The 114,650-nt window shown below is 59.7% G+C and carries 101 protein-coding genes, 4 tRNA genes, 2 pseudogenes and 1 riboswitch (2 of these 108 cut by a window edge); of the genes and pseudogenes, 41 read left to right on the top strand and 66 right to left on the bottom strand.

Annotated features, from left to right (window positions below; translation table 11 throughout):
• The 4 genes from AB4N53_RS01600 to AB4N53_RS01585 all read left to right on the top strand — a co-directional run.
• Positions 1-333, top strand: partial view of an RluA family pseudouridine synthase gene (locus AB4N53_RS01600; protein WP_208938147.1) — the 3' portion only. 303 nt of this gene lie to the left of the window's left edge; 333 of the gene's 636 nt are visible here — the last part of the coding sequence; the start codon falls outside the window, past its left edge; the stop codon is at positions 331-333.
• Positions 334-512: 179 nt separating this feature from the next.
• Positions 513-1,802, top strand: a complete 1,290-nt coding sequence (locus AB4N53_RS01595) for a M18 family aminopeptidase (protein WP_064364632.1) — start codon at positions 513-515, stop codon at positions 1,800-1,802.
• A 194-nt stretch (positions 1,803-1,996) separates the two neighbouring features.
• On the top strand, positions 1,997-2,173 hold the full coding sequence (locus AB4N53_RS01590; protein WP_016773747.1) for a hypothetical protein: 177 nt from the start codon (positions 1,997-1,999) through the stop codon (positions 2,171-2,173).
• Between the two features lie 74 nt (positions 2,174-2,247).
• Entirely contained in the window at positions 2,248-4,404 is a 2,157-nt protein-coding gene (locus AB4N53_RS01585) for a mechanosensitive ion channel family protein (protein ID WP_460117654.1), read from the top strand.
• Between the two features lie 47 nt (positions 4,405-4,451).
• On the opposite strand, the gene AB4N53_RS01580 is transcribed toward AB4N53_RS01585, so the two are convergent.
• Together AB4N53_RS01580 and AB4N53_RS01575 are read right to left on the bottom strand one after the other, a co-directional pair.
• A complete protein-coding gene (locus tag AB4N53_RS01580) occupies positions 4,452-4,682 on the bottom strand; it encodes a bacteriocin immunity protein (protein WP_460117652.1) in 231 nt (76 codons plus the stop codon).
• A gap of 19 nt (positions 4,683-4,701) precedes the next feature.
• Positions 4,702-6,615, bottom strand: a complete 1,914-nt coding sequence (locus tag AB4N53_RS01575) for an S-type pyocin domain-containing protein (RefSeq protein ID WP_460117650.1) — start codon at positions 6,613-6,615, stop codon at positions 4,702-4,704.
• A 278-nt stretch (positions 6,616-6,893) separates the two neighbouring features.
• On the opposite strand from AB4N53_RS01575, the gene AB4N53_RS01570 reads away from it, so the two are divergent.
• Complete coding sequence (locus tag AB4N53_RS01570; RefSeq protein WP_460117648.1) at positions 6,894-8,228, top strand: amidohydrolase; 1,335 nt, start codon at positions 6,894-6,896, stop codon at positions 8,226-8,228.
• 203 nt (positions 8,229-8,431) lie between these two features.
• Here the strand turns inward: AB4N53_RS01570 and phnR are convergent, their stop codons facing one another.
• Positions 8,432-9,145 (bottom strand): phosphonate utilization transcriptional regulator PhnR, encoded by a 714-nt coding sequence (gene phnR, locus AB4N53_RS01565; RefSeq protein WP_460117646.1) that lies wholly within the window; start codon positions 9,143-9,145, stop codon positions 8,432-8,434.
• 350 nt (positions 9,146-9,495) lie between these two features.
• Here phnR and AB4N53_RS01560 point away from each other — a divergent pair, with 350 nt between their 5' ends.
• From AB4N53_RS01560 to AB4N53_RS01535, 6 genes are all read left to right on the top strand, one after another.
• Positions 9,496-10,563 (top strand): ABC transporter substrate-binding protein, encoded by a 1,068-nt coding sequence (locus AB4N53_RS01560; protein WP_460117644.1) that lies wholly within the window; start codon positions 9,496-9,498, stop codon positions 10,561-10,563.
• A 133-nt stretch (positions 10,564-10,696) separates the two neighbouring features.
• A complete protein-coding gene (locus AB4N53_RS01555) occupies positions 10,697-11,503 on the top strand; it encodes an alkaline phosphatase family protein (RefSeq protein WP_460117642.1) in 807 nt (268 codons plus the stop codon).
• A 5-nt stretch (positions 11,504-11,508) separates the two neighbouring features.
• Positions 11,509-12,345: an ABC transporter permease gene (locus AB4N53_RS01550; RefSeq protein WP_460125273.1), complete on the top strand. Its 837-nt coding sequence runs from the start codon at positions 11,509-11,511 to the stop codon at positions 12,343-12,345.
• Complete coding sequence (locus tag AB4N53_RS01545; protein ID WP_016773742.1) at positions 12,332-13,132, top strand: ABC transporter permease; 801 nt, start codon at positions 12,332-12,334, stop codon at positions 13,130-13,132. Before AB4N53_RS01550 ends, AB4N53_RS01545 begins: the two co-directional genes overlap by 14 nt.
• Positions 13,129-14,118 carry an ABC transporter ATP-binding protein gene (locus AB4N53_RS01540; protein ID WP_460117640.1) on the top strand — a complete coding sequence of 330 codons (990 nt, stop codon included), beginning with the start codon at positions 13,129-13,131 and terminating at the stop codon, positions 14,116-14,118. The genes AB4N53_RS01545 and AB4N53_RS01540 overlap by 4 nt, the downstream gene beginning before the upstream one ends.
• 34 nt (positions 14,119-14,152) lie before the next feature.
• On the top strand, positions 14,153-14,806 hold the full coding sequence (locus AB4N53_RS01535) for an HAD family hydrolase (RefSeq protein ID WP_460117638.1): 654 nt from the start codon (positions 14,153-14,155) through the stop codon (positions 14,804-14,806).
• Positions 14,807-14,902: 96 nt separating this feature from the next.
• Here AB4N53_RS01535 and AB4N53_RS01530 read toward each other — a convergent pair whose 3' ends face one another.
• On the bottom strand, positions 14,903-15,865 hold the full coding sequence (locus tag AB4N53_RS01530) for a zinc-binding dehydrogenase (protein ID WP_460117636.1): 963 nt from the start codon (positions 15,863-15,865) through the stop codon (positions 14,903-14,905).
• Between the two features lie 138 nt (positions 15,866-16,003).
• Here AB4N53_RS01530 and AB4N53_RS01525 point away from each other — a divergent pair, with 138 nt between their 5' ends.
• The gene (locus AB4N53_RS01525; RefSeq protein WP_460117634.1) at positions 16,004-18,088 is read left to right on the top strand and encodes a carboxy terminal-processing peptidase; all 2,085 of its coding nucleotides are present in this window, start codon (positions 16,004-16,006) and stop codon (positions 18,086-18,088) included.
• A 118-nt stretch (positions 18,089-18,206) separates the two neighbouring features.
• Complete coding sequence (locus AB4N53_RS01520; protein WP_460117632.1) at positions 18,207-19,988, top strand: bifunctional diguanylate cyclase/phosphodiesterase; 1,782 nt, start codon at positions 18,207-18,209, stop codon at positions 19,986-19,988.
• A gap of 111 nt (positions 19,989-20,099) precedes the next feature.
• Here the strand turns inward: AB4N53_RS01520 and AB4N53_RS01515 are convergent, their stop codons facing one another.
• The 7 genes from AB4N53_RS01515 to AB4N53_RS01485 form a co-directional block, all read right to left on the bottom strand.
• Positions 20,100-20,495, bottom strand: coding sequence for a hypothetical protein (locus AB4N53_RS01515; protein WP_460117630.1), 396 nt, complete (start codon positions 20,493-20,495; stop codon positions 20,100-20,102).
• Positions 20,492-25,168 carry an RHS repeat-associated core domain-containing protein gene (locus AB4N53_RS01510; protein ID WP_460117628.1) on the bottom strand — a complete coding sequence of 1,559 codons (4,677 nt, stop codon included), beginning with the start codon at positions 25,166-25,168 and terminating at the stop codon, positions 20,492-20,494. The genes AB4N53_RS01515 and AB4N53_RS01510 overlap by 4 nt, the downstream gene beginning before the upstream one ends.
• Positions 25,169-25,407: 239 nt before the next feature.
• On the bottom strand, positions 25,408-25,815 hold the full coding sequence (locus tag AB4N53_RS01505; RefSeq protein WP_460117626.1) for an SEL1-like repeat protein: 408 nt from the start codon (positions 25,813-25,815) through the stop codon (positions 25,408-25,410).
• On the bottom strand, positions 25,816-26,187 hold the full coding sequence (locus AB4N53_RS01500) for a hypothetical protein (RefSeq protein ID WP_003223109.1): 372 nt from the start codon (positions 26,185-26,187) through the stop codon (positions 25,816-25,818).
• Positions 26,184-26,525, bottom strand: coding sequence for a helix-turn-helix domain-containing protein (locus tag AB4N53_RS01495; protein ID WP_150741332.1), 342 nt, complete (start codon positions 26,523-26,525; stop codon positions 26,184-26,186). Before AB4N53_RS01495 ends, AB4N53_RS01500 begins: the two co-directional genes overlap by 4 nt.
• A 112-nt stretch (positions 26,526-26,637) precedes the next feature.
• Positions 26,638-27,093: a YkvA family protein gene (locus AB4N53_RS01490; protein WP_016773733.1), complete on the bottom strand. Its 456-nt coding sequence runs from the start codon at positions 27,091-27,093 to the stop codon at positions 26,638-26,640.
• Positions 27,094-27,385: 292 nt separating this feature from the next.
• Positions 27,386-28,102 carry an FKBP-type peptidyl-prolyl cis-trans isomerase gene (locus AB4N53_RS01485; RefSeq protein ID WP_016773732.1) on the bottom strand — a complete coding sequence of 239 codons (717 nt, stop codon included), beginning with the start codon at positions 28,100-28,102 and terminating at the stop codon, positions 27,386-27,388.
• Between the two features lie 269 nt (positions 28,103-28,371).
• On the opposite strand from AB4N53_RS01485, the gene AB4N53_RS01480 reads away from it, so the two are divergent.
• Together AB4N53_RS01480 and AB4N53_RS01475 are read left to right on the top strand one after the other, a co-directional pair.
• Positions 28,372-30,183 (top strand): di-heme-cytochrome C peroxidase, encoded by a 1,812-nt coding sequence (locus AB4N53_RS01480; RefSeq protein WP_460117623.1) that lies wholly within the window; start codon positions 28,372-28,374, stop codon positions 30,181-30,183.
• Positions 30,180-31,349 (top strand): catalase family protein, encoded by a 1,170-nt coding sequence (locus AB4N53_RS01475; RefSeq protein ID WP_460117621.1) that lies wholly within the window; start codon positions 30,180-30,182, stop codon positions 31,347-31,349. The genes AB4N53_RS01480 and AB4N53_RS01475 overlap by 4 nt, the downstream gene beginning before the upstream one ends.
• Positions 31,350-31,438: 89 nt before the next feature.
• Here AB4N53_RS01475 and AB4N53_RS01470 read toward each other — a convergent pair.
• From AB4N53_RS01470 to AB4N53_RS01455, 4 genes are all read right to left on the bottom strand, one after another.
• Positions 31,439-31,515 (bottom strand) — tRNA-Asp (locus AB4N53_RS01470).
• A gap of 19 nt (positions 31,516-31,534) precedes the next feature.
• Positions 31,535-31,610: transfer RNA gene (locus AB4N53_RS01465), tRNA-Val, on the bottom strand.
• A gap of 190 nt (positions 31,611-31,800) precedes the next feature.
• Positions 31,801-31,877 (bottom strand) — tRNA-Asp (locus AB4N53_RS01460).
• A 19-nt stretch (positions 31,878-31,896) separates the two neighbouring features.
• Positions 31,897-31,972 (bottom strand) — tRNA-Val (locus AB4N53_RS01455).
• 159 nt (positions 31,973-32,131) lie between these two features.
• Between AB4N53_RS01455 and rdgC the strand changes: the two genes are divergently transcribed.
• The 3 genes from rdgC to sugE all read left to right on the top strand — a co-directional run bounded on the left by rdgC (position 32,132) and on the right by sugE (position 34,596).
• Complete coding sequence (gene rdgC / locus AB4N53_RS01450; RefSeq protein ID WP_024012190.1) at positions 32,132-33,052, top strand: recombination-associated protein RdgC; 921 nt, start codon at positions 32,132-32,134, stop codon at positions 33,050-33,052.
• Between the two features lie 144 nt (positions 33,053-33,196).
• Complete coding sequence (locus AB4N53_RS01445; protein WP_460117619.1) at positions 33,197-34,162, top strand: bile acid:sodium symporter family protein; 966 nt, start codon at positions 33,197-33,199, stop codon at positions 34,160-34,162.
• Positions 34,163-34,281: 119 nt separating this feature from the next.
• Positions 34,282-34,596 (top strand): quaternary ammonium compound efflux SMR transporter SugE, encoded by a 315-nt coding sequence (sugE, locus tag AB4N53_RS01440; protein WP_041479526.1) that lies wholly within the window; start codon positions 34,282-34,284, stop codon positions 34,594-34,596.
• A gap of 114 nt (positions 34,597-34,710) precedes the next feature.
• Here the strand turns inward: sugE and AB4N53_RS01435 are convergent, their stop codons facing one another.
• The 4 genes from AB4N53_RS01435 to AB4N53_RS01420 all read right to left on the bottom strand — a co-directional run bounded on the left by AB4N53_RS01435 (position 34,711) and on the right by AB4N53_RS01420 (position 39,496).
• Complete coding sequence (locus AB4N53_RS01435; protein ID WP_460117617.1) at positions 34,711-36,582, bottom strand: MFS transporter; 1,872 nt, start codon at positions 36,580-36,582, stop codon at positions 34,711-34,713.
• Between the two features lie 96 nt (positions 36,583-36,678).
• Positions 36,679-37,830, bottom strand: coding sequence for a TDT family transporter (locus tag AB4N53_RS01430; RefSeq protein ID WP_460117615.1), 1,152 nt, complete (start codon positions 37,828-37,830; stop codon positions 36,679-36,681).
• A gap of 105 nt (positions 37,831-37,935) precedes the next feature.
• Positions 37,936-38,247: a cupin domain-containing protein gene (locus AB4N53_RS01425; RefSeq protein ID WP_460117613.1), complete on the bottom strand. Its 312-nt coding sequence runs from the start codon at positions 38,245-38,247 to the stop codon at positions 37,936-37,938.
• Between the two features lie 49 nt (positions 38,248-38,296).
• Positions 38,297-39,496, bottom strand: coding sequence for an MFS transporter (locus tag AB4N53_RS01420; protein ID WP_460117611.1), 1,200 nt, complete (start codon positions 39,494-39,496; stop codon positions 38,297-38,299).
• 91 nt (positions 39,497-39,587) lie between these two features.
• Between AB4N53_RS01420 and AB4N53_RS01415 the strand changes: the two genes are divergently transcribed.
• Positions 39,588-40,130 (top strand): TetR/AcrR family transcriptional regulator, encoded by a 543-nt coding sequence (locus tag AB4N53_RS01415; protein WP_460117609.1) that lies wholly within the window; start codon positions 39,588-39,590, stop codon positions 40,128-40,130.
• Positions 40,131-40,389: 259 nt separating this feature from the next.
• Positions 40,390-43,860, top strand: coding sequence for a hybrid sensor histidine kinase/response regulator (locus AB4N53_RS01410; RefSeq protein ID WP_460117607.1), 3,471 nt, complete (start codon positions 40,390-40,392; stop codon positions 43,858-43,860).
• Between the two features lie 634 nt (positions 43,861-44,494).
• On the opposite strand, the gene AB4N53_RS01405 is transcribed toward AB4N53_RS01410, so the two are convergent.
• Positions 44,495-45,859 (bottom strand): DNA recombination protein RmuC, encoded by a 1,365-nt coding sequence (locus AB4N53_RS01405; RefSeq protein ID WP_460125270.1) that lies wholly within the window; start codon positions 45,857-45,859, stop codon positions 44,495-44,497.
• Positions 45,860-46,034: 175 nt separating this feature from the next.
• Positions 46,035-46,358 (bottom strand): SEL1-like repeat protein, encoded by a 324-nt coding sequence (locus tag AB4N53_RS01400; RefSeq protein ID WP_217850707.1) that lies wholly within the window; start codon positions 46,356-46,358, stop codon positions 46,035-46,037.
• A gap of 909 nt (positions 46,359-47,267) precedes the next feature.
• Here AB4N53_RS01400 and AB4N53_RS01395 point away from each other — a divergent pair.
• The 3 genes from AB4N53_RS01395 (at position 47,268) to AB4N53_RS01385 (ending at position 49,664) form a co-directional block, all read left to right on the top strand.
• The gene (locus tag AB4N53_RS01395; RefSeq protein ID WP_016773719.1) at positions 47,268-47,492 is read left to right on the top strand and encodes a hypothetical protein; all 225 of its coding nucleotides are present in this window, start codon (positions 47,268-47,270) and stop codon (positions 47,490-47,492) included.
• 271 nt (positions 47,493-47,763) lie between these two features.
• Positions 47,764-48,246 (top strand): hypothetical protein, encoded by a 483-nt coding sequence (locus AB4N53_RS01390; RefSeq protein WP_024012180.1) that lies wholly within the window; start codon positions 47,764-47,766, stop codon positions 48,244-48,246.
• 146 nt (positions 48,247-48,392) lie between these two features.
• Positions 48,393-49,664, top strand: a complete 1,272-nt coding sequence (locus tag AB4N53_RS01385; RefSeq protein WP_460117604.1) for an OmpP1/FadL family transporter — start codon at positions 48,393-48,395, stop codon at positions 49,662-49,664.
• Between the two features lie 203 nt (positions 49,665-49,867).
• Here the strand turns inward: AB4N53_RS01385 and AB4N53_RS01380 are convergent, their stop codons facing one another.
• The 14 genes from AB4N53_RS01380 to cobO all read right to left on the bottom strand — a co-directional run bounded on the left by AB4N53_RS01380 (position 49,868) and on the right by cobO (position 61,408).
• Positions 49,868-50,428: a glutathione peroxidase gene (locus AB4N53_RS01380; RefSeq protein WP_071171497.1), complete on the bottom strand. Its 561-nt coding sequence runs from the start codon at positions 50,426-50,428 to the stop codon at positions 49,868-49,870.
• Between the two features lie 54 nt (positions 50,429-50,482).
• Complete coding sequence (locus AB4N53_RS01375) at positions 50,483-50,605, bottom strand: hypothetical protein (protein WP_268747873.1); 123 nt, start codon at positions 50,603-50,605, stop codon at positions 50,483-50,485.
• Positions 50,602-51,810, bottom strand: a complete 1,209-nt coding sequence (locus tag AB4N53_RS01370; protein WP_460117601.1) for an MFS transporter — start codon at positions 51,808-51,810, stop codon at positions 50,602-50,604. Before AB4N53_RS01370 ends, AB4N53_RS01375 begins: the two co-directional genes overlap by 4 nt.
• 52 nt (positions 51,811-51,862) lie before the next feature.
• Positions 51,863-52,267, bottom strand: coding sequence for a MarR family winged helix-turn-helix transcriptional regulator (locus tag AB4N53_RS01365; protein WP_016773714.1), 405 nt, complete (start codon positions 52,265-52,267; stop codon positions 51,863-51,865).
• Positions 52,268-52,442: 175 nt separating this feature from the next.
• Positions 52,443-53,165, bottom strand: a complete 723-nt coding sequence (locus AB4N53_RS01360; protein ID WP_460117599.1) for an adenosylcobinamide-GDP ribazoletransferase — start codon at positions 53,163-53,165, stop codon at positions 52,443-52,445.
• A gap of 1 nt (position 53,166) precedes the next feature.
• Positions 53,167-53,742 carry an alpha-ribazole phosphatase family protein gene (cobC, locus tag AB4N53_RS01355; RefSeq protein WP_460117597.1) on the bottom strand — a complete coding sequence of 192 codons (576 nt, stop codon included), beginning with the start codon at positions 53,740-53,742 and terminating at the stop codon, positions 53,167-53,169.
• Positions 53,739-54,794 (bottom strand): nicotinate-nucleotide--dimethylbenzimidazole phosphoribosyltransferase, encoded by a 1,056-nt coding sequence (gene cobT, locus AB4N53_RS01350; RefSeq protein ID WP_460117595.1) that lies wholly within the window; start codon positions 54,792-54,794, stop codon positions 53,739-53,741. Before cobT ends, cobC begins: the two co-directional genes overlap by 4 nt.
• Positions 54,791-55,312, bottom strand: coding sequence for a bifunctional adenosylcobinamide kinase/adenosylcobinamide-phosphate guanylyltransferase (gene cobU, locus AB4N53_RS01345; RefSeq protein WP_460117593.1), 522 nt, complete (start codon positions 55,310-55,312; stop codon positions 54,791-54,793). Before cobU ends, cobT begins: the two co-directional genes overlap by 4 nt.
• A gap of 120 nt (positions 55,313-55,432) precedes the next feature.
• Entirely contained in the window at positions 55,433-56,884 is a 1,452-nt protein-coding gene (locus tag AB4N53_RS01340) for a cobyric acid synthase (RefSeq protein ID WP_460117591.1), read from the bottom strand.
• Complete coding sequence (gene cobD / locus AB4N53_RS01335; protein WP_041479542.1) at positions 56,881-57,873, bottom strand: threonine-phosphate decarboxylase CobD; 993 nt, start codon at positions 57,871-57,873, stop codon at positions 56,881-56,883. Before cobD ends, AB4N53_RS01340 begins: the two co-directional genes overlap by 4 nt.
• A complete protein-coding gene (gene cbiB, locus AB4N53_RS01330; RefSeq protein ID WP_460117589.1) occupies positions 57,866-58,774 on the bottom strand; it encodes an adenosylcobinamide-phosphate synthase CbiB in 909 nt (302 codons plus the stop codon). Before cbiB ends, cobD begins: the two co-directional genes overlap by 8 nt.
• On the bottom strand, positions 58,771-59,421 hold the full coding sequence (bluB, locus tag AB4N53_RS01325) for a 5,6-dimethylbenzimidazole synthase (protein ID WP_460117587.1): 651 nt from the start codon (positions 59,419-59,421) through the stop codon (positions 58,771-58,773). Before bluB ends, cbiB begins: the two co-directional genes overlap by 4 nt.
• Positions 59,418-60,800: a cobyrinate a,c-diamide synthase gene (locus tag AB4N53_RS01320; protein WP_460117585.1), complete on the bottom strand. Its 1,383-nt coding sequence runs from the start codon at positions 60,798-60,800 to the stop codon at positions 59,418-59,420. Before AB4N53_RS01320 ends, bluB begins: the two co-directional genes overlap by 4 nt.
• The gene (gene cobO / locus AB4N53_RS01315; protein WP_016773703.1) at positions 60,797-61,408 is read right to left on the bottom strand and encodes a cob(I)yrinic acid a,c-diamide adenosyltransferase; all 612 of its coding nucleotides are present in this window, start codon (positions 61,406-61,408) and stop codon (positions 60,797-60,799) included. Before cobO ends, AB4N53_RS01320 begins: the two co-directional genes overlap by 4 nt.
• Before the next feature lie 82 nt (positions 61,409-61,490).
• A riboswitch (cobalamin riboswitch) is annotated at positions 61,491-61,720 on the bottom strand.
• Between the two features lie 162 nt (positions 61,721-61,882).
• Here cobO and AB4N53_RS01310 point away from each other — a divergent pair.
• On the top strand, positions 61,883-62,467 hold the full coding sequence (locus AB4N53_RS01310) for a hypothetical protein (protein ID WP_460117583.1): 585 nt from the start codon (positions 61,883-61,885) through the stop codon (positions 62,465-62,467).
• 66 nt (positions 62,468-62,533) lie between these two features.
• Entirely contained in the window at positions 62,534-63,847 is a 1,314-nt protein-coding gene (locus AB4N53_RS01305) for a PQQ-dependent sugar dehydrogenase (protein ID WP_460117581.1), read from the top strand.
• Positions 63,848-63,973: 126 nt separating this feature from the next.
• On the opposite strand, the gene AB4N53_RS01300 is transcribed toward AB4N53_RS01305, so the two are convergent.
• The 5 genes from AB4N53_RS01300 to AB4N53_RS01280 form a co-directional block, all read right to left on the bottom strand.
• Positions 63,974-64,510 (bottom strand): C40 family peptidase, encoded by a 537-nt coding sequence (locus tag AB4N53_RS01300; RefSeq protein ID WP_041479547.1) that lies wholly within the window; start codon positions 64,508-64,510, stop codon positions 63,974-63,976.
• Between the two features lie 215 nt (positions 64,511-64,725).
• A complete protein-coding gene (locus tag AB4N53_RS01295; RefSeq protein WP_016773699.1) occupies positions 64,726-65,343 on the bottom strand; it encodes a C40 family peptidase in 618 nt (205 codons plus the stop codon).
• 191 nt (positions 65,344-65,534) lie between these two features.
• Positions 65,535-66,239 (bottom strand): DnaA regulatory inactivator Hda, encoded by a 705-nt coding sequence (gene hda, locus AB4N53_RS01290; RefSeq protein ID WP_007919828.1) that lies wholly within the window; start codon positions 66,237-66,239, stop codon positions 65,535-65,537.
• A gap of 204 nt (positions 66,240-66,443) precedes the next feature.
• Positions 66,444-67,517 carry an AI-2E family transporter gene (locus AB4N53_RS01285; RefSeq protein ID WP_460117578.1) on the bottom strand — a complete coding sequence of 358 codons (1,074 nt, stop codon included), beginning with the start codon at positions 67,515-67,517 and terminating at the stop codon, positions 66,444-66,446.
• A 34-nt stretch (positions 67,518-67,551) separates the two neighbouring features.
• Entirely contained in the window at positions 67,552-68,610 is a 1,059-nt protein-coding gene (locus AB4N53_RS01280; RefSeq protein ID WP_460117576.1) for a DUF2066 domain-containing protein, read from the bottom strand.
• A gap of 373 nt (positions 68,611-68,983) precedes the next feature.
• Between AB4N53_RS01280 and purM the strand changes: the two genes are divergently transcribed.
• The 3 genes from purM to AB4N53_RS01265 are packed head-to-tail and all read left to right on the top strand — an operon-like array spanning position 68,984 to position 71,414.
• Entirely contained in the window at positions 68,984-70,042 is a 1,059-nt protein-coding gene (purM, locus tag AB4N53_RS01275) for a phosphoribosylformylglycinamidine cyclo-ligase (RefSeq protein WP_460117574.1), read from the top strand.
• On the top strand, positions 70,042-70,692 hold the full coding sequence (gene purN, locus AB4N53_RS01270; protein WP_460117572.1) for a phosphoribosylglycinamide formyltransferase: 651 nt from the start codon (positions 70,042-70,044) through the stop codon (positions 70,690-70,692). The genes purM and purN overlap by 1 nt, the downstream gene beginning before the upstream one ends.
• Before the next feature lie 8 nt (positions 70,693-70,700).
• The gene (locus tag AB4N53_RS01265) at positions 70,701-71,414 is read left to right on the top strand and encodes a DUF3108 domain-containing protein (RefSeq protein ID WP_016773693.1); all 714 of its coding nucleotides are present in this window, start codon (positions 70,701-70,703) and stop codon (positions 71,412-71,414) included.
• 187 nt (positions 71,415-71,601) lie between these two features.
• On the opposite strand, the pseudogene AB4N53_RS01260 reads toward AB4N53_RS01265, so the two are convergent.
• The 3 genes and pseudogenes from AB4N53_RS01260 to AB4N53_RS01250 all read right to left on the bottom strand — a co-directional run.
• Positions 71,602-72,195, bottom strand: a pseudogene (locus AB4N53_RS01260) (methyl-accepting chemotaxis protein); the annotation flags it as partial.
• A gap of 309 nt (positions 72,196-72,504) precedes the next feature.
• A pseudogene (locus AB4N53_RS01255) lies at positions 72,505-73,164 on the bottom strand (MCP four helix bundle domain-containing protein); the annotation flags it as partial.
• 201 nt (positions 73,165-73,365) lie between these two features.
• Complete coding sequence (locus tag AB4N53_RS01250) at positions 73,366-74,412, bottom strand: amidohydrolase family protein (protein WP_460117570.1); 1,047 nt, start codon at positions 74,410-74,412, stop codon at positions 73,366-73,368.
• A gap of 129 nt (positions 74,413-74,541) precedes the next feature.
• Between AB4N53_RS01250 and AB4N53_RS01245 the strand changes: the two genes are divergently transcribed.
• The gene (locus tag AB4N53_RS01245; protein ID WP_460117568.1) at positions 74,542-74,958 is read left to right on the top strand and encodes an OsmC family protein; all 417 of its coding nucleotides are present in this window, start codon (positions 74,542-74,544) and stop codon (positions 74,956-74,958) included.
• Between the two features lie 61 nt (positions 74,959-75,019).
• Positions 75,020-75,883: a pirin family protein gene (locus tag AB4N53_RS01240; protein WP_460117565.1), complete on the top strand. Its 864-nt coding sequence runs from the start codon at positions 75,020-75,022 to the stop codon at positions 75,881-75,883.
• A gap of 137 nt (positions 75,884-76,020) precedes the next feature.
• Here AB4N53_RS01240 and AB4N53_RS01235 read toward each other — a convergent pair whose 3' ends face one another.
• The 4 genes from AB4N53_RS01235 to AB4N53_RS01220 form a co-directional block, all read right to left on the bottom strand.
• Positions 76,021-76,749 (bottom strand): dienelactone hydrolase family protein, encoded by a 729-nt coding sequence (locus AB4N53_RS01235; protein WP_460117563.1) that lies wholly within the window; start codon positions 76,747-76,749, stop codon positions 76,021-76,023.
• A gap of 69 nt (positions 76,750-76,818) precedes the next feature.
• Positions 76,819-78,723: a molecular chaperone HtpG gene (gene htpG, locus AB4N53_RS01230; protein ID WP_042607640.1), complete on the bottom strand. Its 1,905-nt coding sequence runs from the start codon at positions 78,721-78,723 to the stop codon at positions 76,819-76,821.
• Between the two features lie 82 nt (positions 78,724-78,805).
• Entirely contained in the window at positions 78,806-79,258 is a 453-nt protein-coding gene (locus AB4N53_RS01225; RefSeq protein WP_065615118.1) for a PaaI family thioesterase, read from the bottom strand.
• Positions 79,255-79,731, bottom strand: a complete 477-nt coding sequence (locus AB4N53_RS01220; RefSeq protein WP_056783901.1) for a PaaI family thioesterase — start codon at positions 79,729-79,731, stop codon at positions 79,255-79,257. Before AB4N53_RS01220 ends, AB4N53_RS01225 begins: the two co-directional genes overlap by 4 nt.
• A 158-nt stretch (positions 79,732-79,889) precedes the next feature.
• Here AB4N53_RS01220 and AB4N53_RS01215 point away from each other — a divergent pair, with 158 nt between their 5' ends.
• Positions 79,890-80,126, top strand: a complete 237-nt coding sequence (locus AB4N53_RS01215) for a hypothetical protein (protein WP_007959016.1) — start codon at positions 79,890-79,892, stop codon at positions 80,124-80,126.
• Between the two features lie 62 nt (positions 80,127-80,188).
• Here the strand turns inward: AB4N53_RS01215 and AB4N53_RS01210 are convergent, their stop codons facing one another.
• Both AB4N53_RS01210 and AB4N53_RS01205 read right to left on the bottom strand, forming a co-directional pair.
• The gene (locus AB4N53_RS01210) at positions 80,189-80,590 is read right to left on the bottom strand and encodes an MAPEG family protein (RefSeq protein ID WP_460117560.1); all 402 of its coding nucleotides are present in this window, start codon (positions 80,588-80,590) and stop codon (positions 80,189-80,191) included.
• Positions 80,590-81,327 (bottom strand): DUF599 domain-containing protein, encoded by a 738-nt coding sequence (locus AB4N53_RS01205; protein WP_415763293.1) that lies wholly within the window; start codon positions 81,325-81,327, stop codon positions 80,590-80,592. The genes AB4N53_RS01210 and AB4N53_RS01205 overlap by 1 nt, the downstream gene beginning before the upstream one ends.
• Before the next feature lie 232 nt (positions 81,328-81,559).
• Between AB4N53_RS01205 and AB4N53_RS01200 the strand changes: the two genes are divergently transcribed.
• Complete coding sequence (locus AB4N53_RS01200; protein ID WP_460117558.1) at positions 81,560-82,789, top strand: hypothetical protein; 1,230 nt, start codon at positions 81,560-81,562, stop codon at positions 82,787-82,789.
• Positions 82,790-82,885: 96 nt separating this feature from the next.
• On the opposite strand, the gene brnQ is transcribed toward AB4N53_RS01200, so the two are convergent.
• The 10 genes from brnQ to sdhC form a co-directional block, all read right to left on the bottom strand.
• Positions 82,886-84,199, bottom strand: a complete 1,314-nt coding sequence (brnQ, locus tag AB4N53_RS01195; RefSeq protein WP_016773681.1) for a branched-chain amino acid transport system II carrier protein — start codon at positions 84,197-84,199, stop codon at positions 82,886-82,888.
• Between the two features lie 361 nt (positions 84,200-84,560).
• Positions 84,561-85,445, bottom strand: coding sequence for a succinate--CoA ligase subunit alpha (sucD, locus tag AB4N53_RS01190; RefSeq protein WP_133340648.1), 885 nt, complete (start codon positions 85,443-85,445; stop codon positions 84,561-84,563).
• Complete coding sequence (gene sucC, locus AB4N53_RS01185) at positions 85,445-86,611, bottom strand: ADP-forming succinate--CoA ligase subunit beta (protein WP_186551046.1); 1,167 nt, start codon at positions 86,609-86,611, stop codon at positions 85,445-85,447. Before sucC ends, sucD begins: the two co-directional genes overlap by 1 nt.
• Before the next feature lie 182 nt (positions 86,612-86,793).
• Entirely contained in the window at positions 86,794-88,230 is a 1,437-nt protein-coding gene (gene lpdA, locus AB4N53_RS01180) for a dihydrolipoyl dehydrogenase (protein ID WP_042607587.1), read from the bottom strand.
• 108 nt (positions 88,231-88,338) lie between these two features.
• Positions 88,339-89,571 carry a 2-oxoglutarate dehydrogenase complex dihydrolipoyllysine-residue succinyltransferase gene (gene odhB, locus AB4N53_RS01175; RefSeq protein ID WP_460117554.1) on the bottom strand — a complete coding sequence of 411 codons (1,233 nt, stop codon included), beginning with the start codon at positions 89,569-89,571 and terminating at the stop codon, positions 88,339-88,341.
• A 44-nt stretch (positions 89,572-89,615) separates the two neighbouring features.
• The gene (locus AB4N53_RS01170) at positions 89,616-92,447 is read right to left on the bottom strand and encodes a 2-oxoglutarate dehydrogenase E1 component (RefSeq protein WP_042607586.1); all 2,832 of its coding nucleotides are present in this window, start codon (positions 92,445-92,447) and stop codon (positions 89,616-89,618) included.
• Positions 92,448-92,698: 251 nt separating this feature from the next.
• Positions 92,699-93,403: a succinate dehydrogenase iron-sulfur subunit gene (locus AB4N53_RS01165; protein WP_016773675.1), complete on the bottom strand. Its 705-nt coding sequence runs from the start codon at positions 93,401-93,403 to the stop codon at positions 92,699-92,701.
• An 11-nt stretch (positions 93,404-93,414) separates the two neighbouring features.
• Complete coding sequence (gene sdhA, locus AB4N53_RS01160; RefSeq protein ID WP_024012149.1) at positions 93,415-95,187, bottom strand: succinate dehydrogenase flavoprotein subunit; 1,773 nt, start codon at positions 95,185-95,187, stop codon at positions 93,415-93,417.
• A gap of 3 nt (positions 95,188-95,190) precedes the next feature.
• On the bottom strand, positions 95,191-95,559 hold the full coding sequence (gene sdhD / locus AB4N53_RS01155; RefSeq protein WP_008049683.1) for a succinate dehydrogenase, hydrophobic membrane anchor protein: 369 nt from the start codon (positions 95,557-95,559) through the stop codon (positions 95,191-95,193).
• Positions 95,553-95,927: a succinate dehydrogenase, cytochrome b556 subunit gene (gene sdhC, locus AB4N53_RS01150; protein ID WP_016773673.1), complete on the bottom strand. Its 375-nt coding sequence runs from the start codon at positions 95,925-95,927 to the stop codon at positions 95,553-95,555. Before sdhC ends, sdhD begins: the two co-directional genes overlap by 7 nt.
• Positions 95,928-96,290: 363 nt before the next feature.
• Here sdhC and gltA point away from each other — a divergent pair, with 363 nt between their 5' ends.
• On the top strand, positions 96,291-97,580 hold the full coding sequence (gene gltA, locus AB4N53_RS01145) for a citrate synthase (protein ID WP_003222994.1): 1,290 nt from the start codon (positions 96,291-96,293) through the stop codon (positions 97,578-97,580).
• Positions 97,581-98,490: 910 nt separating this feature from the next.
• On the opposite strand, the gene AB4N53_RS01140 is transcribed toward gltA, so the two are convergent.
• The 3 genes from AB4N53_RS01140 to AB4N53_RS01130 form a co-directional block, all read right to left on the bottom strand.
• A complete protein-coding gene (locus tag AB4N53_RS01140; protein WP_007919906.1) occupies positions 98,491-100,149 on the bottom strand; it encodes a cation acetate symporter in 1,659 nt (552 codons plus the stop codon).
• Entirely contained in the window at positions 100,146-100,457 is a 312-nt protein-coding gene (locus AB4N53_RS01135) for a DUF485 domain-containing protein (RefSeq protein WP_016771016.1), read from the bottom strand. The genes AB4N53_RS01140 and AB4N53_RS01135 overlap by 4 nt, the downstream gene beginning before the upstream one ends.
• A gap of 241 nt (positions 100,458-100,698) precedes the next feature.
• Positions 100,699-101,550, bottom strand: a complete 852-nt coding sequence (locus AB4N53_RS01130) for a glycine betaine ABC transporter substrate-binding protein (RefSeq protein WP_460117552.1) — start codon at positions 101,548-101,550, stop codon at positions 100,699-100,701.
• A 297-nt stretch (positions 101,551-101,847) separates the two neighbouring features.
• On the opposite strand from AB4N53_RS01130, the gene AB4N53_RS01125 reads away from it, so the two are divergent.
• Complete coding sequence (locus AB4N53_RS01125) at positions 101,848-103,443, top strand: glycoside hydrolase family 17 protein (RefSeq protein ID WP_460117550.1); 1,596 nt, start codon at positions 101,848-101,850, stop codon at positions 103,441-103,443.
• Positions 103,444-103,543: 100 nt separating this feature from the next.
• Here the strand turns inward: AB4N53_RS01125 and AB4N53_RS01120 are convergent, their stop codons facing one another.
• Entirely contained in the window at positions 103,544-103,912 is a 369-nt protein-coding gene (locus AB4N53_RS01120) for a hypothetical protein (protein ID WP_460117548.1), read from the bottom strand.
• Between the two features lie 224 nt (positions 103,913-104,136).
• On the opposite strand from AB4N53_RS01120, the gene AB4N53_RS01115 reads away from it, so the two are divergent.
• Both AB4N53_RS01115 and AB4N53_RS01110 read left to right on the top strand, forming a co-directional pair.
• Positions 104,137-105,435: a serine protein kinase PrkA gene (locus AB4N53_RS01115; RefSeq protein WP_024012145.1), complete on the top strand. Its 1,299-nt coding sequence runs from the start codon at positions 104,137-104,139 to the stop codon at positions 105,433-105,435.
• Positions 105,428-106,216 carry an MlaA family lipoprotein gene (locus AB4N53_RS01110; protein WP_024012144.1) on the top strand — a complete coding sequence of 263 codons (789 nt, stop codon included), beginning with the start codon at positions 105,428-105,430 and terminating at the stop codon, positions 106,214-106,216. Before AB4N53_RS01115 ends, AB4N53_RS01110 begins: the two co-directional genes overlap by 8 nt.
• 127 nt (positions 106,217-106,343) lie before the next feature.
• Here the strand turns inward: AB4N53_RS01110 and AB4N53_RS01105 are convergent, their stop codons facing one another.
• Positions 106,344-107,258, bottom strand: coding sequence for a DUF808 domain-containing protein (locus AB4N53_RS01105; RefSeq protein ID WP_460117545.1), 915 nt, complete (start codon positions 107,256-107,258; stop codon positions 106,344-106,346).
• 135 nt (positions 107,259-107,393) lie between these two features.
• Here AB4N53_RS01105 and AB4N53_RS01100 point away from each other — a divergent pair, with 135 nt between their 5' ends.
• The gene (locus AB4N53_RS01100) at positions 107,394-108,002 is read left to right on the top strand and encodes a TetR/AcrR family transcriptional regulator (RefSeq protein ID WP_051600396.1); all 609 of its coding nucleotides are present in this window, start codon (positions 107,394-107,396) and stop codon (positions 108,000-108,002) included.
• A gap of 128 nt (positions 108,003-108,130) precedes the next feature.
• Here the strand turns inward: AB4N53_RS01100 and AB4N53_RS01095 are convergent, their stop codons facing one another.
• Both AB4N53_RS01095 and AB4N53_RS01090 read right to left on the bottom strand, forming a co-directional pair.
• Entirely contained in the window at positions 108,131-108,589 is a 459-nt protein-coding gene (locus AB4N53_RS01095) for an REP-associated tyrosine transposase (protein ID WP_460117543.1), read from the bottom strand.
• 212 nt (positions 108,590-108,801) lie between these two features.
• Positions 108,802-109,242 carry a GlcG/HbpS family heme-binding protein gene (locus AB4N53_RS01090; RefSeq protein WP_460117541.1) on the bottom strand — a complete coding sequence of 147 codons (441 nt, stop codon included), beginning with the start codon at positions 109,240-109,242 and terminating at the stop codon, positions 108,802-108,804.
• Positions 109,243-109,510: 268 nt separating this feature from the next.
• Between AB4N53_RS01090 and gcl the strand changes: the two genes are divergently transcribed.
• From gcl to AB4N53_RS01070, 4 genes are all read left to right on the top strand, one after another.
• Positions 109,511-111,286: a glyoxylate carboligase gene (gcl, locus tag AB4N53_RS01085; protein ID WP_042607573.1), complete on the top strand. Its 1,776-nt coding sequence runs from the start codon at positions 109,511-109,513 to the stop codon at positions 111,284-111,286.
• Positions 111,287-111,422: 136 nt separating this feature from the next.
• On the top strand, positions 111,423-112,205 hold the full coding sequence (hyi, locus tag AB4N53_RS01080) for a hydroxypyruvate isomerase (protein ID WP_460117539.1): 783 nt from the start codon (positions 111,423-111,425) through the stop codon (positions 112,203-112,205).
• Between the two features lie 127 nt (positions 112,206-112,332).
• Entirely contained in the window at positions 112,333-113,226 is an 894-nt protein-coding gene (locus AB4N53_RS01075; RefSeq protein ID WP_041479609.1) for a 2-hydroxy-3-oxopropionate reductase, read from the top strand.
• A gap of 154 nt (positions 113,227-113,380) precedes the next feature.
• A protein-coding gene (locus AB4N53_RS01070) for a glycerate kinase type-2 family protein (protein ID WP_460117537.1) crosses the window boundary here: on the top strand, positions 113,381-114,650 show its 5' portion. The gene runs 5 nt beyond the window's last position; the window shows 1,270 of its 1,275 coding nt (coding positions 1-1,270); its start codon is at positions 113,381-113,383; the stop codon falls past the right edge of the window.

The following is a 114,650-nucleotide window of genomic DNA, read 5'->3' as shown; positions in this document are numbered from 1 at the left end:
GGCAGCATCGATCTGCCCCTGCGCTATGACCCGCCGACCAAACCGCGACACGTGGTCGATCACGAATTCGGCAAGCACGCGCTGACCTTCTGGAAAGTGCTGGAACGGTGCGGCGACTGGTGCCGGGTCGAACTGACACCGATCACCGGGCGCTCGCATCAACTGCGCGTGCACATGTTGTCGATCGGTCACCCGCTGCTCGGTGACGGCCTCTATGCCCACGAGCAAGCGCTGGCCGCCTGGCCACGTCTGTGCCTGCACGCGAGCATGCTCAGCTTCACTCATCCGCAAAGCGGTGAACGCCTGCGTTTCGAGTGCCCGGCACCGTTCTGACAGCCAGCACCGGCCCCATGTGGGAGCGAGCCTGCTCGCGAAAGCGGTATCACATTCAGCATTGATGTTGACTGATCAATCGCTTGCGCGAGCAGGCTCGCTCCCACAGGGGATCCGGTCCGGATTCAATTCCCCGGCCAATACGTTAAACTCCCGGCCATTGCTGTCTGGAGTTTCTTATGCGCGCAGAGTTGAACCAGGGCCTGATCGACTTTCTCAAGGCCTCCCCTACCCCGTTCCACGCCACCGCCAGCCTCGTTCAGCGTCTGGAGGCCGCCGGTTATGTGCGCCTCGACGAGCGCGAGCCATGGTCCACCGAGGCCAACGGCCGCTATTACGTCACCCGCAACGACTCCTCGATCGTCGCGATCAAAATGGGCCGCAACTCGCCCCTGCACGACGGTATCCGCCTGGTCGGCGCCCATACCGACAGCCCGTGCCTGCGGGTCAAACCACAACCGGAACTGCAGCGTCAGGGCTTCTGGCAACTGGGCGTCGAAGTCTACGGCGGCGCGCTGCTGGCGCCGTGGTTCGACCGCGATCTGTCGCTGGCCGGCCGCGTGACCTTCCGCCGTGACGGCAAGGTCGAGAGCCAATTGATCGACTTCAAGGCGCCGATCGCGATCATTCCCAACCTGGCCATTCACCTCAACCGTGAAGCCAACCAGGGCTGGGCGATCAACGCGCAGACTGAACTGCCGCCGATCCTCGCCCAGTTCGCCGGTGACGAGCGCGTCGATTTCCGCGCTGTGCTCACCGATCAACTGGCTCGCGAACACGGCCTGAATGCCGACGTGGTGCTGGATTACGAGTTGAGTTTCTACGATACGCAAAGTGCTGCAGTGATCGGTCTGAACGGTGATTTCATTGCCGGTGCGCGTCTGGATAACCTGCTGTCGTGCTACGCCGGCCTTCAAGCGTTGCTCACCGCCGAAACCGACGAAACCTGCGTGCTGGTCTGTAACGATCACGAAGAAGTCGGCTCCTGCTCGGCATGCGGTGCCGACGGCCCGATGCTCGAACAGACCCTGCGCCGCCTGCTGCCGGAAGGTGACGAGTTCGTCCGCACCATTCAGAAATCCCTGCTGGTGTCGGCCGATAACGCCCACGGCGTGCACCCCAACTACGCGGAAAAGCACGACGCCAACCACGGCCCGAAACTCAATGCCGGCCCGGTGATCAAGGTCAACAGCAACCAGCGCTACGCCACCAACAGCGAAACCGCCGGTTTCTTCCGCCATCTGTGCATGGCCGAAGAAGTCCCGGTGCAAAGCTTCGTGGTGCGCAGCGACATGGGCTGCGGCTCGACCATCGGCCCGATCACCGCCAGTCACTTGGGCGTGCGCACCGTCGACATCGGCCTGCCAACCTTCGCCATGCACTCGATTCGCGAGCTGTGTGGCAGCCATGACCTGGCACATCTGGTCAAAGTGCTCAGCGCGTTTTATGCCAGTCGCGAATTGCCATAAAGGCTGAAAAACTTCGCGAGCAGGCTCGCTCCCACAATGGAATGCCATTCACCTGTGGGAGCGAGCCTGCTCGCGAAAGCGCTGCTTCAGACACCAGAAACCTCACTGACTTGAAGCATTCCTGAGTCACATCACCCGCCCGCCTCGAAAACCCGCCTAGACTGCAAGAATCCTCTACAGACAAGGCAGTCTCCATGATCTCGATGTCCTCCTTCCACGCCATGCTCATCCCCATCCTCAGCGGGATGATCCTGTTGGCCATCGGCTTCAACTTCCGTGACAAGAACGCCGGGGTGTTCGCCATGTGGATCGGCATGCTGATGATCCTCGCCACGGTGGTCTACAAGATCCTCGCCAAACTCAACGAATGACCGCGCCCGGCTCGCATTGCGCCAAAGGGCCTCGTACACTCCAGCGCATCCGCCTATCGCGAGGTTGTCTTCTGGTGTTTGCTCGTCTTTTTGCTTTGCCCGGTCTGCTGCTTGTCTGCCTGATGACGCTGCTGCCGCTGGCGCCCGCCCAGGCAGTCGGTCTGCCCGGCCTGCTCAACACTTCCAAACCGCAAGCTGAAGCCCAGGAACCGCTTGGCCAGTCGCTGGATGAAGTCATCAAGTCGCTGGAAAACGACAAACAACGTGCGCAGTTGCTCAGCGACCTGAAAAAGCTGCGCGACGCCACAAAGAAAGCCCAAGCCACTCCGGAAGAAGGCGTGCTGGGCCTGATCGGCGGCACCCTCGCCAACTTCGAAAAGCAGTTTTCCGGCGCCGACAGCCCGATTACCCGCTGGTCCAACGAGTTCGATCTGGCCAAGGATGAACTGAGCAGCAAGCTGCTGCCGGCCAATGAATGGCTGCCGATCATCTTCGGTTTCGCGGTGATCCTGATGGTCTGGAGCCTGCTCGCCGCCGCGCTGATCTGGCTTGGCCACCGCGTGCGCATGCGCTTTGGCCTTACCGAAGAACTGCCGCAACACCCCAAGGCCCTCGACATGCTGCGCTTTGCCCTGCGCAAGCTCGGGCCGTGGCTGATCGCGTTGGTGATGACGGTGTATATGAGCTACGTGTTGCCATCTTCGCTGGGCAAAAGCCTGGCGATGGTGCTGGCCTATGCCTTGGTGGTCGGCACCTGCTTCTCGGCGATCTGCGTGATCGCCTTCTCCCTGCTCGACGGCCCGCACCGCCATCGCGCGCTGTACATCCTGCGTCATCAGGCATTTCGGCCGTTGTGGCTGATCGGCAGCTTCGCCGCGTTTGGTGAAGCGCTGAGTGATCCGCGTCTGGTCGAGAGCCTGGGCGTGCATCTGGCGCACACCGCCGCGACCACCGCCAATGTCCTCGCGGCACTGTCGACCGGCCTGTTCATTCTGCGATTCCGCCGACCGATCGCGCACCTGATCCGCAACCAACCGCTGTCACGCCGCCTGACCCGCCGCGCCCTCAGCGACACCATCGAGATCCTCGGCACCTTCTGGTACGTGCCGGCACTGGTGCTGGTCGGCATCTCGCTGTTCGCCACATTTGTCTCTGCCGGCGATACCAGCACCGCGCTGCGGCAGTCGCTGATCTGCACGGTTCTGCTGGTGTTGTGCATGGTCATCAACGGCCTCGTGCGCCGCCATTCGCTGAAGCCACAACGCGGGCCGAAACGCCATGCGCTGTACTCGGAACGATTGAAAAACTTCTTCTACACCCTGACGCATTTGCTGGTGTGGCTGATCTTCATCGAGCTCGGCCTGCGGGTGTGGGGCCATTCGCTGATCGCGTTCGCCGAAGGTGATGGCCATGACATCAGCGTCAAACTGTTCAGCCTGATCGGCACGCTGATTTTTTCCTGGCTGATCTGGATTCTCGCCGATACCGCCGTGCACCACGCTTTGACCCGCTCGCGCAAAGGCCTGGCCAACGCCCGCGCGCAAACAATGATGCCGCTGATCCGCAACGTGCTGTTCGTGGCGATTTTCATCATCGCGCTGATCGTCGCGCTGGCGAACATGGGCATGAACGTCACGCCATTGCTGGCCGGTGCCGGGGTGATCGGTCTGGCCATCGGCTTCGGCGCGCAATCGCTGGTCGCTGACCTGATCACCGGCCTGTTCATCATCATCGAAGACTCCTTGGCCATCGATGATTACGTCGACGTCGGCGGCCACCTCGGCACCGTCGAAGGCCTGACCATCCGCACCGTGCGCCTGCGCGACATCGACGGCATCGTCCACACCATTCCGTTCAGCGAAATCAAAAGCATCAAGAACTACTCGCGGGAATTCGGCTACGCCATCTTCCGCGTCGCCGTGCCGTACAACATGGAAATCGACGATGCGATCAAACTGATGCGCGACGTCGGCCAGAAGATGCGCAGCGATCCGCTGCAACGCCGCAACATCTGGTCGCCGCTGGAGATTCAGGGTGTGGAGAGTTTCGAGTCCGGCAGCGCGATTTTGCGCGCACGGTTCAAGACTGCGCCGATCAAGCAGTGGGAGGTTTCCCGGGCGTTCAACCTTTCGCTGAAGCGGCAACTGGATGAGGCGGGGCTGGATCTGGCGACACCGCGGATGAGTGTGCAGGTGATTACGCCTGGGGTTGAAATGAAAAAGGACGGCTGAACTGAGATGGCCCCCTATTGGAAGATAAAGCCAATAGGGGGTTGCTTTTATTTATTTTTGAAACCGGGTTTGCCATTAGCGGAACGCCAGTTTTTTACCTCCAAGACAACATTTTCAGGCCCATCCTTACCTTCCTCCGGGTAGTAAATCAAATCGTAACCAGATGGATGTTCCACTAGCCGGGAGAATTCAAGAATGGCAGCAATTTGCTGCTTCTCTGTAGTAAACCCGGAATCATGTATTTTCCTGACAAACTCGAGAAAATCTTCCTCTCTCATATTCTGTATCGATCTCATATCAAAGCCCTTTATGAATTTCAACATGCGCCTTCGGGGTAACGATATTTATGTTGTCGGCATTATATAAATCCCCTCCCTCTGCCAAGCCGACCTTATGATGCAGTTCGTATTTCACTCTTGATCCTGCTGAATCGCTCACTCTAACTATCGGAGCTTTGCCCTTTTTCATTTCGTTCAAACTTGTCGCGTTAAATGAGTCAGCCAAATTTTCGTCATTGAAGACAGCTTTCCAGAATGTTTCTCTGAATGCTCTGAAACTGTTGAACTGACGACCCCTTAACTGATCAGCAATTTGCGATGGGATTGGCGCTCCATCGCCCTGCGTAGCCGCCCCCAGCCATCCACCCGCAACCGGCGCACCATAACCACTGGCCACCCCTGGATCATTGCGTCGATCCCGGAACATGACGTACTGCGGTGGCAGACCCGATTCCGGTGGGAAGACCAGAATGAAGTCGTCGAAACGAATGTTGCCCCGCCCTGGGTAAGCGTCGATCCGTCCTTCAATCGGCACAAGGTTGCCGCCGATATATCGCGGTGGGGCCGGGTTCTCGATGGGGAACAGCGTTGAACTGTCTGCCGGCGTTACTGAGGGAGTCCAGACCGCGGTTGTCGGCGGGATGTCAGTGAGCGTCGCGCTGTAAGTGTTGTTCCCTGCGTTGAAACCAGCTGCAACCACGCGAACGCCGGAAGGCAGTTTTGTCCCCGCTACCGGAACGACAAGCAGCTCGGCGAGAGATCCCGTCAGTGGCCGGGCGCTCAAACGCACCGGCAGATTCAGTCGTGCTCTTTCGCTTGCCAGCCTGTCCAGATCAGGCAGTTGACCGGGCAGCAGATCTGCCAGTGGAAGGCTGAGCAGAAAGCGTTCAGGCAATTCCCCATTACCCAACACCGGGGAGTAGACAAACGCACTTACCCCCACCATCAGACCAGACGCCGTGCCAGCAGCCAGCCCCGATAAACCGGCCACCGCCGAGCGAATCGAAGCGGCAAAACCCGCCATCAGGTTGTCGGCAATCGCGACCGCACCAGCGGACGTCGCAAATACCAGTTGGGCGTGGCTGGTATTGCCCTGAAAGCGCAACAGGCTACTGTGACCACCGGAGGTGTCCTGCCGGCGCTTATCCTCATCAACCCTGCGTGCTTCGGCTTCGGCTTCAGCCTCAAGCGCCGCCTGTTCCTCGGCACGCTTGCGCTCTAGTGCCTCAGCCGCCAAACGGGCCTGTTCTTCTTCGAGACGCCTGAGTTCATCGGCAGCAGCCTGCCGCGCCAGCTCCTCCGCCTGCCGCCGCGCCTGCTCCTGAGCGACGCGGGCCTGTTCCTGTGCAACCTGCCTGGCGTGTTCCGCCGCCAACCGGGCCTGCTCCTGAGCAATCCGGTCGGCTTCCTGCGCTTGCACCACGGCAATCATGCCCTTGACCGTGGCCGACTGGCTGTTCAAAACGCCAATGCCTTCAACCAGTAACTTGGCGTTGAACAAGGCGCTATAGGCCTGCCGTACGCTGACGCCGCCGCCTCGCCGATTGACTTGCGGTAAACGACCTCCGTTGAAAAAGGTTTCAACCTGGGCGTGGCCGAAACGTTCGATGGCCACGTCCTTGGCCGCCAAAAGTGCACCAAACTTTCTGGCGATCAGCGACTCCCTGAATCGCATCTCCCGCGCCAGCGCATCCAAAGGAGGCAGGACACTTTGATCGCCTGCTGCGCGTACTTCTGCCAGCTCAAGCTCGATGACCTGGGCAATATTTCTGGAAGTATCTTTATAGATACTTTCCATATCGAGTATTTCACCCAAAGGCGCAAAGTTGATGCTTGGCCCCGAACCGTCTCCTGCACCTAAATAATGTAAATATTCATCTTGTTTATCCGGACGCACAACAATCGGCGGAAGCGTTATTCCATTACGCTGCATTTATAAATCCTCCATGGACAATAGTTTTGTCGCGCTGGCCGGTCACCCTCAAACAGCCAATAACGTGACCGGTACCTGGAGAAATTTATGGAAATAAATGTTGTGCGGTGCGGTACATAGTTATCGCCCGCGTTTTATCTGTCACGCCGGACGGAACTGATAAAACGGTAGGAGTTTTCCCTGTCGGAGCGCATAGCGCTTCCTTGCCCGATCGCACTTGCGTGCAAAGCCTTTGTCACACGCAAGGAAGCCCAACAACAATAATCAAGGAGAAGCCCATGCAACTGACGCGCATTGCCCAAACCCTCTTGCTCACGCTGGTCGCCAGCCACGCCGGCGCTGCGACGATGGACAGCGCCCGCATACAGATCGCCGAGCAGGCGCAAAAGCTTGAAGCGGAACTACTGGAAATCCGCCGCGACCTTCACGCCCATCCGGAACTTGGCAACACCGAAAAACGCACCTCTGAGCTGGTCGCCAAACAGCTGCGAGCCATGGGCCTGGAAGTGAAAACCGGCGTCGCGCGCACCGGCGTAGTGGCCGTGCTCAAAGGCGCCCTGCCCGGCCCGACCGTGGCCCTGCGCGCCGACATGGATGCGCTGCCGGTCAAGGAAGTCTCCGATCTGCCGTTTGCCTCGAAAGCCAAAGGCACGTATCTCGACAAGGCAGTCGACGTCATGCACGCCTGCGGCCACGACGCCCATACCGCGATCCTGCTCAGCGCGGCGAAAATTCTGACGGGCATGCGCGACACTCTGCCCGGCACCGTGGTGTTCTACTTCCAGCCCGCCGAGGAAGGCCCGAGCGATTTTATTCCCGACGGCAAAAACACCTGGGGCGCGAAGATGATGGTCGAGGAAGGCGTGATGAAATCGCCGAAACCGGACGCGATATTTGGCCTGCACGTCTGGGCCGGCGTCCCCGCCGGCCAGATCGCCTACCGCCCCGGCCCGACCCTGGCCAGCTCCGACGACCTGCGCATCAAGATCCACGGCAAACAAACCCACGCCGGCCGCCCCTGGGACGGCATCGACCCGATCACCGTCGGCGCGCAAACCATCGTCGGCCTGCAAACCGTGGTCAGCCGCCGCACCGACATTTCCTCTTACCCGTCGGTGGTCAGCATCGGCACCATCAACGGCGGCACCCGCTACAACATCATCCCCGAATCGCTCGACATGACCGGCACCATCCGTTCCTACGACTACGGCATCCGCCAGAAACTGCACAGCGACGTGCGACAGACCATCGAGAAAATCGCCGAAAGCGGCGGCGCGAAAGCCGATGTCACCATCATCGAAAAATACGATCCGACCATTAACAACCCGGCACTGACCGAGAAAATGCTGCCGACGTTGAAGTGGGCCGCCAAGGATGATGTGGTGCAGGGACCACTGGTGGGTGGGGCGGAAGATTTCTCGTTCTTCGCCAAAGAGGCGCCGGGCTTGTTTGTGTTTCTCGGGGTGACGCCGAGGGATCAGGACATGAGCAAGGCTGCGCCCAATCATAATCCGGGGTTCTTTGTGGATGAATCGGCGTTGGTGGTTGGGGTCAGAACATTGGCGTCGTTGGCGACGGATTATCTGTACGGGAATGCGGCGGTGGGCAAGTAGAGAGGGGTGACTGTGGGGGCGCCTTCGCGAGCAGGCTCGCTCCCACAGAACAGCAAAATCAAAAGATCGTCCGATCGCGGCCCGAGCCTTCGGCAACCCCTACACACGATGAGCGTTAGCTCGAGTTCCGCTTTTGATCTGGAGCCCGTCGGCAGGCTGAGCGGAGGGATTGATCCGGGCGTGGGAGCGCAGCGACCAGAAGATCAAACCACATCAACCCCGACGTGAATCGCATCATGCCGCCAAAACTCCAGATCACAATCAATCAACCGCCCATGCTGATCATAATTGACGCGTGCAATCCGTAACCCCGGACTCCCCACCGACACCCGTAACGCCGCCGCTGCATCCACCGACAACGCCGTCGGCACCATCTCGAACCGCACCCGCCCATAGTGCAAATCGTAATGCCGCGCATACAACTCGGTAATCGACTGATTCAAATCGAACTCAAGAATCCCCGGAAAAAACAGCGGATTCAAATAGTGCTCCACGTACAACACCAGTCGCCCATCAATGCGCCGCGAGCGGCAAATCTGAATCACGCTCGACAACGCCGGCAACTGCAACCACGCACACACCGCCGCCGAAGCCGGCTGCAGACGCGCCGAAATCACCTCGGTCGACGGCTCACGCCCCTGCGCACTGACCATCGCGTGAAAATGACTGCGCTGCATCAGGTTGTACGCCAGACGCGGCGGCGACACGAACCAGCCGCGCCGCTCCTCACGATAAATCTGCCCTTGCGCCTCCAATTGCAACAGCGCTTCACGCACAGTGATCCGCGTCGTCCCGAACAACTCGCTGAGCTTGCGTTCAGCGGGCAACTTGCTCCCGGCCGCCAGCAAACCATGATTGATCTGCTCCTGCAGCACCTGACCAATCGCTGTCACCGCTTTCGTTGCCTCATCGCGCATCAACGTTACCTATCTGGACTAGACCAGCACTGTTTCAGGGCAAATCCGGGCGCTGCTCAGAGCGCTTTCGTGTGTTGCAAGCCTAGGCAGTGCAGATGACCGACAGATGACAAAAACTACCCAACGGTCGTTTTCACGGCTTGCAATACATCGGCCAAGTCCCTTGCGTATCGGGCCTGCGTCATGGTCTACGCTTGTTTGGCAACGGCCAATCCCGGGCGGAGAAAAGATCAGCCACAAGGCCATCGACATCAAAATGTCATCCAGCCCGCCTAAATTGGCTCAGGTATTGCTGACCTAGACCAACCCAACCGCAATCGCAGCGTTGAACACGACCAAGGAGCTTCGGAATGAAACAGCTTTTCCTGGCAACACTGTTAGGCTCGACCATTGCAATGTGCAGCGCCGCCATGGCGGCCGACACCGATCTGAAAACCCTAGAAGCCGCTGCGAAAGCGGAAGGCGCCGTCAACAGCGTCGGCATGCCCGATGACTGGGCCAACTGGAAAGGCACCTGGGAAGACCTGGCCAAGAAATACGGCCTGAAACACATCGACACCGATATGAGTTCGGCTCAGGAAATCGCCAAGTTCGCCGCTGAAAAAGACAACGCCACCGCCGATATCGGCGACGTCGGTGCTGCCTTCGGCCCGATCGCGGTCAAGCAAGGCGTGGTGCAACCGTACAAGCCAAGCACTTGGGATCAGATTCCGGACTGGGCCAAGGACAAGGACGGCAACTGGGCACTGGCCTACACCGGCACCATCGCCTTCATCGTCAACAAGAAGCTGCTAAATGGCTCCGAAGTGCCGACCAAATGGGCTGACCTGAAAACCGGTAAATACAAAGTCTCCATCGGCGACGTGAGCACTGCTGCCCAGGCCGCCAACGGTGTCCTCGCTGCCGCACTGGCCAATGGCGGTGACGAGAAAAACATCAAGCCTGCCCTGCTGCTGTTCGCCGACCTCGCCAAACAGGGTCGTCTGTCGATGGCCAACCCGACCATCGCAACCATGGAAAAAGGCGAGATCGAAGTCGGCGTAGTCTGGGACTTCAATGGTCTGAGCTACAAAGCCAAGATGGCCAACCCCGATGATTACGTAGTGCTGATTCCATCCGACGGCTCGGTGATTTCCGGCTACACCACGATCATCAACAAGTACGCAAAAAACCCCAACGCCGCCAAGCTGACCCGCGAATACATCTTCAGCGACGCCGGCCAGACCAACCTCGCCCGCGGCAACGCCCGGCCGATCCGCGCCGAACACCTCCAACTGCCGGAAGACGTGAAAGCCAAACTGCTGCCGAACGAGCAATACAAAAACGTTACGCCAGTCAAGGACGCCGACGCGTGGGAAAAGACCTCCAAAGCCCTGCCGCAGCAGTGGAACGAAGAAGTCATCGTAGAGATGAAGTAATCCTTCATCTGTAGGAGCTGCCGAAGGCTGCGATCTTTTGATCTTGCCCTTTAAAAGCAACATCGAAAGATCGCAGCCTCCGGCAACTCCTACACAGATTGGTTCCAGATTTGTTTTCGGAGTTCTTGCCCCTATGAAGCACAACGTCATCCTTGTCGTGCTCGACGGCCTCAACTACGAGGTTGCGTGTCACGCCATGGGGCATCTGCAGGCTTATGTTGGCGCAGGACGCGCGGCGCTCTATCAACTGGAGTGCGAATTGCCCGCCCTGTCCCGACCGCTTTACGAATGTATCCTCACCGGCGTGCCACCGATCGGCAGCGGCATCGTCCACAACAATGTCTCGCGCTTGTCCAACCAGCGCAGCATCTATCACTACGCCCGCGATGCCGGGCTGAAAACCGCCGCTGCGGCGTATCACTGGGTCAGCGAGTTGTATAACCGCTCACCGTTCGTGGCTGCGCGCGACCGCCACACCGACGATCCGACATTGCCGATCCAGCACGGGCATTTCTACTGGAACGACCATTATCCGGATTCGCACCTGTTCGCCGACGCGGAGAACCTGCGCCTGCGTCATGCGCCGGATTTCCTCCTGATCCACCCGATGAACATCGACGACGCCGGGCACAAGCACGGCCTCGACAGCTCGCAATACCGCAACAGCGCGCGCTCGGCTGACGTCATCCTCGCCGACTATCTGCAGAGCTGGCTCGACGCTGGTTACCAGGTGCTGGTGACCGCCGACCACGGCATGAACAACGATCGTTCGCACAACGGCCTGCTGGCGGAAGAACGTCAGGTGCCGCTGTTCGTCCTCGGCGAGGCGTTCAGCCTCAACCCTGACGCCACACCAACGCAGACCGAGATCTGCGGCACGGTCTGCGAACTGCTCGGCGTACCCCACGACAAACCTGTGTGCCGGGAGCTGCTCAAGTGAATGCCATGAATCGCGGCAAATGGCTCGCGGCGCTGTGTCTGGTGCCTTTCGCGCTGTTCTTTATCGTCTTCGAAATCGCCCCGCTGGTCTGGGTGATGATCAACAGCCTGCAATCGGAAGAGTCCGGCTGGAGCCTGGCCAACTTCAGCAAGATCTTCGGTTCGAAGTTCTATCGGCAGGCAATCCAGTACAGCCTGGAGATCAGTTTCTGGTCGAGCGTATTCGGCATCATCATCGCCGTGCTTGGTGCGTATTCACTACGCCGCGTCGATTCGAAGCTGCGCAACTTCGTGAATGCCTTCGCCAACATGACCAGCAATTTTGCCGGCGTGCCGCTGGCGTTCGCGTTCATCATCCTGCTCGGTTTCAACGGCAGCATCACCATCATGCTCAAGCAGTCGGGGATCATTCAGGACTTCAACCTGTATTCGAAAACCGGCCTGATCATCCTCTACACCTATTTCCAGATTCCCCTCGGCGTGCTGCTGCTCTATCCGGCTTTCGACGCTCTGCGTGAAGACTGGCGCGAGTCCGCCGCACTGCTCGGCGCCAACGGCTGGCAGTTCTGGCGGCACATCGGCCTGCCGGTGTTGACCCCGGCGTTGCTCGGCACGTTCGTGATCCTGCTGGCCAACGCCCTCGGCGCCTACGCCACGGTTTATGCGCTGACCACCGGCAACTTCAACGTTCTGCCGATCCGTATTGCGGCGATGGTCTCCGGCGACATTTCCCTTGACCCGAACCTGGCCAGCGCGCTGGCGGTGGTGCTCGTGGCGCTGATGACCATTGTCACCGTCGTGCATCAATTGCTGTTGAAGAGGAGCTACCATGTCTCGCGCTGAATCCGGCCCGGCCGGCCTCTACCACCGCGTCGTGGTCTATCTGCTGTTCGCCATCCTGTTGTTGCCGCTGCTGGGCACGCTGGTCTATTCGATCGCCAGCAGTTGGTCGGCGACCATTCTGCCGAGCGGCTTCACCTTCAAGTGGTACATCCAGCTGTGGAGCGATCCGCGCTTTCTCCACGCATTCGGGCAGTCGCTGATCGTCTGTGTCGGCGCGCTGGTGTTATCGGTGGTGCTGATCCTGCCGCTGCTGTTTGTCGTGCATTACTACTTTCCGAAACTCGATGCGCTGATGAACATCCTCATCCTGCTGCCCTTCGCGGTGCCGCCGGTGGTGTCCTCGGTGGGGCTGCTGCAGCTCTACGGTTCCGGGCCGATGGCGATGGTCGGCACACCGTGGATTCTGATCGGCTGCTACTTCACCGTAGCGCTGCCGTTCATGTACCGCGCGATCACCAACAACCTGCAAGCGATCAACCTGCGCGACCTGATGGACGCCGCGCAACTGCTCGGCGCCAGCACCTTTCAAGCGGCGTTTCTGGTGGTGCTGCCGAACTTGCGCAAAGGCCTGATGGTGGCGCTGCTACTGTCTTTCTCGTTCCTCTTCGGTGAGTTCGTGTTCGCCAACATTCTCGTCGGCACCCGCTACGAAACCCTGCAGGTGTACCTGAACAACATGCGCAACAGCAGCGGCCACTTCACCAGTGCGCTGGTCATTTCGTATTTCTTTTTCGTGCTGGTCCTGACCTGGATCGCCAACATCTTGAACAAGGACAAAAGCGAATGAGCTACGTCAGCGTCCAACACCTGCAGAAAAGTTATGCCGGCACCACGGTGTTCAGCGACATCGATTGCGAAATCAACAAAGGCGAGTTCGTCACCCTGCTCGGCCCGTCCGGGTGCGGCAAGTCGACTTTGCTGCGTTGCATCGCCGGCCTGACCCCGGTGGATGGCGGCAAGATTTTGCTCGATGGCGTCGACATCGTGCCGTTGAGTCCGCAGAAACGCGGTATCGGCATGGTCTTTCAGAGCTACGCGCTGTTCCCCAACATGACCGTCGAACAGAACGTCGCCTTCGGCCTGCGCATGCAAAAGGTCAACGCCGATGACAGCCACAAGCGCGTCTCTGAAGTGTTGAAACTGGTTGAACTGCACGACTTCGCCAGCCGCTATCCGCATCAACTGTCAGGTGGGCAGTGCCAGCGTGTCGCCCTCGCCCGGTCGCTGGTGACCCGCCCGCGCTTGTTGCTGCTGGATGAGCCGCTGTCGGCGCTCGACGCACGGATTCGCAAACACCTGCGCGAACAGATTCGTCAGATCCAGCGCGAACTCGGCCTGACCACGATCTTCGTCACCCACGATCAGGAAGAAGCGCTGACCATGTCGGACCGGATTTTCCTGATGAACCAGGGAAAGATCGTCCAGAGCGGCGACGCCGAAACCCTCTACACCGCTCCGGTCGATGTATTCGCCGCCGGCTTCATCGGCAACTACAACCTGCTCGACGCAGATGCCGCCTCGAAGCTGTTGCAACGGCCGGTCAACCATCGCATCGCCATCCGCCCGGAAGCCATCGAACTGAGCCTTGACGGCGAACTCGACGCGCAGATCCGCAGCCACAGCCTGCTCGGCAACGTCATTCGCTATCGCATCGAAGCGCGCGGGGTGGAACTGGTGGTCGACGTACTCAACCGCTCCGCCGCCGATCTGCATCCCGACGGACAACGCCTGGCACTTTCCATCGATCCGACGGCCCTGTGTGAGGTAGCCTGATGACTTTGCTGACGTTGAAGAGAGAACTGCACTGATGGCCCTGGCAATTTTTGATCTGGACGAAACGTTGATCCACGGCGACTGCGCCACCCTCTGGAGCGAGCAGATGGGGCGCCTGGGCTGGGTCGATCCCGAGTCGTTCATGCGCAAGAACAACGAACTGATGGACGCCTACAGCCATGGCAAATTACGCATGGAAGATTACATGGCGTTCAGCCTCGAACCGCTGATCGGCCGTACGCCAGAAGAAGTCGAGCACCTGGTCGGGCCGTGGGTTGAAGACTTTATCGAACCGATCATCTTCAGCGACGCGACCAAAACCATCGCCGCCCACCGCAAGGCCGGCGACCGGATTCTGGTGATCTCGGCGTCGGGCACGCACCTGGTCAGACCGATTGCCGATCGACTCGGCATCGACGAGATTCTAGGGATTGAACTGGAAGTCGCGCACGGCGTTTACAGCGGCCATACCGTGGGCACGTTGACCTACCGCGAAGGCAAGATCACTCGCCTGCTGGAATGGCTGGACGCCGAAGAAGAAAACCTCGAGGGCGCGAGTTTCTATTCCGATTCGCGCAATGACTTGCCGCTGCTGTTGAAAGTGGATTTTCCACACGTGGTCAATCCGGATCCGGTGCTGCTTGAGCACGCAGAAAAGGCCGGCTGGCCGATCCACTTCTGGAAATAAAAGCAAAAGATCGCAGCCTTCGGCAGCTCCTACTTTTGGAATGCGTGCCTCTGTAGGAGCTGCCGAAGGCTGCGATCTTTTGACCTTGCTTTGCTGTCAGCTCAAACCCTCATCAATCACCAACACCAACTTGCCCGACACCATATTACTCGCCAGTTCGGCAAACGCCGCCTCGGCATCCTTCACCGCAAACGCCTTGGCCAGTTGCGGGCGCAGTCGCCCTTCGGCAAACAGCGGCCAGACATGCTGGCCCAGATCACTAAGCAGATCCGCCTTGAACTGATCGCTACGGCTGCGCAACGTCGAGCCGAGCAGTTGCACACGCTTGGCCAACACCTGCGCCAGATCCAGTTTCGCCTCGCGACCGCACATCAAACCGATCAACACCCAACGCCCGTCCAGTGCCATCAGCTTGAGGTTCAATGCTGAATAATTGCCGCCCACCGGGTCGAGAATCACGTCGAACGGCCCGAAGTCGCGCAGACTTTCCAGATCATCGGTGCGCACCACACCGCCCTGCGCACCCAATGCTTCGCAGTAAGCCAGACGCTCGGCCGAGCCGACGCTGACCCAGCACGGGTTACCGAAGGCCTTGCACAACTGAATGGCGGCTGAACCGATTCCACTTGCGCCCGCGTGCAGGAGAATTTTCTCACCCGGTTTCAGCGCCGCAAGTTGAAACACATTCAGCCAGACTGTTGCATAAACCTCAGGCAATGCGGCGGCCTCGATCAGCGAAACGCCTTCGGGCACCCGCAGCACGTGCCGTCCGTCGACGACCACTTCTTCAGCCATGCCGCCCCCGGCCAGCAAGGCGCAAACCCGGTCGCCGACCTGCCAGGACGAGCCCGCACCGACTTCGCTGATCACCCCGGAGCACTCAAGGCCGAGCACCTGGCTGGCCCCGGGTGGCGGTGGATAAAGCCCGGCCTTCTGTAATAAATCGGCGCGATTGAGGCCGGCTGCCGCCACACGGATGCGGACTTGTCCTACATCGCACGTAGGACTCGGCTCTTCAACCCATGCCACTTGACCTTCAACGCCTTGCAATGCCTTCACACTGCCTCCATAGTGAGTCTGGACTGAGCCCGAAGCTGTAGCGCCGGGCTTTTTGCATTATGCGACCGGCTCTCAAAGAACCGGCGACTTCAAAGACGGCCTAATATGCGTTATCAATTGTCCCCGCGTCGAATCAGCATGAAGCATCTGCTCCCCAGCACCGCCCTCGCTCTTTTCATCGGTATCGGTCTGTTGCCGGTGTCGGGCACCACATTCGCAGCCAACAGCTGGGACAAGTTGCAGCCTGATCGCGATGAAGTCATCGCCAGCCTGAACGTCGTCGAGTTGCTCAAGCGTCACCACTACAGCAAGCCGCCGCTTGACGATGCGCGCTCGGTGATCATCTACGACAGCTACATCAAGCTGCTCGACCCGTCGCGCAGCTATTTCATGGCCAGCGACATCGCCGAATTCGACAAGTGGAAGACCCAGTTCGACGACTTCCTCAAAAGCGGCGACCTCAACGCCGGGTTCACCATCTACAAGCGCTATCTGGACCGTGTCAAAGCGCGTCTGGACTTCGCCCTTGCCGAGTTGAACAAAGGCGTCGACAAAATGGACTTCAACACCAAGGAAACCTTGCTGATCGATCGCAAGGACGCACCTTGGCTCAAGTCCACCGCAGAACTCGACGACCTGTGGCGCAAACGCGTCAAGGACGAAGTGCTGCGCCAGAAGATCGCCGGCAAAGAGCCGAAGCAGATCCAGGAAACCCTGACCAAGCGCTACAAGAATCAGTTGGCGCGTCTGGACCAGACCCGGGCCGAGGATATCTTCCAGGCGTATATCAACACCTTCGCCATGTCCTACGATCCGCACACCAACTATCTGTCGCCGGATAACGCGGAAAACTTCGACATCAATATGAGCCTGTCCCTCGAAGGCATCGGCGCCGTGTTGCAGAGCGACAACGATCAAGTGAAAGTCGTGCGCCTGGTGCCGGCAGGCCCGGCGGACAAGACCAAGCAGGTCGCTCCGGCCGACAAGATCATTGGCGTTGCCCAGGGCAACAAAGAGATGGTCGATGTGGTCGGCTGGCGTCTGGACGAAGTGGTCAAATTGATTCGCGGTCCGAAAGGCACCGTGGTGCGTCTGGAAGTGATTCCGGCGAGCAATGCGCCGAACGACCAGACCACCAAGATCGTGCCGATCACCCGTGAAGCGGTGAAGCTCGAAGACCAGGCCGTGAAGAAGTCGATCCTCAGCCTGAAACAGGACGGCAAGGACTATAAACTCGGCGTGATCGAGATCCCGGCCTTCTACCTCGACTTCAAGGCCTTCCGTGCCGGTGACCCGGATTACAAGAGCACCACTCGCGACGTCAAGAAGCTGCTGACCGAGCTGCAAAAGGAAAAAGTCGACGGCGTGGTCATCGACCTGCGCAACAACGGCGGCGGCTCTTTGCAGGAAGCCACCGAGCTGACCAGCCTGTTCATCGACAAGGGCCCGACCGTGCTGGTGCGTAATGCCGATGGCCGTGTCGACGTGCTTGAGGATGAAAATCCGGGCGCGTTCTACAAAGGCCCGATGGCGCTGCTGGTCAACCGCCTGTCCGCCTCGGCCTCGGAGATCTTCGCCGGCGCCATGCAGGACTACCACCGCGCGCTGATCATCGGTGGCCAGACCTTCGGCAAGGGCACCGTGCAGACCATTCAGCCGCTGAACCATGGCGAACTGAAACTGACCCTGGCCAAGTTCTACCGCGTCTCCGGGCAGAGCACCCAGCATCAGGGCGTGCTGCCGGACATCGACTACCCGTCGCTGATCGACACCAAGGAAATTGGCGAGAGCGCCCTGCCGGAAGCCATGCCGTGGGACACCATTCGCGCGGCGATCAAACCGGCGGCCGATCCGTTCAAGCCGTTCCTCGCCCAGTTGAAGTCCGAACATGACTCGCGCACCAACAAGGACGCCGAGTTCGTGTTCATCCGCGACAAGCTGGCCCTGGCGCAGAAACTGATGGAAGAAAAAACCGTCAGCCTCAACGAAGCCGATCGTCGTGCCCAGCACGCCGACATCGACGCCAAGCAGCTGGCGATGGAGAACATCCGTCGCAAGGCCAAAGGCGAAGAACCGCTCAAAGAGCTGAAGAAAGAAGACGAAGACGCACTGGCCGCTGCCGAGCCGGACAAGGTCAAACCGGAAGACGATGCCTACCTGAGCGAAACCGGGCGCGTACTGCTGGATTACCTGAAACTGAGCAATCAGGTGGCCAAGAAGTAAGTGATGGCAATTTAGTGATGACGATCCCCGGATCGTCATCAAACAGTCATCATTCTGTCGTGCAATAAAGGACCGGGAGCAAGCGCTCCCGGTCCTTTTTTTATCGCCAGAGACTGCCATGACCACAACCGAACAGCTGAGCGCCTTGAGCTCGATCCTGACTCAAAGCGGTTTACACAGCCTGTTCCAGCCGATCATCTGTCTCTCCGAACGCCGCATTCTCGGTTACGAAGCCCTTACCCGTGGGCCGTCCAACAGCCCTTTGCACTCGCCGATTGCCTTGTTCGCCGTAGCGCGACAGGCTGGGCGATTGAGCGAACTGGAAATCGCCTGCCGCCAAAGCGCCTGCCGCCGCTTCAACGAGCAGCAACTGCCGGGCAAGCTGTTCCTCAATGTCTCACCCGAGTCTTTGCTCGAAGCCGCGCACCAACCGGGCCGCACATTGCAGCTGCTGCAGGACTTGGGGATTGCGCCGAGCCAAGTGGTGATCGAACTCACCGAACAGACGCCGATTGACGACTTTCAGTTACTGCAAACCGCCCTGCACCACTACCGGGCGATGGGCTTTTCCATTGCTCTGGACGATCTCGGTGCCGGCTATTCAAGCCTGCGTTTATGGTCAGAATTGCGTCCGGACTACGTGAAGATCGACCGACACTTCATTGATGGCATTCATCAGGACGCCTTGAAAAGAGAGTTTGTCGGTTCGATTCTGCAAATCGCCAAAGCGTCCCGCGCGCAGGTCATTGCTGAAGGCATCGAGCTACCGGAAGAACTCGCGGTGCTGACTGAAATGGGTGTCGATCTGGTTCAGGGTTATCTGCTCGGCCGCCCTCAGGAACATCCATCCCGCGACGCTCGCGCGCTGATGCCCAAACACGACAGCAGCGCTGCCGCGCTAACCGACGAAGGCAGTGACCTCAGCGCCCTGCTCAACGACCAGCCCGCCGTGCAGCGTGATACACCTACCGCCACCGTCCTGGAAGCCTTCCGCCGCCAGGCCAACCTCAATTCGCTCGCGGTGCTCGACGAACAAGGCCAGCCCTGCGGCATCGTCCATCGCCACTCGCTGTCGGACGCACTGCTCAAACCGTTTGCCACGGACTTGTTTGCACGCAAACCGATCAGCCGCCTGATGAACGATGATTTCCTCGCCGTGGAAATCAGCCAGTCGCTGCAGCAAGTCAGCCGCCTTATCACCAGCCGCGCCCGCCAGCGCATCGAAGAAGACTTCATCATCACCCTCAACGGCAGTTACCTCGGCCTCGGCCGGGTGATCGACGTGCTGAAACTGATCACCGAACTGAAAATCCAACAGGCACGCTACGCCAATCCACTCACCCTGCTGCCGGGCAACGTACCGATCCAGCAATGCCTCACCCGCCTGCTGCAACAGGCCCGCGAATCGATCATCTGCTACGTCGACATTGACAGCTTCAAACCCTTCAACGACATCTACGGCTACGGTCGCGGCGACGAAGTCCTGCTCTGCCTCGCCCAATGCCTCAACGAACGCATCGACCCCACCCGCGACTTTGTCGGTCACATAGGCGGCGACGACTTCCTCCTCGTCCTCGGCCCCGAAGACTGGCGCAAACGCCTCAACCAACTGCTCGACGACTTCCAGAGCCAGTGCCGCCGGTTCTATCGACCTGAACACATTGAGGCGGGATGTTTTATTGCGCCGAATCGCCAGGGTGTGCGGCAGGAGTTTGCGTTGTTGTCGTTATCGATTGGGGTGGTGCATTTGCGACCTGAAGCTTGTGCAACGCTTGATGCCAGCCAGCTTGCGGAGATGGCTTCGCAGGCTAAGCATCATGCGAAGGGGGTTGTGGGGTTTAGTGTGTATTTGCTCGATGCTATAGCGCCTCCGGCCCAGACATCACAGCTAGTTGGTTAAACTCCAGCACAGTAGCGCATCATGAACTCCATGTAGTTCACAATCATAATCTAGCGATCACATGCCCCTCTTTCAAGACACGGAAGGGTAGTAAGTAGTCACGACTAATTCTCAATCTATCGGATAGTCGCAAGCCCAAGGGGGAACGAACAACTCTGGATTGATCCCATTCAATTCAAGAAAGGCATTTATTTCGTCCTCCGTCTCCATTTTTTTCAGTTTTGTAATTGTGGTATCGCTAGCACCAAAACTATCTCTGGTTTCCAAAATATGAACTGGCACGGTGAACTCAATGAAGACGAACTTAGAGCTCTTGGAATCCTCAAGGAAGTCGTAATAGCGTTCTCCTGGGTGCCTATCCATAAAATTCAAGTGATACACAGCATAAATGGCAGCCCATTTCCGAAGCGAACGATCATGCGAAGGCATCTCTTGGGCTATCTCTGTGTAATTTCTAGCTTCCAGCCCCCACCATACTTTTCTAGAAATCACTTTGTGGCTGCTCATTTTTGCTCTCCGAATTGATTCGGCCAATAGATCCTAATCACTTCACCTTTGACTGGATGCAATTGCAGATGTGGATTAGTGCCATGCGGATCACTTGGGTCATGATTCGCCATTGTGACCTTTCTTGTTTTAATATCTGACATTGGAGTGTCATCCCAATGGTAATATTTTTCGGGGCTTTTAACTTTTCTAAAATGCGTTTTCGCAGTTGCTGAATTGAACTCTTCAGCATTTCTGTACCCTTGTCCGGCATATTTCCCCAAGAACAACTCTTCAGCCTCAGCCCTAGTATTGACGGTAACAGATGTCGCGCCTCTATCCAGTGCTTCTGACGCTCGTTTGGTGGAGCTGTTCGACCACGGAATTTCTGGTGCTGACGGCTCTCTGGTATCAACCTTTGCATTCCCGCATGGTGCCGTTGGATTCCCTGTTCCGTCTCCATCTGGCGGGCAGTTGGACGTCAAACCCAACGGATCCACCCACCCCGTCGGATTCGGCACGTACTGGTACTGGTTCAACCCACCCGCCAACTTCACCGGATCCGGCGTCAAATACCGTCCAAGCCTCGGGTCGTAATACCGATGCCGGTTGTAGTGCAGCCCACTTTCAACATCGAAATACTGCCCCTGAAAGCGCAGCGGTTGGTCGAGGTAGTCATCGCCAGCGAGGGTGACGGCGGCGACTTTGCCGTAGGCGTCGTATTGCGCGGACCAGACGATTTCGCCGCTGTAGTCGGTGAGTTCCTGCGGGGTGCCGAGGTGGTCGAGTTGGTAGTAGAACGGGCAGGCCTTTTTCGGGCCTTTGCCATCGAGCATCGCCAGTGGGCGGAAGGTGCCGGGTTCGTAGAGGAAGCTGCGGTATTGGCTGGCGCTGCTTTCGGCGACGAGGTGCTCGCCTTGCCAGAAGAATTCGGTGGTGGCGCCGTCGACGGTTTTGCGGATGCGCCGGCCGAAGGCGTCGTAGTGATAAGTGGCGGTCTGGCCGTCCGGGCGGGTCAGGCCGATCAGGCGGTGCTGGCAGTCGTAGCGGTATTCGGTGACCAGGGTCTGGCCGTGGCCACGGCGTTCGCGGATCAGGTTGCCGAAGGCGTCGTAGTCGTAATGACGGTCGCCCTGCATCAGCAGGCGATTGCCCTTGATCTGCGCAGGGCCCGGGCGGTCCTGCATCAGCAGGTTGCCGGTCGGGTCGTGGGCGAAGGATTCGGGCAGTTCGTCGCGCGAGTGACGTACGCGGATCAACCGGTCGAGGGCGTCGTAGCCGTAGGTGCGCTGGCCGTGGCGGCTGTCGGCAATGTGCTCGAGATTGCCATTGGCGCTGTAGGCGTAATCGCGGCGGTACAGCGAAGCGTGGCGATGACCTACAGCGTGGGCAAGCAAGCGGCCCTGATCGTCGTAGGTATATTCGCTGAGCAGCAGTCCCTGCTGACGTTGCTGTTCGCGACCGGACTGATACACATGCCGCGTCAGCGGCGTGCCATTAAGGTCGATGGCCGATAGCGCACCGCCCTTGGCGTAGTGATAGTCGAGCTTGCTGCTGTCCGGCAGGCGCAGGCGTTTGAGCTGACCGCAGGCGTCATAGGCGTAACGCAAGGTGCCCCAGCCTTGGTGTTCGGTGATCAGCCGATCCTGACGGTCGTACTCGAAGGCCAGCGGATGGTTCTGGCCATCATCGACAGCAACCAAGCGCCCGAGGCGGTCGTAGTCGTAGCGGATCTCGGCGCCATCAGGCAGGGTTTTGACCAGCAAACGCCCGGCCTTGTCGCGCCGGTAGTGGGTGACCAAACTGGGACCGAAATCACCAAACTCGGTCTTTTCCAGCAGATGACCATTGAGGTCGTAGGCGTAGGCAGTCCGACGCCCATCAAACCCGGTTTCCTGTCGGATCAATCCGGTCGGCGTGTAATCCAGTCGGTATTTTTCGCCCGATTCGTTTTCAATCTCGGTCAGCAACAGCCGCGCATGGTCATAGCGATACTGCACGCGGGTGCCGTCGGGGTTGATCCGTCGTGAGACCAGGTGCAGGTCGTCGTCATATTCATAACGGGTGATACGACCGAGCTCGTCACGTTCAGCGGTGATCTGGCCGTAGGCGCCGTAGCTGTAGGCGCGCGTGCTGCCCGTAGGAGAAGTCGTCAGGATCAGTCGGCCGGCGGCGTCCCACTGCTGACGGCTGACAACACCCAATTCGTCCTGAGTGGTAATCCGCCGGCCCAGCGCATCGTAGGAAAAGCGCCGCACGCCGCCATCGGGCAGGGTTTCTTCGATGAGCTGGCCGAGCTCGTTCCACACCCAGCGATGGCGGCTGCTGTCCGGATAACGCAGCGACAGCAATTGGCCGCGCAGGTTGTAGTAGTAATGGGTGACCTGGCCGTCGGGATCGACCGCTTCGGTCACGGCGCCTTCGGCGTTGCGCCGGTAGATCCACACTGCGTCGCCTCGGCAACGCTTGTAGAGAAAACCGTTGCGGTACTCGTAGGACGTTGGCGCCTCGTCCGGCGGAATCAGCGCGATCAGCCGTCCGACTTCGTCATAGCGGTATTCGGTAACCGCGCCCAAAGCATCCTGCTCGGCGATCAACCGGCCTTGCTGGTCATAGGCCTTGAGCTGCTCGCCGCCATCCGCCGCGACCTGCCGCACTAAACGCGCGCGCTCGTCGTGGACGTAGACTTCTTCGGTGCCGTCGACGTAATGCACGGTCACGCTGGCGTCGTCATCGTTCCAGACGTAACGGGTGTTCATCTGCGAGAACGACGCCCAGTGCCGCACGCAGCGCGCGGCTTTGCCCTCGCGTTGCCACTCCCAGAAGAAGCTGGCGCCGCCGGTCAGCTGGCGCTGGAGGATGACGTGGTGGTCGTCGTAATCGTAGCGCTCGCTGTCGCCGACCGCGTTGGTCGCGGTCAGCAGCCGTTGCCGGGCATCGAAGCTGTAGGCGGCGAGGTTTTGCTCGGTGATCCACTCGCCCTGAACGAACACCTGATACTCGACCGCCACCAGCTGCGCGCGGTCATAACCCAACAGCAATGAGCGGCCGGCGCCGTTGTCCAGACGCTGAATGCGGTCGGAGCGATCGCGTTGCAGGGTCAGACGATTGCCGTAGACATCGCTGATTGCCGTCAGCCGGCCGGCGCGAAAGTGATAAAACCGCGCACTGTCGCCGGCCGACGCCAGAATCAGTTCTTCCGGCTCATCGCCGAGAAAGATCGCCGCCCGCGACAGGCTGTTGTGAATCGCCGGGCGCGCGACGTTTGGCAGGGGAAAGCGGGTACGGCGGTTCTCGTGGTCGATCCAGGTCACGCCATCGCCGTCGAAGGCCAGCCGATGGGCCAGCGTATGGCTCCAGCCGAAACCCAAACCGATATCGATCTCGACCGCGCTGCTGCGGTACAAACGGGTGAACTCGAAGGGCAGCACGCCATCGAGCACCGCGTCGGTCAGGGTCAGCAGTTCTTCGCCGGTGACCATCGACACCGGACAGCCGTTTTTGCAGGTGTTGGGCACGCAGTCGGCGGCATCGCCGTTGGGGTTTTTCGCTTGATCGGGGACGTCGTCGTGCTGTTCGTCTTTCTTCAACATGGCGTTGCGCTTGGCATCCCAGCGCAACTGCAACCGGCCCTTTTTCACCCCGGCGGCGATGCCGCGCGCGGCAACGGCTTTGTAGCGGTCGACGTATTCAATGAAGGTGCTGACGATGCTGAACAGCGCCCTGACCAGACGCTTGGCGACGTTGAACAACTGCGCTGCACGGTCAGCCAGACGTAGCGTCAGGTAAGCGATCCCCGCCCCTGCACCGACAAAGGTCAGCACCACGCTGACCAACACATCGATGATCAGTTGCACGATCATCATCGACGCCGCTTCAGCAGACTTGCCGGCAATCTCACTGGGCGGCAGCATGTCCAGCCACAGGCTCGCCGACCGCAGCAGCAAGCACATCGCCGCCTCGTCACTGACCAGCAACTGCAGCTTTTCCATGAGATCAGGCGCGGTCTGTGCCAGCTCGATCAGATCAGCCGCGCCGCTGCCTAGACGCTCGGCGAACTTGCCGGGGTCCTGAAGAATTTCCGAGAGCAGACCGAGGCTGTCCCATACCCCCTCGATGGCCGCCCAACTGCCGGCGAGCATGCCGTTGCTGGCTGTGGTCGCCACCGATTGTGGCCACTGCGGCTTGAAACCCTGCCACTCGCTACGCAGCCAGCCGTCCAGCTCGCCGGTCAAACCGTCATAGGATTTGAACAGCTCCGCGACTTGGTTGGAGGTGACAGCGCTGTGCACAAGAACGCGGTAGAACCTGCCCTCTTCGCCTCTGAATTCACCCTTGCCCTGCTGATCAAGAGTGACCGGGCTGGTCTTGCCGCTATCCACGTCGACCACATCGACGGAAATGTTGCCTAGCGGGATGTCGTAGACCGATTCGAACTTGCTCTCGATCTGCATGAGCGCGCCCTGCGGGCACTGGACGACGCTGGAAGAAAACTCCTCGTCGCTGCTACTGACCGCCGTGCTGCGATCGCCGAAGCGAATGATCCGCTCCATACCCACCAGCGATGGCAGGTCTGCTGCCTCGCTGATCTGGTCCACCCTGCGACTGAGCCAGTGATCGAGCTGTTTGCGGTAGAGGCTGAGCGTTTGCGGGAAGCTGTCGAGTTCCTGCTCGATGCGCGCGATGGCTTCCATCAACACACGCGAGCAAACAAGGTGGGCTGAAAAACGGGCTGAAGCATGAGCGGTCCCTCGCGCAAGAAATTAGTCGCGGGAACTGTGCGGGGGATCAGAAAGGAAAGAAGTCAGGCGAGTAGGTAAAGGATGTAGGACTAATCTGCAATTCAACATCAAGCGAAAAACGTGCAGGCAGAAACGTAAACGCGGCGTGAGGAAAACCTCGCGCCGCGTTTACTTAGAAGACATACATGGAATTACTGCGTTGAATCACCAGCCATCAGCTGTTGCAGCTTCAGCTCGGCCAACGGGTGCCCGGCCTTGGCGGCCATGCTCCACCAACGAGCCGCTTCAGCGGGATCCGGTGCTTTGCTCGGCGTACCGGCGAGACTGATGACGCCGACTTGATAAGCGGCTTTGCCGTCACCGGCCAACGCCGCCAGCCGCAGTAAACGCACGCCTTCTTCACGCGCGCCCAACCCGACGCCGCGAAAAGTCAGAATGTGCCCATAAAAGCTTTGCGCACCGACATCGCCGAGGTTGGCCATGCGCGCGAACTGGCCTTCAAGCCAGCGCCAGCCACGCGGCTGGCGAACGAACCACGACCAACGAAAAAGCCTGCGCGCCAGCCAGTAACCGGCCCGCGCCTTGAGCCGCAGAAACACTCAGGCCTCCGCCGATTCCGGGTATTCGTATTCGAAGACGCGGACCACTTCCGACGCATGCCAGGACGCGGCAGCAACGCCGTCCGACGGCCCGGAAAAGCGCCCCAAACGCTCGACACATTCAAAAAACCCGGTACGCGGCAAACGACTCGCGCCCTGACTGATGACCAGCGAACTGCGCAACGGCTGTTCGGCTTTGGCATCCAGTGCGGCCAGATGCTCAAGCGCAGCCGTCAGCGTCTGCATCGCCGGCGTCGGCAGCTGCAAACGTTCAAGCAGGGCTCGATAGGTAAGAAGATGGCGCTGGCGGCGCGCCTGATCCAGTTCCCCCAGCAATCCGTCCCAATGTTGACGGCTGATGCGTACGCTCACGATTCATCCCTCCAACCTGGCACCGTCAGTTCCCAGGCCAGGCTGCGGCGAATCGCGGCGTCGGGCTGACGCTCACCACTTTCGATCATGGCCAGATAAGACGGGCTGATGCCTACCGTGCGGGCCAGCGCCTCGATGGCGATGCCCTTCCCTTCGCGCAAACTGCGTAATTGATCCAGACCCGGAAGAATCGGCTCCGGCGAGGCGGCGAGCGGCGCTGCTGGCTGCGGCGCCGGTGTTGCGTTGATCCCTGCTGCTTTCAATAGAGCCTGATATTGAGCCCACGGCAGAACCGCGTATTCGGGTTCGCCATCGCGTGCAATTATCTGAATATCCATGACTACCCCGTAGGACAACACCACTTAGCGAGTCGGCACTTTTCCCTAGAAGTGTAATCCTAACAGCGGCTAAGGTCGCGAGTGGTATCTATCTGTAGGCAGTCTTGGTCAGTCAGGGCTTTTTCGGGCCTTGCAGCTGCAATTGTTCAGGGGTATCGGGGAGGCGTTCAACCACCGCCAGCTTCTCGGGTTGCTGACGCTTGCGCCACAGGCGGAAGGCGTTGAGCTCGTCATCGAGGGTTTTCATCAGCCAGGCGAGGACAGCGATGTCATCGAGCATGCCGAACATGGGGATGAAATCCGGAATGGCATCCACCGGGCTGAGGAAATACATCAGGCCCGCCACCACCGAAATCAGTGACTTGGCACTGATCGCGCGATACTCGCCACGCCAGTAGGCCAGGCACAGCGACTGCAGCAAGCGCAGATCATCCTTGAGTTTGCCCAGACGATTGCCTTGCGCGGCGCCTTTGCTAGCCACGGCAAACAGCAGGGTTGGCAGACGTCCACGGGCCAGCAGACGGCCGGCCAAGGGCAGGAATCGAGCGAAATTCCACGGAGCTTTCATCTATTCTTCCCGTTGAAATGTTATCCACACAAATTGTGGATAACCTTGTGAACAGAGCTGCATTTCAGCGCTGAAAGCCCCGTTTCATAAGGGCTGCGCTTAGATCGGGCGTTTTTTACTCACATAAAAAAGCCCAATATTTCATTGACTTGGCGGCTCAGGGCGTCTAGCGCGGGCAGCCTCAAAGCTATGACTGTGTTGAACGGCGTCAGTTCGCTCTGTTTACCTTCCTCAACCTCCAGATGCAACAACGCCCCGCATAAGCGAGGCGTTGTTTTCGAGCCGTTGCGTGTTACTTGGCAGCGGCGTCTTCTTTGGCTGGATCCTTGATGGCCAGCAGTTCCAGGTCGAAAACCAGAACCGAGTTGGCCGGGATTGCCGGGCTTGGCGACTGAGCGCCGTAAGCCAGATCGCTAGGGATGTACAGTTTGTACTTCTCGCCAACGTGCATCAGTTGCAGACCTTCAACCCAACCCGGGATCACGCCACTGACTGGCAGATCGATCGGGCTGCCGCGCTCCACGGAGCTGTCGAACACGGTGCCGTTGGTCAGCTTGCCGGTGTAATGAACAGTGACGACATCAGTCGGCTTAGGCTGTGGGCCATCGGCTTTCTTCACTACTTCGTACTGCAGGCCGGAAGCGGTGGTGGTGACACCGGCTTTCTTGCCGTTTTCTTCGAGGAATTTCTTGCCGGCGGCTGCCGACTCTTCGCTCATCTTGGCCATACGCTCCTCAGCACGCTTTTGCAGCGAGGCGAAGGCTTCGACCAGTTCTTCATCTTTCAGCTTCTGTTCTTTCTTGCCAACGGCATCTTCGATGCCCTGGGCTACCGCTTTGGAGTCCAGATCATCCATGCCTTCCTGGGCAAGGCTTTTGCCCATGTTCAGGCCGATGCCGTAGGAAGCTTTTTGCGCCGGGGTTTTCAGCTCTACGCTGGTCTGCGAGTCACAACCCGCAAGTACCAGGCTAACCAGGGCTACCGCCGCCGCCAACCGATGCTGTTTCATGCTATTTCCTTGTTCATGCGCCGAATGGGCAATCGAGTAAAGCCGCGAGCTTATCAGGCCGCCACGACCAATGGCTACCGGCATGAGAGCAGGAATCTTCCGATAAGTTCAGGGATTAAAACGCATTTGGACGATGGCTGGATGAAGCTTCTGTCATCCGTGGACGACAAGGGTCGTCGTCACTTGCCGCAGCTTCTGGCGTAATGGCCACTTGCCCAGCCAGCGCCGCTCAGGCATAACATCGCAACAATTCGACAAGGATGTTCAACTTGCGCCTCTTATCCCGCGTTCTCGCTCTGGTGATCGTGCTGGCGGTAATCGCCCTTGCCGTCATCGTCTATTACGTCGCCAACCCGAAATTGCCCTTCTACACCCCACCCCAGCAGGTGCGTTACCTGAATCAGTGGAGCGAAGCGCAACGCCAGACTTACTACTTCACGCCGCAGGGCACGCAAGTCAAAGGTCTGCGTTACGAGTGGTTCCAGGCCTTGGAATTGCCTTTCTCTGAACAGCGCTTCGCCTCACCCGAATACCTCGCCCGTTTCGGCTTCCTGGTCGATCCGCAGCAAAGAGCTAACGCGAACAACCCCGGCAACCTCCCCGTCGGTTTCGCCCGACACCAGAATCCCGGCAACGCTTCAGAGCACTATCTGGACATCACCTGCGCCGCTTGCCACACCGGCGAGTTGCGCTTCAAAGGTCAGGCCGTGCGCATCGATGGCGGTACCGCGCAACATGTATTGCCTTCCAGCGTTCCTACATTGCGTGGTGGCAGTTTCGGACAGGCCTTGGTCGCCAGTCTGACCTCGACCTACTACAACCCGTGGAAATTCGAGCGCTTCGCCCGTCAGGTGCTCGGAGACGATTACGAAGCGCGCCGCGAACAGTTGCGCAGCGAGCTCAAGACCTCGCTGAACACCTTCGTCAAAGTGGCGTGGAACGACACCCATCGCGGCCTCTATCCGACCGAGGAAGGACCCGGGCGCACCGATGCGTTCGGCCGGATTGCCAACGCGGCATTTGGCGATGCGATTTCCCCTGCCAACTACCGCGTAGCCGATGCCCCGGTGGATTATCCGCAACTGTGGGACATGTGGACGTTCGACTGGGTGCAGTGGAACGGCTCGGCCCAGCAGCCAATGGCGCGCAATATCGGCGAGGCGCTCGGCGTCGGTGCCACGCTGAACTTCTTCGATGGCAACGGCCAGCCGCTACAAGGCGCTGAGCGCTATCCCTCCAGCGTGCGCGTACGTGATCTGCACGCCATCGAAGAAACCTTGCAACAACTGAAGCCGCCAACCTGGCCGGAAGATCTGTTCGGTGCGATCGACAAGCCGTTGGCCGCCAAGGGCCGCATGCTGTTCGCGGAAAACTGCGCCGGCTGCCATGTCCCGCGCCAATCCCAAGAAGGCGAACGCTGGGTTCAGCACCTGCACATGCTGCCGTTAGACGTGATCGGCACCGATCCCAATGCGGCCAACAACATCGCCAGTCACCGTTTCGACCTGCGTGCACTGCAATGGGATGTCAAAGAACTGGAAACGATGGACGTCAAACTGCACCCCGCCCCCAAGGAGCCGCTTGATCTGAGCCAATTGTCGGTGGCCAAGGGCCTGGCTTACGTCACCGCGTTTGTAGAAAAACGGGCCTATCAAGAAGCGAACATCACGCCGGAAGAAAAACCGCGCATGGATGGTTTTGGATTGCCAATCGGCGTGCGCGAAAAAATCGCTTACAAGGCCCGACCGCTGGCAGGCGTGTGGGCGACTGCGCCGTTTCTGCACAATGGTTCGGTGCCGAGCATCTATCAGTTGCTGTCACCGCAGGATGAGCGCGCGCCAACCTTCTATAAAGGCACGCTCGAATACGACCCGCGCCATCTCGGCTATCGCACCGAGGCTTTCGCCAACGGGTTTCTGTTCGACACGCGCATCAGCGGCAACCGCAACAGCGGCCACGAATTCCGCGCCGGCGCTCGCGGCAACGGGGTGATCGGCCGACTCCTGCAACCCGAGGAGCGCTGGGCGCTGCTCGAATACCTGAAAGTATTGGGCGGACCACTGGAGGCGCAGTTGCCATGATCATGCCGACATTCAAAAAGGAACTGCCGCCACTGGCTCGCTTCTGGCTCTGGTTGGGGCGTCTGCTTGGCAAGACGCTGCTGATCCTGCTGGTCATCGCCCTGCTCGGTTGGGCCATCGCCACCGCGTGGTTTGCCTGGCAGCATCGGGGGCCGGTATCTGCACAGGAACAGATTCCAGCGGGCGAAACGGCGATGACCCAGGACGTCATTCAAACCGCAGTGCGCATCGTCGACCAGCACCGCGAACCCACGCGTTATCTGCGCGATGCCCACGCCAAGGCGCATGGCTGCGTGAAGGCGCAAGTGCAGGTTTTACCGGAACTGGCGCAATCGCTGCGACAGGGTGTGTTCAGCGAGCCGGGCAAGACCTGGCAAGCGCTGATCCGGTTGTCCAACGGCAATGCCTACCCCCAATTCGACAGCATTCGCGACGCGCGCGGGATGGCGATCAAGTTGCTTGAGGTTCCTGGCACGCAACTGCTCGGCAATCGCCAGGACCAGCATGAACAGGATTTCGTGATGTTCAGCCATCCGAACTTCTTTGTCAGCGATGTCGCCGAGTACCGTCAGAATGTGGCGGCGCAGGCCGACGGCAGGAAGGTCATGGCGTTTTTTCCAACATGGGATCCGCGCACCTGGCAGGTCCGTCATCTGCTTATCGCGTTGGCTACGCTGTCAGCGCCGCCGGACAGCCCGACCGCGACTACCTACTTCTCGGTATCGCCTTACAAGTTCGGTGAGGCCAATGCCAAGTTCCGCGTTGTGCCGGCCCCAGACAGTTGTCCGGCGTATACGCTGCCCAAACAGAATCACGACCTGCCGAATTTCCTGCGCAGCGCATTGAATCAGCAGTTGTCGACGGATCGGGTGCCGGCGTGCTTCGCCCTGCAGATCCAGCGCCAGGACGCGAACAAGTACATGCCGATTGAGGACACCAGTATCGAGTGGCGTGAGCAGGATGCACCGTTTGAAACGGTGGCGCGGATCACTCTGCCTGCACAGGACTTCGATACGCCGGCGCTGAATCTGCAATGCGACAACCTGTCGTTCAACCCATGGTTCGGCATCGAGGCGCATCGGCCGATTGGCGGGATCAATCGCTTGCGCAAGGCGGTGTACGAGGCGGTGAGCGAATATCGGCATGCCCGCAATGCGGCGCAGTAGCGCGGCGATTTTATAAATCGCAGACAGCAAAAAGCCCGCACAAGGCGGGCTTTCCGTGGTGTCTGGCGTTCAGTTCCAGATACCGAATATGGCGCAGCGGACGGGACTCGAACCCGCGACCCCCGGCGTGACAGGCCGGTATTCTAACCGACTGAACTACCGCTGCGCGAAACGCTTGAAACGAATGGTGGGTGATGACGGGATCGAACCGCCGACATTCTGCTTGTAAGGCAGACGCTCTCCCAGCTGAGCTAATCACCCTTCGCTTCGTTACGGGGCGCATTATGCCACAAGTTTTCGTAAAGTGTTGATTTTATTGAATATTTTTCAAAAAAATCTGAAAACCAGTGAAACGATACATCCCGCGAGTACAACCTTGAGACAGAAAAAAACCCGCCTCAGCGGGTTTTTCCGTGGTGACCTGGCGTTCAGTGGTCCAGGTTACCGAATATGGCGCAGCGGACGGGACTCGAACCCGCGACCCCCGGCGTGACAGGCCGGTATTCTAACCGACTGAACTACCGCTGCGCTAAACACTTGAAACGAATGGTGGGTGATGACGGGATCGAACCGCCGACATTCTGCTTGTAAGGCAGACGCTCTCCCAGCTGAGCTAATCACCCTTCGCTTCGGTGTGGCGCGCATTCTACGGACCACCCCCACCTCTGGCAAGCACTTTTTTAAATAATTTTCCGAGGCCTTCCAAAGGCTTAGAGAAGGGTTGGCCTATGCCCCGGCGAAGACAATAATGCCCCCCTTTGTATAAAGGAGTGACTCACCCCATGTGGTTCAAGAACCTGCTGATCTATCGCCTGACCCAAGACCTGCCTGTCGATGCCGAGGCGCTGGAAACTGCACTGGCGACCAAACTGGCGCGGCCGTGTGCAAGCCAGGAGCTGACCACTTACGGTTTCGTCGCACCGTTCGGCAAGGGCGAAGATGCGCCGTTGGTGCATGTCAGCGGCGATTTCCTGCTGATCTCTGCGCGCAAGGAAGAACGTATTCTGCCTGGCAGCGTCGTGCGTGACGCGGTCAAGGAAAAGGTCGAAGAGATCGAAGCCGAGCAGATGCGCAAGGTCTATAAGAAGGAACGCGATCAGATCAAGGATGAAATCATCCAGGCGTTTCTGCCGCGCGCATTCATTCGTCGTTCGTCGACCTTCGCCGCGATCGCGCCGAAACAGGGCCTGATCCTGGTCAACTCGGCCAGCCCGAAACGCGCCGAAGACCTGCTGTCGACCCTGCGCGAAGTGATCGGCACCCTGCCCGTGCGTCCGCTGACCGTGAAAATGGCACCGACTGCGGTGATGACCGAGTGGGTCACCACGCAGAAAGCCGCCGACGATTTCTACGTGCTGGACGAGTGCGAACTGCGCGACACCCACGAAGACGGCGGCATCGTCCGTTGCAAGCGTCAGGACCTGACCAGCGAAGAAATCCAGCTGCACCTGAGCACCGGCAAAGTCGTCACTCAGCTGTCGCTGGCCTGGCAGGACAAACTGTCGTTCATGCTCGACGACAAGATGACCGTCAAGCGCCTGAAGTTCGAAGATCTGTTGCAGGATCAGGCGGAACAGGACGGTGGTGATGAAGCTTTGGGCCAACTGGATGCCAGCTTCACCCTGATGATGCTGACCTTCGGCGACTTCCTGCCGGCACTGGTGGAAGCGCTGGGTGGGGAAGAGATGCCGCAGGGGATCTGACTCTGACGAGTATCTAACCTGTGGGAGCGAGCCTGCTCGCGAATGCGGTGTGCCAGTCAACATTAATGTGTCTGGCTCACCGCATTCGCGAGCAGGCTCGCTCCCACAATGTTTTGTGGTGTAACCAAAAATAAGGATCAAGCCATGCGCGCACTGGCTGCACTCAGCCGCTTTGTCGGCAATACATTCGCTTACTGGGTTCTGATATTCGCCGTCGTGGCCTTCCTGCAACCAGCGTGGTTCATCGGCCTGAAAAGCGCGATCGTACCGCTGCTGGGTCTGGTGATGTTCGGCATGGGCCTGACCCTCAAACTCGACGACTTCGCCGCCGTTGCTCGCCATCCGTGGCGGGTGGCGCTGGGCGTGGTTGCGCATTTCGTGATCATGCCCGGTGTGGCGTGGTTGCTCTGCCAGGTGTTTCACCTGCCGCCGGAGATCGCCGTCGGCGTGATTCTGGTTGGCTGCTGCCCGAGCGGCACCTCGTCAAACGTGATGACCTGGCTGGCGCGCGGTGATCTGGCGCTTTCGGTGGCTATCGCCGCTGTCACCACCCTCCTCGCCCCATTGCTGACCCCGGCGCTGATCTGGCTGCTGGCCTCGGCGTGGTTGCCGGTGTCGTTCATGGAGCTGTTCTGGTCGATCCTGCAAGTGGTGCTGTTGCCGATCGTTCTCGGCGTGGTCGCGCAGCGTCTGCTCGGCGACAAGGTGCGGCATGCGGTGGATGTGTTGCCGCTGGTGTCGGTGGTCAGCATCGTGATTATCGTCACCGCCGTGGTCGCGGCCAGTCAGGCGAAAATCGCCGAGTCCGGCCTGCTAATCATGGCCGTTGTGATGCTGCATAACAGCTTCGGTTATCTGCTCGGCTACTTCACCGGGCGCCTGTTCGGCTTGCCGCTGGCTCAGCGCAAGTCGCTGGCACTGGAAGTCGGCATGCAGAACTCGGGGTTGGGCGCAGCATTGGCCAGTGCGCATTTCTCGCCACTGGCGGCGGTGCCGAGCGCGCTGTTCAGCGTCTGGCACAATATCTCCGGGGCGCTGCTGTCGACGTACTTCCGGCGTATGAGTGAAAAAGAAGACCGCGACAATCTCGCGCAACAGGCGGTCGACTGAGCCGAAAACTTGATCCTCGGGTTAATGCTCGTCAGTATATTGCGCAACGCGGGGACGACCCTGCGGCTCGCTCGAGTCATTAATCTGGGGACGACCCCGTCAATCGATGGAGGTCCTGCATGTCCTGGATCATTCTGTTTTGCGCCGGCCTGTTCGAAGTCGGCTGGGCCGTCGGCCTGAAATACACCGACGGTTTCACCCGCCCGCTTCCGACCGCCCTGACCGTTGCCGCGATGGCTATCAGTCTGGGTCTATTGGGCTTGGCGATGAAGGAATTGCCGTTGGGTACGGCTTATGCGATCTGGACTGGCGTCGGTGCCGTGGGCACGGTGATCGCCGGGATCATTCTGTTTGGTGAATCGATGGCGTTGATTCGGCTGGCCAGTGTGGCGTTGATCGTCACGGGTTTGATTGGCCTTAAAGTCAGCGCTTAAGCCGATACCGTCTTCGCGAGCAGGCTCGCTCCCACATTCAACCGCGTTCCGTCATTGGAACAGGGTCAACTGTGGGAGCGAGCCTGCTCGCGAAGGGGCCTTTTGATACACCGACTATCTAACGGACCCGCGCAACTCCCCCACCAACACCTGCAACTTCGCTGGCTCAGTCCCTTCGGTAATCGCCGGCCCGGCCACCAGCGTCACCCGCGACCACAGGCGATGGAACAAGCCCTTGTTCGGATCGCGACTGAAGAAACTCCCCCACAATCCTTGCAGCGCCAGCGGAATCACCGGTACCGGGGTCTCTTCGAGAATCCGCGTCACGCCGCCGCGAAACTCATTGATCTCGCCATCAGCGGTCAATTTGCCTTCCGGGAAAATGCACACCAGTTCGCCGTCCTTCAGATACTGGGCAATGCGCGTGAAGGCTTTTTCATAGATCTGGATATCTTCCTGGCGTCCGGCGATGGGAATAGCGCCCGCCGTGCGAAAGATAAAGTTCAGTACCGGCAGGTTGTAGATCTTGTAGTACATGACAAAGCGAATCGGCCTACGCACCGCCCCGCCGATCAACAAGGCGTCGACGAAGGACACGTGGTTGCACACCAGCAGCGCCGCGCCCTCGTCCGGGATCGCTTCAAGGTTGCGGTGCTCGACGCGGTACATGGAATGGCTGAGCAGCCAGATCATGAAGCGCATGCTGAATTCCGGAACGATCTTGAAGATGTAGGCGTTGACGCCGATGTTCAGCAGCGACACCACCAGGAACAGTTGCGGGATCGACAGCTTGGCGACGCTCAACAAGACGATCGAAACAATCGCCGACACCACCATAAACAGCGCGTTGAGAATGTTGTTGGCGGCGATCACTCGCGCTCGTTCGTTTTCAGCCGTGCGCGACTGAATCAGCGCGTACAGCGGCACGATATAGAAGCCACCGAAAATGCCCAGGCCAAGGATGTCGATCAACACTGCCCACGTGTGAACAAAGCCCAACACGGCAATCCAGCTATGGCCGGTGAGGCTGTCCGGGATTCCCCCGGAATGCCACCACAGCAACAGGCCAAACACGGTCAGGCCGAACGAGCCGAACGGCACCAGACCGATCTCGACTTTGCGCCCGGAGAGTTTTTCGCAGAGCATCGACCCCAGTGCGATCCCCACCGAGAACACCGTCAGAATCAGCGTGACCACGGTTTCGTCGCCGTGCATCCATTCCTTGGCATAGGCGGGGATCTGCGTCAGGTAAATCGCCCCGACAAACCAGAACCACGAATTGCCGACAATCGAGCGCGACACCGCTGGCGTCTGGCCCAGACCGAGTTTCAGCGTCGCCCAGGATTGACTGAATATGTTCCAGTTCAAACGCATTTCCGGCGACGATGCCGCCGCACGCGGAATGCTGCGGCTGGCCAGATAACCCAGCACGGCAATGCCAACGATGGCAGTGGAGACCACCGGCGCGTAGTGCTCGGACGACATCATGATCCCGGCGCCGATGGTGCCGGCGAGAATCGCCAGAAACGTGCCCATTTCCACCAGACCGTTGCCACCGACCAGTTCATCGTCGCGCAAGGCCTGCGGCAGGATCGAATACTTCACCGGGCCGAACAGCGCCGAGTGTGTGCCCATGGCGAACAGTGCCACCAGCATCAGCGACAGGTGATCGAAGAGGAAGCCGATCGATCCTACGGCCATGATGGCGATTTCCGCGAGTTTGATCAGACGGATCAGCGCGTCCTTGGCGAATTTTTCCCCGAACTGCCCGGCCAGCGCCGAGAACAGGAAAAACGGCAGGATAAACAGTAGCGCACAGAGGTTGACCCAGATCGAGCGGTCACCCTCGATGGTCAGCCGATAGAGGATGGCGAGGATCAACGACTGCTTGAACACGTTGTCGTTGAACGCGCCGAGCGACTGGGTAATGAAGAAGGGCAAAAAGCGCCGGGTGCGCAACAGGTTGAACTGTGAGGGGTGACTCATCTTCCGTGTTTCCTGATGTTAGGTAGTGAGGCCTGGGTGCTTGTTATTGGAATCCCGCACCACGATCCAGGCCACACCTTACCTAAACTTTGCAGATTATTTCTTCAAACCTGCAATGCACGGCGAGACAAACAGCTCGCCACGCCATGCGCCCTGCACGGTGCGCTTGCCGACGATCAGCCACATTGCCGCCAACAAAATCACCAGCGCCGTACCGAATACACTGAAAAATGTCAGGTTGAGGATGCTCGCCAGTTTCAAAGTCGCCAGCGAATAGACGCCCAGCGGGAAGGTAAAGCCCCACCAACCGAGGTTGAACGGAATGCCGTCACGCAGATAACGCACAGTGATCAACAGCGCCATGAGCATCCACCACAGACCAAACCCCCACAGCGTAATCCCCGCCACCAGGCCCAGGCCCGAAGCGATTTCACCGACGCCAGCCAGGCCATTGGCGGCAAAAATCGCTGGCGCCTCACCGCCCAACAGCAACATGCCCAGCGCACCGGTGCCGATCGGGCCGAGGGCCAGCCAACTCGACGCGGCCATGTTTTCGTGGGGCAGCTTGTGCAGAGCCATACGCAACAACAGGATGGTCAGAATGCTGAACGCCACCGGCAGGGAAAAGGCCCACAGCACATAGCTGGTGGTCAATACGATGAGTTGCGCCTGGGCGTCAGTCAGATGCGGGGCGAGCAAACCGCCGCTGGCCGCTGCTACTTCCGCCGCCACCACCGGCAGCAACCAGACCGCAGTCATCTGATCGATGCTGTGTTCCTGGCGGGTAAACATCATGTACGGAATCAGCACGCCACAGGCCAGCGACATCGCCACATCGACCCACCACAATACTTCAACGAGCTGGATGACACCGTCGCCCCAACGCGGCAGCCCGAACAGCAAAAAGCCGTTAATGATCGTCGCCAGGCCCATGGGAATGGTGCCGAAAAACATCGACACAGTGGAATGGCCGAAAATCCGCCGCGCCTCGTCGAAGAACAAAATCCAGCGCGCAGCGTAAGCAACGGTAAACAGCGTGAATAACAGAATGTTGAACAACCACAGCCCTTCGGCCACAGCGCGCAATCCGGGAATGGCCAGCGGCAATTGCGCCAAAGCCAACGCCAGGACACCGGTGCCCATGGTCGCGGCGAACCAGTTTGGCGTGAATTGACGGATCACTTCCCGTGGATGTTGAAGCTGGCTGAAAGGTTTGTAGCCGGGGGTGACACTATTAGGGCAAATCATCATGAACTCCTGTCCTCTGGTGAGGTGGAGTCCATGGTAGATCCGAATCGAATATCGATATAACGGGTAATATATCTATCTGTTATCTGTTTTACCGATAGTAATTTAAACGCTGCCTTCGGATTCGATCACTAGGATCCGCGCTACGCCCTGCGGGTGGGCGACATGCTCGGTGCCGACCGAAGCATAGAAAATGTCGCCTGCATCCAGCAGCACCTGCTTCTCCTCACCGCTTTCGCGAAAATGCATCTGCACCTGGCCATCGAGCACAACGAACACTTCCTCGCCATCGTTGATGTGCCACCTGTATGGCTGATCGGTCCAGTGCAGGCGCGTGGTGATGCCGTTCATATTGGCGATGTCCAGCGCACCCCAAGCGCGGTCGGCGGTGAACGATTTGCTGCGGATAATCTTCATGAGTCGATCCGTGAGAGAAGTTCGCCAAGGCTAACCGAAACAGCCGCACTTAAGGTGCACCGCATGTTTGGCCGACGTGTGGACGCAGGCTGAGCAGCAACGCCGCCACGGCCAGCACGATCAACACAACGCCGTAACCATCAGTGGTCGCCAGCAACCCGAAACTGCGAGCCAGGTGCCCGGCCAGCAGCGCCGGCAAACAGAACGCCAAATAACTGAGCACGTAATAAGCCGACATCAAACCGGCTCGTTCATGCGGCAAAGCCAGCGGCACCAGACTGCGCACCGCACCGAGAAAGCCCGAACCAAAGCCGCAACCGGCGACCAGTGTGCCGAAGAAAAACAACGACAGACTGGCGCCATGCACGCCGAGGAGGATCAGGACCAGCCCGATCGGCAGCAAACTCGCGCCCAGCCGCAGCGCCTGAGCGGCTGGACGATTGCGCATCATGAAAATCATCAACGCACCGGTCACGGTGAGCGCCGCGACCGTAGCGCCACCGATCAGATTGGAGGTAGAGCCAGTGGCCGTGCGCACCAACGACGGTGCCAGCGAGGCATAAAAACCTCCGAGCGCCCAGGTTGCGGTGTTCAGTGGCAGCACTCGCCACAACGTCGATCGCGCTTGCACCGGCACGTTCAAGGTCGGCCGCAACGACGCCAGCGCCCCACCTTGCCGCGAGACACTTTCCGGCAGGCGCCAGACATAAACGCCCTGCAACACGAACAACGCCAACAGCAACCAATAGGTCAGTTGCAACGGCGCGGGTGCGAATTCTGCCAGCAAGCCACAGCCCAACCCGCCCAGAGCCATCCCGAGTAACGGCGCGACGCTGTTGATCAGCGGCCCCTGCAGACGGTCGGTGTCGAGCAGCGTTGCACTCAATACGGCAGTGGCCATGCCGGTGGCGAAACCTTGCAGCACCCGTGCGCTGATCAACCACGACACGCTATCGGCGTAGATGAACAGCAACATGGCCAGTGCATTGAGCAACACGGCGGTGAAGATCACCGGTTTGCGGCCCAAGTGGTCGGAAAGCGAGCCCACCGTCAGCAACGCCGCCAACAGACTCAAGGCGTATACGGCAAAAATCAGCGTGAGCATCGCTGCCGAGAAATGCAGCTGATCCTGATACAAGTGATACAAGGGCGTCGGCGCGGTGGAAGCGGCGAGAAAACTGAGTAAGGTGATCGCCAGAAACCACAAGCTGGACTGGTGAGAAGCAATATTATTCGAGGGGCTGGTCATGGGCATACTCCGCAAAAGCTAATTTTTTGCTTTTGCGCAGTGTGCTACCGCCCAGCGCTTAAAGCAAATTCTTTGTGTTAAGGTCTGCCGCATGGCTATTAAAGAAGGTTTACGCCCTGGTGGCCGCAGTGCCCGGGTGCAAGAGTCGATTCATTCGGCGGTCAATGCGCTGCTGCAAGAGCAGGAACGTTCCACCGTGACCGTCCCGCAAATTGCCGCACGCGCCGGCGTTACGCCGTCGACGATCTATCGGCGCTGGGGCGATCTGGCGGCATTACTCGCCGACGTCGCCCTCGCCCGCATGCGTCCGGACAGCGAACCGGCGCAAACCGGCAGTTTGCGTAGCGATATCCGCGCGTGGGCCGAGCAGTACCTCGACGAAATGAGTTCCGAGCCGGGCCGCAACATGATGCGGGATGTACAGGCGAGCATGACGCCGGGGTATTGCGTGACGATCATTGGCGCGCAATTGCAGACGATCATTGCGCGGCACCCGAATGAGACCGCACCGAGTGTCGATCGCTTGATCAATCTGGTGGTGGCGCCAGTGGTGTTCCGGATTCTGTTTTCGGCGGCGGCACTCGAGGTGGAAGAATTACACAGGTTGATTGATATCGCGTTGAACCAGCACTGACACCGATCCCCATGTAGGAGCTGCGGCACGCTGCGATCTTTTGATTTTGATTGCAAAGATCAAAAGATCGCAGCCTCGTTTCACTCGACAGCTCCTACAGGGTTTTGTGTTCGGCAACGTCACCACAAAAACTACCCAGTTCCAGTCCTGCGACACCCCGCCACGCCACGACCTTGGTCGACACTGACTAACCGCCGCGCCCGTGCGAGACTGTCCACCCGGGCAGGAGTGCCGGGGAGTCTTTTGTCGGGAGTGCTGCATGTCGTTGTCCACCGGGCTGATCGCCGTCGTTGCCCTGGCCTACATGGCCATCATGTTCGCCATCGCCTTCTACGGCGACCGTCGCAGCACGCCGTTGCCGCCACGGGTGCGCGCCTGGGTGTACAGCCTGTCGCTGGCGGTTTACTGCACCAGTTGGACGTTCTTCGGCGCGGTCGGTCAGGCGGCGGAACAGCTGTGGTCGTTCCTGCCGATCTATCTCGGGCCGATCCTGCTGCTGGTCGGCGCGCCGTGGGTCCTGCAGAAAATGGTGATGATCAGCAAACAGGAGAACATCACCTCCATCGCCGACTTCATCGCCGCGCGCTACGGCAAATCGCAATCGCTGGCGGTAGTCGTGGCGCTGATCTGTCTGGTCGGCGTGCTGCCCTATATTGCCCTGCAGCTCAAAGGCATCGTCCTCGGCGTGAACCTGCTGATCGGCGCCGGCGCCGATGCCATGGGCACCCGCGCTCAGGACACCGCGCTGATCGTGTCGCTGGTGCTGGCGTTGTTCACCATCGTCTTCGGTACGCGCAACCTCGATGCCACCGAACACCACAGGGGGATGGTGCTGGCGATCGCTTTCGAATCGCTGGTCAAGCTGTTCGCCTTTCTCGCCGTCGGCGCCTTCGTCACGTACGGCCTGTATGACGGATTCGATGACCTGTTCAATCAGGCAATGCTCGCTCCGCGCCTTGAGGCTTACTGGAAGGAAACCATCAACTGGCCATCGATGGTGGTGCAGACCGGCGTGGCGATGATGGCGATCATCTGTCTGCCCCGGCAATTTCACGTGACCGTGGTGGAAAACATCGACCCGCAGGATCTGCGTCTGGCGAAATGGGTGTTCCCCGCCTATCTGGCTTTGGCCGCATTGTTTGTAGTCCCGATCGCCCTTGCCGGTCAGATGATGCTGCCCAGTGATGTGCTGCCCGACTCGTTCGTGATCAGCCTGCCGCTGGCCCAGGCCCATCCGGCGCTGGCGATGCTGGCGTTTATTGGTGGCGCATCGGCAGCGACCGGCATGGTGATTGTCGCCAGCGTCGCGCTGTCGACCATGGTTTCCAACGACATGCTGTTGCCGTGGCTGTTGCGCCGCAACAACGCCGAGCGCCCATTTGAAGTGTTCCGCCAGTGGATGCTCTCGGTGCGCCGGGTGAGCATCGTGGTGATTCTGCTGCTGGCCTATGTCAGCTATCGCTTGCTTGGCTCGACCGCGAGCCTGGCGACCATTGGCCAGATCGCCTTCGCGGCGGTGACGCAGCTGGCGCCGGCGATGCTCGGCGCACTGTACTGGAAACAGGCCAACCGTCGCGGCGTGTTCGCCGGTCTCGCCACCGGCACCTTCCTCTGGTTCTACACACTGGTGTTGCCGATTGCCGCGCACAGTCTCGGCTGGTCGTTGGCGAGTTTCCCCGGCTTGGCGTGGCTGCACAGCAATCCGCTGAACCTGCCGATCACGCCGTTGACCCAAGGCGTGGTGTTGTCGCTGGCCGGTAATTTCACCCTGTTCGCCTGGGTCTCGGTGCTGTCGCGCACGCGGGTTTCGGAACACTGGCAGGCCGGGCGTTTCATCGGCCAGGAAATCAGTGCACGCCCTAATGCTCGCTCGATGCTGGCGGTGCAGATCGACGATTTGCTGCAGCTGGCGGCGCGTTTCGTCGGCGAAGAACGCGCGCGGCAGAGCTTCATTCGCTTCGCCTACCGCCAGGGCAAGGGCTTCAACCCCAACCAGAACGCCGACAGCGAATGGATCGCCCACACCGAACGCTTGCTGGCCGGTGTCCTTGGCGCTTCTTCGACGCGCGCTGTAGTAAAAGCCGCCATCGAAGGTCGGGAAATGCAGCTGGAGGACGTCGTCCGAATCGCTGACGAAGCCTCGGAAGTGCTGCAGTTCAACCGCGCGCTGCTGCAAGGCGCGATCGAGAACATCACCCAGGGCATCAGCGTGGTCGACCAGTCGCTGAAACTGGTGGCATGGAACCGCCGTTATCTGGAGCTGTTCAACTACCCCGACGGCCTGATCAGCGTCGGCCGGCCAATCGCCGACATCATTCGCTACAACGCCGAACGCGGCTTGTGCGGCCCCGGCGAAGCGGAAGTGCACGTCGCACGACGCTTGCACTGGATGCGTCAGGGCCGCGCGCACACTTCCGAACGGCTGTTCCCCAATGGTCGAGTGATCGAGCTGATCGGCAACCCGATGCCTGGCGGCGGCTTCGTCATGAGTTTCACCGACATCACGGCGTTCCGCGAAGCCGAACAGGCATTGACCGAGGCGAACGAAGGGCTGGAACAACGGGTCAGCGAGCGCACCCAGGAACTGTCGCAACTCAACGTCGCGCTCACCGAAGCCAAGGGCAACGCCGAGACAGCCAACCAGTCGAAAACCCGCTTCCTCGCCGCCGTCAGCCACGACTTGATGCAACCGCTGAACGCCGCGCGACTGTTCTCCGCCGCTCTCTCCCACCAGAACGAAGGCTTGAGCGCAGAGGCGCAACAACTGGTGCAACACCTCGACAGTTCGCTGCGTTCGGCGGAAGACCTGATCAGCGATCTGCTGGACATCTCGCGCCTGGAAAACGGCAAGATCAACCCGGAGCGCAAGGCCTTCGCCGTCAACGAACTGTTCGACACCCTCGGCGCCGAATTCAAAGCGTTGGCCCAGGAGCAAAAGCTCACGTTCCGCGTACGTGGCAGTCAGCTGCGCATCGACAGCGACATCAAACTGCTGCGGCGAATCTTGCAGAACTTCCTCACCAACGCTTTCCGCTACGCCAAAGGCCCGGTGCTGCTGGGCGTACGCCGGCGCGGCGACGAGTTGTGCCTGGAAGTCTGGGATCGCGGCCCGGGCATTCCGGAAGACAAACAACAAGTGATTTTCGAAGAATTCAAACGCCTCGACAGCCACCAGACCCGCGCTGAAAAAGGCCTGGGCCTGGGCCTGGCGATCGCCGACGGCTTGTGCCGCGTGCTCGGGCATACCTTGCGCGTCCGTTCATGGCCGGGGCGCGGCAGCGTGTTCAGCGTGACGGTACCGCTGGCGCGCACGCAAACGCCTGCGGCGAGCACCACGGTCGAACCGAACAGCAAAATGCTCAGCGGCGCGCAGGTGCTGTGCATCGATAACGAAGACAGCATCCTGATCGGCATGAACAGCCTGTTGAGCCGCTGGGGCTGCCAGGTGTGGACGGCGCGCAACCGCGAAGAATGCGCAGCGATATTGAATGAAGGCGTACGGCCGCAACTGGCGCTGGTCGACTATCACCTCGACCACGGCGATACCGGCACAGAGCTGATGGCCTGGTTGCGCACCCGCCTGGGCGAGCCGGTACCCGGCGTGGTCATCAGCGCGGATGGACGCCCGGAGACCGTGGCGCAAGTGCATGCGGCGGGCCTGGATTATCTGGCCAAACCAGTGAAGCCGGCGGCGTTGCGGGCACTGTTGAGTCGGTATTTGCCGCTGTAGAAGGTGAACTTGCAGACGCCTTCGCGAGCAGGCTCGCTCCCACAGAACAGCAAGAGCAGGAGCAGGAGCAAGAGCAAGAGCAAGAGCAAGAGCAAGAGCAAGAGCAAGAGCAAGAGCAAGAGCAAGAGCAAGAGCAAGAGCAAAAGATCGCAGCCTTCGGCAGCTCCTACAGTTGGACCGTCGATATCTGAGTGAAATGGTTGGTCGGCAGATTGCCTTCGCGAGCAGGCTCGCTCCCACAAAAGCAAAAGCAAGGCAGCGCAGCTGCCCGCGGCGAAGCCGCACCACTCAACAATGAGCGTTAGCTCGAGTGCTTTTGATCTTGCTTTTGATCCACCGGCGACGTCGGAAGGCTGAGTGGAGGGATTGATCCGGGCGTGGGAGCGCAGCGACCGTACGACGCAGTCGTACACAGCGGAAGGAGGTGCAGCGAAGCAAACCGTAGCCGCTGCGCCCGGATCGATCCCGGAGCGAAGGAACCCGAGCCTGCGAGGGCCGAACGTAGGAGCAAGCGTTTTTTTGCTTACTTTTTTTAGGCGTTTGTAAAAAAAGTGAGTCGCCGTAAGGGCGAAACCGTAATAAGCCATCACCGCAGCAACGGATATGTACTCCCAATCAGCCAAAAAAACGACGCCTACTCAGGCAACTCAACCAACCCATCAACATCCGTCATCGCCCGCTCCAGCAAATCCGCCGGCAAACTCTTGCTCGCCCGCGCACCGAGCAACTTCAATTGCTCACTACGACTGACCAGATTACCGCGCCCCTCTGTCAGCTTGTTACGCGCCGAGCTGTAAGCCTTGTCCAACTGCTGCAGGCGATTGCCGACTTCATCCAGATCCTGAATAAACAACACGAACTTGTCATACAGCCAACCCGCGCGCTCGGCGATTTCCCGGGCGTTCTGGCTCTGCCGCTCCTGCTTCCACAGACTGTCGATCACCCGCAACGTGGCCAGCAGCGTAGTCGGGCTGACAATCACGATATTACGGTCAAACGCTTCCTGAAACAGCGCAGGCTCAGCCTGCAACGCTGCGGAAAATGCCGCTTCGATCGGTACGAACAGCAGAACGAAATCGAGGCTGTGCAAGCCTTCCAGGCGCTTGTAATCCTTGCCGGCCAGACCTTTGACGTGATTGCGCAGCGACAACACATGCTGCTTGATAGCGATCTGCCCCAACGTGTCGTCATCTGCCGCAACATACTGTTGATACGCGGTGAGGCTGACTTTGGAATCGACCACCACCTGTTTGTCGCCGGGCAGGTAAATGATTACATCGGGCTGGAAACGTTCGCCGTCCGGGCCTTTGAGATTGACCTGTGTCTGATACTCGCGGCCCTTCTCCAGACCTGCGTGCTCAAGAACGCGCTCAAGGATAAGTTCGCCCCAATTGCCTTGGGTTTTCTGGCCCTTGAGCGCGCGGGTCAGGTTAGTCGCTTCGTCGCTCAAACGCAGATTCAACGCCTGCAAACGCTCCAGTTCCTTGGCCAGCGAAAAGCGCTCGCGGGCTTCGGCCTGATAGCTTTCTTCCACGCGTTTTTCAAAGGACTGGATGCGCTCTTTCAACGGATCAAGCAACTGCCCGAGCCGCTGCTGGCTGGTTTCGGCAAAGCGCTGCTCACGCTCATCGAAGATCTTGCCGGCCAGCTCGGCGAATTGCGCGCGCAGTTCATCGCGCGAGCCTTGCAGGTCGTTGAGACGTTGTTGATGGCTTTCCTGTTGCTCGCGAAGTTCGGCACTCAGCGAGGCCGCGTGGGCGTCGAGGCGGCGCAACTCAGCGTCTTTGTTGGCGCGTTCGAGGTTCCAGGCGTGGGAGGCGTCGCGGGCGTCATCGCGCTCGATCTGCAGCAATTCGACTTCACGGCGCAGGGCGGCGAGGTCTGCCTGCTTGGCGGCGTTGGCCTGGCCGAGGTCGGCGATCTCATCGCGGCTGGCTTCAAGCTGCGCGTTGAGGCCGTCCTGAGCCAGTTGCGCCATGGCCAGGCGCTCTTCGAGCAAGGCCAGGTCAGCCCGGGCGTTGCTGGCCCGGCGTTGCAGTTGCCAGGCCAGTGCCAGCAGCGGCACTCCTGCTGCCGCAAGACCGAGCAATATGCTGGTCAAGTCCATAGCCATAGCGACTCCTGCCAATCGGATAAAGCCTGAAGGTTAACCAAGGCGTCAGGGCTTGGACAGCTCAGTCTTCGATCAGACCGAGTTCCTGCTGCGCACGACGGTCACCGGCGCGGGCGGCCTGACGCAGCAGCTCCTGACCGATACGCCGGTCACGGGCGTTGCCGCACTCCCGACAGATCAATTGGCCGAGACGGCTTTGTGCAGCGACCACACCTTCACGGGCCGGTTGCTTGAGCAGACGGCCAGCGAGGTGTTTGGCGCTGGGACTGTCGCTCAGGCGCGGCGCATCGAGCAGCCACTCAGCCACACGTACGGAAAAACGCTTGGGAGCGGTAGCAGAGGTCGGATTGGAGGTAACAGAGTCTGATACTGAGCGAAACTTCATAAAGCACTGCGGGACAGATCGGAAGGCGCGCCACTTTACTCTCTTTTTCTTACAGGTAAAGTCGAAAAAAACCCGGCACGCCCGTCCTAGAGCAAGCGCTAGGGACAATCCACAGAAGCTGTGGATAAGTCAGTGGACAACCGCTCTCCGATCCTCGCAAAGCCTTATGGAATGGGGCTCGCAGTCAAACTGACGATTTTTTCACCAACAAAAAAAGGCGATATTTTTCATTGACTTAAACTTTTGATACAGGCAGCCACTGGAGTCAGGATCGATGTGACAGTTGCGTTACGCCCTGTGCAACTAATGTGCACAAGTACCTGTGAGCCGGTTATATGCGTGCGCTTTTTCGGGTCATTTTGCGCAGCGGGAAAGGTCAAGAGCACCCATGAAAAAACGTCGCCGCCGACGAATGGTTGACCGCGACGATGCCCTCCTAACCTTTTTTACTTCGGGATTTGCTTCGCTCGAAAGGATCCGTTACTATCCGCGGCGTTAGTACCAAGCTGAAAGTCAATTCCGGTCGAACATCTCCCCACGGTCAACTTCCAACAGGAAGACACTACCGAAAAAAGCGGGAACGACCCCTCGATGGTTTCCAGGTAAATCTTGTGACGACGCTGCCTTTGAACGAAAGCAAAGGGCGTTGCGAAGAACACTTACTCTGACCGAACCAACCTGCAAATTGATCAGGATCTTCACCCCGGGCCCAGAACCTTTGCCCTCGCTGTGATGCCTGTCCTCCTAAGTACCTACCTGCCAGCCCAAGCGCGCTCACTTATCAGCGCTTCAAACTGGCTGCTTTGTTCCAGTCGGGTTCTTCGTTCGATCAATGGTGATCAACGTTACTGGAACGTTTTAACGTTGCACGGTTCTTATCCGTGTCATTTGTAGGAACACCTAATAACTATGTCTACTCAAATCCAGACTCAGGATGCCATTCGCACCCTAACCAACGCTTTTGCTCCAATGAACTGCCTGATCATGGCCGCTCGCAAAGGCTGCTTCAGCTTCACCGTGGTCAATGAACACGGCATCGCTCGTCACAGCGAGCGTTTGTACCCCGATCAATACTCCAGCGCCGAACCGCTGCAGGCCGTGATCGAGCGTACCCGTCAGGCACTGGTTGCCTGAAAGCCGGACAGGCTGCAAAAGCAAAGCCCTGCTGAAAAGCGGGGCTTTTTATTGCCTGATATTTCACTTTTAGCGCTGCGCTTCTAAGCATGTTCCGGTCTAACGCCCGCACAGCCGTGGCGGAAATATTTTAAAAACAGACCTTTACACGCTGAATATGACACTACACTTCAACTCAAGCGGCTTGACCCGCTTGCGGCGAGCCTGAGTCGATCCACTGCTGCCAAGGCCCCTTCAGGACTCGCCCTCAACAACAAGAACCGAGGGTGTTATGGGTATCGCTGCCAGCGAACTGTGCCGCTATGTGATCCGTCCCACATTGATCTATCTGGGACGCCACTGCGCAACCGCCGAATCCCTGCTGCTGGGCATTGCTGCAAGCCAGTCAGCCCTCGGGTCTGCCCTGCATGACCGCCGTGGCCACGGCCTCTACCGGATCGCCGAACATCGCCATCAGGCACTCTGGGACGATTATCTGGCGCTCGATCCGGAGCGCGCCAGTCTCGTGCGCGGCCTGGCCAGCCAGCACGCGTTTCTCAGCGGCCCGCACCTGGAACTGACCGTCAACCTGCGTTACGCCACGGCCATCGCCTGGCTGCTCGTAGAAGAACAGAACCCCACCCTCCCCGCTCCGACCGACCTGCTCGGCATGGCGCGCATCTGGCGCCAGACCTTTCAACCGCAAGGCCGTTTGCGCGACTTCACCTATGCCTGGCAAACCTGTGTTTCACCGCTGAATCAGGTCGCTTGCTGACCAAGCGGTTTCACAAGTTCTCGCAACAAGTCGCCATTTTGGTCGGATTGTCCTACAAAACCGCTCTAAATCAAGGCTTGCAGGCTATAGCGCTGGGACGAAAATGTTGGTAATTTTCGCCCCGGTGATCACCAGGAGTTCTAATAATGAAAAAAGTCATGCTCAAAACCACCCTTAGCCTCGCCGTTACCCTTGCCTCCACACAAATCTTCGCGGCAGGTTTTGCCCTCAACGAACAAAGCATCAGTGGGATGGGGACTGGTTTTGCCGGGCGATCTTCTTCTGCCGACGACGCAAGCACTGTTTATGGCAACCCGGCCGGCATGGCGCGCATCAAGCGCGAACAGGTCACCGGCGGCGTCGCCGTTGTCGATGCACACACCGATATCAGCAACGCCAGCTCCAGCCCGAATGGCGGCAGCAACAAAGGCGACATGGTGCCCTTCACCGCTGTACCTATGGGCTTCTATGTAAAACCGATCGATGACCACTGGGCATTCGGTCTTGGTGTGTACGTACCGTTCGGTCTGATCACGGACTACGAAAATGGCTTCGCCGGCCGGTACTTCGGCAGCAAGTCTGAAGTACAAGTCATCACCTTCCAGCCAACCGTCAGCTACGCCTTCAACGACAAGGTATCGATCGGTTTCGGCCCGACCATCAACCGCATCGACGGCTCGCTGGAATCCAACCTCTCGATCACCCAGGCACTGCCGGACGGCAAGGTCAAGATCAAGGGTGACGACACCGCGCTGGGCTACAACGTCGGCTTGCTGGTCCAGGCCACCGACACCACCCGCCTGGGCCTGACCTATCACTCCAAGGTCGATTACAAGCTCGAAGGCGACACCAAGGTCAACTACGGCGCACTGGCGCTCGTGGGTGTCGGCGCCAACCAGAAGTACGACGCTTCGCTGAAGATCACCACACCGGAATCCGTGGACCTGTCGGTCACCCAGGCGATCAACGATCGCTGGAACGTCTATGCCGGCACCACCTGGACTCGCTGGAGCCAACTGGACAAGATCACCGTGAAAAACTCCGGCGTGCAGCCTCTGCTGGCCGGTCAGTTCGGTTCGATCAACGAAGACCAGAACTGGCATGACTCCTGGGCCTACGCAGTGGGTACCTCGTACCAGTTGAACAAGGAATGGGTACTGCGTACCGGTCTGACCTTCGACCAGTCGCCGACCAACAACGAAGACCGCTCGCCTCGTATCCCGACTGGCGACCGCACCATCTTCAGTATCGGTGCCGGCTGGAGCCCGACCGACGACCTGACCATCGACGTCGCGTACTCGTACCTGAAAGAAGAGTCGGTCAAGATTCGCAACGAAAATGCTCGTGGCCAGACTTACGATGCCAAGTATGAAAACTCGGCAAACGGCTTCGGTGTCGGCGCGACTTACCGCTTCTGATGCACCGTGGCGAGGCTAACCCCTCGCCCACGAAAAAGCCCCGCTCTCTTTACAGAGGCGGGGCTTTTTCTTGCCTGAAAATTTGTACAACCCGTAGGAGCTGACGAGTGCAACGAGGCTGCGATCTTTTGATCTTGAATTAGAGGTTCAAAAGATCGCAGCCTCGTTGCACTCGTCAGCTCCTACAGGATCATCACAAGGCTTCAGGGCTTCAGCGGTTTGGAGGCGATTGCCTTCTCGATCGCAGCGATAAACTCGGGATCATCCGGTTTGGTCAAACTGGAAAAACTCGCCACGACCTTGCCCTGCCGATCCACCACGTACTTGTAGAAATTCCACTTCGGCGCATTGCTCTGCGCGGCCAGAACCTGAAACAGATGCGTGGCGTCGTCGCCGCGAACTTTCTGCGGCTCGGTCATGTTGAAGGTCACGCCATAGTTGGCGTAGCAGACCTTGGCGGTTTCCGCGCTGTCCTTGGATTCCTGCTTGAAGTCATTCGACGGCACGCCAAGCATCTCCAGGCCTTGCGCCTTGTAGCGTTTGTTCAGCGCCTCGAGCCCTTCGAACTGTGGAGCGAAACCGCAGAAGCTGGCGGTATTGACCACCACCAGCGGTTTGTCGGCGTACTGCTTGCAAAGATCGATGGATTCCTTGGCGCGCAGCTTGGGCAGCGAGCCTTGCAGCAGCTCAGGACAATCGGCGGCCTGGGCCAGGCCAGTCAACGCCATCAGCAACGCGGGAACAGCACACCAGCGCATCAACATGTCGAACTTCCTTGGGCAGTCATCAGGCTTTGACGTTACTCGCCACGCTGCGATCTAGCAAATGCTCATGCCCAATTGCATCAGCGCCAGCCCGCCGCGCTGCCAGCCCCACCACACCAGCGCCAAGAGCGCAGCAGCCACTGCGGTGACGGCGAATCGCGCGCAGATCCTGCTCATGCGGCGCTCGCAGCGGCTTGCAGGCGCGCCACCGGACGCTCGCGTACCGGCCAGTTCAACGCCGCTGCCAGCAGGCTCAAGAGAACCGCCACTTGCCAGATCAAGTCATAACTCCCGGTGCGGTCATACACCACCCCTCCCAGCCAGCCGCCAAGGAACGAGCCGAGCTGATGGAACAGAAAGACGATGCCGCCGAGCATGGACAAATTGCGCACGCCGAACAAGGTCGCCACCGTACCGTTGGTCAACGGCACCGTCGACAGCCACAGAAAACCCATGGCCATGCCGAACAGATAAGCCGACGTGGTCGTCACCGGTAACCACAGGAACAGCACAATGACCACCGCGCGCAGCAGGTACAACGCCGTCAGCAGACGCGGTTTGGACATGCGGCCACCGAGCCAGCCAGCGGTGTAAGTGCCGAAAATGTTGAACAGGCCGATCAAGGCCAGCACCGTGGTGCCGACGGTCGCCGGCAGATGCTGATCGACCAGATACGCCGGCAGATGCACACCAATGAATACCACCTGAAACCCACAGACAAAAAAGCCGAACGCCAGCAGCCAGAAACCGGAATGCGAGCAGGCTTCGCGCAGTGCTTCGGAGAGGGTTTGTTCGTGGCCGAGAACCGGCAGCGGCTTGTCTTTGAGCATGCTCACCAGCGGCACGATCATAGCCACCAGCAGGCCCAGCACCAGCAATGCAGCGGACCAGCCCAGCCAGCCGATCAAGCCGAGGGTGCCCGGCAACATGGCGAACTGGCCGAACGAACCGGCAGCGCTGGCAATGCCCATGCCCATGCTGCGTTTGTCGGCCGGCACGGCGCGGCCGACCACGCCGAGAATTACCGAGAACGAAGTGCCGGACAAACCAATGCCGATCAACAGGCCGGCGCTCAGCGACAAAGTCACCGCCGAGTCGGACAGGCCCATGAACACCAGGCCCAGCGCGTAAAGCACGCCGCCGACCAGCACCACTTTCGCCGCGCCGAAACGATCAGCCAGCGCGCCGGTGAACGGCTGCGCCAAGCCCCAGATCAGGTTCTGCAGGGCGATGGCGAAGGCAAAGACCTCGCGCCCCCAGCCGAATTGCGCGCTCATCGGCGACAGGAACAGACCAAAACCGTGGCGCACGCCCAATGACAACGCCAGGATCAGCGCGCTCCCCAGCAACACCCAACCGCAAGTACGCCACATCGTTGTCATTGTTATTCTCCAATCGCGGGTATATACCCGCTTGAACTCGAAGAAACCGGCGTCAGGCCAGTTCGTCGAGCAATTTGAGCAAGGTTTCGCGCTTCTCGGCACCGAGACGGTCGATCAGCCGCTGTTGCGCCGCTTCCCACGCCGGCAATGCCGCTGCCAGGCGCTGCACACCGGTTTCGGTGAGCCGGACGATGCGGTTGCGCATGTCCTCGCCTTCGGCCAGCGCCACCAGACCTTCGCCCTCGAGCACCCGCAAATTGCGTCCCAAAGTGCTGCGATCCAGACCCATGGCTTCGGCCAGTTCGGAAATGCTCGGCTGCTCCAGCCGCTGCAGATTGCACAGCAGAGAATACTGGGCAACGTTGATCCCGAAGCCATCGAGAGCGCCGTCGTAATGCCTGCTGACGCCACGCGCGGCGCGACGCAGGTTGGTGCACAAACACTGAGAAGGAAGCATGATGCGTGTATATACCCGCGAGTGTGTTAAATCAAGTTACACATGAGTTTATTCTGAACATCATTGCTGCCGGTGAGGCCGCCTTCGCGAGCAGGCTCGCTCCCACAGGGGATTGCATTTCGAAGGTAGGAGCGAGCCTGCTCGCGAAGGGGCCGGCATCATCTACGCAAATCCTTCAGACCAAAGCGAGCCCCACCAACACCCCCATCTCCAGCAATTCCAGCAGCGCCCCCGCCGTGTCCCCGGTAGTCCCACCCAACCGCCGTATCATCAAACGCCGCAGCCAGACACACCCAACCAGCGAAATCAGCAAGATGCCGAAACCGGCGACAAACAAGCAGCCCAGGGCACTCACCCCAAGCACCCACCACCCCGCTTTACGCGGCAGATGATCGGCCAGTGCCTGACCCAAGCCACCCGCACGCACATACGGCGTAGTCAGAAACAAACCCAACAGCGCCGCCCGCCCGAGCACCGGGACGACGATCAGCGCCAGGGTATGCCCTTGTTCGATCAGTGCCAGCAACGCGGCAAATTTGAGCAACAACACCAGCACCAGCGTGACCACCGCGATCGGCCCGCTGCGCGGATCTTTCATGATCGTCAGCGTACGTTCACGATCACCAAAACCCCCGAGCCAGGCATCGGCGCTGTCCGCCAAGCCATCGAGATGCAGCGCGCCGCTGAGCAATACCCACACGGTCAGCAACAGCGCCGTATGCAGCAACAACGGCGCGCCGGCCAACAGCAGATTCAACGCATAGAGGATCAGCCCGAACAGCAATCCCACCAGCGGATAAAACAGCAGCGAACGGCCAAGCTGTTGCGGCTCGGGCATGCCTGACAGGCGAATCGGCAGGCTGCTGAGAAACTGCAAGGCGATCCACAGCGGCAACATCTCAGTGGCCTTCCTTGAGTGCGCCGTCGCCCTCGACGGTCAGCGCAAACAGCGCGCCGTGGCCGACTTCGACATTGAGCAACTGTTCGCGCGGCAGCTCTCGTGCCTGCGCCAGCAACAAGCGCATCACGCCGGCGTGGCTGACCAGCAGAATCCGTTCACCGGCGTACGCCGCATGCAACCGCGCAACTGCCGCCAACACCCGTGCGGAAAACGCGCTGACTGGCTCGCCTTGCGGCGGCGTGAAGCCATAGGGATCAGCCCAGAACAGCCCCAGCGCTTCGGCATCCGTTTCCATCAACGCCGCCGCGCTCTGCCCTTCCCACGCGCCGAAATGCAGCTCTTGCAGCTCCTTGTCCAGATGCACGGACAGGTTCAATTGCTCGCCAAGTTCGGCGGCAAAGCGCGCGCAACGCTGCAATGGCGAGCTCACAATGCGATTCCACGGCCCGCCTTCGACCACCGCTGCACGCATCTGCGTCCAGCCGTTTTCAGTCAGCGCATCGTCGAGGCTACCGCGCAAGCCACCGCCGAGCTCCGTTTCGCCGTGGCGCAGCAGATCCAGACGCAGGCTCACGCCGGGCGATCCGCGACGGCCGCTTCGGCGAACGTCGCCATTTGCCCGTGCAGGTCACAGGCCAGACGCAACAACGGCACCGCCAACGCCGCGCCACTGCCCTCGCCCAGACGCAGGCCGAGTTCCAGCAACGGTTCGGCGCTCAAGGTTTCCAGCACATGACGATGGCCTGGCTCGGCACCGCGATGGCCGAACAACAGCCATTCATGACAGGCCGGATTCAAGCGCACTGCGACCAGCGCGGCGACGGTACAGATAAATCCGTCGACCAGCACCGCGATGCCTTCCTGCGCGCAGGCCAGATAAGCGCCGACCAACGCGGCAATCTCGAAACCGCCGAGATTCAACAGCGTCTGCAAGGCATCGCCACGCTGCGTGACATGCAGCGCCAGCGCGCGCTCGATGACTTGCGCCTTGTGGCTGACGCCAGCGGCATTCAGCCCGGTACCGGGACCGGTCAGGTGCGCCACCGGGCAATCGAGCAAGGCACAGGCCAGCGCACTGGCCGCCGTGGTGTTGCCGATGCCCATCTCGCCGCCGATGAACAACTGGGTACCGGCGGCTTTCGCGCGCGACACGCTTTCGCGACCGGCCTGCAAAGCCAATTCGCCCTGCGCCTGAGTCATCGCTGCGCCCTGGACGAAATTCGCCGTTCCCGCACCAATGTTCAGATGGCGCACGCCGGGCAGGTTCAGCGCCGGATTCACCGTGCCCAGATCGACCACTTCCAGTTGCGCACCGATCTGACGCGCCAGCACGCTGATCGCCGCGCCGCCGCTGACGAAATTCAGCAGCATCTGCCCGGTGACTTCCTGCGGATAAGCCGAAACACCCTCCGCCACCACGCCATGATCGCCAGCGAAAATCGCGATCCAGACTTGATCCAGCGTTGGCTTGAGCTGACCTTGCAGACCGGCCAGTTGCACGGCCACCGATTCAAGGCGCCCCAGCGAACCGGCCGGTTTGGTCAGTTGCTGCTGGCGCTCGGTCGCTTGCGCGATGATGTCCGAGTTCACGGTTTTGCACGGGTTCAGCCACCAGGTCGGGCTCATAACGCAGGTCCTTTCAAAGTCAGGGGCAGGCCGGCGACGGTCAGGACAACTCGCTGACAGCGCTCGGCCAGAGCTTGATGCAGCCAACCGGCTTCATCGACATAGCGGCGAGTCAATTCGCCCAGCGGCACGACACCCATTCCGGTCTCGTTGCTGACAAAAATGATTTCACCCGGCAACGACGCCAGGCAGTCGAGTAAGGCTTCACGCTCGGCGGCGAGACGTTCAGCGTCGTCGAGCATCAGCAGGTTGGTCAGCCACAGGGTCAGGCAATCGACCAGCAGGCAGCGCTCGGCGCCGGCGGATTCGCGCAGCACGCGGGCCAGTTCCAGCGGCTCTTCGATCAACGCCCATTCGACCGGGCGGCGTGCGCGGTGATGGGCAACGCGCTGGTTCATTTCGCCGTCCAGCGGCTGGCTGGTGGCGATGTAGGTCACCGCCAGACGGCTGTCACTGGCGAGTTTTTCCGCCAGACGACTCTTGCCGGAGCGGGCGCCGCCGAGGATCAATTGGAGCATGGGTTCATCCAAAAATGTGTGGTAAGGCAACCGGCCCCTTCGCGAGCAGGCTCGCTCCCACCGTTGATCGCAGTTCCCTGTGGGAGCGAGCCTGCTTGCGAAGAGGCCAGCCCGGACAACTCAAATCCCGCAGAGCTGGCGCAGCAGCCCGGTATCCAGATGCTTCTCCACCAGATCCGCCAGCCGCTCGATATCACGCTCGCGCAAGCCGTGGTAATCGACCTCTTGCACATCACTCAAGCCCGCCCAGCGCAACAACGCCGCGCTCGCCTCGGGGGATTCGAACAAGCCGTGCAGATAGGTGCCGAACACTTGGCCATCGGCACTTTGCGCACCATCGCAACGACCGTCGTCCAGATGCACCGCCGGGTTTTCCAGCGCCGGCCCGGTGGTTACGCCAGCATGGATTTCATAACCGCTGACCGCGGCGTCTTCCAGCGCCAGTCGACCGCGCACATTGCGCAGTTGCTTCTCGGCTTCGAGCTGCGTTTCGAACGCCAGCAGCCCCAGACCGGCGCTGGAGCCGGCAGCGCCCTCGAGCCCGAGCGGGTCGTGCACCTGTTCACCGAGCATCTGCAGGCCGCCGCAAATCCCCAGCACCTTGCCGCCGTAGCGCAGATGCCGATTGATTGCTGCGTCCCAACCATTGGCGCGTAGATAAGCCAGATCACTGCGCACGCTTTTCGAGCCCGGCAGGATGATCAGATCGGCGGCGGGAATTGCCTGCCCAGGGCCGACAAATTGCAGATCGACCTGCGGATGCAGACGCAGCGGGTCGAAGTCGGTGTGATTGCTGATGCGCGGCAGCACCGGCACCACCACTTTCAACACTTGCTCGGCCTTGTCGGTCTGGCGTTGGTCGATGCCGTCCTCGGCCTCAAGGTGCAGGTCCATCACGTAGGGCAACACGCCCACCACCGGTTTGCCGGTGCGCTGCTCCAGCCAGTCGAGGCCCGGTTGCAGCAAGGCGATATCGCCGCGAAAGCGGTTGATGATGAAGCCTTTGACTCGCGCCTGTTCGCTCGGTGAGAGCAATTCCAGCGTGCCGACCAAATGCGCAAATACGCCGCCGCGATTGATGTCGGCGATCAGCACAACCGGGCAATCCACTGCCTCGGCAAAGCCCATATTGGCGATGTCGCCGGCACGCAGGTTGATCTCCGCTGGCGAACCGGCGCCTTCGACCATCACCAGCGGATACTCCGCGCTGAGCCGCGCATGGGAAGCGAGCACCGCTTGCATCGCGATGGCCTTGTAATCGTGATAAGCGACGGCGTTCATCGTCGTCACCGCGCGGCCATGAATGATCACTTGCGCGCCGGTGTCGCTGTTGGGCTTGAGCAATACCGGATTCATGTCGGTGTGCGGCTCGAGACCGGCCGCTTGCGCCTGCACTGCCTGCGCGCGGCCGATCTCGCCGCCGTCAGCGGTCACTGCGCTGTTGAGCGCCATGTTCTGCGGTTTGAACGGCACCACCGCCACGCCCTCGCGGGTGGCCCAGCGGCACAGGGCCGTCACCAGTGTGCTTTTGCCGGCATCGGAGGTGGTGCCTTGCACCATCAGAGTGGTCATGGGTGGTCCTTGGCGAACGCTTGCAAAGCCTGTTCGAGACGCAGCGCTTGCGCGGCATCCGCTGGCAGGCCGAAACGCACGCTGCTGTTGTGGCTGAACAGGCGCAGGAGGATGCCGCGCCGGGCGAGGAATTCGTGCAGCGCCTCGGCGTGCTCGGTGATCAGCCACTGAAACAGTGCGCAGCCGCCCTGCGGTGCAAAACCGCAACGGGTCAGCAGCGCCACCAGCCGTTCGCTCGCTTCATCGCTGCGGATCCGCTGACGGGTATGCCCCTCGGTGTCTTGCAGGCACGCCGTACCGAGCACCCGCGTCGGCCCGCTCACTGCCCACGGCCCGACCTGTTCGGCGAGCAGTTTGAGCAACTTGCGTTCGGCCAGAACGAAACCGAGGCGCACCCCGGCCAGGCCGAAAAACTTGCCGAACGAACGCAACACCACCAGCCCGACCTGATGCGCATAGGGCGCCAGGCTCAGTTGCGGCGTGTTGTCCATGAACGCTTCGTCGACCACCAGCCAGCCGCCGCGTTGCGCCAGCCGCGCATGCCAGTCGAGCAGGCGCGCCGGGGTCAGGCTCAGACCGGTCGGATTATTCGGATTGACCACCACCAGTACATCGAGGCTGTCGAGAAAGAATTCGACTTCCTGCTCGAGCACTTCACGGACGATGTAACCGCTGCGCCGCCAGGCTTCGGCATGCTCGGCATAGCACGGCGACAACACGCCAACCTTGCCGGCCCGGCGCAAACGCGGCAGCAACTGGATGGCCATTTGCGAACCGGCCACCGGCAACACCTGCGCGGCGCCGTAGTAATCGCAGGCCGCCTGTTCCAGTCCGTCATCGGTTTCCGGCAAGCGCGCCCAGGCGCGCAGCGGAATCTCCGGGATCGGGAACGGCCACGGCGCGAGGCCGCTGGACAGGTCGAGCCAGTCGGCCTCGGCGATCCCGTAATCGAGTGCAGCCTTGCGCAGTCGGCCACCGTGCTCAAGCATAAAATTCCGCCCCCAGGCAAAGCATCAGCAGCCACAACCATACGCCGCGCTGGACCAATTGCCAGCCACGCTCGATGGAATCGGCATCGGCCGGCGCACCTTCGCCCAGTTGCGGGCGCTCATGCAGTTCGCCGTGATAGATCGCCGGGCCACCCAACTCGACGCCCAGCGCACCGGCACCGGCCGCCATCACCGGGCCGGCGTTGGGGCTGTCCCATTTCGGCGCCTGGGTGCGCCAGCACTTCAGTGCGAGTCGGGTTTTGCCGAGCAGTGCGTAGGTCAATGCCACAAGACGCGCAGGAATGTAGTTCAACACGTCGTCGATTTTCGCCGCCGCCCAGCCGAAACGTTCGAAGCGTTCGTTGCGATAACCCCACATCGCATCCAGGGTATTGCTCAGGCGATACAGGACCACGCCCGGTGCGCCGGCGACGACAAACCAGAACAGCGCAGCGAATACCGCATCGCTGCCGTTCTCCAGCACCGACTCAGTCGCGGCGCGGGCCACCGCAGTGCTGTCGAGTTCATCGGTCTGGCGGCTGACCAGATAGCCGACGCGCTTGCGCGCCTCGTCCAGATCATCGGCGCGCAACGCAGCCGCGACCGGCGCAATATGTTCGCCGAGGCTGCGCATGCCGAGGGCGCAATACAGCGCGAGGATCTCGACGATCCAGCCCACATAGGGTGCCCAGGAAAGTGCCGTGGCGAGCAGGGTCAGCGGCAGCACTGCGAGCACCCATGCGGTCACACCATGGCTGCGCCAACCACGACCGCCGGCGTTGAAGCGTTGCTCGATGCGCCCGGCAAAATTGCCGAACGCCACCAGCGGATGCCAGCGTTTCGGTTCACCGAGCAGCGCATCCAGCGCTACCGCAGCGACACTCAGCAACGCCACACTCATTGACTCACTCCCCAATAATTTTCGTACAGCAACTCGTTCAGCGGTCGCGCCTGCGCCCAGCCTTCAAGCACCAGCATCGGCGCCGGATAGAACTCCTTGACCGGGCCGAGACACAACACCGCCAGCGGCTTGGCACCGGCCGGCAATTTGAGCAAATCCGCCAGGGCCTGCGGCTCGAACAGCGAGACCCAGCCCATGCCCAGACCTTCAGCGCGGGAGGCCAGCCACAGATTCTGGATCGCGCAGGACAGTGAAGCCATGTCCATTTCCGGCAACGTGCGCCGACCGAAAATGTGTTTCTCGCGATCGTCCATCAGCGCCGCCACCAACACTTCGGCGCAATCGTTGATGCCTTCGACTTTGAGCTGCATGAACTCATCGCTGCGCTCGCCAAGGGCTTCGGCGGTGCGGATACGTTCGTCTTCGACGAGATCGCGGATCTGCCCGCGCAAAGCACGATCGCTGATACGAATGAAGCGCCACGGCTGCATCAGGCCGACGCTTGGCGCTTGATGAGCGGCTTCGAGCAGACGACGCAGCAACTGCGGCTCGACGCTTCCGCCAGTGAAATGGCGCATGTCGCGACGTTCGGCGATGGCTTTGTAGACCGCTGCGCGTTCGGCTTCGGAGAAAGTGTTGTCGGTCATGGCCCTTTCGCGAGCAGGCTCGCTCCCACAGGGTTCAGGTGATCCATTGTGGGAGCGAGCCTGCTCGCGAAGGCGGCCTCACGGTCTGGCGCAAACAATGCAGCAATTGCGGTCGGATTGGACGGAAAATAAAAGTGCACATAGGAAGCCGTCATCCGCCCCTCGCGATAAACCGCCTCAGCGCCGCGCCCGCCATTGGGACTCAGCCCACGGGCAATCGGCGTCAGCTCGGTGGTGGTCAGCGAATGATGGTAGGTATGCCCGCGCAACTCCCCTTCCGGCAGCTCAACCGCTTGCAACGCCAGCGCCGCCAGACGCTTCTGCATCACTGCATCGCCCTTGAGCAAACCGACCAGCTCAGCACGAGTACCTTCGACATCGGTCAACGAATCAAGCAGATAAAGCATCCCGCCACATTCAGCGAGCAACGGCTTGCCCGCCGCGTGGTGCGCGCGGATTGCTGCAAGCATCGAGATGTTCTGCGCCAGCGCGACGTGATGCAGCTCTGGATAGCCGCCCGGCAAATACAGGCTGTCCGCCTCGGGCAATTGCGTGTCGCGGATCGGCGAGAAGAACTGCAGCTCGGCGCCCATCGCCCGCAGCAGATCGAGACTGGCGCCATAGGTGAAGGCAAACGCTTCATCGCGGGCGACGGCGATGCGCACACCTTTTAATAGAGGTTCGGCGGCGATGACGTCAGGCGCGGCGAATTCAACGGCCGGTGGCAGTGCAACTTGGCAACTGCTGGCGAGCGCATCGGCGGCCGCGTCGAGACGCAGGTCCAGATCATTCAATTCGCTGGCCTGAACCAGGCCCAGGTGGCGGCTCGGCAATTCGATGCCGGTCTCGCGGGACAGTGCGCCGTACCAGCGCAGACCTTCGGTGAGGCTGCCTTCGAGCAATTGCGCGTGGCGCAAGGTGCCAACGCGGTTGGCCAGCACGCCAGCGAACGGCAAGTCCGGCTGATACTTCGCCAGGCCCAGCGCCAAAGCACCAAAGGTCTGCGCCATGGCGGTACCGTCGATCACCCCAAGCACCGGTACGCCGAAGTGGCGCGCCAGATCAGCGCTGGATGGCGTGCCGTCGAACAGGCCCATCACGCCCTCGATCAGAATCAGGTCGGCCTCGGCGGCGGCTTCCCACAACAGCCGGCGACTTTCCTGCTCGCCGACCATCCACATGTCCAGTTGATACACCGGTGCACCGCTGGCGCGCTCGAGGATCATCGGGTCGAGAAAATCCGGCCCGCACTTGAATACGCGGACCTTGCGCCCCTGATTGCGATGCAATCGGGCGAGCGCTGCGGTGACGGTGGTCTTGCCCTGACCGGAGGCCGGCGCGGCGATCAGCACCGCCGGGCAGTGACGTGATTGCTTCAAAGTTCGACGCCTTTCTGCGCTTTGATTCCGGCCTGGAAGGCGTGTTTGAGCATGCCCATTTCGGTAACTGTGTCGCCCATCTCGATCATTTCCGGCTTGGCGCCGCGACCGGTAACGACCACGTGTTGCATCGGCGGACGCGCCTGCAAATCGCTGAGCACCTGATCGAGATCGAGGTAGCCGTGCTTGAGGGCGATATTCAATTCATCGAGCACCACCAGACCGATCGAAGGGTCGCGCAACAATTCGCGCGAGACTTCCCAAGCGGCAGTCGCTGCGGCGATGTCGCGCTGACGATCCTGGGTTTCCCAGGTGAAGCCTTCGCCCATGACGTGGAAACGCACCTGCTCGGGGAAGCGGCGGAAGAACAATTCTTCGCCAGTGCTGTTGCGGCCCTTGATGAACTGCACCACGCCGCACTGCATGCCGTGGCCCATGGCACGGGCGAGCATGCCGAACGCCGAGCTGCTTTTGCCTTTGCCATTGCCGGTCAACACCAGCACCAGGCCGCACTCGTCGGGCGAATTGGCGATGCGTTCGTCGATCACGGCTTTCTTGCGCTGCATGCGCGCCAGATGGCGTTCGTCACGCTCGGGGGAATCAGTCATGGGGGAGCTCTCCGTTGAGGCTGGATAACGGCGGGCAGGCACAAGAATAGACGGCAAAAAGCCTGGCATCGCCCACCGTGATGCCGCTGAGATGGATCAGGCCGGTCTCCGGGCTCATGAGCGGCGGTTCGCCTGACTGCGCGCCTTCCCGCTTCTTTCGAGGCAGTGGCTCAAGGCGCAGTTTTCACTCATTTACCGTTGCGGGGGCAGCGCCGGGATCGTCGTGGCTTCGCTTGAAGTCCACCCTCACCGGCTTCCCTGTTTCACTCTGTCGACGCGGGGCCACAGAGCACCTGAAACAAGCGGCGAAGGTTAGAGGGTTGGGGGTGGAGCGTCAATTGAAGAGGCGCTTCGGGCGCGAATAACTGCCGCTGATCAATTGTGCAGCGGCAATCTTGTGCCAGACTGTGACAAGTGATATCAAAGAGCCATGCTTTTTTCAAAAAGCCCACTACAACAATAAGGATGACGACGATGCAAGGCATGATCATCAGCAACCCGCGCCTGGAATTTCTGCGCCCGGTGCTGGAACGCTGGTTTGACTGTATCGATCGCTACAACACAGTACGCGGCGACAACGACACGCCGTACTGGCACGACGAGAAAGCCAATCTCGGCCTGCTATCGGCAGCGGCGTGGATGGCGGAAATGGTCACGCTGACCGACACCGCCACGCGCAAACAGAACGAAGAAGGCGAGCGCAATGCCCGCGCGGACCTGCTGATTGCCGGCGCCGAAGACCGCGCGTTCATTCAGGCCACGCAACGCTGGCCACGGGTCAACAACCTCAACCTGACCCAGGCCCTGCTCGACATCACCGTGGATGCCAAACGCATCAGCTACGCCAGCGATCTGAAGCTCGGCTGCCTCTTCGTCGCTCCGCAAAAAGCCCAGCACAGCGCCAGCCCCGAAGAACTGCAGGACATGGTCGACGACCTGCAAAAGGAACACACCTGCGCAGTGGCCTGGTATTTCCCCTACGCCTATCGCAAATTGCACAGCGACGCGGGCAACTATCATCCGGGCATCGCCGTGCTGTTCAAGGAAGCCCGCGGTTGAGCAGTTGAACCATCGGGCCTGCGCCCTCCTCTATGTTTAGGAATGCATTCATAGGGAAGATCAGCAATGCGCAAGGCCCAACTCGCTCTTATCATCGCCGTCGCAGGCGGGCTCGCCGCCTGCGGTGAAACCTCCAGCCTGCAAGTCTCCGACGGCACCGGCCCGTCGCCGAAATTGCCCGAACCGAACAAGACGCTGATCCCGACAGTCAACATCGCCCCGGCGGTGGGCTGGCCGGACGGCACGAAACCGACCGCAGTGGCCGGTACCCAGGTCGCCGCGTTTGCCGAAAGCCTTGATCACCCGCGCTGGCTCTATGTGCTGCCAAACGGCGATGTGCTGGTGGCGGAAACCAACGCGCCGCCCAAGCCTGACGACAGCAAAGGCATTCGCGGCTGGGTGATGAAGAAAGTCATGGGCAAGGCCGGCGCCGGCGTGCCCAGCCCGAACCGCATCACCCTGCTGCGCGACGCCGACCACGATGGCGTCGCAGAAACCCGCACGGTGTTCCTGCAGAATCTCAACTCGCCGTTTGGCATGACGCTGGTTGGCAACGATTTGTACGTAGCCGACACCGACCGCCTGCTGCGTTTCAATTACGAGCCGGGCGCCACCGAGATCAAGACCCAACCGATCAAAGTTGTCGACTTGCCCGGCGGCACGTTGAATCACCACTGGACCAAGAACGTCATCGCCAGCAAGGACGGCAGCAAGTTGTACGTCACCGTCGGCTCGAACAGTAACGTCGGCGAAAACGGTCTGGATCAGGAAGAAGGCCGCGCCGCGATCTGGGAAGTCGATCGCGCAACCGGCAATCACCGGATCTTCGCCTCGGGTATCCGCAACCCCAACGGCCTCGCCTGGGAACCCACCAGCGGCGCATTGTGGACAGCGGTCAACGAGCGTGACGAAATCGGCAGCGATCTGGTGCCGGACTACATCACCTCGGTCAAGGACGGCGGCTTCTATGGCTGGCCATTCAGCTATTACGGTCAACACGTCGATGAGCGAGTCAAACCGCAGAATCCGGATCTGGTGGCCAAGGCCATCGCGCCGGATTACGCCGTCGGCCCGCACACGGCTTCGCTGGGTCTGACTTTCGCCGAGGGCAACAGCCTGCCGGCGCAATTCAAGGAAGGCGCGTTCATTGGCCAGCACGGCTCGTGGAATCGCAAACCGCACAGTGGCTACAAAGTGATCTTCGTGCCGTTCACTGGCGGCAAGCCGACCGGGCAACCGGTGGATGTGCTGACCGGCTTCCTCGACAAGGACGAAAACGCGCTGGGCCGCCCGGTGGGCGTGGTGATCGATCAGCAAGGTGGCTTGCTGGTGGCGGATGATGTCGGGAACAAAATTTGGCGCGTTTCGGCCAGCAAGTGAGCTAAGCGCGAAGCAAAAAATGTGGGAGCGAGCCTGCTCGCGAAAGCGGTTTATCAGTCAAATCATTGTCGACTGACACTCCGCCTTCGCGAGCAGGCTCGCTCCCACATTTAGTTATGCAACGCGCTAGGGGTTATGCGCCAGCTGCCCCGGCTGCAACACCCGCTTGGCGCTCAGATACGCCTTCTGCCAATAAGCCTTAGACAGACTGTCGAGCTTGACCGTGCCGCCCGTGGCCGGCGCATGCACGAAGCGCCCCTCGCCGACGTAAATCCCCGCATGACTGACCTGCGAGCCGCCGTTGGTGGCGAAGAAGATCAGGTCGCCCGTCTGCAAGCCTTCCTTGCCGACATTCGGCGCCTGCATGACGATCATTTCCCGGGTGGAGCGTGGCAGCGAAATTCCCGCCGCGTCGCGGTAGACGAAACCGATCAGACCACTGCAATCAAAGCCCGAATCTGGCGTATTGCCGCCCCAGCGATACGGCGTGCCGACCAGGCCGAGGGCGCGGAACAGCACGTCTTCAGCAACAGGAGAAAAAGCCTGGGAAGGCGCGAACACGATTGGCGCGCGAACCACGGGGGCTGGCGGCGGTGTGCGGCTGGCGCAGGCGCTGAGCAGCGCGGCGCAAAGGATCAAGGTGAGGCGGGCCGACATCGTCATAAGCAGAACATCCTGATCTGGCTGCGGCTTTCTCTGCCGAATGGACAGAAACAAAACCGCCTGCGTCATCACGCAGGCGGTTTGCCATCAATATAGATTCAGGATTCTAGCGGCTACGCGGCAAACTTCAAGTAAGACTTTAACTTCACCTTGTAAAGTTTACGTCTATTCCGTTGCCGCACCGTGCTGTCGCCGCGAACGCAGCGACATCGGGATTACTTGCGAGCGGTGACCACAGTCGGAGCCATGGCGAGTGCACGCTTGGCTTCGATGAAGGTCTTGCTCCAGTAGCTGTCACCCAGGCTGTCGATGCGAACACCGCCGCTGCGACGACTGCTGGAGTGAATGAACTGGTTGTCACCCAGATAGATCCCGGCGTGACTGACACGACCGCGACGACCATTGGTGGCGAAGAACAGCAGATCACCCGGCTCAAGGTTACTGCGCGAAACCAGCGGCGCATCGACGTTGATCATTTCGCGAGTGGAGCGCGGCAGATTCATGCCCGCCTCCTCGCGGAACAGGTAACCAATGAAACCGCTGCAATCGAAGCCGGCTTCAGAGGTACCGCCGAAACGGTAACGGGTACCGATCAGGGACATGCCGCGTTCGAGGATGCTGTCAGCCAGGACAGGCAGCTGATAAGGCTTGCTGCCATTGAACTGGTTGAGTTCTTTTTCGGTATCCAGCTCTTCCTGGTAAATAACGGAAGACTGGGCGGTAGCAGAATTCTTGACCTGTTGCGGCGGCTCTTGAACCGGAGAATGAGCAGCACAACCGAATAACAGGGTAACGAGTGCGAGAGGCACGAGGGGTGCGAAGCGCTTTAGCATGGGCACGACCGTGGCTGATAGTTGTAAAGAAGCCGAGACTATGCCCGCTATCGTCCTCATTTGCAAATTCAATCGAACTTTATGTGACTTCCCGGTTTCGCGTTTACATCTAAGCGCGTAACTCGCCTAGCCGGTGGATCGCTGCAGATACGCGGGTTTTCTGGCGCCTAAAAGCTGGCAAAAGCCCACTACTACCAGCCGAGTGTTTCCTTGAGAAAGGGAATGGTCAGCTTGCGTTGCGCCTGCAATGAAGCCTGATCAAGCTGCTCGAGGAGATCGAACAGCGCGCTCATGCTGCGCGTGCCACGCGTCAGAATGAAGTGCCCGACTTCATCCGTCAGATGCAACCCGCGACGTGACGCGCGCAATTGCAGCGCACGCAATTTGTCTTCATCGGAAAGTGGGCGCATCTGGAAGATCAGCGCCAGGGTCAGGCGTGACTTGAGGTCGGCGAGTTTCACAGGCAGTTCGCGTGGCGAGGTGGACGCAGCGATGAGCAGGCGCCGACCGCTGTCACGCAGACGGTTGAACAGATGGAACATCGCCTCTTCCCAGTCAGCCTTGCCGGCAATCACCTGCAAGTCATCCAGGCACACCAGCTCGTACTGTTCAAGGTTGTCGAGGATTTCCACGCCGCGATCCATCAACTCGGCCAACGGCAGATACACCGCCGGCTCGCCCATCTGCTCGAAGCGCAGGCACGCCGCCTGCAACAGATGTGTGCGCCCGACGCCGTGCTTGCCCCACAGATAGATCAGGCTCTCCGTCCACCCGGCGTCGGCTTCGCACAGACGCTCGACATAGCCGAGTGCAGCGGCATTGGCGCCTGGGTAGTAGTTGATGAAGGTGGCGTCGTCACGCAGACGCACACCTAGGGGCAGCTGAATCGGTTTCATGCTGACTGAACAGTTCAAAGGAACCGTTAGTGGCCTCTGTGTAAAGTTTGCGAAGTTTATACCCGTGAGGCTGAGCGCACAATGCGACAGACTCCAAGCAAAATCAAAGGTTTGCGTTAACGCAGCGGTTTTCTGACAGATTCTCTGGCGCCCTCGCCTGCACGACACGGGCCAGCCCGGCCAAGCGCCGGGCTGGCCGCGCCATTACAGCTCGGGTTCGTCGACGCCGCTGTAGATCTCGGAATCCTTGTACAGATCGTGGACATGACGCACCAGCACCATGATCACCGCCGCCACCGGCAACGCCAGCAGCACGCCCGTGAAACCGAACAGCTCACCGCCAGCGAGGATCGCGAAGATCACCGCCACCGGGTGCAGACCAATACGATCGCCCACCAGCAACGGTGTCAGCACCATGCCTTCCAGTGCCTGACCGACCATGAACACCGCGACAATCCCGACCATCGGGTACAGATCGCCACCAAACTGGAACAACCCGGCGATCAGCGCCGCGCCAATGCCGATGACAAAACCCATGTACGGCACGATCGCCGCGAGCCCGGCAATCAGGCCGATCAACAGCCCCAACTCCAGACCGACGATCATCAGGCCGGCCGCGTAGATCACCCCCAACGCAACCATCACCAGCAACTGCCCGCGCACGAACGCACCGAGCACTTCGTGGCATTCACCCGCCAGCGAAACCACGCGCTCTTCGCGATCACGGGGTAGCAGGCTGCGGATCTTGCCCATCATTACGTCCCAGTCGCGCAGCAGATAGAAGCTCACCACCGGGATCAACACCAGATTTGCCAGCCAGCCGATCAGCGCCAGACTCGAGGCGGTGGCCTGACTCAGCACCACGCCGACAATGTCAGTGGTCTGGCCCATGTGCTCGCTGATCGCAGCCTTGACCTTGTCGAACTTCCAGAAGCCGTCCGACAAGCCGAGCTTCGCTTGCGCCCACGGCACAGCGGTGTGCTGCAACCAGTCGAGCATCTGCGGCGCCAGCTCGTACAGACGCAGCAACTGTTTGGCGAGCATCGGCACCAGCACCAGCATCAACGCGGTGACGATCAAGGTGAACAGAGCAAACACGGCGATCACGCCCCAGGTTCGCGACAAGCCGAGCCGCTCCAGACGATCCACCAGCGGATCGAACAGATAAGCCAGCAACAACGCGACCAGAAACGGCGTGAGGATCGGGTGCAGCAACCATACAAACGCGCAAAGCAGGACTACCCCACCGAGCCAGAACCAACGCCGCGTATCGGCCATTTACCACTCCTGATGCTTCTATATAAGGAAAGACTTACCAACGAAACCGCAACGACGGTGCCACCGCTGCCGGGGTTGGCGCTGCAATCGCAGGCGCGCCCTCGACGGCAGGCTGCGCCGGCGCCACTGGAGCCGGTGCTTCGGCAGGCAGCTCCTGCAACTTCGCCAGCGACAATTGCGCGCGCAACTGATCGGCGCTGCCATTGACCCGGTAGACGATGCGATCACCCTGCACGCTTTGCAGACGCACGCCGAACGGTTCGAGTAACCGCAGCAGCGCCGCATAATGCTCCAGATTCATGCCCTGCACTTCCAGAGTCTGCTGACCCGATGCGCCGGGCTTGGCGACAAATCGCGGCGCCAGACGCTCAGCCACTGCCAGCATCACCGCATCGGCAACGGCGGCCTGATCGGCGCCCTGCACGCTGCCGGCCTCTTTCTGATCACCGAGCCACAAGCGCCATTTCGCCTGCCACTGCCCGCCTTCTTCGCGCGCGTGCACCGCCAGCAAGGCGTCAGCGTTGTAGCGTTCCGAAGCATTGCGCAGGGGCGCGGGATCAGCGTTTTCCAGCGCCGGCGCGGTGGCAACCAGTTGCTCACTGAGATCAGCCAGTGGCAAACGCAGCGGCAAACCGCGATGTTGCGCGGCTGTGCGCAGCGACGCGGCTGCGGCCTGACCGTCGCCGACCAGACTTGCACCTTCGGTTGAATCGTTCAGCCACCAGCTTAGGATCGACGGCCGACTGGCGCCCCACACCGGCAAGCCGGCCCGGCGCAAGGCCTGCTCGGTGGTTGCCGGGTCGAAATCGACTTTCAGCACTTCCGGCGGCCCCGCGTCGAAACCGAACTGGCTGATGATCTGCTGCGGATCCTTGCGAATCGGTGCCAGCCCCGGGTTCTGCGCGGCTTTCGGGTCGCCGGTCAGGCGCAGCACCAGGGTATCGAGCGCCGCCTGCGTGGCGCGCTCGCGCTCCTCCGGCGCCTGGCCGTTGACCGGCTGACGCACCTGATACAGGCCTTTGAGGTTTTCGGCATGGCTCGCCAGGCTGACCAGTGTCAGGCAGCCTACAAATAACAATTTACAAAAACGCATGGAAAATTCCCGTCGACAGGAGCGGCTGGAACACGCCGCGTGAACCGTTTGAGCAAGGCTGTGACCCCCACCCCTGGCAAAACATTCACACAGTGGCGGTAAGTTTTTGCACTGTCCTAACGATAGACGGTTAATCGCCACACCTTATACAGGCAGTCATAACCTGCGATTGCAAAAAATTTCCGCCGATATGGCCCTGCCCGTCGGTGCGAGGATGGCCGCTGCCCCTCAAGCCTGATAAAATCGCGCGCCTTCGCAGACCGGCAACAGCCGGGCCCCTCGAAACTCGCGTGAGGCGATCGCCCATCGAGCTCGACGTTCCCGCTGAACTCGGTCGTTACCCCCTGAATCCCCTCCCCTAAAGGCCTGGATCATGAGCAAGCAACCCTCCCTGAGCTACAAGGACGCCGGTGTAGACATCGACGCCGGTGAAGCATTGGTCGAACGCATCAAGAGCGTCGCCAAGCGCACTGCGCGCCCGGAAGTCATGGGCGGCCTGGGCGGTTTCGGCGCCCTCTGCGAAATCCCGGCCGGCTACAAGCAGCCAGTGCTGGTCTCCGGCACCGACGGCGTCGGCACCAAGCTGCGTCTGGCGCTGAACCTGAACAAGCACGACAGCATCGGCATCGACCTGGTCGCCATGTGCGTCAACGATCTGGTGGTGTGCGGTGCTGAGCCGCTGTTCTTCCTCGACTACTACGCCACCGGCAAACTGAATGTCGACACCGCTGCCCAGGTTGTCACCGGCATCGGCGCTGGCTGCGAACTGTCGGGTTGCTCGCTGGTTGGCGGCGAAACCGCTGAAATGCCAGGCATGTACGAAGGCGAAGACTACGACCTGGCCGGTTTCTGCGTCGGCGTCGTGGAAAAGTCGGAAATCATCGACGGCTCGAAAGTCACCACCGGTGACGCCCTGATCGCCCTGCCATCGTCCGGCCCGCACTCCAACGGCTACTCGCTGATCCGCAAGATCATCGAAGTCTCCGGTGCCGACATCGAGAACACTCAGCTCGACGGCAAACCGCTGACCGACCTGCTGATGGCCCCGACCCGCATCTACGTCAAGCCGTTGCTCAAGCTGATCAAAGACACCGGCGCCGTCAAGGCCATGGCCCATATCACCGGTGGCGGCCTGCTCGACAACATTCCGCGCGTACTGCCAAAAGGCGCTCAGGCTGTAGTTGATGTGGCCAGCTGGACTCGCCCGGCCGTGTTCGACTGGCTGCAAGAGAAAGGCAACGTTGACGAAACCGAGATGCACCGCGTGTTGAACTGCGGCGTCGGCATGGTCATCTGTGTAGCTCAGGAGCACGTTGAAGTTGCCCTGAACACCCTGCGTGACGCTGGCGAGCAGCCTTGGGTCATCGGTCAGATCGCCGTGGCCGCCGAAGGCGCTGCGCAGGTCGAGCTGAAGAACCTCAAGGCTCACTGATGCCAAAGCCCTGTGATGTCGTGGTGCTGTTGTCCGGCACCGGCAGTAACTTGCAGGCTCTGATCGACAGCACGCGGACCGGCGACAGCCCGGTCCGCATCGCTGCGGTGATTTCCAACCGCGCCGACGCCTACGGCCTGCAACGCGCCCGCGACGCGGGTATCGCCACCCGCTCGCTGGATCACAAGGCATTCGAGGGCCGCGAGGCCTTCGATGCCGCGCTGATCGAACTGATCGACCAATTCAACCCCAAACTCGTGGTACTGGCCGGCTTCATGCGCATTCTCAGCGCTGATTTCGTGCGCCACTACCAGGGTCGCCTGCTCAACATCCACCCGTCTCTGCTGCCCAAATACAAAGGGTTACACACGCATCAGCGGGCGCTGGAGGCCGGCGACACGGAACATGGCTGCTCCGTGCACTTCGTCACCGAGGAACTCGATGGCGGACCACTGGTCGTACAAGCAGTATTACCGGTAGAGTTGCACGACACGCCGCAGAGTCTGGCGCAACGAGTCCACGCTCAGGAACACCTGATCTACCCGATGGCAGTACGCTGGTTTGCCGAAGGCAGGCTGACACTCGGTGACGAGGGTGCTTTACTCGACGGCCAGCTACTCGCCGCCAGCGGCCACTTGATTCGAAACTAGGAGATATTATGCGTCGCGCCCTGCTCTTCGCTTGCGCTCTGCTCGCCCTGCCCTTCGCGCAGGCAGCGGACCTTCAACCGTTCTCCGCCAGCTACACCGCCGACTGGAAGCAGTTGCCCATGAGCGGCACCGCCGAACGCAGCCTGACCAAGGAAGCCAACGGCGTCTGGAAACTCAGCTTCAAGGCGTCGATGATGATCGCCAGCCTGACCGAAGAAAGCACCCTGAAGCTGGACAAGGACACCTTGCTGCCGCAGTCCTACCACTTCGAACGCGGTGGTCTGGGCAAAGCGAAAAAAGCTGATCTGGACTTCGACTGGGCCAACAAGCTGGTCACCGGTACCGACCGTGGCGACGCGGTGAAGATCCCGCTGAACCGTGGCATGGTCGACAAGTCGACCTATCAACTGGCGCTGCAACATGACGTCGCCGCCGGCAAGAAAAGCATGAGCTATCAGGTCGTCGATGATGGCGAAGTCGACACCTACGACTTCCGCGTGCTGGGTTCGGAAAAGGTCGACACCAAAGCCGGCCAGATCGACGCGATCAAGGTCGAGCGCGTGCGCGACCCGACACAAAGCAAGCGCATCACCGTGCTGTGGTTCGCCAAGGATTGGGATTACCTGCTGGTGCGTCTGCAACAGGTCGAGACCGACGGCAAGGAGTACAACATCATGCTCCAGGACGGCACGGTCAACGGCAAGACTGTCAAAGGCAGCTGATCGCGCTGCTGGAACGAGAGCCCCGCAAATGCGGGGCTTTTTATTGCCCGCAGTTTTCGCAAACACATCATTTCCTGTAGGAGCTGACGAGTGAAACGAGGCTGCGATCTTTTGACCTTGATCTTGAGTCAACATCAAAAGATCGCAGCGTGCCGCAGCTCCTACAGGAATTTCGTCACCTGCTGATTCAGACAGAAAACCGCGCCACCATCCCGTTCAGATCCACTGCCAGGCGCGACAACTCCTGACTCGCCGCACTGGTCTGATTGGCCCCCGCCGACGTCTGCATCGCCAGATCTCGAATGTTCATCAGATTGCGATCCACCTCGCGCGCCACCGCCGCCTGCTCTTCCGAGGCACTGGCGATCACCAGGTTGCGCTCGTTGATCAAGGTAAATGCCGAGGCGATTTCCTCCAGGGCCGAGCCTGCGCTCTTCGCCAGCTCGAGGGTCGAGCGCGCCCGTGAGTTGCTCTGCTGCATTGAACTGACCGCCGAATCGGTGCCCTGCTGGATTCCGCCGATCATCTGCTCGATTTCCTGGGTCGACTGCTGGGTGCGATGGGCCAGCGCCCGTACCTCATCGGCAACCACCGCAAAGCCCCGCCCGGCATCGCCGGCGCGCGCCGCTTCGATCGCGGCGTTGAGGGCGAGGAGATTGGTTTGTTCGGCGATCGAGCGAATCACGTCCAGCACTTTGCTGATGCCATGAACCTTTTGTGCCAGCGCCTCGACCTGCGCGGCATTATTGGTGACATCGCCAGCGAGAAACTCGATCGACGTCACCGTCTGCTGCACTTGCTCGCGCCCTTGCCGGGCGATGCGGTCGGACTCACGGGAGGCTTCGGACGTGGCCACGGCGTTGTTTGCCACTTCCTCCACCGCTGCTGTCATCTGGTTGACTGCGGTGGCGGCCTGTTCGATTTCCTGGCTTTGCTGATGCAAGCCACGAGTGGCATCTTCGGTGACGCTGCTGAGTTCTTCGGCGGCCGAGGCCAACTGGGTGGACGACTCGGAAATGCGCCGGATCGTGTCGCGCAGATTGTGCTGCATGCTTTTCAGCGCTTGCAGCAGGCGCGCCGGCTCGTCTTTGCCAGCGATGTGAATGTCACCGGTCAAATCCCCTGCAGCCACCACTTCAGCCACGCTGAGCGATTGCGACAAAGGCACGACAATGCTGCGCGTCAGCAGCAACGCCAGGCCGACAGTAATCAGCGCAGCCATGGCGATCATTACTCCGACCCACAACCGCGACTGACTGAATACCAAGCGTGCGGCCTCGGTGGCCAGATTGGCATTGTGTTTATTCATCTCGACCAGATCGCGCAGCGTCACAGCAATTTCATCGGCCAGTGGACTCATCTGGTCATTGAGAATCGCCGAAGCGTCTGCCACCCGATTTTGCGCTGACAGCTGTAGGACTTGCGCCTGCAACTCCAGGTATTTGTGCTCGGCAACCTTGAATCGATCAAAGAGCGCACGCTCCTCCGGCACGGCGATCAACACGTCATAGCGCTGCTGCGCCTCGCTCAAGCCACTGCGCAGTTCGTTGAGCTTGGCGACATTCTGCTCCAGTGCCTTGGGGTCACGGTTGAGCAACAAGCGCATGGTCAGTGCGCGCAGACGCAGCATGTCCTGACTCATCTCCCCGACCGCCATCACACTCGGCAGCCAGTTGTTGTCGACTTCATCGGACTGTGCGCGCATGTTCGACATTTGCAGCAAGGCGAACGCCCCAAGGGCAAACACCATCAAGGCCAGCAGGCCGAAACCGATACCGGCGCGGGGGGCAATATTGAAACTACGGATATTCATCACTCTGGCTCCTTCCAAAAGCGCTGCATCAGCCTGCAGCGGGTTGCTTTAGAAGGTATCGGCATTGCTCCGAATTTGCGTAAGACGAAAAGGCGATAGGCAGACGAGCGGCTTGTTCGAACCCACGGCTTTGACGTTTCAGCGCGGGTCGGCGGTTTTTTTCGTATTGCGCGGCAATATCGCCAGGAAGTTGTCCCTTGCGACCTTTCGTGCAACCGCGTCCGGCAGCGCATCGAGAAATGGTTTGTAGCTGTGCATTTCCTCACCGAGCTTGTTGAACCGTCCTACGACGTCAGAGCCAAGCATGAAGCGCTCGGGATATTTCTCCACCAGCGCCAGCCATTGCGCGCGCGGCTTGCCCTGCTCGTCCAGCAGGTACGGCGTGAGCATGCTCCACGACAGGTCGATAAACAGATTTGGATAAGCCTCAAGCATGCGCGTCAGGGTCGGCAGGAGAAATGGCAACTGGGTCTGATGCCGATGGATCTCGGCACTGGTGCCAGCGTGCGCCCAGATGAAGCGTGTGTGCGGGTGATTGCGCAGCGGCTCTTCGACTTCCTTCAGATACAGCGGATTTTTCTCACGCTTGGAGGTGATGTTGGAGTGCAGCATCACCGGCAGATCATTTTCGGCGGCGAGGTGATAGATCTTGGTCATTGCCTCATTATTGGCCCGAGGCGTGTCGCCGGCGGTCAGCGCGGTCAGATCGTCGTGTCGGGTAAACACCTCGCCGATGCCCTGCCACAACCCCGGATACAGGTCGAGCATGCGCTGGATGTGCGCGGCGGAGTTCTTGTCGTTGGGATTGAAGCCGGACAGGAATGGATAAAAGTACTGGCGTTGCTCCGGCGCGAGTTTTTGCACCGCATCTGCAACGATCACGTCAGTGGCGCTGTACCAATAGGCATCGGCGTCATCGCCGGCGTAGTAGCGCGGACGCTTGGGTTCGTCTTCGTGCCATTTTTTCGCCACGGGAATGCCGGAAATCATCACGTGCTCGATGGAATTTTCTTTCATGGCCGTGAGCAATTTCTGCATGCCGGCGCTTTCCTGGAAAAAATCCACGTAATGCAGGTGCGCATCGCTGTAGGTGTATTCGCGGGCACTGGCGCTGCCAGCGAACAGCAGCAGACAGGCAAGACTCAGACGAGACAAGGACACAAGTAATCTCCGGCAGATGGGCATAGCCTAGACCGCGCCCGAACGACAAGGGTTCATCCCTGCCGAAAAGCGGAACGCCCACTGCCGGGAATGCTCTATAACTGCAAGGTCTGCTTTGATCGAACGATTTCTCCTGCCGCCTGTGAGGTTTCCATGACTGTTACCGTCAATACCGTCTCTGCTGAAGGTTTTCGTCACACCGTCCAGATCGACGACCATGAATTGTTTGCCGACGTACCGAAAACCGCCGGTGGTGAAGGCTCCGCGCCAGAGCCACACGACTACTTCGACGCCGCCCTCGGCGCCTGCAAAGCGCTGACCCTGAAGATGTACGCGAAGAAGAAAGACATCCCGCTGACCGGCGTGGGCGTCGAAGTGAAGCGCGACAACAGCGAAGAGCAGAAAGGCAAATACGCCCTGCATGTCACCCTGACGCTCAAAGGCGTGCTGACCGACGCCCAGCGTGAGGAGCTGCTGCGAGTCGCCGATCGCTGCCCGATTCACAAATTGATGACCACCAGCGACGTCAGCATCGAAACCCACGCGCCACAAGGCTTCGACAGCCAATAAACCTCCTGATGCCAGCGGCGGGTTATGCTTCTGGCATCACCCGTTCAGCCTGGAATGCACCATGGACACGCCACTCCTGATCATCCGCCCGCGCGCCGAAGACGTCGAAGGCCAGCCGATCCTGCGCCCGCTGCCGTCAGCCAAATGCCGCAACGTCGGGCCTTTCGTGTTTTTCGACCACATGCTCGAGACGATTTATCCGACGGGTAAAGGCATGGATATCCGACAGCATCCGCACATCGGTCTGTCGACGCTTACCTATCTGTTCGAAGGGCAATTGCAGCACAAGGACAGCCTGGGCTCCGACCAGGTCGTCGCTGCCGGCGATGTCAGCTGGATGACCGCTGGCAGCGCCATCGCCCACGTCGAGCGTACGCCTGCGCCCCTGCTCGCCGAGACCTTCACCCTGCATGGCTTGCAAGTCTGGCTGGCTTCTCCCAAAGAACACGAACAGGGCCCGGGGCATTACAGCCATCACCCGGCAGAGACGTTGCCGGTCAGCGATAGCCTCGGCGTGCAGATTCGCATGATTGCCGGGTCAGGCTTTTGCCTGGAATCGCCGGTGCCGGTGCTTTCTCCTACATTGTACGCCGAAGTGAAGATGCAGACCGCGACCACACTGCTGATTCCCACCGAGCATGAGGAACGCGCGGTGTATGTGCTGAACGGCGATGCGCAGTTGAATGGCGAGGCGATCGAGCCGCATGCGCTGGTGGTATTGCCTGCCGGCGAAGAGATGAGTCTGTTTGCCGAAAGTGATGTGCACGCGGTGGTATTCGGCGGCGCACCGCTGGACGGGCCTCGGCGGATCAATTGGAATTTCGTTGCGAGTGATCCGGCGGCGATTGATGAGGCACGGCGCAAGTGGGCGGCCAGGGATTGGCCGACAGTGCCGGGGGAAGTCGAGCGGATCGAATTACCCTGAGATTTGTAGAGGGCCTCAGTCAGTCTTCGCGAGCAGGCTCGCTCCCACAGTGGTTAGTGATGCATTCCCTGTGGGAGCGAGCCTGCTCGCGAAGAGGCCAGATCAGACACCGATCAAGTCAGCTCCTGAAAACTGACTCAGCCGTTGAACACTTCATCCAGCAAATCATGCATCGACTTGAACGCGCGCTTGGCGGTCTTTTCGTCGTACATCATCTTGCCAGGTACGTTGGCGTGCGGATCGGTAAACGAATGCACCGCGCCGCCGTAGCTGAGCAGTTGCCAGTCGACCTTCGCCGCGTTCATTTCATCTTCGAACGCCGGCAGTTGCTCCTTCGGCACCAACGGATCGGACGCGCCGTGCAGCACCAGCACCGAGCCCTTGATGTTCTGCGCATCCGCCGGATTCGGCGAATCCAGCGTGCCGTGGAACGACACCGCCGCTTTTACCGGCGCGCCCGTGCGGGCGAGATCCAGCGCACAGCAACCACCGAAGCAGAAACCGAACACCGCCAGTTTCGACGTATCCACCGCCGCTTCGCCCTGGCTCTGCAATTGCTCGAAAGCCACTTGCAGACGTTTGCGCAGCAGCGCGCGGTCGTCCTTGAGCGGCATCATTGCCGCCAGCGCCTCGTCTGCGTTCTGCGGACGTACGGTCTGGCCGTAGACATCCGCGATCAGCACCACGTAGCCCTCGGCCGCCACCGCTTTGGCGATGTCTTCAGCACCGGCGCTGACGCCCATCCAGTTCGGCGCCATCAGCAACCCCGGGCGCGCAGCTTTGTGCTCGGCGTCGAAGGCAAGGCGACCTTCATAGGCCTGGCCGTCAATCTGATAGACCACGGAACGTACAGTGACTTGGCTCATTTCTGACTCCTGATTGGGTAAACACCAGAACGAAAAAACCCGCCGAAGCGGGTTTTTCCTACGACGTGATCAAACCGACAGTTCAACCAGCAGCTTGTTCAGACGGCGCACATAAGCGGCCGGATCCTTCAAGCTGTCGCCCGCCGCCAGAGCGGCCTGATCGAAGAGGATGTGCGACAGGTCGCCAAAACGCTCTTCGCTCTGCTCGCCATCGAGTTTTTCGATCAGCGGGTGGCTCGGGTTGAATTCGAAGATCGGTTTCGAATCCGGGACTTTCTGCCCGCTGGCCTCGAGGATCTGGCGCATTTGCAGGCCCAGGTCCTGTTCGCCGATGGCCAGAATTGCCGGCGAATCGGTCAGACGATGCGACACGCGAACTTCAGCGACAGAATCGCCCAGCGCAGTTTTCAGACGCTCGACCAGGCCTTCTTTGGACTTGGCGACTTCTTCCGCAGCTTTCTTGTCCTCTTCCGAGTCCAGGTTGCCCAGATCGAGGTCACCGCGCGCCACGTCGACAAAAGTCTTGCCGTCGAATTCGCTGAGGTAGCTCATCAGCCACTCGTCGATACGATCGGTCAGCAGCAGCACTTCGATGCCTTTCTTGCGGAAGACTTCCAGGTGCGGGCTGTTCTTGACCTGCGCGTACGTTTCGCCGGTGAGGTAGTAGATCTTGTCCTGACCTTCCTTGGCGCGGGCCAGGTAGTCAGCCAGACCGACAACCTGCTCGCCGTCGTCGCCCTGGGTCGATGCGAAACGCAGCAGACCGGCAATTTTCTCTTTGTTGGCGAAGTCTTCTGCCGGGCCTTCTTTCATCACCTGACCGAAGTTCTTCCAGAAGCCCTTGTATTGCTCAGGCTCGTTCTTCGCCAGTTTTTCCAGCATGTCCAGAACGCGCTTGGTCAGTGCGGTTTTCATCGAGTCGATGATCGGGTCTTTCTGCAGGATCTCACGCGACACGTTCAGCGACAGGTCGTTGGAATCGACCACGCCTTTGATGAAGCGCAGGTACAGCGGCAGGAACGACTCGGCCTGATCCATGACAAACACACGCTGCACGTACAGCTTCAGGCCTTTCGGCGCTTCACGCTGGTACAGGTCGAACGGCGCGCGGGCCGGCACGTACAGCAGCGAGCTGTACTCAAGCTTGCCTTCAACCTTGTTGTGGCTCCACGACAGCGGATTTTCGAAATCGTGAGCGATGTGTTTGTAGAACTCCTGGTATTCCTCGTCTTTGACTTCAGTGCGCGGACGGGTCCACAGGGCGCTGGCACGGTTGACGGTTTCCCATTCAACGGCTGGAGCCTCTTCGCCTTCGGCCGGAGTGACTTCCTTCGGCAGCTCGATCGGCAACGCGATGTGGTCGGAGTACTTCTTGATAATGTTGCGCAGACGCCAGCCATCAGCGAATTCGTCTTCACCGGACTTCAGGTGCAGGACGATGCGGGTACCGCGCTCTGGCTTGTCGATGGTGGCGACTTCGAACTCGCCCTCGCCTTTCGACGACCAGTGCACGCCTTCGCTGGCGTCGGTGCCGGCGCGACGGCTGTAGACATCAACCTTGTCGGCAACGATGAAGGCCGAGTAGAAGCCGACACCGAACTGGCCGATCAGGTGCGAATCTTTCTTCTGATCACCGGACAGGTTTTTCATGAAATCGGCGGTGCCGGACTTGGCGATGGTCCCCAGGTGGGTGATCACATCGTCACGGTTCATGCCGATACCGTTGTCTTCGAGGGTGACGGTCTTGGCGTCCTTGTCGAAGCTCACACGGATTTTCAGGTCAGCGCCACCTTCGAGCAACTCAGGCTTGGCCAGGGCTTCGAAGCGCAGCTTGTCGACAGCGTCAGAGGCGTTCGAGATCAATTCGCGAAGGAAAATTTCCTTATTCGAATACAGCGAATGGATCATGAGGTGCAGCAGCTGCTTTACCTCGGTCTGGAAGCCCAGGGTTTCCTTTTGAGTTTCCACACTCATGGTCATCAAACTCCAATCAGATGGCAGTGGCCGCGACCCGAAATGGTCTGCGGCGGGTTGTCTTGTGAGTTTGGGGCGCTGTTCAGGATTTCAAGGGCTCATCGATTTTGAAGTGCGCGCGGGCGGTGGCGATCGGTTCGCCCTCGGTACTCTGCCACGCCGTGACCGCGACGTTGGCCACGCGCCGGCCCTGACGGCAGACCTGACACCTGGCCCAGGTGTCGCGAAACTGCCCGGCGCGCAGGTAATCGAGGGAAAAATCGATGATCTTCGGCACACCCGGCGTGCCGGTAAAAATCAGCAAATGCAGGGCTGCGGCCAGCTCCATGAAGCCGGCAATCACCCCGCCATGGATCGCCGGCAATAAAGGGTTACCAATGTTGTCCTTGTTCGCCGGCAGCTTGAACAGCAACTCATCGCCGACTCGCGAGCACTCGATACCGATCAACCCGGCGTAAGGAATCAATGCCAGCAGCGGCGCGTAATCGCCTTGCGCGTGGGCCTGTTGCAGCTGCTCCCTGAGATCGTCGCTCATTGGCTGGCCCCTTTGATAGCGCCTGCGAAGCCTTTGCTGCCCTTCAAACCGATGCCCATGCGCATGAATGTGCCGACGACGTGGGCAATCGGTTGCTCGGGATCGTCCTGGTAGGCAAAACCCCGGGCAAAGATCACGTCGGTGGTGACGCGGTAGCACTGGGCGAAGCCGTACACCGCTTTGTGCGGTTCGGCGGCGTGCATGTAGTCGATGCGCAGATCAAGGGTCGGGCAGACTTCGAACTCTGGCAGCACGCACAGGGTCGACATGCCGCAAGCGGTGTCCATCAACGAAGTGATGGCGCCGCCATGGATGACTCCGGTTTCGGGATTGCCGACGATTTTTTCGCTGTAAGGCAGGATCACCGTCAGCCCTTCGCTGGAGGCACTGTGCACTTGCAGACCCAAGACCTGACAGTGGCGCAATGCCGATAAAAAGCGCGTCGCGCGCTCAAAAACGGGGTTTTCGGCCATGTGATAATTACTCGCGTTTGGGCCTTGTGCCAGTAGTGAGGAAAGCGGCAAAAGTTCCGTGATAAAACAAACTTATATATCTGAAACAATTGAGGAACTTAACCTGTAGCGCCGAGTTCTTAAGGCCAGTAGTTATTTTCCATAAGGAGAAACACCCCATGCGTAAGACTTTAGCTATTGCCTTGATGTTGACCGCTTCCCTCGGTCTCGCTGCCTGCGATAAAAAATCCGAGGACAAAGCTCAAGATGCCAACCAACATGCTGAGCAAGCTCAGCAAGACATGAACAAAGCTCAGGATAAAGTGAACGACGCAGCAAAAGAAAACGCCGAAGCTGCCAAAGCTCAGGCTGAATCGAACGCCGCTGCTCAAGAAGAAGCCGCCAAAAAGCAATAAGCTTTCTGGTGTGAAAAGAAAACCCGCCAAGTGCGGGTTTTCTTTTGCCTGCGATTTACCGTTTAGAGCAACACGGTTCTAAAAGTCGGACTAATCATCAGCAACAACGAACACACAAAGCCAACTAGCCACATCAGGCTGCGCAACTTCGCCAGGTCGGCCAGATAGAACCACAGATAGAAGATCCGCGAGATCACGAAGATGATCGCCAGCGCATCGATCAGCCAACCCGCGGTTTGCGTGGTGTGCGCCATCAGCACACCGACAGCGAACAGGATGAACGCTTCGATGCTGTTCTGATGGGCCGCCAGCGCTCTGGCGCCGAAGCCGGTCAACTGCGCCTGTTGCTGCCGCGGCAAATGATTGTCATAACCGCCCTGCTCTTTCATGGCCTTGGCTACCGGCATGCGCGCCACGTAGATCAATAAAGCACTGATAAACACACACCAGAACGGAATACTCATCAAACAGCCTCTTTGTTTGCCTCAGGGACGGGCGCCTCTGTAGGGGTATAGACCATGACATCGAGAACGTCGGAATGAAACTCGCGGCGGTACAAAACCACCACAACACCGGCGCTCATGATCATGAATAGCCACGGACTGACGAACCACGCCAGCATGCTCATGCCAAAGTAATAAGAGCGCAGGCCGAAGTTGAACTGGTTGGCCGCCATCGAAATCACCCGCGCCGCCCGCGAAGCGAAGGCCTTGCGTTCCTGCTCGGTCACCTGCCGCTCGCCGATCATCGGCGCTGAACCGACCAGAATCGCCGCGAAGTTGTATTGGCGCATGCACCAGCTGAAAGTGAAGAACGCATAGACGAACACCAGTGCCAGGCACAGCAACTTGATCTCTGACATGCCTTGGGATGCTTGCTGCACCATCGGAATATCCGCCAGCAGCGATACCGCCCGTTCCGACGCGCCGAGCACGGTGAGGATACCGGCGAGGATGATCAGCGTGCTGGAAGCGAAGAACGACGCGTTGCGTTCCAGATTGCCGATCACGCTGGCATCGGCAATGCGGTTGTCACGCAGCAGCATGCGGCGCATCCAGTCTTCGCGGTACAGGTGCAGCACGCTGGCCAGACACGCCGTATCGCGGGCCTTCCAGGTGGCATAACGGGTGTAACCGCCCCAGCAGACGACAAACCAGACAGCAGCGAGCAGGTGAATCAGATTGGCTTGGATGAACGACATTCGTTGTCCTGAGCAAGAAGCATGATAGAGGGAACCCTTCGTTTCGACGTGTTGGCTCGTAAAAAGACACGCTCTTTGAAGAGTCAAATTTATTCAAAATAGACCGCAGCTATCAGTTTTCGAAGGCTTATACCTGTCAACTCTGACAGTAGCGCCGAGGGTATGGCGAGGCATAAGGTCGTTTTCTCAAACGGGAACACTGACCGCTCCCCTATCAGACAAGGATTTGAGCATGACACCTTTGAACGCTGCACTGCCCATTGACACAACGTTTGGCAACCGGGGGTACGCCGAGTCATTTGCTGCGGGAAGCCAGGCTTTGAACATCGCAGGCTTGCGCCCGGATGGAAAGATCCTTCTCGTGGGACAAACTGTTGTAGAGGGCAAGGTCAGTTTTCATTTGGCGCAATTACTGGCGGACGGTACTAACGATACTGGCTTCAACGAAAACGGTTGGATCGTAGGTACGTTTGCAGGTTCGGGACAAGCCAGCGGAACTGGCGCCTGTCTTTATAAAGACGGTAAGGCGCTGCTTTTTGGATATCAATATGATGAGGACCAAGGGACCCGATTTGCGCTTGCCAGATTCTTCGCTGATGGTGAAAGAGATCGCGATTTCGGTTCCGATGGGACGGTTTACGTCCCTTTCCTGCCACAGTCCGAATCGCAATTGCCAAAACCGGAAGCTTCCATCAAGTCGCAATCCAGAACCAGGTTAGTACTGACTGCCGATGAAAAAATACTCGTCGGTCAAAGCAACCGCCTGTTCAGACTTGATCAGAAAGGAGATTTCGATACCGCTTTCAACAACCAAGGCTGGCTGGATCTTGCAATGGGCATTGCTTCGATTTCAGTGGCAGAGGATGGAGTAATCACAGTTGCAGGTTCGAGCGCTGGAGAAGGAACGATTGTGCGCCTGAACGTCGATGGAACGCCCCATAAAGACTTCGGCGATGATGGCACCGGGACCGTCTACGTTCCATCGAATTACCCGGCCAGCGTACGAAGCCTTATGGTACGTGCTGACGGCAGCTTCTTTGTTGCTGGCCAAGTCGATACATCTCCTGAGGACGTTTGGGGTAAAGGACGCAAGGCAATGATGGCCGCGTACAACCCGAACGGTAGACCAAATCTCGCATTCAATCAGGGTAAGCCTGTTGTCACTGATCTTGGATTAACCGACGGTTGCACTTTGTTCGATCTAAGTGGGGAGCCTGAGGATGGTTTGGTTGTGGTGGGGAGTACAGGGCAACTAACCAGGGAGCAAATGCTTGCCTGCCGCTATCTGGCAACGGGTGAACTGGACACAACCTTTGGGGATGGCAAGGGATACGTGACTCACTCTATGGGGCCCGGTATGCAATGGATCTCGGTGGCAGTGCAGCCCGACAAGCGAATACTCCTGAGCCGTGACAGCGACAACGTCAATGTGGGAGCTCTGGTCGTACGTTATCTGGGCTGAGGATTATCAGCTCTGATAAAAAAATGCCCCGCATCGATTGATACGGGGCATTTCTGTTTAACCGTGCCTGACTCGCTTGTGGCGGGTCACATCACGTCAGGCAGTCACTTCGCTGCGCTTGCCCAGCAGGCGATCGCAGACCACCGCGACCACCAGGGTCATCACGCATGGCACCAGCCATGCCAGCCCTTGCTCGCTCAGCGGCAGATGGGTCAGCTGAGTTGGCATCCAGTCGGCCAGACCAGCGCCTTTCAGGGCGTCAATGGTGCCGAAAACGAAAGAAACCAGCATCACCGGGCCAAGAATGCGCCCGTGCTCATGCCAGAAATCCTTGCAGAAGCTCAGCGCGACCAGAACGATGCACGGCGGGTAGATCGCAGTGAGTACCGGAATCGAAAAGGCAATGAGCTTGGTTAGGCCAAGGTTGGAGACCAGCAGCGAGAACGCTGCGAGGATAATCACCAGAGTCTTGTAGGACAGTGGCAGCACACGGCTGAAGTATTCAGCGCAGGCACAGGTCAGGCCGACCGCCGTGACCAGACACGCCAGCGAGATCAGCACCGCAAGGAAACCGCTGCCCAGCGAACCGAAGGTGTGTTGCACGTAGGCATGCAACACCGCCGCGCCGTTGGTGGCGCCGACCGCGACTTCATGGCTGCCGGAACCGAGACGGAACAGGCTGACGTAGACCAGTGCCAGCCCCACGCCGGCAATCAGCCCGGCGATGATCGCGTAACGGGTGATCAGCGCCGGCGACTCGACGCCACGCGAGCGGATCGCGTTGACAATGACGATGCCGAACACCAGTGCGCCGAGGGTATCCATGGTCAGGTAACCATTGATGAAACCCTGTGAGAACGGTGCCGCCACATACTCCGGAGTGCCGTGACCGATGTCACCCGCCGGCAACGCGAACGCGGCGATACCCAGCACGGCCAGCGCGATGATTTTCAGCGGCGCGAGGAAGCGGCCCACGGTATCCAGCAAACGCCCAGGATAGAGCGAAATGAAGAACACCAGCAGGAAGTACACCGAGCTGTAAAGGAACAGCGCCAGCGGGCTTTCGCCGGTCAATGGCGCCAGACCCACTTCAAAGGATACGGTCGCGGTACGCGGAGTGGCGAACAGCGGCCCCACAGCCAGATAGCACGCCGCCGCGAGGATACCGCCAGCGATCTTGCCGATCGGGCTGCTCAACGCATCCATCGCGCCGCCGACCTTGGCCAGCGCCACCACGGTGACTACCGGCAAACCTACGGCGGTGATCAGAAAGCCCAGCGCGGCCATCCAGACGTGAGGTCCGGCCTGCAAGCCGACGATCGGCGGGAAAATGATGTTACCGGCCCCGACAAACAGGGCAAACGTCATAAAACCAAGTGCCAGGATGTCCTGACCTTTCAAAACTTTCATTAAGGTAATACCACACTACTGAAATCGGAATTTAGAGGGGGATTGCCCTGTTGGATTAGGGAAATGCTGTCGATCCGTATGGGACTGACCCTTAAAGCGCGTGGCTGCCTTGTGGGCGGCGGACGCAAAAATGGCTGCCAGCCTAACGAATTTGCCTGACAAACGCACTGTTGGAGGGCGAACTATCCGATACGCGACGTTTCCGTGTCGCGTTTACATAAGAAAAGCAGCTGCAAGCTACAAGTTTCAAGCCGCAAGCTTCTATCTTGCAGCTAGCCGCTTGGAGCCTGCCGCTGCTGTGAAACGACAAAGGCCACCCGAAGGTGGCCTTTGTTGCTGGAGCAAAAAAGTCAGCCGCAGCTTACTTCTTCACTTCCCAGCCGGTCAGCTCGGCCAGGGCCTTGCCGATGTCTGCCAGCGAACGCACGGTTTTCACGCCTGCGTCTTGCAGCGCAGCGAATTTCTCGTCTGCAGTGCCTTTGCCGCCAGAGATGATTGCGCCAGCATGGCCCATGCGCTTGCCCGGAGGAGCAGTCACACCAGCGATGTAGGAAACAACCGGCTTGGTCACGTTAGCCTTGATGTAGGCAGCCGCTTCTTCTTCAGCCGAACCGCCGATCTCGCCGATCATCACGATCGCCTCGGTCTTCGGGTCTTCCTGGAACAGCTTCAGGATGTCGATGAAGTTCGAACCCGGGATCGGGTCACCACCGATGCCGACGCAAGTCGACTGACCGAAGCCGGCGTCAGTGGTCTGCTTAACAGCTTCGTAGGTCAGGGTGCCGGAACGCGAAACGATACCGACCTTGCCTGGCAAGTGAATGTGACCTGGCATGATGCCGATCTTGCATTCGCCTGGGGTGATCACGCCTGGGCAGTTAGGGCCGATCAGGACTACGCCCAGCTCGTCGCACTTAACTTTGGCGTCCAGCATGTCCAGGGTAGGAATGCCTTCGGTGATGCACACGATCAGCTTGATGCCGCCGAATGCCGCTTCCAGGATCGAGTCCTTGCAGAACGGAGCCGGAACGTAGATCACGCTGGCGGTAGCGCCAGTGGCTTCTACCGCGTCTTTTACGGTGTTGAACACTGGCAGACCCAGGTGCTCGGTGCCGCCTTTGCCAGGAGTAACGCCACCAACCATCTTGGTGCCGTATTCGATGGCTTGCTGGGTGTGGAAACTACCTTGCGAACCGGTAATACCCTGGCAGATAACTTTGGTGTCTTTATTGATCAGGACGCTCATTATTTGCCCTCCGCAGCTTTGACAACTTGTTGAGCAGCGTCGGTCAGGCTGGTAGCAGCGATGATGTTCAAACCGCTTTCTGCCAGTACTTTAGCGCCCAGCTCAGCGTTGTTGCCTTCAAGGCGAACAACAACCGGGATTTTCACGCCGACTTCTTTCACGGCGCCGATGATGCCTTCGGCAATCATGTCGCAGCGAACGATGCCGCCGAAGATGTTGACCAATACTGCAGCGACGTTGGTGTCGGACAGAATGATCTTGAACGCTTCAGTTACGCGTTCCTTGGTTGCGCCACCACCTACGTCGAGGAAGTTGGCTGGTTTGCCGCCGTGCAGGTTGACGATGTCCATGGTACCCATGGCCAGACCGGCACCGTTGACCATGCAGCCGATGTTGCCTTCCAGGGCTACATAGTTCAGTTCGAACTTGGCAGCGTGCGCTTCGCGCGGATCGTCCTGCGACGGATCGTGGAAAGCCTTCAGCTTAGGCTGACGGTACATGGCGTTGGCGTCGATGTTGATCTTGGCGTCGAGGCAGTGCAGATCGCCGTCAGCCTTGATCACCAGCGGGTTCACTTCCAGCAGAGCCAGGTCGTGGTCTTTGAACAGCTTGGCCAGACCTACGAAGATCTTGGCGAACTGAGTGACCTGCTTGCCTTCCAGACCCAGCTGGAATGCCAGCTCGCGACCCTGGGATGGCTGAGCGCCAACCAGTGGATCGATAGTGGCCTTGAGAATTTTTTCTGGAGTGTCGTGAGCGATTTTCTCGATGTCCACGCCACCTTCGGTGGAAGCCATGAACACGATGCGACGGCTCGAACGGTCAACGACAGCGCCCAGGTACAGCTCTTTAGCGATATCAGTGCACGATTCAACCAGGATCTTGGTGACTGGCTGGCCGTTGGCGTCAGTCTGGTAAGTCACCAGACGCTTGCCCAGCCACTGCTGTGCGAAGGCTTTGGCGTCTTCTTTGCTGCGAACCAGCTTTACGCCGCCCGCTTTACCGCGACCACCGGCGTGAACCTGGGCTTTGACGACCCACTCGTTGCCGCCGATCTTGTCGCAAGCTTCTGCTGCTGCTTCCGGGGTGTCTACTGCGTAACCAGTGGAAACTGGCAGGCCGTATTCAGCGAACAGCTGCTTACCCTGATACTCGTGAAGATTCATGCTTTTTACCGTCTTCGTTAGGTACTGCGCATTCGGCGCTGCGCTCGTTTGAGTGCCGCGCCACCTGTGACTGCTGCTTGCGTAGCTGAGCTACGCAAGACTGCGTCCGGCGGACATTCCGCGGTGAGTCTTGCTCGCAAGGCTCACGACGGGCCGTTACCGCCGTGGTTTCTTATTATGTCTTAACGCTTCTTGCGGTTGGCAATGTGAATGGCGCCGCCATTCACTGCCAGAGCGGCTTCGTGCAAGGCTTCGGACAGGGTCGGATGGGAGAAAACCATCATGCCCAGGTCTTCAGCGCTGGTGCCGAATTCCATACCGATCGCGCCCTGCTGAACCAGTTCCGCAGCGCTCGGGCCAATCACGTGCACGCCCAATACGCGGTCGGTCTTGGCATCGGCGATGACCTTGACGAAACCACCGGTATCGTTGGCAGCCATGGCACGGCCGGAAGCGGCGAACGGGAAGGTGCCGACATTGACTTCAACGCCTTCGGCCTTCAGCGCCTGCTCGGTTTTGCCAACCCACGCGATTTCCGGGTGAGTATAAATAACCGAAGGGATCAAATCATAGTTCATCTGAGCCTTGTGGCCCTTGATGCGCTCGACAACCATGATGCCTTCTTCCGAAGCCTTGTGGGCCAGCATCATGCCGCGAACCACGTCGCCAATGGCGAAGACGCCCGGTACGGCGGTGACGCAATGGTCATCGACCGCGATGAAACCGCGCTCGTCGATTTCCACGCCGCAGTCGGCAGACAGCAGATCAGTGGTCACCGGACGGCGACCAACGGCTACGATCAGCTTGTCGAAAGTGATGGTCTGTTCGCCGTTGGCATCGGTGTAGTTGACGACGACTTCTTCGCCGTTGACTTTCGAACCGGTAACGCGAGCGCCCAGCTTGATGTCCAGGCCCTGTTTGGTCAGGGTTTTCAGCGCTTCCTTGGAAACGGCGGTGTCGGCTGCCATCAGGAAAGTGTCCAGAGCTTCCAGAACAACCACTTCCGAACCCAGACGCGACCATACCGAACCCAGTTCCAGACCGATCACGCCAGCGCCGATCACGCCCAGACGTTTAGGAACGGACTGGAATTCCAGCGCGCCAGTCGAATCGACGATGACTTTCTGGTCGACCGGAGCTGGTGGAATGTCGATCGGACGCGAACCTGGCGCGAGGATGACGTTTTCCGCTTCGATCACTTCAACCGAGCCGTCCGGCTTGGTGACTTCGACTTTCTTGCCGGCCAGCAGCTTGCCGTGGCCCTGAATCGAAGTTACGCCGTTGGCCTTGAACAGGGTGGCAACGCCGCCGGTCAGGTTCTTGACGATGCCAGCCTTGCGGCCAACCATCGCAGCGACGTCCATTTTGACTTCGCCGGTCGAGATACCGTGAACGTTGAAGCTCTCTTTGGCCTCCTTGTATTTCCACGAGCTGTCGAGCAGCGCCTTGGAAGGAATGCAACCTACGTTCAGGCAGGTACCGCCCAGGGCTTGCTTGCCCTCTGCGTCGGTGTACTTCTCGATGCAGGCAGTGGTCAGGCCCAACTGGGCAGCCTTGATGGCAGCTACATAGCCACCAGGGCCGGCACCGATCACTACTACGTCAAATTTCTGCGACATTCAAAAAATCCTCTTTAGCAATAAAGCTACAAGCCGCAAGCTTCGAGCTGCAAGCCCACCCGCTCGCCTTGAGCTTGAGGCTTGTAGCTGAAAGCTTGCAGCTGCTTTTTAGATATCCAGCAACAGACGAGCCGGATCTTCCAGCAGGTTCTTGATGGTCACCAGGAAGGTCACAGCTTCTTTGCCATCGATCAGACGGTGATCGTAGGACAGTGCCAGGTACATCATCGGACGGATCACGACCTGACCGTTGATGGCCATCGGACGCTGGATGATGTTGTGCATGCCCAGAATCGCAGCCTGCGGCGGGTTAACGATCGGTGTCGACATCATCGAACCGAAGGTACCACCGTTGGTGATGGTGAAGGTACCACCGGTCATCTCGTCCATCGACAGTTTGCCGTCACGGGCTTTCTTGCCGAAAGTCGCGATGCCGCCTTCGATTTCAGCCAGGCTCATCAGCTCGGCGTTACGCAGAACCGGTACCACCAGGCCACGGTCGCTGGAAACGGCAACGCCGATGTCCGCGTAACCGTGGTAAACGATGTCGCCGCCGTCGATCGACGCGTTGACAGCCGGGAAGCGTTTCAGCGCTTCGGTAGCGGCCTTGACGAAGAACGACATGAAGCCCAGACGTACGCCGTTGTGCGACTTCTCGAAGAGGTCCTTGTACTTCGAACGCAGGGCCATGACTTCAGTCATGTCGACTTCGTTGAAGGTGGTCAGCATCGCCATGTTCGACTGAGCTTCAACCAGACGCTTGGCCACGGTGGCGCGAACGCGAGTCATCGGTACGCGCTTCTCGATGCGGTCGCCAGCGGCGAACACCGGAGCGGCGGCCGAAGGAGCAGCAGCCTTGGCAGGCGCGGCAGCCGGAGCGGCTTTCTTCGCAGCAACAGCTGCAACCACGTCTTCCTTGGTCACACGACCACCCTTGCCGGTGCCGGCAACGGAAGCGATGTTGATGCCGTTTTCTTCAGCCAGTTTGCGCGCAGCCGGAGCTGCGATCGGATCATCTTCGCCGTCGGCTGCAGCCGGAGCGTCAGCGGCAGCAGCAGCAGCAGCCGGAGCAGCAGCGGCGGCTGGAGCAGCGGCAGCAGCGCCGCCCTCTTCGATCGAGCCCAGGACCTGGTTCGACAGAACGGTAGCGCCCTCTTCGGCAACGATTGCGCCCAGCACGCCGTCCGCTTCAGCCAACACTTCGAGCACGACTTTGTCGGTTTCGATGTCGACGATCAGGTCGTCACGCTTGACGGCCTCGCCTGGTTTCTTGTGCCAGGTGGCGACGGTGCCATCGGCAACCGATTCCGGGAATGACGGGGCTTTGATTTCGATAGCCATTATCTGTGGGTCCTTAAAATTCGGTTTCAGTCAGCGCGAAGGCGTTAAACAGTGAAAGCATCTTGCAGCAGTTTTTCCTGCTGCTCGGCGTGCATCGATGCGTAACCACAAGCTGGCGCAGCCGAAGCCTCACGGCCCGCGTACTCAAGTACGAGAGTCTTGTCGAGGTTGGCGATGCTGCGACGCAAGTGATGCTGGCTGCAGTACCAGGCACCCTGGTTCATCGGCTCTTCCTGACACCAAACGGCGTGTTTGACGTTGGTGTACGGAGCCAGGACTTCTTTCAAGTCGTCCTCAGGGAACGGATACAGCTGCTCGATACGCACGATGGCGATATCTTCGCGGCCTTCGGCACGGCGTTTTTCCAGCAGGTCGTAGTAGACCTTGCCGCTGCACAGAACCACGCGCTCGACCTTTTTCGGGTCCAGTGCGTCGATTTCCGGGATCACGGTCTGGAACGAACCTTCGGCCAGATCTTCCAGCGTCGAGATGGCCAGCTTGTGGCGCAGCAGCGACTTCGGCGTCAGCACGACCAGCGGCTTGCGCAGCGGACGAATCACCTGACGACGCAGCAAGTGGTAGATCTGTGCCGGCGTGGTCGGCATGCACACCTGAATGTTGTGCTCGGCGCACAGCTGCAGGTAACGCTCAAGACGTGCCGAGCTGTGCTCAGGGCCCTGACCTTCGTAACCATGTGGCAGCAGCATGGTCAGACCGCACAGACGGCCCCACTTGTGCTCGCCGCTGGTGATGAACTGGTCGATCACGACCTGTGCACCGTTGGCGAAGTCGCCGAACTGGGCTTCCCAGATCACCAGCGCGTTTGGCGTAGTGGTCGAGTAACCGTATTCGAATGCCAGTACCGCTTCTTCCGAGAGGAACGAGTCGTACAGGTCGAAGCGTGGCTGACCGTCGTACAGGTTCTGCAGCGGAATGTAGGTGCCCGCGTCTTTCTGGTTGTGCAGCACAGCGTGACGGTGCGAGAACGTACCGCGGCCGATGTCCTGACCGGTCATGCGGATCGGGTGACCTTCGAACGCCAGGGTCGCGTACGCCATGGTTTCAGCGTAACCCCAGTTGATCGGCAGGCCGCCGGCTTGCATCTTCTGACGGTCTTCGTAGATCTTCGCGACCTGACGCTGAACCACGAAGCCTTCCGGAATTTCCAGCAGCTTGGCGGACAGCTCTTGCAGGGTCTTGAGATCGAAACGCGTGTCGTGACGCGCAGTCCAGGCATGGCCCAGATACGGGCGCCAGTCGACGAACAGCTCTTTGTTCGGCTCTTTGACCAGCGATTTCACCACGTGCAGACCGTTGTCCAGCGCGTTGCGGTATTCGTCGACCTTGGCCTGAACACGTTCAGCATCGAGCACACCGGCCTGGGTCAGACGTTCAGCGTACAGCTCACGGGTGGTGCGCTGCTTGGTGATCTGCTGATACATCAGAGGCTGGGTGCCGCTTGGCTCGTCGGCCTCGTTGTGGCCGCGACGACGGTAGCAGACCAGATCGATCACCACGTCACGCTTGAACTGCATGCGGTAGTCAATGGCCAGCTGGGTCACGAACAGCACGGCTTCCGGATCATCACCATTCACATGGAGGATCGGCGCCTGGATCATCTTGGCAACGTCGGTGGCGTACTCGGTGGAACGCGAGTCCAGCGGGTTGCTGATGGTGAAACCAACCTGGTTGTTGATCACGATGTGCACGGTACCGCCGGTCTTGAAACCGCGGGTCTGCGACATCTGGAAGGTTTCCATGACCACGCCCTGACCGGCAAATGCCGCGTCGCCGTGGATGGAAATCGGCAGAACTTTCTCGCCGGTCAGGTCGTTGCGACGGTCCTGACGGGCGCGCACCGAACCTTCGACCACCGGGGAAACGATTTCCAGGTGGGACGGGTTGAACGCCATGGCCAGGTGAACTTCACCGCCGGTGGTCATCACGTTGGACGAGAAGCCCTGGTGATATTTGACGTCACCGGAACCGAGCTCGACCTTCTTCTTGCCTTCGAATTCGTCGAACAGCTCGCGCGGGTTCTTGCCGAAGGTGTTGACCAGTACGTTCAGACGGCCACGGTGGGCCATGCCGATGACGACTTCCTTGGTGCCGTACGAGCCGGAACGCTGGATCAGTTCGTCGAGCATCGGAATCAGGCTTTCGCCGCCTTCCAGACCGAAACGCTTGGTGCCCGGGTATTTGGTACCGAGGTATTTTTCCAGGCCTTCACCGGCAGTCACGCGCTCAAGCAGGTGGCTCTTGATGTCGGCGGAGTACGTCGGACGACCACGCACGCTTTCCAGACGCTGCTGGAACCACTGGCGCTGCTCGGAATCGGTGATGTGCGTGAATTCAGCGCCGATGGTGCGGCAATATGTCTGCTGCAACGCTTCGTGAATTTCGCGTAGGCTCGCTTCCTCTTTGCCGATGAACAGGTCGCCGGCACGGAAGGTCGTATCAAGATCGGCATTGGTCAAGCCGTAATGATTGATCGACAGGTCTGCAGGTGCAGGACGCTGCCACAGCCCCAGCGGGTCAAGCTGGGCTGCCTGGTGGCCACGCATACGGTAGGCCTGGATCAATCGCAGCACTTCAACTTGCTTCTTCTCGTGCTCACTGCTCACGCTGCCGGCGGAAACCGGTTGAGCGCGGCGCTGGTTCTTTGCCAGCAGCACGAAATGATCGCGAATCGTCGAGTGCGAAACATCAGTGGCAGAGTTGCCGTCGGCTGGCAACTTCTGAAAGTAGGTGCGCCACTCTTCTGGCACAGCGTTAGGGTCGTGCAGGTAGAGCTCATAAAGCTCTTCCACATAGGCAGCGTTTCCACCTGAAAGGTAGGCGCTGTTCCACATGCGCTGCATCACGCTTTCTTGCATGCTTGGTCACCCTCGGTTAGGGGAACACCATCGGTGTCGACACCGAGCAAACTTGCAGAAGTCCGAATGCAGCGACTAAAACAAGCCACCTAGGATCACACTGATAGTCCGGGTACCAGCCCGGATGCCCCTGCTTGTCTCATTTCTTCAAAAGAAGAGCTGCAGCTTATGGCTACTGCTCTGGTTATAGCCATGACGCGGGTTGAAGCCCGCGCCACAGCCTCTACGGTGCAACGGTTACAGCAGCTGAATCACACGCCGCTCGAAAGCAGCATGTTACGGATGTGACCGATGGCCTTAGTCGGGTTCAGGCCTTTCGGACATACGTTGACGCAGTTCATGATGCCCCGGCAGCGGAAAACGCTGAACGGGTCGTCAAGTGAAGCCAGACGTTCGCTGGTCTTGGTGTCACGGCTGTCTGCCAGGAAGCGGTAGGCTTGCAGCAGTGCAGCAGGACCCAGGAACTTGTCCGGGTTCCACCAGAAGGACGGGCAAGAGGTCGAGCAGCAGGCGCACAGGATGCACTCGTACAGACCGTCGAGCTTTTCGCGCTCTTCTGGCGACTGCAGACGCTCGATGGCCGGAGCCGGCGTGTCGTTCTGCAGGTAAGGCTTCACCTTCTCGTATTGCTTGTAGAAGATGCTCATATCGACGACCAGGTCACGGATAACCGGCAAACCTGGCAGCGGACGAACGATCAGCTTGTTGCCTTTTACAACGGCAGACAGCGGCGTGATGCAGGCCAGACCGTTCTTGCCGTTGATGTTCATGCCGTCGGAGCCGCAGACGCCTTCACGGCAGGAGCGACGATAGGAGAAACCCTCGTCCTGCTCTTTGATGAGGGCCAGCACGTCCAGCACCATCAGGTCTTTACCACCGGTATCGACCTGGAAATCCTGCATGAACGGCGCAGCGTCCTGATCAGGGTTGTAGCGATAAACACTGACTTGCAACATGGCGGTCACCCTTAATAAGTCCGGACTTTTGGTTCGAAAGTCGGAACAGTCTTCGGCGAGAAGTTCACGGCACGCTTGGTGACGCGCTTGTCACCCGGGAAGTACAGGGTGTGGCACAGCCAGTTTTCGTCATCACGGTCTTCGAAGTCTTCACGGGCGTGAGCGCCGCGGGACTCTTTACGTACTTCGGCCGCGATGGCGGTAGCTTCAGCCACTTCCAGCAGGTTCTGCAGTTCCAGCGCTTCGATACGTGCAGTGTTGAACGCCTGCGACTTGTCGTTGATCTTCACGTTGGCGATACGCTTGCGCAGATCGGCCAGCTGAGCGATGCCCTTCTGCATGTATTCGCCGGTACGGAATACACCGAAGTAGTTCTGCATGCAGCTTTGCAGCTCGCGACGCAGGGTGGCAACGTCTTCACCGTCGGTACGGTTGTTCAGCGCGTTCAGACGCGACAGTGCAGCTTCGATGTCGGACTCGGTAGCGTCGTCGTATTCGATGCCATCGGTCAACGCCTTTTCCAGGTGCAGGCCGGCAGCGCGACCGAATACCACCAGGTCGAGCAGCGAGTTGCCGCCCAGACGGTTGGCACCGTGGACCGATACGCAAGCCACTTCGCCTACCGCGAACAGGCCAGGGATGATCTGGTCCTGACCTTCAGCGTTCTGGGTGATCGCCTGGCCATGAATGTTGGTGGCAACGCCGCCCATCATGTAGTGGCAGGTCGGAACAACCGGAACCGGAGCAACCACCGGGTCAACGTGAGCGAAAGTCTTCGACAGTTCGCAGATGCCTGGCAGACGACTGTGCAGCACTTCCTCGCCCAAGTGGTCGAGTTTGAGCATCACGTGGTCGCCATTCGGACCGCAACCGTTGCCAGCGATGATTTCCTTGACCATCGAACGGGCAACCACGTCACGACCAGCCAGGTCTTTCGCGTTCGGAGCATAACGCTCCATGAAACGCTCACCGTGCTTGTTGATCAGGTAACCACCTTCACCACGGCAACCTTCGGTAACCAGTACGCCGGCGCCGGCGATGCCGGTCGGGTGGAACTGCCACATTTCGATGTCTTGTACCGGCACGCCAGCACGCAGAGCCATGCCGACGCCGTCACCGGTGTTGATCAGGGCGTTGGTGGTGGACGCGTAGATACGGCCTGCACCGCCGGTGGCCAGAACGGTGGCCTTGGCACGGATGTAGGAGGTTTCACCGGTTTCGATGCAGATCGCGATCACACCCACGAATTCGCCTTCCTGGTTTTTCACCAGATCAACAGCGTAGTACTCGTTGAGGAACGTGGTGCCGGCTTTCAGGTTGCCCTGATAAAGCGTGTGCAGCAGCGCGTGACCGGTACGGTCGGATGCAGCGCAGGTACGTGCAGCCTGACCGCCCTTGCCGTAGTCCTTGGACTGGCCACCGAACGGACGCTGGTAGATGCGACCTTGCTCGGTACGCGAGAACGGCAGACCCATGTGGTCCAGCTCGAACACGGCAGCCGGGCCTTCCTGACACATGTATTCGATAGCGTCCTGGTCACCGATATAGTCGGAACCCTTGACGGTATCGTACATGTGCCAGCGCCAGTCATCGTTCGGGTCGGCGGAAGCGATGGCGCAAGTGATGCCGCCCTGTGCGGATACAGTGTGCGAACGGGTCGGGAAAACCTTGGTGATCACCGCAGTCTTGTGGCCGCCCTGTGCCAGCTGCAGTGCAGCGCGCATGCCGGCACCGCCACCACCAATAATGATGGCGTCGAAAGAAATCGTTGGAATGTTAGCCATGAATCAGATACCCCAGAGAATCTGCACACCCCAGACGAAGTAAGCGAACATCGCAACGCCGCATACTGCCTGGAAAAGGAAACGTATCGCCGTTGCGGACTTGCCGAACGCCATTGGCGTCAGGTAGTCGGTCGCGATGGTCCACATGCCGACCCAGGCGTGAGCGCCCAGAGCAACAAGGGCCAGCAGGCTGAAGATACGCATTCCGTTGTGAGCGAACAGTTCATGCCACTGGGCATACTCGAGGCCAGGGTTGGCGACGATGTATCCGATCAGAAAGATGAAATAAGCCGCGAGAACGACCGCAGACACACGCTGTGCCATCCAGTCATAGAGGCCCGAACGCGACAGGTTAGTGACGTTAGTTACCATATCCAGACTCCTGCCAGAACGATTACCACCACGGAAACGGCGATAACGATTTTCGAGCCCAGTTTGCCGCCTTCCAGCGTCTCACCGATGCCCATGTCCATGATCAAGTGGCGCACACCGGCTACCAGGTGATACAGCAGAGCGGACAGGATGCCCCAAATCACTAGCTTGGCTAGCGGACTGGTCAGACACGCTTTCACCTGACCGAAGCCTTCCTCGGAGCTCAGCGACTTGTCCAATGCGTAAAGCATGATGGCAAGGCACACGAAGAGGATGACACCGGAGATACGGTGAAGAATGGACGTGTAAGCAGTGACTGGGAGTTTGATGGTCCTTAGGTCTAGGTTTACAGGTCGTTGGCTTTTCACGGCTTTTTTTTCACACTGAAGAGCCCCTAACAATCAGGGCAAAGTTGTTGGGGAGTGCACTGGTCAGGTAACCACCACCCAGGGATGCGACCCCCAATGAAAGCAAGCCCAAAAGCCCTTGGCGGTCGGTGGCCGAGTATAGACAGTTAGGCTACTAATGACAACGCGTTCACCTACCCCCAATAGCGGATTGCACAAGTTGCATAAAAGGCGTAAATGGCAGGCAATTTCGAGGAAAAAGTCGGCTTAAAGCCTTCTGGAGCAAGACTTTAGGCAAATTGACATTCGAATTTATCTCACTATAGTGGTGCGGGCCCTGCGTGGGGGGTCTGTCTGATGGTTCAAGCATAAATAGGAGGCCACATGGCTGACAAAAAAGCGCAGTTGATCATCGAGGGCGCAGCCCCCGTCGAGCTGCCCATTTTAACCGGCACCGTTGGTCCCGATGTAATCGATGTTCGGGGCCTGACGGCCACGGGCCGCTTCACTTTCGACCCGGGTTTCATGTCGACCGCTTCGTGCGAATCGAAAATCACCTATATCGACGGCGACAACGGCATTCTGTTGCACCGCGGCTACCCGATCGAACAGCTGGCTGAAAAGTCGGACTACCTGGAAACCTGCTACCTGCTGCTCAACGGCGAACTGCCGACCGCAGAACAGAAGGCCCAGTTCGTCAGCACCGTGAAAAACCACACCATGGTTCACGAGCAGCTGAAAACCTTCTTCAACGGCTTCCGTCGCGACGCCCACCCGATGGCCGTCATGTGCGGTGTAGTTGGCGCCCTCTCGGCCTTCTACCACGACTCCCTGGACATCAATAACCCGCAGCATCGCGAAATCTCCGCGATCCGCCTGGTTGCGAAGATGCCGACCCTGGCAGCGATGGTCTACAAGTACTCCATGGGCCAACCCATGATGTACCCGCGCAACGACCTGACGTACGCGGAAAACTTCCTGCACATGATGTTCAACACCCCGTGCGAGATCAAACCGATCAGCCCGGTACTCGCCAAGGCCATGGACCGGATCTTCATCCTCCACGCCGACCACGAGCAGAACGCTTCGACCTCCACTGTGCGTCTGGCCGGTTCTTCGGGTGCCAACCCGTTCGCCTGTATCGCCGCCGGTATCGCCGCACTGTGGGGCCCTGCCCACGGCGGTGCGAACGAAGCCGTGCTGACCATGCTCGACGAGATTGGCGATGTGTCGAACATCGACAAGTTCATCGCCAAGGCCAAGGACAAGAACGATCCGTTCAAGTTGATGGGCTTCGGTCACCGCGTCTACAAGAACCGCGACCCTCGCGCGACTGTGATGAAGCAGACCTGCGACGAAGTGTTGAAGGAACTGGGGATCAACAACGATCCGCAACTCGAACTGGCCATGCGCCTGGAAGAGATCGCCCTGACCGACCCGTACTTCATCGAGCGCTCGCTGTACCCGAACGTCGACTTCTACTCGGGGATCATCCTCAAGGCGATCGGCATTCCGACCAGCATGTTCACGGTGATTTTCGCCCTGGCGCGTACTGTGGGCTGGATTTCGCACTGGAAGGAAATGCTCTCGAGCCCTTACAAGATTGGCCGTCCGCGCCAGCTGTACACCGGTTACGAGTCGCGTGACATCACCAAGCTGGAAGATCGCAAATAAGGTTTTTTCTTTTCTGTGATGGGTTAGTGGTGTGTCAGGAACGGCCTCTTATATAGAGGCCGTTTTTGTTTGTGGTCTCAGCGGCCTTCGGGCCGACTGGTCCTTGGATTCTGGGGGCATATCCGTTGCTGCGGTAACGGCTTCTTAAGGTTTCGCTCTTACAGCGACTCACTTTTCCAGACGCCGGAATGCCGGCCCAGCGAAAAGTAAGCAAAAGGCTTTGCCCCGGCGTGCGGCCCGCTCGCTGGGGCTCGGGGTACCTTCGTTACGGGACCGATCCGGGCGCGTAACGAAGCCTGCCGAAGGGGCAAAAGATCAGGAGCCGGATCAAAAGCCAAAGCCAAAACAAAAGCAAAAGCCAGATCAAAAGATCGCAGCCTTCGGCAGCTCCTACAGTTGGATCGCGGAACTCGATAGGAATTGGTTGCCTCGCAGATCGCCATCGCGAGCAGGCTCGCTCCCACAGAAAAGCAAAAGCAAAAGCAAAGTCAAAAGATCGCAGCCTTCGGCAGCTCCTACACAATGAGCGTTAGCTCGAGTGCTCTTGATCTTGATCCACCGGCGACGTCGGAAGGCTGAGTGGAGGGATTGATCTGGGCGTGGGAGCGCAGCGACCGTCTGGCGCAGCCAGACACAGCGGAAGGAGGTGCAGCGAAGCAAACCGTAGCCGCTACGCCCGGATCAGTCCCGGAGCGAAGGAACCCGAGCCTGCGAGGGCCGAACGCAGGAGCTAGCGTTTTTTGCTTACTTTTTTTGGGCTTGTAAAAAAGTAAGTCGCCGTAAGGGCGAAACCCTAAGCCGCCGTTACCGCAGCAACGGATATACACACCAAACCAACCAATAACCGCCCACAAAAAAAACGCCCCAATCTCTCAATCAGGGCGTTTTCTTGCAGCTTACAACTGATCTCTTAGTGCGAAACCGCCCCACTCGCCCCCAACCCAGTCTGCGAACGCACAAACTGCGGGAAGAACAGCGCGCGCTCGTTATCCGCAGCCGCCGACTTGTCAGTGATCGAGAAGAACCAGATCCCCACAAACGCAATGATCATCGAGAACAGCGCTGGATACTCGTAAGGGAAGATCGCCTTCTCGTGATGCAGAATCTGCACCCAGATGGTCGGGCCGAGGATCATCAGACCAACAGCACTGACCAGACCCAGCCAGCCACCAATCATCGCGCCGCGAGTGGTCAGCTTCTTCCAGTACATCGAAAGCAGCAGTACCGGGAAGTTGCAACTCGCCGCGATCGAGAACGCCAGGCCAACCATGAACGCAATGTTCTGGCTTTCGAACAGAATACCCAGACCAATCGCCAGTACCGCCAGCGCGATGGTGGTGATCTTCGACACGCGAATCTCATCCTTCTCGTTGGCCTTGCCCTTCTTGATCACACTGGCGTACAGGTCGTGAGAAACCGCCGAAGCACCCGCCAAAGTCAGACCGGCCACCACTGCCAGAATGGTTGCGAACGCCACCGCCGAAATGAAGCCGAGGAAGATGCTGCCGCCGACCGCGTTGGCCAGGTGCACCGCCGCCATGTTGTTGCCGCCGAGCAAAGCGCCCGCTGCATCTTTGAACGCCGGGTTGGTGCTGACCAGCAGGATCGCGCCGAAGCCGATGATGAAGGTCAGAATGTAGAAGTAACCAATGAAACCGGTAGCGTACAGCACGCTCTTGCGCGCTTCCTTGGCGTCACTCACGGTGAAGAAGCGCATCAGAATGTGCGGCAGGCCAGCGGTACCGAACATCAGTGCCAGACCCAGCGAGAACGCCGAGATCGGATCCTTGACCAGACCGCCCGGGCTCATGATCGCTTCACCCTTGGCGTGCACCTTGATCGCTTCGGAGAACAGCGTGTTGAAGTCAAAGCCGACGTGCTTCATCACCATCAGCGCCATGAACGAGGCACCGGACAGCAGCAGCACAGCCTTGATGATCTGCACCCAAGTGGTCGCGAGCATGCCGCCGAACAGCACGTACATGCACATCAGCACACCGACCAGAATCACCGCAACGTGGTAATCGAGGCCGAACAGCAGCTGGATCAGCTTGCCGGCACCGACCATTTGCGCGATCAGGTAGAACGCCACCACCACCAGCGAACCGCAGGCGGACAGGGTGCGAATCTGGGTTTGCCCGAGGCGGTAGGACGCCACGTCGGCAAAGGTGTATTTACCCAGGTTGCGCAGGCGCTCGGCGATCAGGAACAGAATGATCGGCCAGCCGACGAGGAAGCCGATCGAGTAGATCAGGCCGTCGTAGCCGGAGGTGAACACCAGGGCGGAAATACCCAGGAAGGACGCCGCCGACATATAGTCACCAGCGATCGCCAGACCGTTCTGAAAACCGGTGATCTTGCCGCCCGCCGCATAGTAGTCGGCGGCCGAGTTGTTTTTCTTCGAAGCCCAGTAGGTGATGTACAACGTCGCGCCGACGAAGGCCACGAACATCAGGATCGCCGGGATGTTCAGCGGCTGCTTGGCCACCTCCCCCGTCAACGCGTCAGCCGCCCAGACACTCGGCGCGAAAGCCGCAACACTCAATAGAGCCAGTAGACGCCGGATCATTGCTGAGCCTCCTTGAGAATCGCATTGTTCAGGTCGTCGAACTCGCCATTGGCGCGGCGCACGTAGATGCCGGTCAGGACGAAGGCTGAAATGATCAGGCCGACACCGATCGGGATGCCCCAGGTGATCGAGGATTCAGGACTGAGTTTCGCCCCGAGCACGTGCGGCCCGTATGCGATCAGCAGGATGAATGCGGAGTACAGCCCAAGCATGATTGCCGAGAGAATCCAGGCGAATCGTTCCCTTTTCTGAACCAGCTCCTTGAATCGGGGACTGTTTTGAATCGAGAGGTAAATGCTGTCGTTCATTGTTTTTATCCTCGCAGCACAAATTATTGTTGGAACGTAGCTAATGTATGCGGCTGCGAGAGAGGTTCCAGACGACCTTAGTAGTAGATGGCCATGATGTTCTGGCCATTTTCAAGCACACACAAAAACAACTGTGGGAGCGAGCCTGCTCGCGAAGGCGTCCTATCGGTCGATATCGCATCAACTGACAGATCGCATTCGCGAGCAGGCTCGCTCCCACAGGTGCGTGACGGCGTTTAAATTATTTGGTCCAGTCAGCAACACGATCCGGGTGTTTGGCCACCCAGTCCTTGGCGGCTGCATCAGGCTTGGCGCCGTCCTGAATCGCCAGCATGACCTCGCCGATTTCGTCTTTCGACGCCCACTGGAAGTTTTTCAGGAACTTGACCACTTCCGGCGCCTTGGCTTCCAGGCCTTTGCTGCCGATGCTGTTCACGGTTTCAGCCTGGCCATATACGCCTTTCGGGTCGTCGAGGAAGCGCAGTTTCCACTTGGCGAACATCCAGTGCGGCACCCAACCGGTGACAGCGATGGATTCGTTTTTCTTCTCGGCGCGGGTCAGCTCGGCGATCATGCCGGCGCCGGAACTGGCCTTGAGGCTGTACTTGTCCAGACCATAATCCTTGATCGCCTGATCGGTCTTGAGCATTACGCCTGAACCGGCATCGATACCGACGATGCGGTTTTTGAAGCTGTCGTCGGTTTTCAGGTCTTCAATCGATTTGGCTTTGACGTACTCCGGCACGATAAGGCCGATTTTTGCATCCTTGAAGTTCGGGCCGTAATCGACGACCTGATCCTTGTTTTTCGTCCAGTAGTCACCGTGGGTCACGGGCAGCCAGGCCGAGAGCATGGCGTCGAGTTTGCCGGTGGCCACGCCCTGCCACATGATCCCGGTGGCGACGGCTTGCAGCTTCACGTCATAACCGAGTTTCTGCTTGATCACTTCGGCCGCCACGTGGGTGGTCGCGACGCTGTCGGACCAGCCGTCAACGTAACCGATGTTCAGGGTCTGTTTTTCAGCGTTGGCGAAAGTGGAACTCATCGCAAGCACCAGAGCGGCACCTGCGCCTAAAAGTCGTCGCATCTTCATCGTTTACTTCCCCGAAATGCTGCGCCCGACGGATGCCGGGCATCGTCAACGTATTGTTATGGTGCACAGCGCCCCCATCACGCCGGACCTCACACACCGAACATCAGCCGATTTTTCAAAAAGGGTACTGATGGTTTGATCATCAACCTCAAGCGGCAGTCGACCTGCTCTGTCAGCGACCTCAAGGCAGCGAGAAACGACATCAGAAAGCCATTAATCAAGCGAGATTAATTGACGCCAGACAATCCGCCCGAACTTTGCATGTACAACGCCTGCGAGCCACCTGCCCTTCTATAAATGCAGGTAACATGCGTCGCTTTGCAGCCACTCGGCCTGACCATGTCCGCGACGTACCGATTTCCTTTTCTGCCTTATCTGTTCGCCTGCCTGCTCGGGCTCCTGGCCCTTGGCGGTTTCTGGTATGGCCTCGGCCAACCGGTGATCCTGCCGGACGCCGCGACGCCGACGCACAAGTTGCAATGCGCCTCCTACACACCGTTCGACAAAGACCAATCGCCGTTCGACATACCGTTCAAATTGCGTCCCGAGCGCATGGACGCCGACCTCGCGTTGCTGGCGACGCGCTTTGAATGCATCCGCACCTACTCAATGACCGGCCTCGACGCCCTGCCCGATCTTGCGCGCAAACACGGTCTGAAGTTGATGATCGGCGCCTGGGTCAATAGCAACCCGGTCGACACCGAGCAGGAAGTCGAGTTGCTGATCAAATCGGCCAACGCCAACCCCGACGTGGTTTCAGCCGTAATCGTCGGCAACGAGGCACTGCTGCGCAAAGAGGTCACCGGCGCGCAATTGGCCCGGCTGATCAACAAGGTCAAAAGCCAGGTCAAGCAACCGGTGACTTACGCCGACGTCTGGGAATTCTGGCTCAAGCACCCGGAAGTCGCGCCGGCTGTGGATTTTCTGACCATCCACTTGCTGCCGTACTGGGAAGACGATCCGTCGAACATCGACGTGGCGCTGCGGCATGTGGCGGATGTGCGTCAGGTGTTCGGCCACAAATTTGCGCCCAAGGACGTGATGATCGGCGAAACCGGCTGGCCGAGCGAAGGCCGCCAGCGCGAAACCGCCGTGCCGAGCCGGGTAAACGAGGCGAAATTCATTCGTGGATTCGTGGCGATGGCCGAGCAGGAAGGCTGGCGTTACAACCTGATCGAGGCCTTCGATCAACCGTGGAAGCGCGGCAGTGAAGGCGCCGTTGGCGGCTATTGGGGGCTGTTCGATGCCGATCGACAGGACAAGGGCGTGCTCGCCGGGCCGGTGAGCAATGTGCCGTACTGGAAAGAGTGGCTGGCGGTCGGCGGATTGATTTTCCTTGGCACGCTGATGCTTGGTGGACGCGTGCGCAGCACACGTTCGGCGCTTGTCCTGCCACTGCTGGGCGCTGTCGCGGCGTGCTCGATTGGCGCCTGGGGCGATCTGGCTCGATTGACCACACGGTTTGCCGGTGAATGGCTGTGGGTCGGCTTGCTGACCGGGTTGAATCTGTTGGTCCTCGCGCATGCGACGTTGATGTTGAGCGCGCGTAACGGTTGGCGGGCAGGCGCATTCGACTTCCTCGAGCGGCGCGCCGGCTGGCTGGTCGCGGCGGCCGGTTTTGCCGCTGCGGTGATGATGCTGGAGATGGTCTTCGATCCGCGTTATCGCAGTTTCGCCAGCACGGCGTTCGTCCTGCCGGCGCTGGTCTACCTGTGCCGCCCAGTGAGCGTGCCGCGTCGGGAGATTGCTCTGCTGACCTTTATCATCGGTGCCGGGATTGCACCGCAGTTGTATCAGGAAGGGATGCTGAATCAGCAGGCGTGGGGTTGGGCGCTGGTCAGTGGACTGATGGTGATGGCGCTGTGGCGCTGCCTGCGGGTTCGTAGAGGCTGAGCAAGAGCAAGAGCAAGATCAAAAGATCGCAGCCTTCGGCAGCTCCTACAGGTGTACGGCATGCCACTGTAGGAGCTGCCGAAGGCTGCGATCTCTTCTGTCACGCGCTGCGTGAAGATCTGACCAGGCGCAATCCGGCAATCACCACCGCAAACACTGCCAGGGTCGTGTTGTACAACGCCAGCGCCGGTAGACCGAACACCAGCGCCAGCACGGCCAGCCACCACCCTGCCCGTCCAGGCACGACAAACGCCAATACTGCCGCGCCCACCGCCGCCCAGCCCAACACCTTGAAATGAATCATCAGCCCCAGATTCGAACGCACCACGCATTGCCAACGACTGGCCTCGTCAACGCAGATGCCCACCCATTGCCCATCTTCCATGAAGCCATAGCGCGCGGCATAACTGGCGGCCAGCCACAGCGGCAACAAAACGAGCAGCACAATCACGGGCAAGCGGCGGGACATGGAGCACTCCAATCTACGGAAATCGGCGGCCAGCTTAATCTGCCGACCGGCATTCGCAAGCACTAACAACTGTTAACTGTTCAGCAAGCCCTCGCAACGTGTATCGTCCAGCTACTATTACCCCGAATTCCGCCTGTTTGGTGCCGCAGCATGGCACTTTGGCGCACGGCCGGTGGTCATAGCCTGCGAACTTCAATCGGCACCTTCCTCTAAGGGATCTAGTCATGCTCCGTTCCTTGCGCTTCGCCGCGCTGTTCAGCGGCCTTATCTTGAGTGCGTCCGCGCTGGCGGTGGATATCGACGCCGCCAGCTATGGCTACCCGCTGACCAACCCGTTCGAGGCGACGATCGCCACGACACCACCGGACCTGCGTCCGGAGTTGCCGCTGGACGACGACATCAATCAAACGGACCGCAGCCTCACCCTGCGCCCGGAGCGTGAATTCCAGCTGCCGGACAATTTCTGGGCAGTGAAGAAGCTCACTTACCGCATCGCCACGCAGGACAAACCGGCGCCGCTGATCTTCCTGATCGCCGGCACCGGTGCGCGCTTTGACAGCACGCTCAACGAATACCTGAAAAAGCTGTATTACAAGGCCGGCTATCACGTCGTGCAGTTGTCGTCGCCGACCAGCTTCGACTTCATCAGCGCCGCCTCGCGTTTCGCCACTCCGGGCGTGACCAAGGAAGATGCCGAAGACATGTACCGGGTGATGCAGGCCGTGCGGGCGCAAAACCCGAAACTGCCGGTCACCGAGTACTACCTGACCGGTTACAGCCTCGGCGCCCTCGATGCTGCGTTCGTCGCGCATCTGGACGAGACCCGCCGCAGCTTCAACTTCAAGAAAGTCCTGCTGCTGAACCCGCCGGTCAACCTCTATACCTCGGTGACCAACCTCGACAAGCTGGTACAGACCGAGGTCAAGGGCATCAACAACAGCACCACGTTCTACGAACTGGTACTGACCAAGCTGACCCGCTACTTCCAGCAAAAAGGCTACATCGACCTCAACGATGCGCTGCTGTATGACTTCCAGCAGTCCAAGCAGCATCTGACCAACGAGCAGATGGCCATGCTCATCGGCACGTCGTTCCGCTTTTCGGCGGCCGACATTGCCTATACCTCGGACCTGGTCAATCGTCGCGGCCTGATCACCCCGCCGAAATTCCCGATCACCGAAGGCACCAGCCTCACGCCGTTCCTCAAGCGTGCGCTGCAATGCGACTTCGACTGCTACATCACCGAGCAGGTTATTCCGATGTGGCGCGCGCGCACCGACGGCGGCAGCCTGCTGCAACTGATCGATCAGGTCAGCCTGTATGCGCTCAAGGATTACCTGCACGACAGCCCGAAAATCGCCGTCATGCACAACGCCGACGACGTCATCCTCGGCCCTGGCGACCTGGGCTTCCTGCGTAAAACCTTCGGTGATCGCCTGACCGTTTATCCACTGGGCGGCCACTGCGGCAACCTTAACTATCGCGTCAACAGCGACGCCATGCTGGAGTTCTTCCGTGGCTAAATATCTCCTGCTGATTGCAGCGTTCCTCTGTGCAGGCGTGGCCCAGGCCGACAACAGTAAAGCCGACGCACCGGTGGTGGTCGACAGCGACGGCTTCAAGGAACCGCTGACCAAACTCAAGTTCAACCCGGGCCTGGACCAGCGCGAGTTCGAACGTTCGACGCTCAACGCGCTGAACGTCTATGACCCGCTGGAATCGTGGAACCGCCGGGTCTATCACTTCAACTATCGCTTCGACCAGTGGGTGTTCCTGCCGGTAGTCGACGGTTACCGCTACATCACGCCAAGCTTTGTGCGTACCGGGGTGAGCAACTTCTTCAACAATATTGGCGACGTGCCGAACCTGGTCAACAGCCTGTTGCAGTTCAAGGGCCAGCGCTCGATGGAAACCACCGCGCGCCTGTTGCTCAACACCACGATCGGCATCGCCGGCCTGTGGGACCCGGCCACCGCCATGGGCTTGCCACGGCAGAACGAAGACTTCGGTCAGACCCTGGGCTTCTACGGCGTACCGGGCGGTGCCTACTTCGTACTGCCGATCTTCGGTCCGTCGAACATTCGCGACACCGCAGGTCTGGCCGTGGATTACACCGCCGACACTGCGATCAACTTCCTCAATGTCGCCGAAGTCAGCTCCAACCACCCGGAAGTGTGGGCCTTGCGTGCGATCGACAAGCGTTACCAGACCAGCTTCCGCTACGGTCAGATGAACTCGCCATTCGAGTACGAGAAAGTGCGTTACGTGTACACCGAAGCGCGCAAGTTGCAGATTGCCGAGTAAATCGGCTGCCGCAAAACACTGTGGGAGCGAGCCTGCTCGCGAACGCGGAGTTTCAGTCAACATCGATATTGACTGAACTACCGCATTCGCGAGCAGGCTCGCTCCCACATTTGTTATGTGTTGCTGATTAACCCTTCAGCGCTTTCCACAGCTTGCCGACAACCGAAACCACCGCCAACACCACCGCGCCGGCAATAATCCCCGCAACGCCATTGAGCAACATCGGCACGGCAAAGCCGGCACTGCCCGCCGCTGCGCCGACGCCTTCGATCCAGTGATGCAGCACCGGCACGCCGTGGGTCAGGATGCCGCCGCCGACCAGGAACATCGCCGCCGTGCCGACCACCGACAGGGTTTTCATCATGTACGGTGCGGCGCTGAGAATGCCGCCGCCGATGTTTTTCGCCATCTGCCCCGGTTTCTGCGTCAGCCACAGGCCCAGATCGTCGAGTTTGACGATGCCCGCCACCAAACCGTAAACGCCCACGGTCATGACGATGGCGATGCCGGACATGACCACCACTTGCTGAGTCAGCGAGGCATCTGCCACGGTACCGAGGGTGATGGCGATGATTTCCGCCGAGAGAATGAAGTCGGTGCGAATCGCGCCTTTGATCTTGTCCTTCTCGTACGCCACCAGATCGGTAGCCGGGTCGGCCACAGCCTCGGTCAGCTGCGCATGGCCGGCTTCGTCTTCCTCTTTGCTGTGCAGAAACTTGTGCGCGAGCTTCTCGAAACCCTCGAAGCACAGGTACGCACCACCGACCATCAGCAACGGCGTCACCAGCCAGGGCACGAAAGCGCTGATCGCCAACGCCGACGGCACGAGGATCAGTTTGTTGACAAACGAGCCCTTGGCTACCGCCCAGACCACGGGAATTTCCCGCTCGGCGCGCACGCCCGAAACCTGCTGGGCATTGAGCGCAAGATCGTCACCGAGCACCCCAGCGGTCTTCTTCGCGGCCATTTTTGTCATCAATGCAACGTCATCCAGAACGGTGGCGATGTCATCGATCAGCACCAGCAAACTGCTTCCTGCCATGAATCCTGTTTCCTTCTGTGTATGAATGTTGCCAAGCATAACGCGACCGCCGGCCACAGGCTGCATTGTTGAGCGCCGCTCAAGGCCGGTGCTACCATGCGCCACCGCCAGAACAGGCAAGGAACCACCGGGTTTATGAGCACAATCCGCGAGCGTAACAAAGAACTGATCCTGCGCGCCGCCAGCGAAGAGTTTGCCGACAAGGGCTTCGCGGCGACCAAAACCAGCGACATCGCCGCCAAGGCGGGATTGCCCAAGCCCAACGTCTATTACTACTTCAAATCCAAGGAAAACCTCTATCGCGAGGTGCTGGAAAGCATCATCGAGCCGATTCTGCAGGCCTCGACCCCGTTCAACCCGGACGGCGTGCCGAGCGAGGTGCTGAGCGGCTACATCCGCTCGAAGATCCGCATCTCCCGCGACCTGCCCTACGCTTCCAAAGTGTTCGCCAGCGAAATCATGCACGGCGCCCCGCACCTGAGCGCCGACCTGGTCGAGCAGCTCAACGCCCAGGCCAAACACAACATCGCCTGCATCCAGAGCTGGATCGACCGTGGCCAGATCGCCCCGATCGACCCCAACCACCTGATGTTCAGCATCTGGGCCGCGACCCAGACCTACGCCGACTTCGACTGGCAGATTTCTGCGGTGACCGGGAAAGACAAGCTTGATGAGGCCGATTATGAAGCGGCGGCGCAGACGATTATTCGGTTGGTGTTGAAGGGGTGTGAGCCGGATCAGTGAGATCGGGGGAACCGCTTCGCGAGCAGGCTCGCTCCCACAGGGGTTGTAGTGTTCAGACATTTTGTGTCCAACCCAAATCCACTGTGGGAGCGAGCCTGCTCGCGAATGGCCGCACCGCAGATCTCGACTCATAACCAAATCGAATCCCACAACGGATAGTCGCCAAGGCTTTCGACCAACCCGGCCCGTAATGGGTTGGCAATGACATACCGAGCCATCATCACCAGATTCTCTTCCTTACGCAGTGCGCGGTCATGGAAACCAGGTTGCCAAAGGCTGGACTTTCGACCGGTCGAAAGCTTTACCGCTTTTGTACTGAGGGACTTCGTTCGCTGCATCAATTCGCCGAGCGAGCCGTTCTTCAATTCAATCAGCCAGTGAAAATGATCGGGCATTACGACCCAAGCCAGAGAATTGGCCAGTCCCGTTTCCTCAGTTGCCCGGAATTGACTTACGAGCAATCTGCCAAGGAAGAAATCGCTGAATACGGGTTCTCTCCCGGCAGTATTGGCGGTCAGAAGGTAAATGCGGTTGTGTTCTGAATAGCGTCCGATGCACAAGCGATGTGAAGCAGATAAACCCGGCATTCCGTTGCCTTTTCATATGTTGATCATAAGAAGGCTAGCCGTGGAGATGGCGAAGGGAGTGCCAAGTTTTTAGCAAGATATGTAGCGAGGATCGTATTCGCGAGCAGGCTCGCTCCCACAGGGGATTTTTGGGGTTCAGACATTTTGTGTCCAACCCAGATCCAGTGTGGGAGCGAGCCTGCTCGCGAAAGCGCCTATTCAGACACTGACATTCAAACAGCCACCCCGCCATCCGCCCGCAAATCCAGCGCCTCCACCGCTATTATCGCGACCTGCTCATCCACATCCGACAAGTCCCCGCTGATCCCGATCGCGCCGAGCACTTCACCCGCCTGATTGCGAATCAGCACGCCACCCGGTGCCGGCACTACGCTGCCCTGCCCCATGCTGTTCAACGAAGAAAAAAAGGCCGGGCGTTGCTGGGCGTCCTGGGCGAGCAGGCGTGAGCCTTTGCCCAGGGCGATGGCGCCCCAGGCTTTGCCGATGGCGATGTCCGGGCGCAGCAGGCTAGCGCCGTCTTCGCGTTGCAGGGCGATCAGGTGGCCGCCGGTGTCGAGCACCGCGATGGTCAGCGGCGCGGCGTTGATGCCACGTCCTGCGTTGATGGCTTCGCTGACCAGGTTGACTGCGACTTTCAAGGTTAAAGCGCTCATGGTGCCGTCCTCATTTTGTTATAGGGAAAGTCGTGGGACTGCGCGTTTGTGCCGCAGTCCGATGACACAAATAGAACACAATGAGTTATTTTTTTGTATACAATAATTCTCGAAAAGCGCCACATGCGACGAAAAGCCACAGCACAAAGGGCTTCCGACGAATGAAACAGGCGCTTGAGAAAATGGATTGACCTGCGCCGTCCGCCGTGAATACACTCTGCGCAAAGCCACTTGTATACAATTACAAAACGTAAAGAGGCACAAAACCATGAGCAAAATGAGAGCAATCGAAGCCGCCGTTCTGGTGATGCGCCGTGAAGGGGTTGATACCGCTTTTGGCATCCCGGGCGCAGCGATCAACCCGCTGTACTCCGCCTTGCAGAAGGTCGGTGGCATCGATCACGTCCTTGCTCGCCACGTTGAAGGCGCCTCGCACATGGCCGAGGGCTACACCCGCACCAAGGCCGGCAACATCGGCGTGTGCATCGGCACGTCCGGCCCGGCCGGCACCGACATGGTCACCGGGCTCTACAGCGCCTCGGCCGACTCGATTCCAATCCTCTGCATTACCGGCCAGGCACCCCGCGCCCGGATGCACAAGGAAGATTTCCAGGCTGTCGACATCACCAGCATCGTCAAGCCAGTCACCAAGTGGGCAACCACCGTTCTCGAACCGGGCCAGGTGCCTTACGCGTTCCAGAAAGCCTTTTATGAAATGCGCTCCGGGCGTCCAGGCCCAGTACTGATCGATCTGCCGTTCGACGTGCAGATGGCCGAGATCGAATTCGACATCGATGCTTACCAACCGCTGCCACTGGCCAAACCGACCGCGACTCGCGTGCAGGTCGAGAAGGCTCTGGCTCTGCTGGACCAGGCCGAGCGTCCATTGCTGGTAGCCGGTGGCGGCATCATCAATGCCGACGCCAGCGACCTGCTGGTCGAGTTCGCCGAGCTGACCGGCATCCCGGTCATCCCGACCCTGATGGGCTGGGGCACCATCCCTGACGATCACCCGCTGATGGTCGGCATGGTCGGTCTGCAGACGTCGCACCGCTACGGCAACGCGACGATGCTCAAATCCGACGTGGTGCTGGGCATCGGTAACCGTTGGGCCAACCGCCACACTGGTTCGGTTGACGTGTACACCGAAGGGCGCAAGTTCATTCACGTCGACATCGAAGGCACGCAGATCGGCCGCGTGTTCACGCCGGATCTGGGCATCGTTTCCGACGCCGCTGCCGCGTTGACCGTGTTCATCGAAGTGGCGCGTGAATGGCAAGCCGCCGGCAAGCTGAAGAATCGCAGCGCCTGGCTGCAGGATTGCCAGCAGCGCAAGGCCAGCCTGCATCGCAAGACCCACTTCGACAACGTGCCGGTCAAACCACAGCGCGTTTACGAAGAAATGAATCAGGTGTTCGGCAAGGACACCTGCTACGTCAGCACCATTGGTCTGTCGCAGATTGCCGGCGCGCAGTTCCTGCACGTCTACAAGCCGCGTCACTGGATCAACTGCGGCCAGGCCGGCCCGTTGGGCTGGACCATTCCGGCGGCGCTGGGCGTGGTGAAGGCCGATCCGAACCGCAAAGTCGTGGCCCTGTCGGGGGACTATGATTTCCAGTTCATGATCGAAGAACTGGCGGTCGGCGCTCAGTTCAAACTGCCGTACATCCACGTCGTGGTGAACAACTCGTACCTGGGCCTGATCCGTCAGGCCCAGCGCGGGTTCGAAATGGACTACTGCGTGCAGCTGTCCTTCGATAACCTCAACGCACCGGAACTCAACGGTTACGGGGTTGACCACATCGCAGTCGCCGAAGGCCTCGGCTGCAAGGCACTACGTGTGTTCGAACCGTCGGAAATCGCCCCCGCCCTGCGCAAGGCCGAACAGATGATCGAAGAGTTCAAGGTGCCGGTGATCGTCGAGATCATTCTGGAGCGTGTGACCAACATCTCCATGGGTACCGAGATCAACGCGGTCAACGAATTCGAAGACCTGGCACTGGTCGGCAATGACGCGCCGACGGCGATTTCGTTGCTCGATTAACTGCTGACTGCTCTCCCTGTGGGAGCGAGCCTGCTCGCGAAGACTGCTTCATATCCGACAAGGATGTCGGCTGACAGATCGCTTTCGCGAGCAGGCTCGCCCACAGGGGACCTCACAAGATTTACGGGAGACCACCATGCCGCGTTTCGCAGCCAACCTGTCCATGCTGTTCACCGAACAGGATTTCCTTGCCCGTTTCGACGCCGCCGCCAAGGCCGGTTTCAGTGGCGTGGAATACCTGTTCCCGTACGACTTCAGCTCGGCTGAAATCAAGGCAAAACTCGAGGCCAACGGGCTGACCCAAGTGCTGTTCAACCTGCCGGCCGGTGACTGGGCCAAGGGCGAACGCGGTATCGCCTGCCTGCCGGACCGGGTCGAAGAGTTCCGCGCCGGGGTCGATCTGGCGATCGCCTACGCACAAGTGCTGGGCAACACCCAGATCAACTGCCTGGCCGGTATCCGCCCGCAAGGCGTTGACGATGCCACGGTGGAAAAGACCTTTGTCGCCAACCTCAAATACGCCGCCGACAAGCTGCAAGCGGCGGGTATCAAACTGGTGATGGAAGCGATCAACACCCGCGACATTCCAGGTTTCTACCTGAACAACACGGCGCAGGCCCTGTCGATTCGCGAACAGGTCGGCAGCGCCAACCTGTTCCTGCAATTCGACATCTATCACATGCAAATCATGGAAGGCGATCTGGCCCGCACCCTGCAATCGCACCTGGGCGAGATCAACCATGTGCAGCTCGCGGACAACCCGGGGCGCAACGAGCCGGGCACCGGTGAGATCAACTACCGCTTCCTGTTCGAACACCTTGATCGCATCGGTTATCAGGGTTGGGTTGGCTGCGAATACAAGCCGTTGACCACCACCGAAGCGGGCCTGGGCTGGTTGAAATCGCACAACGCAATCTGACGAACACATGGCCCTGTAGGAGCTGCCGAAGGCTGCGATCTTTTGATCTTGTTTTTAAGGATCAAGATCAAAAGATCGCAGCCTTCGGCAGCTCCTACAGGGAAAAGACAAAAAAGAGGATTTTCTCATGGCTAAAATCGGATTCATCGGCACCGGCATCATGGGCCACCCAATGGCGGCGAACCTGCAGAAAGCCGGTCACAGCCTGTTCCTGTCGCAACACCACGACGCCGCGCCGGCCGATCTGCTCGCCGCTGGCGCCGTCGCCCTGGCCAACCCGCGCGAAGTAGCGCAGGAAGCCGAATTCATCATCGTCATGGTTCCGGACACCCCGCAGGTCGACGACGTACTGTTCCGCGCCGACGGCGTTGCGGCTGGTATCGGTAAAGGCAAAGTGGTCATCGACATGAGCTCGATTTCGCCGACCGCGACCAAAGCCTTCGCTGCGAAAATCAACGAAAAAGGCGCGCAGTACCTCGACGCGCCAGTGTCCGGCGGTGAAGTCGGCGCCAAGGCCGCGACCCTGAGCATCATGGTCGGCGGCGACGCCGACGCCTTCGAACGCGCCCTGCCGCTGTTCCAGGCCATGGGCAAGAACATCACTTTGGTCGGTGGCAATGGCGACGGCCAGACCGCCAAAGTGGCGAACCAGATCATCGTTGCGCTGAACATCCAGGCCGTGGCCGAAGCCCTGCTGTTCGCTTCGAAGAACGGTGCCGATCCAGCCAAGGTGCGCGAAGCACTGATGGGCGGTTTCGCTTCTTCGAAGATCCTTGAAGTGCACGGCGAGCGCATGATCAAGGGCACCTTCGACCCAGGCTTCCGCATCAGCCTGCACCAGAAGGACCTGAACTTGGCCCTGCAAGGCGCGAAGGAGCTGAACATCAACCTGCCGAACACCGCCAATGCCCAGCAAGTGTTCAGCACCTGCGCGGCCATCGGTGGCAGCAACTGGGACCACTCGGCGCTGATCAAGGGCCTGGAACACATGGCCAATTTCTCGATTCGCGACAACAAATAAAGCCTGCACAAAACCCTGTGGGAGCGAGCCTGCTCGCGAAAGCGGCTTAACATTCAACATCCATGTTGGCTGACATACCGCGTTCGCGAGCAGGCTCGCTCCCACAAGGGACCTGAGTCGCCCATTCGAATAACAAGAATTCCGGGAGCCCGCCATGTCGGTCGATCCGCAACAACTGCTGCGCGAGCTGTTTGCCACAGCCATCGACGCGGCCCATCCGAACCAAGTCCTCGAAGCCCATTTGCCTGCCGATCGCAGCGGTCGCGTCATCGTCATCGGTGCCGGCAAAGCCGCTGCCGCCATGGCGCAAGTGGTCGAGCGCTGCTGGGAGGGTGAAGTCACCGGCCTGGTGGTGACCCGCTACGGCCACGGCGCTCCGTGCGAAAAAATCGAAGTGGTCGAAGCCGCGCATCCGGTGCCGGACGCCGCCGGGCTGGCCGTGGCCAAACGCGTGCTGGAGCTGGTCAGCAACCTGACTGAAGACGACCGCGTGATCTTTCTGCTTTCCGGCGGCGGCTCTGCCCTGCTCGCCTTGCCCGCCGACGGCATTACCCTCGCTGACAAGCAGTCGATCAACAAAGCCCTGCTGAAATCCGGCGCGACCATCGGCGAGATGAACTGCGTGCGCAAGCACCTCTCGGCGATCAAGGGCGGCCGCCTCGGCAAGGCCTGCTGGCCGGCGACGGTTTACACCTACGCGATTTCCGATGTACCCGGCGACCTCGCCACGGTCATCGCGTCCGGGCCGACCGTGGCCGATCCAAGCACTTCGGCCGAAGCACTTGCGATCATCAAGCGCTACGGGATCGACATTCCCGCCTCCGTGCGCACCTGGCTGCAAAGTCCGGAATCGGAAACGGTCAAACCCGGCGACCCGAGTCTGGCGCGCAGTCATTTCCAGTTGATCGCCCGCCCGCAGCAGTCGCTGGACGCGGCGGCGGTGAAATGCCGTCAGGCCGGTTTCAGCACCTTGATTCTGGGCGACCTCGAAGGCGAGGCCCGCGAAGTGGCGAAGGTCCACGCCGGCATCGCCCGACAGATCATCAATCACGGCCAGCCACTGGCGGCGCCGTGCGTGATTCTTTCTGGCGGTGAGACCACGGTAACCGTGCGCGGCAACGGCCGTGGCGGGCGTAACGCCGAATTCCTCCTCAGCCTGACCGACAGCCTCAAGGGCCAGCCCGGCGTCTACGCGCTGGCGGGCGACACCGATGGCATCGACGGCTCGGAAGACAACGCCGGCGCAATCATGACCCCGGACAGCTACGCCCGCGCCGCCGCCCTCGGTTTGAGCGCCAGCGACGAGCTGGATAACAACAACGGTTATGGCTACTTCCAGGCGCTCGATGCGCTGATCGTCACCGAGCCGACCCGCACCAACGTCAACGACTTCCGCGCCATCCTGATCCTTGAGAACTGCAAAT

Source organism: Pseudomonas sp. H3_E04 (assembly GCF_054668915.1).
This window is presented reverse-complemented; position numbering and strand designations above follow the sequence as displayed.

Excerpts from the sequence above, each read along its gene's own strand:
- AB4N53_RS01545 (WP_016773742.1), top strand. The coding sequence starts at position 12,332 with ATGTCTCGCGCTGAATCCGGCCCGGCCGGCCTCTACCACCGCGTCGTG.
- AB4N53_RS01550 (WP_460125273.1), top strand. The coding sequence starts at position 11,509 with ATGAATCGCGGCAAATGGCTCGCGGCGCTGTGTCTGGTGCCTTTCGCG.
- AB4N53_RS01105 (WP_460117545.1), bottom strand. The coding sequence starts at position 107,258 with ATGGCAGGAAGCAGTTTGCTGGTGCTGATCGATGACATCGCCACCGTT.
- AB4N53_RS01100 (WP_051600396.1), top strand. The coding sequence starts at position 107,394 with ATGAGCACAATCCGCGAGCGTAACAAAGAACTGATCCTGCGCGCCGCC.
- AB4N53_RS01580 (WP_460117652.1), bottom strand. The coding sequence starts at position 4,682 with ATGAGAGAGGAAGATTTTCTCGAGTTTGTCAGGAAAATACATGATTCC.
- AB4N53_RS01140 (WP_007919906.1), bottom strand. The coding sequence starts at position 100,149 with ATGATCCGGCGTCTACTGGCTCTATTGAGTGTTGCGGCTTTCGCGCCG.
- AB4N53_RS01090 (WP_460117541.1), bottom strand. The coding sequence starts at position 109,242 with ATGAGCGCTTTAACCTTGAAAGTCGCAGTCAACCTGGTCAGCGAAGCC.
- AB4N53_RS01540 (WP_460117640.1), top strand. The coding sequence starts at position 13,129 with ATGAGCTACGTCAGCGTCCAACACCTGCAGAAAAGTTATGCCGGCACC.
- AB4N53_RS01435 (WP_460117617.1), bottom strand. The coding sequence starts at position 36,582 with ATGAGTCACCCCTCACAGTTCAACCTGTTGCGCACCCGGCGCTTTTTG.
- AB4N53_RS01515 (WP_460117630.1), bottom strand. The coding sequence starts at position 20,495 with ATGAGCAGCCACAAAGTGATTTCTAGAAAAGTATGGTGGGGGCTGGAA.
- AB4N53_RS01380 (WP_071171497.1), bottom strand. The coding sequence starts at position 50,428 with ATGTTGATGCGCTGGTGTGCTGTTCCCGCGTTGCTGATGGCGTTGACT.
- cobD (WP_041479542.1), bottom strand. The coding sequence starts at position 57,873 with ATGCTTGAGCACGGTGGCCGACTGCGCAAGGCTGCACTCGATTACGGG.
- gcl (WP_042607573.1), top strand. The coding sequence starts at position 109,511 with ATGAGCAAAATGAGAGCAATCGAAGCCGCCGTTCTGGTGATGCGCCGT.
- AB4N53_RS01525 (WP_460117634.1), top strand. The coding sequence starts at position 16,004 with ATGAAGCATCTGCTCCCCAGCACCGCCCTCGCTCTTTTCATCGGTATC.
- hyi (WP_460117539.1), top strand. The coding sequence starts at position 111,423 with ATGCCGCGTTTCGCAGCCAACCTGTCCATGCTGTTCACCGAACAGGAT.
- AB4N53_RS01485 (WP_016773732.1), bottom strand. The coding sequence starts at position 28,102 with ATGAAACAGCATCGGTTGGCGGCGGCGGTAGCCCTGGTTAGCCTGGTA.
- AB4N53_RS01265 (WP_016773693.1), top strand. The coding sequence starts at position 70,701 with ATGCGTCGCGCCCTGCTCTTCGCTTGCGCTCTGCTCGCCCTGCCCTTC.
- AB4N53_RS01280 (WP_460117576.1), bottom strand. The coding sequence starts at position 68,610 with ATGCGTTTTTGTAAATTGTTATTTGTAGGCTGCCTGACACTGGTCAGC.
- hda (WP_007919828.1), bottom strand. The coding sequence starts at position 66,239 with ATGAAACCGATTCAGCTGCCCCTAGGTGTGCGTCTGCGTGACGACGCC.
- AB4N53_RS01390 (WP_024012180.1), top strand. The coding sequence starts at position 47,764 with ATGGGTATCGCTGCCAGCGAACTGTGCCGCTATGTGATCCGTCCCACA.
- lpdA (WP_042607587.1), bottom strand. The coding sequence starts at position 88,230 with ATGTCGCAGAAATTTGACGTAGTAGTGATCGGTGCCGGCCCTGGTGGC.
- AB4N53_RS01475 (WP_460117621.1), top strand. The coding sequence starts at position 30,180 with ATGATCATGCCGACATTCAAAAAGGAACTGCCGCCACTGGCTCGCTTC.
- sdhD (WP_008049683.1), bottom strand. The coding sequence starts at position 95,559 with ATGGTAACTAACGTCACTAACCTGTCGCGTTCGGGCCTCTATGACTGG.
- AB4N53_RS01370 (WP_460117601.1), bottom strand. The coding sequence starts at position 51,810 with ATGACAACGATGTGGCGTACTTGCGGTTGGGTGTTGCTGGGGAGCGCG.
- sdhA (WP_024012149.1), bottom strand. The coding sequence starts at position 95,187 with ATGGCTAACATTCCAACGATTTCTTTCGACGCCATCATTATTGGTGGT.
- AB4N53_RS01510 (WP_460117628.1), bottom strand. The coding sequence starts at position 25,168 with ATGGAAGCCATCGCGCGCATCGAGCAGGAACTCGACAGCTTCCCGCAA.
- AB4N53_RS01205 (WP_415763293.1), bottom strand. The coding sequence starts at position 81,327 with ATGTCGTTCATCCAAGCCAATCTGATTCACCTGCTCGCTGCTGTCTGG.
- AB4N53_RS01135 (WP_016771016.1), bottom strand. The coding sequence starts at position 100,457 with ATGAACGACAGCATTTACCTCTCGATTCAAAACAGTCCCCGATTCAAG.
- phnR (WP_460117646.1), bottom strand. The coding sequence starts at position 9,145 with ATGCGCGATGAGGCAACGAAAGCGGTGACAGCGATTGGTCAGGTGCTG.
- AB4N53_RS01590 (WP_016773747.1), top strand. The coding sequence starts at position 1,997 with ATGATCTCGATGTCCTCCTTCCACGCCATGCTCATCCCCATCCTCAGC.
- AB4N53_RS01095 (WP_460117543.1), bottom strand. The coding sequence starts at position 108,589 with ATGCCGGGTTTATCTGCTTCACATCGCTTGTGCATCGGACGCTATTCA.
- AB4N53_RS01425 (WP_460117613.1), bottom strand. The coding sequence starts at position 38,247 with ATGAAGATTATCCGCAGCAAATCGTTCACCGCCGACCGCGCTTGGGGT.
- AB4N53_RS01410 (WP_460117607.1), top strand. The coding sequence starts at position 40,390 with ATGTCGTTGTCCACCGGGCTGATCGCCGTCGTTGCCCTGGCCTACATG.
- brnQ (WP_016773681.1), bottom strand. The coding sequence starts at position 84,199 with ATGAAAGTTTTGAAAGGTCAGGACATCCTGGCACTTGGTTTTATGACG.
- AB4N53_RS01300 (WP_041479547.1), bottom strand. The coding sequence starts at position 64,510 with ATGACGATGTCGGCCCGCCTCACCTTGATCCTTTGCGCCGCGCTGCTC.
- AB4N53_RS01420 (WP_460117611.1), bottom strand. The coding sequence starts at position 39,496 with ATGACCAGCCCCTCGAATAATATTGCTTCTCACCAGTCCAGCTTGTGG.
- AB4N53_RS01125 (WP_460117550.1), top strand. The coding sequence starts at position 101,848 with ATGCAGGTAACATGCGTCGCTTTGCAGCCACTCGGCCTGACCATGTCC.
- AB4N53_RS01400 (WP_217850707.1), bottom strand. The coding sequence starts at position 46,358 with ATGAAGTTTCGCTCAGTATCAGACTCTGTTACCTCCAATCCGACCTCT.
- AB4N53_RS01225 (WP_065615118.1), bottom strand. The coding sequence starts at position 79,258 with ATGAGCGACGATCTCAGGGAGCAGCTGCAACAGGCCCACGCGCAAGGC.
- AB4N53_RS01340 (WP_460117591.1), bottom strand. The coding sequence starts at position 56,884 with ATGACCACTCTGATGGTGCAAGGCACCACCTCCGATGCCGGCAAAAGC.
- AB4N53_RS01220 (WP_056783901.1), bottom strand. The coding sequence starts at position 79,731 with ATGGCCGAAAACCCCGTTTTTGAGCGCGCGACGCGCTTTTTATCGGCA.
- AB4N53_RS01555 (WP_460117642.1), top strand. The coding sequence starts at position 10,697 with ATGAAGCACAACGTCATCCTTGTCGTGCTCGACGGCCTCAACTACGAG.
- cbiB (WP_460117589.1), bottom strand. The coding sequence starts at position 58,774 with ATGAGTGTGGCGTTGCTGAGTGTCGCTGCGGTAGCGCTGGATGCGCTG.
- sucD (WP_133340648.1), bottom strand. The coding sequence starts at position 85,445 with ATGAGCGTCCTGATCAATAAAGACACCAAAGTTATCTGCCAGGGTATT.
- AB4N53_RS01490 (WP_016773733.1), bottom strand. The coding sequence starts at position 27,093 with ATGAAAGCTCCGTGGAATTTCGCTCGATTCCTGCCCTTGGCCGGCCGT.
- AB4N53_RS01120 (WP_460117548.1), bottom strand. The coding sequence starts at position 103,912 with ATGTCCCGCCGCTTGCCCGTGATTGTGCTGCTCGTTTTGTTGCCGCTG.
- AB4N53_RS01560 (WP_460117644.1), top strand. The coding sequence starts at position 9,496 with ATGAAACAGCTTTTCCTGGCAACACTGTTAGGCTCGACCATTGCAATG.
- purN (WP_460117572.1), top strand. The coding sequence starts at position 70,042 with ATGCCAAAGCCCTGTGATGTCGTGGTGCTGTTGTCCGGCACCGGCAGT.
- AB4N53_RS01075 (WP_041479609.1), top strand. The coding sequence starts at position 112,333 with ATGGCTAAAATCGGATTCATCGGCACCGGCATCATGGGCCACCCAATG.
- AB4N53_RS01235 (WP_460117563.1), bottom strand. The coding sequence starts at position 76,749 with ATGAGCCAAGTCACTGTACGTTCCGTGGTCTATCAGATTGACGGCCAG.
- AB4N53_RS01165 (WP_016773675.1), bottom strand. The coding sequence starts at position 93,403 with ATGTTGCAAGTCAGTGTTTATCGCTACAACCCTGATCAGGACGCTGCG.
- AB4N53_RS01360 (WP_460117599.1), bottom strand. The coding sequence starts at position 53,165 with ATGTTGCCGCTGTGGATCGCCTTGCAGTTTCTCAGCAGCCTGCCGATT.
- htpG (WP_042607640.1), bottom strand. The coding sequence starts at position 78,723 with ATGAGTGTGGAAACTCAAAAGGAAACCCTGGGCTTCCAGACCGAGGTA.
- AB4N53_RS01305 (WP_460117581.1), top strand. The coding sequence starts at position 62,534 with ATGCGCAAGGCCCAACTCGCTCTTATCATCGCCGTCGCAGGCGGGCTC.
- AB4N53_RS01240 (WP_460117565.1), top strand. The coding sequence starts at position 75,020 with ATGGACACGCCACTCCTGATCATCCGCCCGCGCGCCGAAGACGTCGAA.
- rdgC (WP_024012190.1), top strand. The coding sequence starts at position 32,132 with ATGTGGTTCAAGAACCTGCTGATCTATCGCCTGACCCAAGACCTGCCT.
- sugE (WP_041479526.1), top strand. The coding sequence starts at position 34,282 with ATGTCCTGGATCATTCTGTTTTGCGCCGGCCTGTTCGAAGTCGGCTGG.
- AB4N53_RS01310 (WP_460117583.1), top strand. The coding sequence starts at position 61,883 with ATGCAAGGCATGATCATCAGCAACCCGCGCCTGGAATTTCTGCGCCCG.
- AB4N53_RS01520 (WP_460117632.1), top strand. The coding sequence starts at position 18,207 with ATGACCACAACCGAACAGCTGAGCGCCTTGAGCTCGATCCTGACTCAA.
- AB4N53_RS01215 (WP_007959016.1), top strand. The coding sequence starts at position 79,890 with ATGCGTAAGACTTTAGCTATTGCCTTGATGTTGACCGCTTCCCTCGGT.
- purM (WP_460117574.1), top strand. The coding sequence starts at position 68,984 with ATGAGCAAGCAACCCTCCCTGAGCTACAAGGACGCCGGTGTAGACATC.
- cobT (WP_460117595.1), bottom strand. The coding sequence starts at position 54,794 with ATGAGCCCGACCTGGTGGCTGAACCCGTGCAAAACCGTGAACTCGGAC.
- AB4N53_RS01575 (WP_460117650.1), bottom strand. The coding sequence starts at position 6,615 with ATGCAGCGTAATGGAATAACGCTTCCGCCGATTGTTGTGCGTCCGGAT.
- AB4N53_RS01200 (WP_460117558.1), top strand. The coding sequence starts at position 81,560 with ATGACACCTTTGAACGCTGCACTGCCCATTGACACAACGTTTGGCAAC.
- AB4N53_RS01210 (WP_460117560.1), bottom strand. The coding sequence starts at position 80,590 with ATGAGTATTCCGTTCTGGTGTGTGTTTATCAGTGCTTTATTGATCTAC.
- AB4N53_RS01415 (WP_460117609.1), top strand. The coding sequence starts at position 39,588 with ATGGCTATTAAAGAAGGTTTACGCCCTGGTGGCCGCAGTGCCCGGGTG.
- odhB (WP_460117554.1), bottom strand. The coding sequence starts at position 89,571 with ATGGCTATCGAAATCAAAGCCCCGTCATTCCCGGAATCGGTTGCCGAT.
- AB4N53_RS01495 (WP_150741332.1), bottom strand. The coding sequence starts at position 26,525 with ATGGATATTCAGATAATTGCACGCGATGGCGAACCCGAATACGCGGTT.
- gltA (WP_003222994.1), top strand. The coding sequence starts at position 96,291 with ATGGCTGACAAAAAAGCGCAGTTGATCATCGAGGGCGCAGCCCCCGTC.
- AB4N53_RS01430 (WP_460117615.1), bottom strand. The coding sequence starts at position 37,830 with ATGATTTGCCCTAATAGTGTCACCCCCGGCTACAAACCTTTCAGCCAG.
- sucC (WP_186551046.1), bottom strand. The coding sequence starts at position 86,611 with ATGAATCTTCACGAGTATCAGGGTAAGCAGCTGTTCGCTGAATACGGC.
- AB4N53_RS01445 (WP_460117619.1), top strand. The coding sequence starts at position 33,197 with ATGCGCGCACTGGCTGCACTCAGCCGCTTTGTCGGCAATACATTCGCT.
- AB4N53_RS01295 (WP_016773699.1), bottom strand. The coding sequence starts at position 65,343 with ATGCTAAAGCGCTTCGCACCCCTCGTGCCTCTCGCACTCGTTACCCTG.
- AB4N53_RS01385 (WP_460117604.1), top strand. The coding sequence starts at position 48,393 with ATGAAAAAAGTCATGCTCAAAACCACCCTTAGCCTCGCCGTTACCCTT.
- AB4N53_RS01245 (WP_460117568.1), top strand. The coding sequence starts at position 74,542 with ATGACTGTTACCGTCAATACCGTCTCTGCTGAAGGTTTTCGTCACACC.
- AB4N53_RS01395 (WP_016773719.1), top strand. The coding sequence starts at position 47,268 with ATGTCTACTCAAATCCAGACTCAGGATGCCATTCGCACCCTAACCAAC.
- bluB (WP_460117587.1), bottom strand. The coding sequence starts at position 59,421 with ATGACCGACAACACTTTCTCCGAAGCCGAACGCGCAGCGGTCTACAAA.
- AB4N53_RS01130 (WP_460117552.1), bottom strand. The coding sequence starts at position 101,550 with ATGAAGATGCGACGACTTTTAGGCGCAGGTGCCGCTCTGGTGCTTGCG.
- AB4N53_RS01375 (WP_268747873.1), bottom strand. The coding sequence starts at position 50,605 with ATGAGCAGGATCTGCGCGCGATTCGCCGTCACCGCAGTGGCTGCTGCG.
- AB4N53_RS01170 (WP_042607586.1), bottom strand. The coding sequence starts at position 92,447 with ATGCAAGAAAGCGTGATGCAGCGCATGTGGAACAGCGCCTACCTTTCA.
- AB4N53_RS01570 (WP_460117648.1), top strand. The coding sequence starts at position 6,894 with ATGCAACTGACGCGCATTGCCCAAACCCTCTTGCTCACGCTGGTCGCC.
- AB4N53_RS01535 (WP_460117638.1), top strand. The coding sequence starts at position 14,153 with ATGGCCCTGGCAATTTTTGATCTGGACGAAACGTTGATCCACGGCGAC.
- AB4N53_RS01115 (WP_024012145.1), top strand. The coding sequence starts at position 104,137 with ATGCTCCGTTCCTTGCGCTTCGCCGCGCTGTTCAGCGGCCTTATCTTG.
- AB4N53_RS01250 (WP_460117570.1), bottom strand. The coding sequence starts at position 74,412 with ATGCCCATCTGCCGGAGATTACTTGTGTCCTTGTCTCGTCTGAGTCTT.
- cobO (WP_016773703.1), bottom strand. The coding sequence starts at position 61,408 with ATGACTGATTCCCCCGAGCGTGACGAACGCCATCTGGCGCGCATGCAG.
- AB4N53_RS01595 (WP_064364632.1), top strand. The coding sequence starts at position 513 with ATGCGCGCAGAGTTGAACCAGGGCCTGATCGACTTTCTCAAGGCCTCC.
- AB4N53_RS01365 (WP_016773714.1), bottom strand. The coding sequence starts at position 52,267 with ATGCTTCCTTCTCAGTGTTTGTGCACCAACCTGCGTCGCGCCGCGCGT.
- AB4N53_RS01285 (WP_460117578.1), bottom strand. The coding sequence starts at position 67,517 with ATGGCCGATACGCGGCGTTGGTTCTGGCTCGGTGGGGTAGTCCTGCTT.
- cobU (WP_460117593.1), bottom strand. The coding sequence starts at position 55,312 with ATGCTCCAATTGATCCTCGGCGGCGCCCGCTCCGGCAAGAGTCGTCTG.